This window comes from Cellulomonas humilata (genome assembly GCF_030814415.1).
Taxonomy (GTDB): domain Bacteria; phylum Actinomycetota; class Actinomycetes; order Actinomycetales; family Cellulomonadaceae; genus Cellulomonas; species Cellulomonas humilata_A.
In genome coordinates this window covers 1,024,155-1,131,948 of record NZ_JAUSVB010000001.1, presented here as the reverse complement: position 1 = coordinate 1,131,948, position 107,794 = coordinate 1,024,155, and the positions used below count along the sequence as shown (strand labels likewise).

At 72.9% G+C, this 107,794-nt stretch carries 126 protein-coding genes (2 of these 126 only partly in view); 58 read left to right on the top strand and 68 right to left on the bottom strand.

Translation table 11 applies throughout. From position 1 onward, the window contains the following. Both J2X26_RS05285 and J2X26_RS05280 read right to left on the bottom strand, forming a co-directional pair. Window positions 1-3,874 carry the 5' portion of an AAA domain-containing protein gene (locus J2X26_RS05285; RefSeq protein ID WP_307490393.1) on the bottom strand. 1,100 nt of this gene lie to the left of the window's left edge, so 3,874 of the gene's 4,974 nt are visible here — the first part of the coding sequence; it begins with the start codon at window positions 3,872-3,874; the stop codon falls past the left edge of the window. Continuing rightward, window positions 3,874-5,022: a M48 family metalloprotease gene (locus J2X26_RS05280; RefSeq protein WP_307490391.1), complete on the bottom strand. Its 1,149-nt coding sequence runs from the start codon at window positions 5,020-5,022 to the stop codon at window positions 3,874-3,876. Before J2X26_RS05280 ends, J2X26_RS05285 begins: the two co-directional genes overlap by 1 nt. Window positions 5,023-5,195: 173 nt before the next feature. Between J2X26_RS05280 and J2X26_RS05275 the strand changes: the two genes are divergently transcribed. Beyond that, window positions 5,196-6,971, top strand: a complete 1,776-nt coding sequence (locus J2X26_RS05275) for an alpha/beta fold hydrolase (RefSeq protein WP_307490390.1) — start codon at window positions 5,196-5,198, stop codon at window positions 6,969-6,971. On the opposite strand, the gene J2X26_RS05270 is transcribed toward J2X26_RS05275, so the two are convergent. Further along, a complete protein-coding gene (locus J2X26_RS05270) occupies window positions 6,862-7,623 on the bottom strand; it encodes a DUF2306 domain-containing protein (RefSeq protein WP_307490389.1) in 762 nt (253 codons plus the stop codon). The genes J2X26_RS05275 and J2X26_RS05270 overlap by 110 nt on opposite strands. 163 nt (window positions 7,624-7,786) lie before the next feature. Here J2X26_RS05270 and J2X26_RS05265 point away from each other — a divergent pair, with 163 nt between their 5' ends. Next, a complete protein-coding gene (locus J2X26_RS05265) occupies window positions 7,787-8,095 on the top strand; it encodes a zf-TFIIB domain-containing protein (protein WP_307490388.1) in 309 nt (102 codons plus the stop codon). A gap of 4 nt (window positions 8,096-8,099) precedes the next feature. On the opposite strand, the gene J2X26_RS05260 is transcribed toward J2X26_RS05265, so the two are convergent. Continuing rightward, complete coding sequence (locus tag J2X26_RS05260; RefSeq protein WP_307490386.1) at window positions 8,100-9,830, bottom strand: lipase family protein; 1,731 nt, start codon at window positions 9,828-9,830, stop codon at window positions 8,100-8,102. A gap of 92 nt (window positions 9,831-9,922) precedes the next feature. Here J2X26_RS05260 and J2X26_RS05255 point away from each other — a divergent pair, with 92 nt between their 5' ends. Beyond that, window positions 9,923-10,972 carry a serine hydrolase domain-containing protein gene (locus tag J2X26_RS05255; RefSeq protein WP_307490384.1) on the top strand — a complete coding sequence of 350 codons (1,050 nt, stop codon included), beginning with the start codon at window positions 9,923-9,925 and terminating at the stop codon, window positions 10,970-10,972. A 34-nt stretch (window positions 10,973-11,006) separates the two neighbouring features. Here the strand turns inward: J2X26_RS05255 and J2X26_RS05250 are convergent, their stop codons facing one another. The 8 genes from J2X26_RS05250 to J2X26_RS05215 form a co-directional block, all read right to left on the bottom strand. Beyond that, on the bottom strand, window positions 11,007-11,309 hold the full coding sequence (locus tag J2X26_RS05250) for a hypothetical protein (protein ID WP_307490382.1): 303 nt from the start codon (window positions 11,307-11,309) through the stop codon (window positions 11,007-11,009). Window positions 11,310-11,324: 15 nt separating this feature from the next. Further along, complete coding sequence (locus J2X26_RS05245) at window positions 11,325-11,813, bottom strand: hypothetical protein (RefSeq protein WP_307490381.1); 489 nt, start codon at window positions 11,811-11,813, stop codon at window positions 11,325-11,327. 77 nt (window positions 11,814-11,890) lie between these two features. Next, on the bottom strand, window positions 11,891-13,243 hold the full coding sequence (locus J2X26_RS05240; protein ID WP_307490378.1) for an LLM class flavin-dependent oxidoreductase: 1,353 nt from the start codon (window positions 13,241-13,243) through the stop codon (window positions 11,891-11,893). A gap of 14 nt (window positions 13,244-13,257) precedes the next feature. Next, the gene (locus J2X26_RS05235) at window positions 13,258-14,124 is read right to left on the bottom strand and encodes an ABC transporter permease (protein ID WP_307490377.1); all 867 of its coding nucleotides are present in this window, start codon (window positions 14,122-14,124) and stop codon (window positions 13,258-13,260) included. After that, complete coding sequence (locus J2X26_RS05230; protein ID WP_307490375.1) at window positions 14,117-14,914, bottom strand: ABC transporter ATP-binding protein; 798 nt, start codon at window positions 14,912-14,914, stop codon at window positions 14,117-14,119. The genes J2X26_RS05235 and J2X26_RS05230 overlap by 8 nt, the downstream gene beginning before the upstream one ends. Then, window positions 14,911-15,960: an ABC transporter substrate-binding protein gene (locus J2X26_RS05225; protein WP_307490374.1), complete on the bottom strand. Its 1,050-nt coding sequence runs from the start codon at window positions 15,958-15,960 to the stop codon at window positions 14,911-14,913. The genes J2X26_RS05230 and J2X26_RS05225 overlap by 4 nt, the downstream gene beginning before the upstream one ends. Then, window positions 15,957-16,457: a flavin reductase family protein gene (locus J2X26_RS05220; RefSeq protein WP_307490372.1), complete on the bottom strand. Its 501-nt coding sequence runs from the start codon at window positions 16,455-16,457 to the stop codon at window positions 15,957-15,959. The genes J2X26_RS05225 and J2X26_RS05220 overlap by 4 nt, the downstream gene beginning before the upstream one ends. 268 nt (window positions 16,458-16,725) lie before the next feature. Next, entirely contained in the window at window positions 16,726-18,639 is a 1,914-nt protein-coding gene (locus J2X26_RS05215; RefSeq protein WP_307490371.1) for a M3 family metallopeptidase, read from the bottom strand. Between the two features lie 91 nt (window positions 18,640-18,730). On the opposite strand from J2X26_RS05215, the gene J2X26_RS05210 reads away from it, so the two are divergent. Both J2X26_RS05210 and J2X26_RS05205 read left to right on the top strand, forming a co-directional pair. Next, the gene (locus tag J2X26_RS05210) at window positions 18,731-19,738 is read left to right on the top strand and encodes a LacI family DNA-binding transcriptional regulator (protein ID WP_307490370.1); all 1,008 of its coding nucleotides are present in this window, start codon (window positions 18,731-18,733) and stop codon (window positions 19,736-19,738) included. Window positions 19,739-19,773: 35 nt separating this feature from the next. Next, complete coding sequence (locus J2X26_RS05205; RefSeq protein ID WP_307490368.1) at window positions 19,774-20,907, top strand: epoxide hydrolase family protein; 1,134 nt, start codon at window positions 19,774-19,776, stop codon at window positions 20,905-20,907. Here the strand turns inward: J2X26_RS05205 and J2X26_RS05200 are convergent. The 4 genes from J2X26_RS05200 to J2X26_RS05185 all read right to left on the bottom strand — a co-directional run bounded on the left by J2X26_RS05200 (window position 20,873) and on the right by J2X26_RS05185 (window position 22,484). Then, window positions 20,873-21,166, bottom strand: a complete 294-nt coding sequence (locus J2X26_RS05200; protein WP_307490366.1) for a DUF1905 domain-containing protein — start codon at window positions 21,164-21,166, stop codon at window positions 20,873-20,875. The two genes, J2X26_RS05205 and J2X26_RS05200, sit on opposite strands and share 35 nt — an antisense overlap. 62 nt (window positions 21,167-21,228) lie before the next feature. After that, on the bottom strand, window positions 21,229-21,672 hold the full coding sequence (locus tag J2X26_RS05195) for an SRPBCC family protein (protein ID WP_307490364.1): 444 nt from the start codon (window positions 21,670-21,672) through the stop codon (window positions 21,229-21,231). 21 nt (window positions 21,673-21,693) lie between these two features. Beyond that, a complete protein-coding gene (locus J2X26_RS05190; protein ID WP_307490363.1) occupies window positions 21,694-22,032 on the bottom strand; it encodes an ArsR/SmtB family transcription factor in 339 nt (112 codons plus the stop codon). Next, window positions 22,029-22,484, bottom strand: a complete 456-nt coding sequence (locus J2X26_RS05185) for an SRPBCC domain-containing protein (protein ID WP_307490361.1) — start codon at window positions 22,482-22,484, stop codon at window positions 22,029-22,031. Before J2X26_RS05185 ends, J2X26_RS05190 begins: the two co-directional genes overlap by 4 nt. Window positions 22,485-22,639: 155 nt before the next feature. On the opposite strand from J2X26_RS05185, the gene J2X26_RS05180 reads away from it, so the two are divergent. Beyond that, complete coding sequence (locus tag J2X26_RS05180) at window positions 22,640-23,452, top strand: 2-phosphosulfolactate phosphatase (RefSeq protein ID WP_307490359.1); 813 nt, start codon at window positions 22,640-22,642, stop codon at window positions 23,450-23,452. A 107-nt stretch (window positions 23,453-23,559) separates the two neighbouring features. Here J2X26_RS05180 and J2X26_RS05175 read toward each other — a convergent pair whose 3' ends face one another. Together J2X26_RS05175 and J2X26_RS05170 are read right to left on the bottom strand one after the other, a co-directional pair. Next, complete coding sequence (locus J2X26_RS05175; RefSeq protein WP_307490357.1) at window positions 23,560-24,375, bottom strand: tryptophan-rich sensory protein; 816 nt, start codon at window positions 24,373-24,375, stop codon at window positions 23,560-23,562. Between the two features lie 50 nt (window positions 24,376-24,425). Next, a complete protein-coding gene (locus J2X26_RS05170; protein WP_307490356.1) occupies window positions 24,426-26,225 on the bottom strand; it encodes an ABC transporter ATP-binding protein in 1,800 nt (599 codons plus the stop codon). Window positions 26,226-26,299: 74 nt separating this feature from the next. Here J2X26_RS05170 and J2X26_RS05165 point away from each other — a divergent pair, with 74 nt between their 5' ends. The 4 genes from J2X26_RS05165 to J2X26_RS05150 all read left to right on the top strand — a co-directional run bounded on the left by J2X26_RS05165 (window position 26,300) and on the right by J2X26_RS05150 (window position 30,526). Continuing rightward, window positions 26,300-26,866: a TetR/AcrR family transcriptional regulator gene (locus J2X26_RS05165; RefSeq protein ID WP_307490354.1), complete on the top strand. Its 567-nt coding sequence runs from the start codon at window positions 26,300-26,302 to the stop codon at window positions 26,864-26,866. A 245-nt stretch (window positions 26,867-27,111) separates the two neighbouring features. After that, the gene (locus J2X26_RS05160) at window positions 27,112-27,606 is read left to right on the top strand and encodes an FBP domain-containing protein (protein WP_307490352.1); all 495 of its coding nucleotides are present in this window, start codon (window positions 27,112-27,114) and stop codon (window positions 27,604-27,606) included. Window positions 27,607-27,776: 170 nt separating this feature from the next. Continuing rightward, window positions 27,777-29,315: a M20/M25/M40 family metallo-hydrolase gene (locus J2X26_RS05155; protein ID WP_307490350.1), complete on the top strand. Its 1,539-nt coding sequence runs from the start codon at window positions 27,777-27,779 to the stop codon at window positions 29,313-29,315. 122 nt (window positions 29,316-29,437) lie between these two features. Next, entirely contained in the window at window positions 29,438-30,526 is a 1,089-nt protein-coding gene (locus J2X26_RS05150) for a pectinesterase family protein (protein ID WP_307490348.1), read from the top strand. On the opposite strand, the gene J2X26_RS05145 is transcribed toward J2X26_RS05150, so the two are convergent. From J2X26_RS05145 to J2X26_RS05125, 5 genes are read right to left on the bottom strand one after another with little or no spacing between them, the layout of a single operon-like run. Then, entirely contained in the window at window positions 30,503-31,072 is a 570-nt protein-coding gene (locus J2X26_RS05145; RefSeq protein ID WP_307490346.1) for a GNAT family N-acetyltransferase, read from the bottom strand. The two genes, J2X26_RS05150 and J2X26_RS05145, sit on opposite strands and share 24 nt — an antisense overlap. Further along, window positions 31,065-31,793 (bottom strand): class I SAM-dependent DNA methyltransferase, encoded by a 729-nt coding sequence (locus J2X26_RS05140; protein WP_307490344.1) that lies wholly within the window; start codon window positions 31,791-31,793, stop codon window positions 31,065-31,067. The genes J2X26_RS05145 and J2X26_RS05140 overlap by 8 nt, the downstream gene beginning before the upstream one ends. Window positions 31,794-31,836: 43 nt before the next feature. Further along, complete coding sequence (locus J2X26_RS05135) at window positions 31,837-32,718, bottom strand: aldo/keto reductase (RefSeq protein ID WP_307490341.1); 882 nt, start codon at window positions 32,716-32,718, stop codon at window positions 31,837-31,839. A 57-nt stretch (window positions 32,719-32,775) separates the two neighbouring features. Further along, window positions 32,776-34,050 carry an RNA polymerase sigma factor gene (locus J2X26_RS05130; RefSeq protein WP_307490339.1) on the bottom strand — a complete coding sequence of 425 codons (1,275 nt, stop codon included), beginning with the start codon at window positions 34,048-34,050 and terminating at the stop codon, window positions 32,776-32,778. 38 nt (window positions 34,051-34,088) lie between these two features. Next, a complete protein-coding gene (locus J2X26_RS05125; protein WP_307490712.1) occupies window positions 34,089-34,499 on the bottom strand; it encodes a YciI family protein in 411 nt (136 codons plus the stop codon). 123 nt (window positions 34,500-34,622) lie between these two features. On the opposite strand from J2X26_RS05125, the gene J2X26_RS05120 reads away from it, so the two are divergent. Both J2X26_RS05120 and J2X26_RS05115 read left to right on the top strand, forming a co-directional pair. After that, window positions 34,623-35,561 (top strand): GNAT family N-acetyltransferase, encoded by a 939-nt coding sequence (locus J2X26_RS05120; protein WP_307490338.1) that lies wholly within the window; start codon window positions 34,623-34,625, stop codon window positions 35,559-35,561. Window positions 35,562-35,794: 233 nt separating this feature from the next. Further along, window positions 35,795-36,253 (top strand): hypothetical protein, encoded by a 459-nt coding sequence (locus J2X26_RS05115; RefSeq protein ID WP_307490337.1) that lies wholly within the window; start codon window positions 35,795-35,797, stop codon window positions 36,251-36,253. A 9-nt stretch (window positions 36,254-36,262) separates the two neighbouring features. On the opposite strand, the gene pdxH is transcribed toward J2X26_RS05115, so the two are convergent. Next, window positions 36,263-36,934, bottom strand: coding sequence for a pyridoxamine 5'-phosphate oxidase (gene pdxH, locus J2X26_RS05110; RefSeq protein ID WP_307490336.1), 672 nt, complete (start codon window positions 36,932-36,934; stop codon window positions 36,263-36,265). A gap of 189 nt (window positions 36,935-37,123) precedes the next feature. On the opposite strand from pdxH, the gene J2X26_RS05105 reads away from it, so the two are divergent. The 6 genes from J2X26_RS05105 to J2X26_RS05080 all read left to right on the top strand — a co-directional run bounded on the left by J2X26_RS05105 (window position 37,124) and on the right by J2X26_RS05080 (window position 41,924). Next, the gene (locus J2X26_RS05105) at window positions 37,124-38,608 is read left to right on the top strand and encodes an ankyrin repeat domain-containing protein (RefSeq protein ID WP_307490335.1); all 1,485 of its coding nucleotides are present in this window, start codon (window positions 37,124-37,126) and stop codon (window positions 38,606-38,608) included. Window positions 38,609-38,649: 41 nt separating this feature from the next. After that, window positions 38,650-39,195 carry a PadR family transcriptional regulator gene (locus J2X26_RS05100; protein ID WP_307490334.1) on the top strand — a complete coding sequence of 182 codons (546 nt, stop codon included), beginning with the start codon at window positions 38,650-38,652 and terminating at the stop codon, window positions 39,193-39,195. 67 nt (window positions 39,196-39,262) lie between these two features. Further along, complete coding sequence (locus tag J2X26_RS05095) at window positions 39,263-40,111, top strand: CPBP family intramembrane glutamic endopeptidase (protein ID WP_307490332.1); 849 nt, start codon at window positions 39,263-39,265, stop codon at window positions 40,109-40,111. Next, the gene (locus tag J2X26_RS05090; RefSeq protein ID WP_307490331.1) at window positions 40,108-40,449 is read left to right on the top strand and encodes a hypothetical protein; all 342 of its coding nucleotides are present in this window, start codon (window positions 40,108-40,110) and stop codon (window positions 40,447-40,449) included. The genes J2X26_RS05095 and J2X26_RS05090 overlap by 4 nt, the downstream gene beginning before the upstream one ends. 10 nt (window positions 40,450-40,459) lie before the next feature. Beyond that, the gene (locus J2X26_RS05085; RefSeq protein WP_307490330.1) at window positions 40,460-41,047 is read left to right on the top strand and encodes a hypothetical protein; all 588 of its coding nucleotides are present in this window, start codon (window positions 40,460-40,462) and stop codon (window positions 41,045-41,047) included. Between the two features lie 64 nt (window positions 41,048-41,111). Beyond that, window positions 41,112-41,924, top strand: coding sequence for a class I SAM-dependent methyltransferase (locus J2X26_RS05080; protein WP_307490329.1), 813 nt, complete (start codon window positions 41,112-41,114; stop codon window positions 41,922-41,924). Between the two features lie 26 nt (window positions 41,925-41,950). Here J2X26_RS05080 and J2X26_RS05075 read toward each other — a convergent pair whose 3' ends face one another. Next, window positions 41,951-42,682, bottom strand: coding sequence for a hypothetical protein (locus J2X26_RS05075; RefSeq protein WP_307490328.1), 732 nt, complete (start codon window positions 42,680-42,682; stop codon window positions 41,951-41,953). Window position 42,683: 1 nt separating this feature from the next. Continuing rightward, complete coding sequence (locus J2X26_RS05070; protein WP_307490327.1) at window positions 42,684-43,670, bottom strand: hypothetical protein; 987 nt, start codon at window positions 43,668-43,670, stop codon at window positions 42,684-42,686. Between the two features lie 141 nt (window positions 43,671-43,811). Between J2X26_RS05070 and J2X26_RS05065 the strand changes: the two genes are divergently transcribed. Then, window positions 43,812-44,192 carry a VOC family protein gene (locus J2X26_RS05065; RefSeq protein ID WP_307490326.1) on the top strand — a complete coding sequence of 127 codons (381 nt, stop codon included), beginning with the start codon at window positions 43,812-43,814 and terminating at the stop codon, window positions 44,190-44,192. 2 nt (window positions 44,193-44,194) lie between these two features. Continuing rightward, entirely contained in the window at window positions 44,195-44,974 is a 780-nt protein-coding gene (locus J2X26_RS05060; RefSeq protein WP_307490325.1) for a MerR family transcriptional regulator, read from the top strand. On the opposite strand, the gene J2X26_RS05055 is transcribed toward J2X26_RS05060, so the two are convergent. Then, the gene (locus J2X26_RS05055; protein WP_307490324.1) at window positions 44,902-45,738 is read right to left on the bottom strand and encodes a DinB family protein; all 837 of its coding nucleotides are present in this window, start codon (window positions 45,736-45,738) and stop codon (window positions 44,902-44,904) included. The genes J2X26_RS05060 and J2X26_RS05055 overlap by 73 nt on opposite strands. Window positions 45,739-45,789: 51 nt before the next feature. Between J2X26_RS05055 and glsA the strand changes: the two genes are divergently transcribed. Together glsA and J2X26_RS05045 are read left to right on the top strand one after the other, a co-directional pair. Continuing rightward, window positions 45,790-46,791, top strand: a complete 1,002-nt coding sequence (gene glsA, locus J2X26_RS05050; protein WP_307490322.1) for a glutaminase A — start codon at window positions 45,790-45,792, stop codon at window positions 46,789-46,791. 43 nt (window positions 46,792-46,834) lie between these two features. Beyond that, a complete protein-coding gene (locus J2X26_RS05045; RefSeq protein ID WP_307490320.1) occupies window positions 46,835-47,305 on the top strand; it encodes an SRPBCC family protein in 471 nt (156 codons plus the stop codon). On the opposite strand, the gene J2X26_RS05040 is transcribed toward J2X26_RS05045, so the two are convergent. Beyond that, window positions 47,302-48,837, bottom strand: coding sequence for an OmpA family protein (locus J2X26_RS05040; protein ID WP_307490319.1), 1,536 nt, complete (start codon window positions 48,835-48,837; stop codon window positions 47,302-47,304). The genes J2X26_RS05045 and J2X26_RS05040 overlap by 4 nt on opposite strands. Before the next feature lie 132 nt (window positions 48,838-48,969). Between J2X26_RS05040 and J2X26_RS05035 the strand changes: the two genes are divergently transcribed. Continuing rightward, on the top strand, window positions 48,970-49,467 hold the full coding sequence (locus tag J2X26_RS05035; RefSeq protein WP_307490317.1) for a TM2 domain-containing protein: 498 nt from the start codon (window positions 48,970-48,972) through the stop codon (window positions 49,465-49,467). On the opposite strand, the gene J2X26_RS05030 is transcribed toward J2X26_RS05035, so the two are convergent. Beyond that, window positions 49,468-50,301, bottom strand: coding sequence for a hypothetical protein (locus J2X26_RS05030; RefSeq protein ID WP_307490316.1), 834 nt, complete (start codon window positions 50,299-50,301; stop codon window positions 49,468-49,470). Between the two features lie 116 nt (window positions 50,302-50,417). Between J2X26_RS05030 and J2X26_RS05025 the strand changes: the two genes are divergently transcribed. The 3 genes from J2X26_RS05025 to J2X26_RS05015 all read left to right on the top strand — a co-directional run bounded on the left by J2X26_RS05025 (window position 50,418) and on the right by J2X26_RS05015 (window position 52,754). Then, entirely contained in the window at window positions 50,418-51,221 is an 804-nt protein-coding gene (locus J2X26_RS05025) for a CPBP family intramembrane glutamic endopeptidase (RefSeq protein WP_307490315.1), read from the top strand. Window positions 51,222-51,288: 67 nt separating this feature from the next. Further along, on the top strand, window positions 51,289-51,879 hold the full coding sequence (locus tag J2X26_RS05020; RefSeq protein ID WP_307490314.1) for a carboxymuconolactone decarboxylase family protein: 591 nt from the start codon (window positions 51,289-51,291) through the stop codon (window positions 51,877-51,879). Continuing rightward, window positions 51,876-52,754, top strand: coding sequence for an RNA polymerase sigma-70 factor (locus J2X26_RS05015; RefSeq protein ID WP_307490313.1), 879 nt, complete (start codon window positions 51,876-51,878; stop codon window positions 52,752-52,754). Before J2X26_RS05020 ends, J2X26_RS05015 begins: the two co-directional genes overlap by 4 nt. Here J2X26_RS05015 and J2X26_RS05010 read toward each other — a convergent pair. Further along, window positions 52,744-53,595, bottom strand: coding sequence for a helix-turn-helix domain-containing protein (locus tag J2X26_RS05010; protein WP_307490312.1), 852 nt, complete (start codon window positions 53,593-53,595; stop codon window positions 52,744-52,746). The two genes, J2X26_RS05015 and J2X26_RS05010, sit on opposite strands and share 11 nt — an antisense overlap. A gap of 111 nt (window positions 53,596-53,706) precedes the next feature. On the opposite strand from J2X26_RS05010, the gene J2X26_RS05005 reads away from it, so the two are divergent. Together J2X26_RS05005 and J2X26_RS05000 are read left to right on the top strand one after the other, a co-directional pair. After that, entirely contained in the window at window positions 53,707-54,297 is a 591-nt protein-coding gene (locus J2X26_RS05005) for an NADPH-dependent FMN reductase (RefSeq protein WP_307490311.1), read from the top strand. A gap of 23 nt (window positions 54,298-54,320) precedes the next feature. Further along, a complete protein-coding gene (locus J2X26_RS05000; protein WP_307490310.1) occupies window positions 54,321-54,773 on the top strand; it encodes a VOC family protein in 453 nt (150 codons plus the stop codon). On the opposite strand, the gene J2X26_RS04995 is transcribed toward J2X26_RS05000, so the two are convergent. Beyond that, on the bottom strand, window positions 54,715-55,941 hold the full coding sequence (locus J2X26_RS04995) for a hypothetical protein (RefSeq protein WP_307490309.1): 1,227 nt from the start codon (window positions 55,939-55,941) through the stop codon (window positions 54,715-54,717). The genes J2X26_RS05000 and J2X26_RS04995 overlap by 59 nt on opposite strands. Window positions 55,942-56,045: 104 nt before the next feature. Continuing rightward, entirely contained in the window at window positions 56,046-56,492 is a 447-nt protein-coding gene (locus tag J2X26_RS04990; protein ID WP_307490307.1) for a hypothetical protein, read from the bottom strand. Between J2X26_RS04990 and J2X26_RS04985 the strand changes: the two genes are divergently transcribed. Next, on the top strand, window positions 56,491-57,066 hold the full coding sequence (locus J2X26_RS04985; protein ID WP_307490306.1) for a dihydrofolate reductase family protein: 576 nt from the start codon (window positions 56,491-56,493) through the stop codon (window positions 57,064-57,066). The genes J2X26_RS04990 and J2X26_RS04985 overlap by 2 nt on opposite strands. Window positions 57,067-57,103: 37 nt before the next feature. Then, entirely contained in the window at window positions 57,104-57,505 is a 402-nt protein-coding gene (locus J2X26_RS04980; protein ID WP_307490305.1) for a RidA family protein, read from the top strand. Between the two features lie 4 nt (window positions 57,506-57,509). Here the strand turns inward: J2X26_RS04980 and J2X26_RS04975 are convergent, their stop codons facing one another. The 3 genes from J2X26_RS04975 to J2X26_RS04965 are packed head-to-tail and all read right to left on the bottom strand — an operon-like array spanning window position 57,510 to window position 58,615. Then, window positions 57,510-57,905, bottom strand: coding sequence for an SRPBCC family protein (locus J2X26_RS04975; RefSeq protein WP_307490304.1), 396 nt, complete (start codon window positions 57,903-57,905; stop codon window positions 57,510-57,512). Between the two features lie 30 nt (window positions 57,906-57,935). Beyond that, a complete protein-coding gene (locus J2X26_RS04970) occupies window positions 57,936-58,313 on the bottom strand; it encodes a DUF2255 family protein (protein ID WP_307490303.1) in 378 nt (125 codons plus the stop codon). After that, a complete protein-coding gene (locus J2X26_RS04965) occupies window positions 58,310-58,615 on the bottom strand; it encodes a cupin domain-containing protein (RefSeq protein ID WP_307490302.1) in 306 nt (101 codons plus the stop codon). Before J2X26_RS04965 ends, J2X26_RS04970 begins: the two co-directional genes overlap by 4 nt. Before the next feature lie 30 nt (window positions 58,616-58,645). On the opposite strand from J2X26_RS04965, the gene J2X26_RS04960 reads away from it, so the two are divergent. Continuing rightward, on the top strand, window positions 58,646-59,518 hold the full coding sequence (locus tag J2X26_RS04960; protein WP_307490301.1) for a helix-turn-helix transcriptional regulator: 873 nt from the start codon (window positions 58,646-58,648) through the stop codon (window positions 59,516-59,518). 11 nt (window positions 59,519-59,529) lie between these two features. Beyond that, entirely contained in the window at window positions 59,530-60,516 is a 987-nt protein-coding gene (locus tag J2X26_RS04955; protein WP_307490300.1) for an aldo/keto reductase, read from the top strand. 58 nt (window positions 60,517-60,574) lie between these two features. Here the strand turns inward: J2X26_RS04955 and J2X26_RS04950 are convergent, their stop codons facing one another. Then, window positions 60,575-61,075: a hypothetical protein gene (locus J2X26_RS04950; protein WP_307490299.1), complete on the bottom strand. Its 501-nt coding sequence runs from the start codon at window positions 61,073-61,075 to the stop codon at window positions 60,575-60,577. Between the two features lie 239 nt (window positions 61,076-61,314). Continuing rightward, window positions 61,315-61,767 (bottom strand): Lrp/AsnC family transcriptional regulator, encoded by a 453-nt coding sequence (locus J2X26_RS04945; protein ID WP_307490297.1) that lies wholly within the window; start codon window positions 61,765-61,767, stop codon window positions 61,315-61,317. Window positions 61,768-61,849: 82 nt separating this feature from the next. Between J2X26_RS04945 and J2X26_RS04940 the strand changes: the two genes are divergently transcribed. The 3 genes from J2X26_RS04940 to J2X26_RS04930 are packed head-to-tail and all read left to right on the top strand — an operon-like array spanning window position 61,850 to window position 63,947. Then, entirely contained in the window at window positions 61,850-62,464 is a 615-nt protein-coding gene (locus J2X26_RS04940; protein ID WP_307490295.1) for a LysE family translocator, read from the top strand. A gap of 17 nt (window positions 62,465-62,481) precedes the next feature. After that, window positions 62,482-63,177 carry an RraA family protein gene (locus J2X26_RS04935; protein ID WP_307490294.1) on the top strand — a complete coding sequence of 232 codons (696 nt, stop codon included), beginning with the start codon at window positions 62,482-62,484 and terminating at the stop codon, window positions 63,175-63,177. A gap of 5 nt (window positions 63,178-63,182) precedes the next feature. Then, the gene (locus tag J2X26_RS04930; protein ID WP_307490293.1) at window positions 63,183-63,947 is read left to right on the top strand and encodes a thioesterase family protein; all 765 of its coding nucleotides are present in this window, start codon (window positions 63,183-63,185) and stop codon (window positions 63,945-63,947) included. On the opposite strand, the gene helR is transcribed toward J2X26_RS04930, so the two are convergent. Next, complete coding sequence (gene helR / locus J2X26_RS04925; RefSeq protein ID WP_307490292.1) at window positions 63,910-66,069, bottom strand: RNA polymerase recycling motor ATPase HelR; 2,160 nt, start codon at window positions 66,067-66,069, stop codon at window positions 63,910-63,912. The genes J2X26_RS04930 and helR overlap by 38 nt on opposite strands. Window positions 66,070-66,335: 266 nt before the next feature. Here helR and J2X26_RS04920 point away from each other — a divergent pair, with 266 nt between their 5' ends. The 3 genes from J2X26_RS04920 to J2X26_RS04910 all read left to right on the top strand — a co-directional run bounded on the left by J2X26_RS04920 (window position 66,336) and on the right by J2X26_RS04910 (window position 67,657). Further along, window positions 66,336-66,578, top strand: a complete 243-nt coding sequence (locus J2X26_RS04920) for a hypothetical protein (protein WP_307490291.1) — start codon at window positions 66,336-66,338, stop codon at window positions 66,576-66,578. Next, complete coding sequence (locus tag J2X26_RS04915) at window positions 66,575-66,967, top strand: type II toxin-antitoxin system death-on-curing family toxin (protein WP_307490290.1); 393 nt, start codon at window positions 66,575-66,577, stop codon at window positions 66,965-66,967. Before J2X26_RS04920 ends, J2X26_RS04915 begins: the two co-directional genes overlap by 4 nt. Window positions 66,968-67,207: 240 nt before the next feature. Then, the gene (locus J2X26_RS04910) at window positions 67,208-67,657 is read left to right on the top strand and encodes a CD225/dispanin family protein (RefSeq protein ID WP_307490289.1); all 450 of its coding nucleotides are present in this window, start codon (window positions 67,208-67,210) and stop codon (window positions 67,655-67,657) included. A gap of 30 nt (window positions 67,658-67,687) precedes the next feature. Here J2X26_RS04910 and J2X26_RS04905 read toward each other — a convergent pair whose 3' ends face one another. Continuing rightward, window positions 67,688-68,170, bottom strand: a complete 483-nt coding sequence (locus tag J2X26_RS04905) for a MarR family winged helix-turn-helix transcriptional regulator (RefSeq protein ID WP_307490287.1) — start codon at window positions 68,168-68,170, stop codon at window positions 67,688-67,690. An 87-nt stretch (window positions 68,171-68,257) separates the two neighbouring features. Between J2X26_RS04905 and J2X26_RS04900 the strand changes: the two genes are divergently transcribed. From J2X26_RS04900 to J2X26_RS04890, 3 genes are read left to right on the top strand one after another with little or no spacing between them, the layout of a single operon-like run. Next, a complete protein-coding gene (locus tag J2X26_RS04900; protein ID WP_307490286.1) occupies window positions 68,258-69,133 on the top strand; it encodes an alpha/beta fold hydrolase in 876 nt (291 codons plus the stop codon). Next, window positions 69,130-69,453, top strand: a complete 324-nt coding sequence (locus J2X26_RS04895; protein ID WP_307490285.1) for an alpha/beta hydrolase — start codon at window positions 69,130-69,132, stop codon at window positions 69,451-69,453. The genes J2X26_RS04900 and J2X26_RS04895 overlap by 4 nt, the downstream gene beginning before the upstream one ends. Before the next feature lie 35 nt (window positions 69,454-69,488). After that, the gene (locus J2X26_RS04890; protein WP_307490283.1) at window positions 69,489-70,277 is read left to right on the top strand and encodes an inositol monophosphatase family protein; all 789 of its coding nucleotides are present in this window, start codon (window positions 69,489-69,491) and stop codon (window positions 70,275-70,277) included. A gap of 3 nt (window positions 70,278-70,280) precedes the next feature. On the opposite strand, the gene J2X26_RS04885 is transcribed toward J2X26_RS04890, so the two are convergent. Then, entirely contained in the window at window positions 70,281-70,550 is a 270-nt protein-coding gene (locus J2X26_RS04885) for a helix-turn-helix domain-containing protein (RefSeq protein ID WP_307490282.1), read from the bottom strand. Window positions 70,551-70,615: 65 nt separating this feature from the next. On the opposite strand from J2X26_RS04885, the gene map reads away from it, so the two are divergent. Then, window positions 70,616-71,386, top strand: coding sequence for a type I methionyl aminopeptidase (gene map / locus J2X26_RS04880; RefSeq protein ID WP_307490280.1), 771 nt, complete (start codon window positions 70,616-70,618; stop codon window positions 71,384-71,386). Between the two features lie 30 nt (window positions 71,387-71,416). On the opposite strand, the gene J2X26_RS04875 is transcribed toward map, so the two are convergent. Both J2X26_RS04875 and J2X26_RS04870 read right to left on the bottom strand, forming a co-directional pair. Further along, complete coding sequence (locus J2X26_RS04875; protein ID WP_307490278.1) at window positions 71,417-71,935, bottom strand: AAA family ATPase; 519 nt, start codon at window positions 71,933-71,935, stop codon at window positions 71,417-71,419. 140 nt (window positions 71,936-72,075) lie between these two features. Further along, window positions 72,076-72,981: an SGNH/GDSL hydrolase family protein gene (locus J2X26_RS04870; RefSeq protein WP_307490276.1), complete on the bottom strand. Its 906-nt coding sequence runs from the start codon at window positions 72,979-72,981 to the stop codon at window positions 72,076-72,078. Between the two features lie 145 nt (window positions 72,982-73,126). On the opposite strand from J2X26_RS04870, the gene J2X26_RS04865 reads away from it, so the two are divergent. Next, window positions 73,127-73,645: a hypothetical protein gene (locus J2X26_RS04865; RefSeq protein ID WP_307490274.1), complete on the top strand. Its 519-nt coding sequence runs from the start codon at window positions 73,127-73,129 to the stop codon at window positions 73,643-73,645. A 10-nt stretch (window positions 73,646-73,655) separates the two neighbouring features. Here the strand turns inward: J2X26_RS04865 and J2X26_RS04860 are convergent, their stop codons facing one another. Next, complete coding sequence (locus tag J2X26_RS04860) at window positions 73,656-74,168, bottom strand: Lrp/AsnC family transcriptional regulator (protein ID WP_307490272.1); 513 nt, start codon at window positions 74,166-74,168, stop codon at window positions 73,656-73,658. A gap of 105 nt (window positions 74,169-74,273) precedes the next feature. Here J2X26_RS04860 and J2X26_RS04855 point away from each other — a divergent pair, with 105 nt between their 5' ends. Next, window positions 74,274-75,473 carry an MFS transporter gene (locus tag J2X26_RS04855; protein WP_307490270.1) on the top strand — a complete coding sequence of 400 codons (1,200 nt, stop codon included), beginning with the start codon at window positions 74,274-74,276 and terminating at the stop codon, window positions 75,471-75,473. On the opposite strand, the gene J2X26_RS04850 is transcribed toward J2X26_RS04855, so the two are convergent. Then, entirely contained in the window at window positions 75,433-76,149 is a 717-nt protein-coding gene (locus tag J2X26_RS04850) for a cation transporter (RefSeq protein ID WP_307490268.1), read from the bottom strand. The two genes, J2X26_RS04855 and J2X26_RS04850, sit on opposite strands and share 41 nt — an antisense overlap. Continuing rightward, window positions 76,146-76,475 (bottom strand): ArsR/SmtB family transcription factor, encoded by a 330-nt coding sequence (locus J2X26_RS04845; RefSeq protein ID WP_307490267.1) that lies wholly within the window; start codon window positions 76,473-76,475, stop codon window positions 76,146-76,148. Before J2X26_RS04845 ends, J2X26_RS04850 begins: the two co-directional genes overlap by 4 nt. 70 nt (window positions 76,476-76,545) lie before the next feature. On the opposite strand from J2X26_RS04845, the gene arr reads away from it, so the two are divergent. Further along, on the top strand, window positions 76,546-76,974 hold the full coding sequence (gene arr / locus J2X26_RS04840; RefSeq protein WP_307490265.1) for an NAD(+)--rifampin ADP-ribosyltransferase: 429 nt from the start codon (window positions 76,546-76,548) through the stop codon (window positions 76,972-76,974). On the opposite strand, the gene J2X26_RS04835 is transcribed toward arr, so the two are convergent. The 4 genes from J2X26_RS04835 to J2X26_RS04820 all read right to left on the bottom strand — a co-directional run bounded on the left by J2X26_RS04835 (window position 76,971) and on the right by J2X26_RS04820 (window position 80,439). Then, complete coding sequence (locus J2X26_RS04835) at window positions 76,971-77,390, bottom strand: DUF6314 family protein (RefSeq protein ID WP_307490264.1); 420 nt, start codon at window positions 77,388-77,390, stop codon at window positions 76,971-76,973. The genes arr and J2X26_RS04835 overlap by 4 nt on opposite strands. 43 nt (window positions 77,391-77,433) lie before the next feature. After that, on the bottom strand, window positions 77,434-78,540 hold the full coding sequence (locus J2X26_RS04830; RefSeq protein ID WP_307490262.1) for a glycoside hydrolase family 53 protein: 1,107 nt from the start codon (window positions 78,538-78,540) through the stop codon (window positions 77,434-77,436). 161 nt (window positions 78,541-78,701) lie between these two features. Beyond that, complete coding sequence (locus J2X26_RS04825) at window positions 78,702-79,298, bottom strand: histidine phosphatase family protein (RefSeq protein ID WP_307490261.1); 597 nt, start codon at window positions 79,296-79,298, stop codon at window positions 78,702-78,704. A gap of 10 nt (window positions 79,299-79,308) precedes the next feature. After that, entirely contained in the window at window positions 79,309-80,439 is a 1,131-nt protein-coding gene (locus J2X26_RS04820; protein WP_307490259.1) for a PEP/pyruvate-binding domain-containing protein, read from the bottom strand. A 50-nt stretch (window positions 80,440-80,489) separates the two neighbouring features. On the opposite strand from J2X26_RS04820, the gene J2X26_RS04815 reads away from it, so the two are divergent. Next, entirely contained in the window at window positions 80,490-80,885 is a 396-nt protein-coding gene (locus tag J2X26_RS04815; protein ID WP_307490258.1) for a DNA-binding protein, read from the top strand. Beyond that, window positions 80,882-81,517: a transcriptional regulator gene (locus tag J2X26_RS04810; protein ID WP_307490257.1), complete on the top strand. Its 636-nt coding sequence runs from the start codon at window positions 80,882-80,884 to the stop codon at window positions 81,515-81,517. Before J2X26_RS04815 ends, J2X26_RS04810 begins: the two co-directional genes overlap by 4 nt. Window positions 81,518-81,520: 3 nt before the next feature. Here J2X26_RS04810 and J2X26_RS04805 read toward each other — a convergent pair whose 3' ends face one another. From J2X26_RS04805 to J2X26_RS04780, 6 genes are read right to left on the bottom strand one after another with little or no spacing between them, the layout of a single operon-like run. Continuing rightward, window positions 81,521-82,120 carry a GrpB family protein gene (locus J2X26_RS04805; protein WP_307490255.1) on the bottom strand — a complete coding sequence of 200 codons (600 nt, stop codon included), beginning with the start codon at window positions 82,118-82,120 and terminating at the stop codon, window positions 81,521-81,523. A 29-nt stretch (window positions 82,121-82,149) separates the two neighbouring features. Next, window positions 82,150-82,515: a DUF952 domain-containing protein gene (locus tag J2X26_RS04800; protein WP_307490254.1), complete on the bottom strand. Its 366-nt coding sequence runs from the start codon at window positions 82,513-82,515 to the stop codon at window positions 82,150-82,152. A 32-nt stretch (window positions 82,516-82,547) separates the two neighbouring features. Beyond that, entirely contained in the window at window positions 82,548-83,012 is a 465-nt protein-coding gene (locus J2X26_RS04795) for a GNAT family N-acetyltransferase (protein WP_307490252.1), read from the bottom strand. 59 nt (window positions 83,013-83,071) lie between these two features. Beyond that, window positions 83,072-83,629: a dihydrofolate reductase family protein gene (locus J2X26_RS04790; RefSeq protein WP_307490251.1), complete on the bottom strand. Its 558-nt coding sequence runs from the start codon at window positions 83,627-83,629 to the stop codon at window positions 83,072-83,074. After that, window positions 83,629-84,432, bottom strand: a complete 804-nt coding sequence (locus J2X26_RS04785; RefSeq protein WP_307490249.1) for an MBL fold metallo-hydrolase — start codon at window positions 84,430-84,432, stop codon at window positions 83,629-83,631. The genes J2X26_RS04790 and J2X26_RS04785 overlap by 1 nt, the downstream gene beginning before the upstream one ends. Beyond that, the gene (locus J2X26_RS04780; protein WP_307490248.1) at window positions 84,432-84,992 is read right to left on the bottom strand and encodes a dihydrofolate reductase family protein; all 561 of its coding nucleotides are present in this window, start codon (window positions 84,990-84,992) and stop codon (window positions 84,432-84,434) included. The genes J2X26_RS04785 and J2X26_RS04780 overlap by 1 nt, the downstream gene beginning before the upstream one ends. Window positions 84,993-85,092: 100 nt before the next feature. On the opposite strand from J2X26_RS04780, the gene J2X26_RS04775 reads away from it, so the two are divergent. Together J2X26_RS04775 and J2X26_RS04770 are read left to right on the top strand one after the other, a co-directional pair. Then, window positions 85,093-85,581 carry a winged helix-turn-helix transcriptional regulator gene (locus tag J2X26_RS04775; RefSeq protein ID WP_307490247.1) on the top strand — a complete coding sequence of 163 codons (489 nt, stop codon included), beginning with the start codon at window positions 85,093-85,095 and terminating at the stop codon, window positions 85,579-85,581. 134 nt (window positions 85,582-85,715) lie between these two features. Continuing rightward, window positions 85,716-86,267, top strand: a complete 552-nt coding sequence (locus tag J2X26_RS04770) for a pyridoxamine 5'-phosphate oxidase family protein (protein WP_307490246.1) — start codon at window positions 85,716-85,718, stop codon at window positions 86,265-86,267. Between the two features lie 33 nt (window positions 86,268-86,300). Here J2X26_RS04770 and J2X26_RS04765 read toward each other — a convergent pair whose 3' ends face one another. Beyond that, window positions 86,301-86,666 (bottom strand): cupin domain-containing protein, encoded by a 366-nt coding sequence (locus J2X26_RS04765; RefSeq protein ID WP_307490244.1) that lies wholly within the window; start codon window positions 86,664-86,666, stop codon window positions 86,301-86,303. A 16-nt stretch (window positions 86,667-86,682) separates the two neighbouring features. Next, complete coding sequence (locus J2X26_RS04760; RefSeq protein ID WP_307490243.1) at window positions 86,683-87,468, bottom strand: ALF repeat-containing protein; 786 nt, start codon at window positions 87,466-87,468, stop codon at window positions 86,683-86,685. Window positions 87,469-87,633: 165 nt separating this feature from the next. On the opposite strand from J2X26_RS04760, the gene J2X26_RS04755 reads away from it, so the two are divergent. Next, window positions 87,634-88,071 (top strand): VOC family protein, encoded by a 438-nt coding sequence (locus tag J2X26_RS04755; protein WP_307490241.1) that lies wholly within the window; start codon window positions 87,634-87,636, stop codon window positions 88,069-88,071. A 29-nt stretch (window positions 88,072-88,100) separates the two neighbouring features. Here J2X26_RS04755 and J2X26_RS04750 read toward each other — a convergent pair whose 3' ends face one another. The 5 genes from J2X26_RS04750 to J2X26_RS04730 form a co-directional block, all read right to left on the bottom strand. Further along, window positions 88,101-90,839: an FtsX-like permease family protein gene (locus J2X26_RS04750; RefSeq protein ID WP_307490240.1), complete on the bottom strand. Its 2,739-nt coding sequence runs from the start codon at window positions 90,837-90,839 to the stop codon at window positions 88,101-88,103. Further along, window positions 90,836-94,012, bottom strand: coding sequence for an FtsX-like permease family protein (locus J2X26_RS04745; RefSeq protein ID WP_307490239.1), 3,177 nt, complete (start codon window positions 94,010-94,012; stop codon window positions 90,836-90,838). Before J2X26_RS04745 ends, J2X26_RS04750 begins: the two co-directional genes overlap by 4 nt. Continuing rightward, window positions 94,005-94,706: an ABC transporter ATP-binding protein gene (locus tag J2X26_RS04740; RefSeq protein ID WP_307490237.1), complete on the bottom strand. Its 702-nt coding sequence runs from the start codon at window positions 94,704-94,706 to the stop codon at window positions 94,005-94,007. Before J2X26_RS04740 ends, J2X26_RS04745 begins: the two co-directional genes overlap by 8 nt. After that, window positions 94,703-95,611 carry an ABC transporter ATP-binding protein gene (locus J2X26_RS04735; protein WP_307490235.1) on the bottom strand — a complete coding sequence of 303 codons (909 nt, stop codon included), beginning with the start codon at window positions 95,609-95,611 and terminating at the stop codon, window positions 94,703-94,705. The genes J2X26_RS04740 and J2X26_RS04735 overlap by 4 nt, the downstream gene beginning before the upstream one ends. 130 nt (window positions 95,612-95,741) lie before the next feature. After that, window positions 95,742-96,917: a VOC family protein gene (locus J2X26_RS04730; protein ID WP_307490233.1), complete on the bottom strand. Its 1,176-nt coding sequence runs from the start codon at window positions 96,915-96,917 to the stop codon at window positions 95,742-95,744. A 137-nt stretch (window positions 96,918-97,054) separates the two neighbouring features. On the opposite strand from J2X26_RS04730, the gene J2X26_RS04725 reads away from it, so the two are divergent. The 4 genes from J2X26_RS04725 to J2X26_RS04710 all read left to right on the top strand — a co-directional run bounded on the left by J2X26_RS04725 (window position 97,055) and on the right by J2X26_RS04710 (window position 100,585). Beyond that, window positions 97,055-97,717, top strand: a complete 663-nt coding sequence (locus J2X26_RS04725; RefSeq protein WP_307490231.1) for an ArsR/SmtB family transcription factor — start codon at window positions 97,055-97,057, stop codon at window positions 97,715-97,717. 1 nt (window position 97,718) lies between these two features. Beyond that, window positions 97,719-98,978, top strand: coding sequence for an MFS transporter (locus J2X26_RS04720; protein WP_307490230.1), 1,260 nt, complete (start codon window positions 97,719-97,721; stop codon window positions 98,976-98,978). A 227-nt stretch (window positions 98,979-99,205) separates the two neighbouring features. Continuing rightward, complete coding sequence (locus tag J2X26_RS04715) at window positions 99,206-99,865, top strand: class I SAM-dependent methyltransferase (protein WP_307490228.1); 660 nt, start codon at window positions 99,206-99,208, stop codon at window positions 99,863-99,865. A gap of 39 nt (window positions 99,866-99,904) precedes the next feature. After that, window positions 99,905-100,585, top strand: a complete 681-nt coding sequence (locus tag J2X26_RS04710; protein ID WP_307490226.1) for a hypothetical protein — start codon at window positions 99,905-99,907, stop codon at window positions 100,583-100,585. 27 nt (window positions 100,586-100,612) lie between these two features. Here J2X26_RS04710 and J2X26_RS04705 read toward each other — a convergent pair whose 3' ends face one another. After that, entirely contained in the window at window positions 100,613-101,200 is a 588-nt protein-coding gene (locus tag J2X26_RS04705) for a DinB family protein (RefSeq protein WP_307490223.1), read from the bottom strand. Between the two features lie 52 nt (window positions 101,201-101,252). Beyond that, window positions 101,253-101,915, bottom strand: a complete 663-nt coding sequence (locus J2X26_RS04700) for a Type 1 glutamine amidotransferase-like domain-containing protein (protein WP_307490222.1) — start codon at window positions 101,913-101,915, stop codon at window positions 101,253-101,255. 96 nt (window positions 101,916-102,011) lie between these two features. On the opposite strand from J2X26_RS04700, the gene J2X26_RS04695 reads away from it, so the two are divergent. Further along, window positions 102,012-102,647: a DUF4126 domain-containing protein gene (locus tag J2X26_RS04695; RefSeq protein ID WP_307490221.1), complete on the top strand. Its 636-nt coding sequence runs from the start codon at window positions 102,012-102,014 to the stop codon at window positions 102,645-102,647. Window positions 102,648-102,672: 25 nt separating this feature from the next. Then, the gene (locus J2X26_RS04690; RefSeq protein ID WP_307490219.1) at window positions 102,673-103,242 is read left to right on the top strand and encodes a hypothetical protein; all 570 of its coding nucleotides are present in this window, start codon (window positions 102,673-102,675) and stop codon (window positions 103,240-103,242) included. Between the two features lie 57 nt (window positions 103,243-103,299). Here J2X26_RS04690 and J2X26_RS04685 read toward each other — a convergent pair whose 3' ends face one another. Both J2X26_RS04685 and J2X26_RS04680 read right to left on the bottom strand, forming a co-directional pair. After that, entirely contained in the window at window positions 103,300-103,803 is a 504-nt protein-coding gene (locus J2X26_RS04685) for a GNAT family N-acetyltransferase (RefSeq protein WP_307490218.1), read from the bottom strand. 298 nt (window positions 103,804-104,101) lie between these two features. Further along, window positions 104,102-104,497 (bottom strand): Rid family detoxifying hydrolase, encoded by a 396-nt coding sequence (locus tag J2X26_RS04680; protein ID WP_307490216.1) that lies wholly within the window; start codon window positions 104,495-104,497, stop codon window positions 104,102-104,104. Between the two features lie 83 nt (window positions 104,498-104,580). On the opposite strand from J2X26_RS04680, the gene J2X26_RS04675 reads away from it, so the two are divergent. Next, the gene (locus J2X26_RS04675) at window positions 104,581-104,730 is read left to right on the top strand and encodes a hypothetical protein (protein WP_307490215.1); all 150 of its coding nucleotides are present in this window, start codon (window positions 104,581-104,583) and stop codon (window positions 104,728-104,730) included. 106 nt (window positions 104,731-104,836) lie between these two features. Here J2X26_RS04675 and J2X26_RS04670 read toward each other — a convergent pair whose 3' ends face one another. Both J2X26_RS04670 and J2X26_RS04665 read right to left on the bottom strand, forming a co-directional pair. After that, window positions 104,837-105,700, bottom strand: a complete 864-nt coding sequence (locus J2X26_RS04670) for a hypothetical protein (protein WP_307490213.1) — start codon at window positions 105,698-105,700, stop codon at window positions 104,837-104,839. A gap of 334 nt (window positions 105,701-106,034) precedes the next feature. Beyond that, window positions 106,035-106,535 carry a hypothetical protein gene (locus tag J2X26_RS04665; protein WP_307490212.1) on the bottom strand — a complete coding sequence of 167 codons (501 nt, stop codon included), beginning with the start codon at window positions 106,533-106,535 and terminating at the stop codon, window positions 106,035-106,037. 296 nt (window positions 106,536-106,831) lie between these two features. Here J2X26_RS04665 and J2X26_RS04660 point away from each other — a divergent pair, with 296 nt between their 5' ends. Continuing rightward, window positions 106,832-107,794: the 5' portion of a squalene cyclase gene (locus J2X26_RS04660; RefSeq protein ID WP_307490210.1), read on the top strand. Its footprint extends 36 nt past the window's final position; only the first 963 of its 999 coding nucleotides appear in the window; the start codon lies at window positions 106,832-106,834; its stop codon lies beyond the right edge, outside the window.

Sequence of the window (107,794 nt, the reverse complement as noted above, 5' to 3'; positions counted from 1 at the left end):
AGTGCCAGGTGAGCATGGTCGACGGCAGCCGCACGGACCCGACCGCGAGGAAGCTGTCGGAGTCGAGCACGACTCCGACCGGAGCGTCGTCGTCGGTGACCGGCTCGTCCGAGGCCGGGGTGCCGACCTGGAAGTAGCGCGTCGGCGGCAGCTGCATCCGGTCGCCGACCACGATCACCTGCGCGCCGCGGAACAGCGCCGGGACGGCCTCCTCGACGGGGATCTGGCTGGCCTCGTCGAAGATCACCACGTCGAACGACGTGTCCAGCGGCAGGGTGTCCGACAGCGACGACGGGCTCATCAGCCACACCGGACGCATGGCCGCGACGACGGCTCCGGGTTCGGCGGACGCGAGGTGCCGGATCGACTTGTAGGCGCGGACCTTGCCGAACTCGTGCTCCAGCTCGCGCCGGCCGGTCATCCAGACCGCCTTGAGCGCACGGTCGTCGGTGTTCATGCCGGTGACGCTGCGCTGCGAGTGCGCGACCGACTCCGTGAACCGGGCGCGCAGCCGGGCGGTGACCACGTCGGCGTTGGCGCGCTGGAGCGCCGGGGCGCGCTCGGCCACCCGGTCCAGCAAGTCGGCCAGGCGGTCACCGTCGAGCCGGTTCAGCGCCGGCTCCTGGGCGCGGGCCTCACGCATCGACGCCGCGACGACGGCGTGCTCCAGCTGGTCCGGGGACGCGTCGAGGTGCCGCAGGGCGCGCAGCACGGTCGGCGCCGCGGCGAGGTCGCGCAGGGTGCCCGCCGCCGCACGGACGAGCGCCTGTCCGTCCCCGCCGGTCAGGCCGCGCAGCTCGTCGCGCAGCGCGGTCATCGGGAGGTCGTCGGCACCCACGACGAGGCCGGACAGGCACGTCCGCACCACCTCGACCTGTTCCGGGAGCCGGTCGAGGACGTCGTCGGGCTCGGTGTCTGCGAGGCGCGTGCGCCACACCGCGAGCGTGCCCGTGTACCGCCGGATCGCGGTGATCCGGTCGCTGAGCACCGCGAGGTCGCCGTGCCCCCACTCCCGGGCGAGCTGCTGCGAGAGCGCGTCGGCGCGGGCCGCGGTGTCGTAGCGCGCGACGAGGAGCTCCAGCGCCTGCGTCACGGTCGGCCGCACCTGCCGGTCCCCCGCGTCGAACCCCGCCGCGACCAGCCGCTTCACGCGCCGCCAGCCCCCGTCGAGGAACTTCCACGCCGACGTCTCGCGTCGCCGGGCGATCTCGAGGGCGGCTGCCGCGTCGGGTGCGGACAGCGGCTCTCGCCAGCCCACCGCGGAACGGTCGGCCGCGTCCGCTGTCGCCTCGACCGCGCGCCACTCCTCCGTCGCGTCCTGCAGCCGGCGCGCGGCCGGGGTGCGGGGGGTGACCGCCGAGCCGAGGTCGCGCTGGACCAGCGGGGCGAGCACCGCGTGCATCTGCCCGATCGCGTCGGCGTCGTCCACCGTGAGCCCGTCACCGTCGGACGAAGCGACGAGCACGGCGAGCACGGCGTCGATCGCCGCCGCCGCTTCGGAAGCGCGCTGCGCGACGACCGCGTCGGCGCGCGACTCGTCGAGGATCACGGGGTCGACCAGCCGGACCGGCGTGCGCGCGAGCACGGGGGCGGCCCCGGCGCGGGCCAGGGCGGACACCAGCGCGTCGACCAGCGGCCGGGCCGGCACCCAGTCGGCGGGCTCCGGGAGCAGAGCCTGCTCGGCGGGGGTCAGGTCCTCGCCCCAGCGGAAGCCGCGCAGCGCGATCAGCCGGTCGAGCACGTCCTGCACGCCCTCGAGCGCCTGCTCGTAGGCGCCGACCTCGGTGAGCGCCGCGGTCGTCGCCTCGATCAACGCCGCCCGGCGCGCCTCGACCGCGTCCAGCGGCTCGTCGTCGGCCAGCCAGCGCTCGTACGTGTCCCGCAGGCCGTGCACGAACTCCTTCTTGTCCTCCTGGCTGTCGTGCACCAGCGTGCAGATCTCGCCCAGCCCCTGGGCGCGCAGCCGCGCGTGGACGACGTCGAGGGCGGCGCGCTTCTGGCACACGAACAGGACGCGCTTGCCGTGCGCGACGAAGTCGGCGACCAGGTTGGTGATCGTCTGCGACTTGCCGGTGCCGGGCGGCCCCTGGATGACGAAGTTGTCGCCGGAGCGGGCCAGCGCCACGGCGCCCACCTGCGACGCGTCCGCCGGGACCACCAGGTAGCGGTCGGCCACCGGGATGGTCGCACCGTGCTCGGCCACGTCGCGCGGGGCGGTGGAGAAGAGCTCGTCGAACGCGGCGTTCGGCATCGGCTCGGTCAGCAGGGAGTCGTAGTCGCGGACCAGGCTGAGCGTGCGGTAGTTGAAGTTGGCCAGCGTGACCATCGTGAGGTCGACGTCCCACGTGTACGGGTTGTCGTCGGCCTGGGCCTGCAACGAGAACGTCTGCACCGACGACTGCTCCATCACGTGCTGTGGAGCGGGTGCGTCGCCCAGCTCGACCGACAGCGGGATCGGCCGGCGCTGGATCCGGTCGGCGAAGATCTGCACGCCCAGCGGGGCCCACCCCGGCCGGCGGTAGGAGTACGCGTACTGGCGGCGGCCGTACGTCGGGCGGCTGGACGGCCGGCGCCGGCGGTAGGCCTGCAGCGCCACCTGCGCGCGGTGCCGGACCAGCTCGATGCGCGGCTTGTCGACGAGGCCGACCACCACGGCCGGCTGCGTCGCGCGCGCCTGCTTCTCGATGCTCGCGCGCAGCTCCTCGATCGCCCCGTCGGCGGCCAGGTCGATCGTCTCCGGCAGCCGCAGCCCGAACAGCTCGTCCAGCTGGTGCCGCAGCACGGGGTTGACCTCGGCGACGGTGCTGGTCAGCTCCATGCGGTACGCATCGCGCACGCCGCGCTGCTTGGTCAGCGTCACCGGAGCCAGCACCAGGGGCGACTCGATGGGCGCGGTCGGGTCGTTCTTCACGTCGTGCCAGCGCAGGAACGCGACGACGAGCCGCAGCTGGTCGCGCCCGTACTCGGCACGGTCGCGGCGGGCCGACGAGATCAGTGCGTCGAGAGCAGCGGCGGCATAGGGGGCGTCGTCCCAGCGGACCAGCGAGCCGACGTCCAGCACCTTCCCGTCGAGCAGCCGCGAGGACGCCGGGCCGCCCCAGGTGAACAGCTGCGACGCGCGGATGTGCCGTACGTCGAGCACCAGCGGCACGGACGCCTCGGTGAGGTTGATGGTCCGGCCGGTGGGCCGGAAGTGCAGCAGCGGGTTCCGACGCGACGCGTCGAACAGCCGGTCCCGCAGGTGCTCCAGGACGGCGGCGCGACCATCGCTGCGAGCGGTCAGCACCCGGTCGAGGTCGAAGTCCTCCGGCTGGTCGCGGTAGGACTCCAGCCGCGCGATCACGTCGGCGAGGTCCTGGGCGCGGCGCCGGCGGTCCGGCGCGATCATCGAGCTGGCGACCGTCGCGAGCACCGGGTGCAGCCCGGGGTCCAGGGCGAACAGGTTGTTCCGGTCTTCCTGGAGCAGGTCCGCGTCGGCCTCCTCGGCCAGGTCCAGGCCGCACACGAGCGCGACGAACAGCTCGCCCAGGCTCGCGATGTCGGTCAGCTCGTCGTGGTGGCCGACGAGGTGCTCCCAGCGCTGCCAGCCGGCGACGATGCGCACCGTGCTCTCGTCCGACTCCACCTCCACCGCGCCGGCCAGCTCCGCGGCGGCGATCGCGGCCCGGTTCCGGACCGGCGGCCCGGCCGAGGACACGTCGATCGTCACCGGGTCGTCGCCCTCGTCGTCCAGTGCCGCGAGGCCGCGCAGCGGAGCCACCCGCCCGGTCTCGTGCAGCGCCTGCACCGTGCGGAACATCGGCAGCAGCAGCCCGAGGACGTCGTCGGCCGGCAGACCACCGCGGTCCACCGCGCGCCCGATCAGCCGGCGCATCAGCGCACCACCCGCGGGGAGTCCGCCGACGCCATCACCCGGGACATCGCCCGGTCGCCCAGGTCCAGCTCGGCGCCGATCATCCGCAGCAGCTCGTCGCCCAGACCGACCCGACGGGCCAGCGCCAGCACCGCGCCGAGGTCGTCGGCACCGCCCTGGTCGTCCGCCGTCGCGAAGTCGAGCAGAACCGCGGCGAGGTAGGTCTGCGTCTCGGCAGCCAGGGTGCTGGGCATGTCCGTGATCGTCGGAGAGCCGCCGACGCCGACGCCGAACCGCCGCGCCAGGTCCAGGGCCTCCTCGCTGCGCACGGCGTCGTCGGCCACCAGCATCCAGACGAGCGACCGCGTGACCTCCGCGAGCCGGTCCTGCCCGAGCACGTCGAGCACCGCGAGGTCGAGCTGCGGGCCGAGCGAGGCCTCGACCATCGCGTCGGCACCCGGACCGCGCTCCGCCCATTCCTGGAGCGCCCACGCGCGGAGCACGGTCTCGGGGTGGGTGCTGCCGGCGCTCGGCACGCTGTAGTCCACCTCGGCCGCCTGCCGCAGGTACGCCGCGGAGTCGACCTTGGCCAGCCCGGTGACCACCTTGACCAGTCCGCTCACGGTCGTCGTCAACGAGCCGCAGGCCAGCATCGCGCCCCGGTCCGCGACCAGCTCGGTGGCCAGCCGGAACCGGCGGGCGGTCTCCAGGTACTCCGAGGGGGTGCGGGCGTCGGACTCGGCGGCGTCGAGCAGCCGCGCCGTGGCCAGGTACCGGCCGTCGTCCGCGGTCCACAGCACGTGGTGCGCCAGCTCGTGCCCCGCGACCGCGCACAGCTCGTCGGCGTCGAGCAGGTTGAGCGTGCCCGCGGTGAGGATCAGGACGGCCCGGTCCGGCACGAACACCAGCTCCGCGTCCGCGCCCTGCCCGCCCTCGTCGACGTAGATCTCGATGGGGAGCACGACTCCCAGCGCGTCCGCGGCCCGCTGCACGGCGGCGTGCACCTCGGCGTGCCCCACCGGGTCCACCCGGTACGTCTGCCGCAGCAGCAGCTGCTCGAGCTCCGCCGTGGGCGTGGTGGGCCGCAGGGAGCGGAACGCGACCGGGTTCTCGCGCTCCAGGATCGTCGCGACGTCGCGGTGGTACGCCAACGGTCCCCAGACGGTCACCCGCGCTCCCTTCGTCTCCCTCGTCCCAGCCCCGGCGACGATAACGCGGGCGGATGACATTCGTGGGTTCACGCCCTTGTCGGAGCCGACCTGGTTCGGCAGGGTGAGGCGGGTCCAGACCGGACCGGTCGCAGGGGGCGAACGGACGGCGGACGCACACGCAGGGGGAACGCATGACTGCTGCACGTCGCCATGCCCGCAGGTGGGGCGCACTTCTCGGAGTGCTGGCCCTGACCGTCTCGCTAGGCTCGACCACCGCGAGCGCCAGCCCGTCCGACCGCACCGACCGCACGAGCCGGGCGGAAGCCGCCCGGGTCGACCGCGTACCCGTGCCCGACCCGCAGTGGTTCGACTGCAGCAGCGCCTTCGGCGAGCGCACCCAGTGCGGCACCGTCCAGCTGCCGCTCGACTACGACCAGCCCCGCAAGGCCACCACGGACGTCGCGCTGCTGAAGCTGTCGGTCGCCGACCCGTCGCGCAAGATCGGCACCCTGTTCATCAACCCGGGTGGTCCGGGCGGGTCCGGGGTGCAGATCGCCGCGGCCGCGTCGTTCTTCCTGTCCCCGGCGCTGCTCGAACGGTTCGACGTCGTCGGCGTCGACCCCCGCGGCACCAACTTCAGCAGCAACGTGCGGTGCTTCCGCAACCTCGGCGAGCAGGCGACCGGCCTGGCGGGCCTGATGGTGCCGTTCCCCGTCGGAGACGCCGAGACCGGCGCGTACGTCGCGTCGTCGAAGGCGTTCGGCGCCGCCTGCTCCACCACCGGCACCCCGCTGTCGGGCTCGATGTCGACGGCGGAGGTCGCGCGGGACATGGACGTGCTGCGCCGCATGGTCGGCGACAAGAAGCTGACGTACCTGGGCTTCTCGTACGGCTCGTACCTGGGCAACGTGTACGCCAACCTGTTCCCGGACCGCGTGCGGGCGGTCGTCATCGACGGCGTGCTCGACCCGCTCGCCTGGGCGGGCACGCCGGAGAACGCGGGCATCCCGCAGACCCAGCGGCTGAAGTCCGGTGAGGGCGCGTCGAAGGCGCTGGACGAGGTCCTCGCCCGGTGCGCGGCTGCCGGTCCGGAGTTCTGCCTCCTCGCCGGCCTCGGCGACCCGGCCACCGTCTACGCCGAGATCGTCGCGTCGCTGAAGGAGAACCCGATCCTGGTCACGGACGACGAGGGGAACCCGCTGTTCGAGATCACGTACGCCGTGCTGATCTCGGTCCTCCTGTCCGACCTCTACGCGCCCGAGGGCTCGAGCTGGGTGGACCAGGACCTGACCTACGTCCACAGCCTCCAGCACCCGACCGACGCCGACCTCACCGCTCTGCGAGCAGCGTTCGTCGGGCGGTACCAGGCCTTGCACGGTCCGGACCGCGAGGGGACCGCCGCCCCGTCCGGGTGGCCGTACGACAACTCGCCCGAGGCGTTCCAGAGCGTGCTCTGCACCGACGGGCTCAACCCGGCCGCCGCCGAGGAGTGGATCCCTGCGTCCGCCTCCGCCGATGCGGTCGCCCCGGGCTTCGGGCCGCTCTGGACCTGGGCCTCGGCCCCGTGCGCGTCGTCCACCTGGACCGTGCGCGACGAGGACGCGTACACCGGTCCGTTCACCCGCAGGACCGCGGCTCCCGTGCTCGTCGTCGGCAACTACTGGGACCCGGCCACGAACTACGAGGGCGCCGTCGCCGCGGCCGGGCTGCTGCCGCGGAGCAGCCTCCTGTCCAGCGACTCGTGGGGCCACACGGCCTACGGCACGTCGGCGTGCGTGACCGACGCCGTGGACACCTACCTGCTCTCGGGTCAGACGCCCGCGGCAGGGACCGTGTGCACCGGTGACGTGCAGCCGTTCACGGACCCGCTGGGCTCGGAGCCTGGTCCGCAGTCGCGGGGTGCCGCCCCGGCGCGGCCGCTCCCGCCGGTGGTGCCGCCGCTGCCGGGCGCGGTTCCGCGCTCCTGACGGCCGGGTGTCCTGACGGGGCGGTTCGCCGCCCCGTCAGGCGCCGCCGCCGGATGACCCACTCCGCGAACGCCAGGTTGATCACCCACGCGGCGCCCATGAGCAGCGACCGCACGGTCTCGCTCGGTGCGCCGATGATCAGCGTCCACGGCGCGAAGATCAGCGCCTGGGTGCCGGCGCCCTGCCCGATCGCGTAGCCGCGGGTCACCCACGCGCTGTGCGTGACGACGTCCCGGCGACGGATGGCCGCGACGCCGAGCACCAGGAAAGCGACCATCGCGCTGCCGAACACGAGACGGATCCACATCAGCAGCGGGCCATCACCGGCCGGCAGGTCGGTGAACACCGCCATCCAGAGGCCGGCCAGCGCAGCGAGGATCCCCGCCGGAGCGACGACCCGACCGGCCATCCGGTGCCAGCGCGGCCTCCGTCGGCGCAGGCCGGGGTGGAACTGGAAGGCGCCGAGCAGCAGGAACACCGTCGCGCACACGATGTGGACGACCACCGGCACCGGCATCGTCACGAAGCGCTCGTTGGCCGCCGTCACCGCCGGGTCGCTGCTGAGCTCCGCGAGCCGGATCCCGCCGGCCAGCATCGGCACCAGGCTCAGCAGGATCAGTCCGGCGGGTATCCGCCACGCGTGCCTGGGCACCGGTTGTCTCCTCACGTCGTCCTGCACCGAGCCTGCTGGTCGGAGACCGTCGGGACATCGGCTCTTCGTCCGTCGCGTGATCGACCGTTCGGCCGATCCGGAAACCCTGCGCGCCGCCCGGTCGTTCACCCCCCGACGGCCACCCCCATCGGACGGAGACCCCATGAACCCGCTCGTCTGCCCCAAGTGCGGCTCGGACATGCGCGCGTACGAGCGCAACGGCGTGACCATCGACCAGTGCACCGGCTGCCGCGGGATCTTCCTCGACCGCGGCGAGCTGGAGAAGCTCACCGACGCCGAGGCCTCGTACTACGGGTCGCGGCAGGCACCGCCGGCACCGGCACCCGCACCGGCGCCCGCCCGCTACCCCGATGACGACCGATACCGCGACGACCGGTACCGGGGTGGCGACCGCGACGACTACTACAAGAAGAAGAAGAAGCGCAGCTTCCTGGACGACCTGTTCGACTGACGGGTCAGGGGCACGTGTCGGTGGCCGGCTCGTCCGCGAAGCGCTCCGTGGTCCACGCGACGAGCTCGGGGATCAGCGGGGAGTCGGCCTCGACCAGCGGGACGTGGCCCCGACCGGCGTAGGTGCGGTAGTCGACGGGGTAGCCGGCCGCGCACCGGTCGTCGACGTACGCCTGCTGCGCGGCAGGGGGCACCAGGGCGTCGTCGGCCCCCTGCGCCACCAGCAGCGGCGCCACGATCCGACCCGACGGCACGTTCTCGACCAGGCGGTCGAGGAACACGCCGCTGCTGGGGTCGCCGGACCAGATCGGCTTGTCCAGGGCCACCGAGGTGAGCGCGGACACGAGCACCCCGGGCTCGGCGAGGCACCGCTGGGCCATCTCGCGCGTGATGATGCGTGCGCCCGGCCGCACCAGCTCGTCGAAGTCCACGTCCGGGTACTCGGCGGTGTAGCCCTCCACCACGTAGGACGCGAACAGCGCCCCGCCGGTCACGCTCTCGACGACGTCCACCAGCGCCGGCAGGTTGCTCGCGGGCGCCAGGGCGGCGACCCCGTCGATCCGCAGCTCGGGCGCGTAGGTCGGCGCGAGCACCCCCGTCCACAGCGCCGCGTGCCCGCCCTGCGAGTGGCCCCACACGACGGTCTCGTCGGCCAGCTCGACGGCCGTGAGCTGGTGCGCCGCCCGCACGGCGTCCAGCACCGAACGGCCCTCGCCCTGCCCGATGAGGTACGGGTGCGGGCCTTCGGTGCCCAGGCCCGTGTAGTCGGTCGCGACCATGGCCCAGCCCTGCGCCAGGACGTCGTCCTGCACGAACATCGCGCCGGCGCCCAGCCCGTCGGTCAGCACCGTGGGCGCGCACCCGCTGGCCGCGCCGGTCGTGCCGTGCGCCCACGCGACCACGGGGCTGGGCGTCGAGGAGGCCGGCGCGACGACGAGCGCGCTCGCGACGGCGGGACGCCCCTCTCCGCGCGTGGTCGTGTAGAGGATGCGCCACGCGGCGGCGCCCTGGGGGATCTCAGCGCTGGTGAACGGTTCGCTCCGCAGCAGCTGCCCCGGGGCGGACGGGACGTCCTCCGGTGGGTCGAAGAACGCGTCCGGCCGGGGGGTGCCGCGCTGGACCACCACGCTGGCCAGCACCAGGACGATCGCCACCAGCGCGCCGAGCACCGCACCCGTCAGCCGCCACCAGCCCCCGCGCGGAGCCGCCCGGCGTGGCCAGAGCCGACCCAGGTCCGCGTCCTGCCCGCGCACGCCGGCCACGATCTCGCGCACCCCGACGATCACCAGCCGCACCGCGAACACGACGGCCACCACCAGCACGGTCACGTCGGGCCACGCGAGCGCCAGCAGGCCGAGCACGATCGCCGTGGCGCCCCCGACCACCGCGTTCGCGCGGGCTGTCCCGTGCACCCCGCGCGCCCGGGCGAGGTCGAGCACACCGTCGACCAGGAGCGCCGCGGCGACCACCACGGCCAGCACGCGGATCGTCACGCCCGGCCACACCACCACCGCGACCGCGGCGGCCAGCGAGACCGAGCCGCGCACCACCGACCACCGGTCGCCGTCGGCCAGCTCGTCGATGCCGACGACCACCAGCCCGACCACGACGAGCACCACGAGGACGGCCAGCGAGGAGAACGGCCGGACCGCGAGCACGGCGCCGAGCAGCACGGCCACGATGCCGAGGGTCAGTCGCAGCCGGCGGGAGACCGAGTGGTCGTGGCGGCGCGGCACGAGCCGAAACTAGTCCCCCTCCGCGGGTCGGTCCCGGGTGCCGGACGCAGGCACCGGTCTGGCGTGTCGGACCCTCGCGGCAGAGTGGACGCATGGACGTGAGGACAGCGGTCGAGGCGCGCGTCGGTTCCGGCGAGGTGCACGGTGCGGCATGGTTGGTCGACCGGGCGGGAGATGTGACGGTCGGGGCCGCGGGCACCGGCGCCCCGGACACGATCTTCCGGATCTCGTCGGTCACCAAGCCGGTGGTCGCGGTTCTCGCCATGCAGCTGGTGGACGAGGGGCTGCTGTCGCTGGACGACCCCGTGGACCGGCTGCTCCCGGAGCTGGCCGGCCGCCGCGTGCTGCGGAGTCCCGACGCACCGATCGACGACACCGTGCTCGCCGAGCGCCCTGTCACCGTGCGGGACGTGCTCGAGTTCCGGCTCGGTCTGGGCATGGACTTCACGGGCCCGTTCCCCGGCACCGTCCTCGGCGCGCTCGCGGAGCGGGGCCTGCCCGCAGGTCCACCCGCCCCGCAGGCCGCTCCGGGTCCGGACGAGTGGATGCGGATCGTCGGGAGCGTGCCGCTCTCCCACCAGCCGGGTGCGAGGTGGCTCTACAACACGGGCGCGCAGGTGCTCGGGGTGCTCGTCGCCCGCGCTGCTGGCCGACCCCTGCCGGAGCTGCTGGCCGAGCGGCTGCTGGACCCGCTGGGCATGACCGACACCGGCTTCCACGTGCCGCCCGACCAGCGGGGGCGGTTCGGTCGGCAGTGGCTCGGGCCTGAGGTCTACGACGAGCCCGACGGGCAGTGGTCGACGCCGCCCGCGTTCCCCGACGCCGCCTCCGGACTGGTGTCGACGGTCGCGGACCTGCACGCGTTCGCGGCGAGCCTGCGCACGGCCGACCCGGTCATCCGCACCGCGCGCCACGGGGAGCACGGCGACGGCGAGGGCTGGGGCCTGGGCATCGGCGTCAAGGTCACCGACCTCCCCGACGGTCGGCACGCCGGCAGCTACGGCTGGGACGGCGGCCTGGGCTCGACGTGGTGGACCGACCCGGTCACCGACACGATCGCGATCCTGCTCACCACCGACGCGTGGACGTCAGCGGAGCCGACGCCGGTGTTCACCGACTTCTGGCGTGCCGCGTTCCGGTGACGGCACGGGCGGCGTGCTGCTCGGAGCGTGACGGCTAGACGATCCGCTCGACCAGCGCGATGACGGTCGAGTCGTTCCAGCCGTCGACGCCATCGAACACGACCGTGCGCTCGGGTGAGTCCATCCAGGCCTGCTCGAGCCGGCGGAACTCCGCCGCGTCTCCCTCGGCACTGACCGCCCAGGTGAACTCGGCGGTCTGCCGGTTCAGGTACGCGGACTCGACGGTGAACCCGAAGGTGGCGCGCGCAGGGACGAGGAGCGAGGGCCACCAGACGAGGAACTCCTCGACCAGGTGCGGCTTGAGGTTGTAGCGGCGGAGCTGGACGGTACGAGGCATGGCGAGGTCCTCCTCTCAGTGGACGCGCAGCGGACCCACGGTCGCCTCGACGTGGAACACGGCGTCGCGCAGCTCGAGACCCGTGAGGGTCACGCCCTCCACCTTGGTGGAGATGGCCCGCTGCACGGCGATCACGACCCACGGCTCCGACTCGCCCCGCTGGACCTCGACGATGCCCGGCGGCAGGCCGCGGTCCCGCAGCGCGGCGTTGATCGGACCGACGAGGAACGGCACGAGCTTGTGCGCGGGGAGAGCTCGGGCGTGCGCGGTCACCACGAGCGTCGCCGTGCCGGCGGAGTAGTCGGCGAACCGGACGGTGACGGCGACCGTGCCGACCGCCGCCGCGGCCAGGCGCAGGCCGGTGGACGGGTCGGGGATCGCCCGCAGGTCGATGTCGGCGTGGATCGTCGAGCCCTCGCAGCGCAGGTCCCGCACCATCGGCGGCAGCGGTTCCTGCACCTCCGCGAACGCGATCGCCTCGGCGAACGGTAGGGCGAGCTGCATCGTGGCTCCTCGGTCTGCTGGACGGCGACGAGAGCACGGTACGACGTGTCCGACCAGTCCGCCGACGACGGAGGACGTCAGCCGGCCGTACGCACCGCAGCCTCCGTCGGCTCGGTGGCGTACCGGTTGACGTGCGGCGCCAGGCCGAGGTTCTCGCGCAGCGTCGTCCCCCCGTACTCGCGCCGGAACAGGCCGCGGTCCTGCAGGATCGGGACGACCGTGTCGACGAACACGTCCAACCCTCCGGGCAGGTACGGCGGCATGACGTTGAAGCCGTCCGCGGCACCCTGCTCGAACCAGGTCTGGATCTCGTCGGCGACCTCGTCGGGGGTGCCCGCGAAGGTCCGGTGCCCACGCCCCCCGCCCAGCCGCGCGATCAGCTCGCGGACGGTCAGGTTCTCGCCCTCCGCGAGGTCCCGGACCAGCTGGTAGCGGCTCTTGTTGCCCTCGATGGAGTCGACCGGGGGGATCGGGGGCAGGGGTGCGTCCAGCGGGTGGTCGGTGAGGTCGAGCCCGAGCATCCCCGACAGCTGCCGCAGCGCGTAGTCCGGTGAGATGAGGTCCGTGAACTCCTGCTCGAGCGCGCGGGCCTCCTGAGTGGTCGGGGCGATGAAGGGGACGATGCCCGGCAGCACGGCGAGGTCCTCCGGGCGTCGGCCGTAGGCGGCCAGGCGGCCCTTGAGGTCCGAGTAGAACGCCTGCCCCTCCGCCAGCGTGCGCTGCGCGGTGAACACGGCCTCCGCGTACCGCGCGGCGAAGACCTTGCCCGACTCCGACGATCCCGCCTGCACCAGCAGGGGCCGCCCCTGCGGTGAACCGGGCACGTTCAGCGGCCCCGCGACGCGGAAGTGCTCGCCCACGTGGTCCGCACGGTGGACCTTCGTGGCGTCGGCGAAGACGCCGCTCGCCGTGTCGAGCTGGATCGCGTCCGCCTCCCAGGAGTCCCACAGCGCGAGGGCGACGTCGAGGAACTCGGTCGCACGCCCGTAGCGGTCGGCGTGTGCGCGCACCTTGTCCAGACCGAAGTTCGCGGCCTCCGCGTCGGTCCCCGAGGTCACGATGTTCCAGCCCGCACGGCCGCCGCTGATGCGGTCGAGGGACGCGAAGGCGCGCGCCAGCGTGTAGGGCTCGTTGTAGCTGGTGGACGCCGTCGCGATGAGGCCCACGTGCGAGGTGGCCCCGGCGATGGCGGTGAGCAGGGTGATGGGCTCGAACACCGCCTGGGTGTTGCGCCGGACGTTCGGGCCCACCGCCAGGCCGTCGGCGAAGAACACGGAGTCGAGGCGGCCGCGCTCGGCGATCCGGCCCAGCTCGACGTAGTGCGCGACGTCGAGCGCGCGGGACGGGTCGACGCGGGGGTGGCGCCAAGCGGCCTCGTGGTGGCCGACGCCCATGAGGAACGCGTTGAGGTGCAGGGTGCGGGTGGTCATGAGGACTCCAGGGGTCACGAGGTGGGACGCCAGCGCGACAGGCGGCGCTCGGCGAGAAGGAGGACGGCGTTGATGGTCAGACCGACGAGCGCGATGGTGATGATCCCGGCGTACATGGCCGGGATCTGGAAGTTCTGCTGGGCGGCCGTCACCAGGTAGCCCAGGCCCGCGCGGGCGCCGACCATCTCCGCGGCGACCAGCACGAGGATCGATGCGGCGCCGGCCATCCGGACGCCGGTGAAGATGGTCGGCACCGCCGCCGGCAGCGTCACCTTGGTGAACAGCTGCAGGGGTCGCAGCCCCAGCGACCGCGCGGACTTCAGCAGCAGCGGGTCGACCGTGCGCACGCCCGTGATGGTGCTGAGCAGCACCGGGAAGAAGCACGCGTAGACGACCAGGGCGATCTTGGACGTCTCCCCGATGCCGAGGATGAGCACGAAGACCGGGAGCAGAGCGAGCGCGGCGGTGTTCCGGAACAGCTCGAGGACGGGGTTGAGGAACCGCGCGACCGAGGCGGAGCGCCCGATCAGTGCTCCGAGCGGGATCGCGGTGGCGATCGCGATGCTGAGGCCGACCAGCGCCCGGGTGAGGCTGGCCCGCAGGTGCTCGGTGAGCTGCCCGCTGCCCACCAGGTCCGCCAGGGCGCCGAGCGACGTGCTGAGCGGCGGGAGGAACACGGCGTCGACCAGGCCGGTCCGCGGTGCGGTCTCCCAGAGGGCGGCGAACACGAGGATGGCGGCGCTGCCCCGGAGCAGCCGCCCCAGCGCCGGACGGAGCCGGGCGGGGCGGCGCTCGTCGACGCTGAGGCCGGCCCGCCGGCGGTAGTCCTCCGGTGCGGGGTCGAGCGGGACGGCGGGCCGGGTGAGCGTGGAGCTAGACATGGGCGACCTCCCGGTCGGTGGCGGGCTGCTGGAGGGCGGACCACACTCGGTGCCGGAACCGGCCGAACGCCGGGTCGGAACGGACGTCCTCGCCCGGCACCGGGTCGAGGTCGATGTCGATCAGGTCGCTGATCCGACCGGGCCGTGGCGACATGACCGCGACGCGCTGACCGAGGTACACGGCCTCGTCGATGCCGTGCGTGATGAACACGACCGTCTTGCCGGTGGCCCGCCAGATCCGCAGGAGCTCGTCCTGGAGGGACTCGCGAGTCTGGGCGTCGAGCGCGGCGAACGGCTCGTCCATGAGCAGCACCCGGGGGTCGACCGCGAGCGCGCGGGCGATGGCGACGCGCTGCTTCATGCCGCCGGACAGCTCGTGCGGGTACCGGTCCTCGAACCCGGTCAGGCCGACCAGCTCCAGGTGCTCGTCCGCCAGCCGCGCCCGCAGCCGCCGGGGAACCCCGACCGACTCCAGGCCCAGCTCGACGTTCTTGCGGGCCGTGCGCCAGGGCAGCAGCGCGTACTGCTGGAACACGACGGCACGGTCGGTGGCCGGTCCGGTGACGGGTGCGCCGTGCAGCAGGATGCGCCCGGCGGTCGGCGCGGTGAGCCCCGCGACGAGGTCCAGCAGCGTCGACTTGCCGCACCCGCTGGGTCCGACGACCGCGAGGAACTGGCCGTCGGGCACCACGAGATCGAGGTCCTGCACTGCCGTGAACTGGGCGCTGCCGCCGTTGTCGCGGACGACGAAGTCCTTGCGCACGCCGTCGAGGACGAGTGCAGCGGTCATGACGTCGCCTCGCCGTCCGGCCCGCTGGCCGGGTCGTAGGTGCCGTTCGCGTACGGGTTGTCGGCGTTGGTGTAGAGGTCCTCCGGATCGATCTGGCCCTCCTCGAGCGTGCCCTCCCGGACCAGCCAGTCCACCCAGATGGAGATCTCCTTCGGGTCGATGACCCCACCCGGACCGGCCACACCGGCGCTCTTCCAGTACTGCACGAGGTCGGTGTTCTCCTCGCGCCCGCGTCCGTCGATGATCGTCTCGAAGCGGTCGATCACCACCTCGCGCGGGTTGGTCTGGGTCCATCGGATCGCCCGGGCAACCCCCTGCACGAAGTCCGCGACCGCCTGGGGGTTCTTCGCGATGACGTCGTCGCGGAAGACGTAGGAGCCGTAGGTGAACTCGCCGTACAACGACGTGTCGGTGAACAGCTCCCGCAGGCCGCCGCGCTCGAGCGCGCTGTCCCGGAACACGCTGCCGAGCGTCCCGACGTCGATCTGCCCCTCGCGCAGCGCCTGCTCGGTGGAGACGGGCGGCACGACGACCAGCTGTACGGACGCGATCTCGTCCGACGTGAGGCCCTCCGACGCGAGCCACTCGCGGACCACGAACTCGTGGTGCGCGCCGAGGGTGTTCATCCCGACCTTCTTGCCGACGAGGTCCCGGGCGGACCGGACCGGGCTGTCCTCGAGCACGTAGTAGCCGTTGAACGCGACGTCGTCGGAGCCGTAGTAGCCGATCACGGACGTGATCGGCGACCCGGCGGCGACGAGCTTGGCGATCGCGCCGTTGAACGCCCCGCCGAAGTCCGTCTGCCCCGTGGCGGCCGACTGGATGTCCTGCGGCCCGCTCGTGGTGTCGCCGACCCACTCCAGCGTCACGTCCTCGAAGTAGCCGAGGTCGTCGGCCAGCTCGGGGAGGGTCACCTGGCCGGCGTTGCCCTGGTAGCGCAGGGTCACCGACCCGTCCGGGTCCGTGGTCGCCGCCGCCGAGGAGCAGCCGGCCGCGAGCGCGGCAACGAGCAGGAGCGCCGCGACGGACGCGAGGCGGCGGCTCATGACGCGATCCGTCGGTAGTCGCCGGCCCAGTACAGGAGCGGCTCACGCGACCCGACGACTCGCACGTCGCTGACCTGGGCCAGGACGACGTGCTGCTCACCGGCGGGGATGCGGTGGGTGATCTCGACCCGCAGCGCGATGGGGGCGAGCGTGAGGACCGGCTCGCCGGTCGCGAGGCGGTGCCACGGGGTCGCGGCGCCGAACCGGTCGGCCCCGTGGGTGGCGAAGGTCCGGGCGATGTCGGTGTGCGACGCGTCCAGCAGGTTGATCACCGCCGTCGGGGCCTCCCGCAGGGCGGGCCAGCTGGACGAGGCCTCGTTGATGACGAAGGAGACGATGGGCGGCTGGGCGGACACGGAGGTGAGGGACGTGGCCGTGAAGCCGTGCGGGCCGTCGGACCCGTCGAGCGTCACGACGATGACGTCGCCGGCGTACTCGCGGAAGACGCGTCGGTAGGTCTCCCGGTCGACGGTGGGAGGAGGGGTCAGCAAGGACACGGAGGTCTCCTGGGGTAGGCGGAAGCGGCCCGCCCCTGCACGGGGGCGTGGCGAGGAACGGTCGGATCTGGGCGCCCGCTCAGCGCGCGGGCGAGGGTGCGTGCGGCTCGACTAGCGGCCGGAGCACATGACGCGACGACAACACGAGGTCGCCCGGGCGGCGTCGCGAGGCGACGCGGCGGGGCCGACGAGGTGTGTCGTGGAGGTCATGGTGCGACCGTAGTTATACCCGACCGATTTGATCAACTTTCGTCCACCCAGTGGGACGTCAGGCGGGTGTGCCCTCCGCCAACCAGGCCGCGAACGCGTCGAACGACGACGGGCGGCCGAGGAACCGCTCGACCAGCTCGGCGGCGTCGGCGGTGCCTCCGGGCGCGAGGATCGCGTCGCGGTAGCGGCGGCCGACGACGGGGTCCATGAGCCCGGAGGCGAACCCCGTGCGCAGGTCCTTCGCGATGATCAGGCTCCAGAGGTACGTGTAGTACGCGGACCCGTACCCGTCGAGGTGCCCGAACCCGGCGTACTGGTGGGTCTCCGCGATGGGGGTGTACGGCCCGAAGCGGGCGTCGACGTCCGCGGTGTAGGCGGCCAGGTCGGCCGGCGGGGAGGCGTGCAGGCCGTAGGACAGGGCCGTGTAGTTCAGCTGGCGACGGGTCCAGGCGCCGCGCCCGAACGCGTCGGCGCGGCGCATCCGCTCGACCAGCGCGGCCGGGATGGGCTCCCCGGCGGCGTTCGTCGCGAAGGACCCGAGCACCCCGGCGTCCCAGCCCCACTCCTCGAGCAGCTGGCTCGGGGCCTCGACGAAGTCCCACTCGGTGGCCACGCCGGTGAACATCGCCCACGGCTGGTTGCCGCCCAGCACCTCGTGCACCAGGTGACCGAGCTCGTGGAAGAACGTCAGGACGTCGTCGTGCTCCATCAGACCGGTCGGGAAGTTGCAGACCAGCGAGCCCTCGGGCAGGGAGCGGCCGGCGATCCCGGGCACGAGCGGGAACTGGGCGGCGTGGTTGAACTTCCCCGGGCGCGGGTGCATGTCGAGGTACACGCGGCCGATCGCGCGGCCGTCGTCGGTGACGTCGTAGACCTCGACGTCGTCGTGCCACGTCGGCGCGTCGACCGCCCGCAGCTCGATCCCGAACAACCGCGACACCACGTCCAGCACGCCGGGCTTCACGGTCTCGTACCGGAAGTACTCGCGGACCTCGCGGGAGTCGACGTCGTACTGCTCGTTCTTGATGACCTGGTCGTAGTAGAGGTTGTCCGCCGCGGTGACCGCGGTCGCGTCGGGCACGTCCTGGCGGTACCGCGCGAGCATGACGTCGACGTCCCGGGCCGCCGGCACCGCGGTGAGCGCGTCCAGCTGGTCGACCAGGTCGGCGATCGCCTGGCCGGAGCCGATCATCTTGACCTCGGCGTCGTACGTGGGCCAGTCCGGGTAGCCCAGGAGCGTGGCCCGCTCGGCACGCAGCCGGAGCAGCTCCGCGAGGATCGGCTCGTTGGCCGGCCACCCGATGCGCTGGTGCTCCGTGGTGAGCGCCAGCCGCACCGACGGGTCGGTCGCGTACGTGCGGACCGGCAGCAGGTCCGGGTACTCGGTGGTCAGCGTGACCAGCCCGTCGTCGCCCGCCGGGTGCTCCGCGCGGAAGTCCTCGGGCAGCCCGTCCAGCTGGTCGGGCCGCACCTGCACGCTGCGGACGCCGTCGCGGATGTTCCGGGAGAACTCCAGGCCCAGCTCGGTGCACCGCTGCGCGAGCGCCCGCAGGCGGTCGCGGTCCTCCTCCGAGCGGTCGACGCCGGCGCGGCGGAAGTCGCGCAGCACGTGCTCGCGCAGCCGGTGCGCACCGGGCTCGAGCCCGACGTCGTCCGTCGCGGCGAGCACCTGCCACAGCTCGTGGTCCAGGCCGCGCTCCGTGACCAGGTCCTCGGCGGCCTGCGCCCGCTCCTCGGCGGCGGCCCGCAGGTCGGCGTCGGGGTGCACCTCCGCCAGCAGGTGCGCGGCCGCGGAGCCGGTCGCGATCGCGATGTCCGCGTCGTTCCAGAGCCCGAGGACCTCGGTCGTCGAGCGTGGCGTGCCGTCCTTCAGCCGGGCCAGCAACGCGCGGGCGTCGTCGAGCGACGCGTCCACGGTGGTGGTGAGGAAGGCCGGCCAGGCGGCGGGATCGGTGGGGAAGGACGTCGGCATGAGCCGACGATAACGGGAGCCCCCTCGACTCGTGCGAGCCCTTTGTGGCGAGGCGCCGGGCTCCAGCACCGCGGACTCGTAGGCTCGACGGGTGCAGACCCGGCTGGCCGACATCGCGCAACAGGCACAGGTGAGCACGGCGACCGTCTCGCGCGTGCTCAACGGACGGCCCGGGGTCTCCGGTGCCACCCGCCAGTCCGTGCTCGCCGCGCTCGACATGCTCGGCTACGAGCGGCCCGCGTCCTTGACGACGAAGTCGGTGGGCCTGGTCGGCCTCGTGGTGCCCGAGCTGACCAACCCGGTGTTCCCCGCGTTCGTCGACGCCATCGAGCAGCGCCTCACCGAGGAACGCCTCACGCCGCTGCTCTGCACGCAGTCCCCCGGCGGGACGTCCGAGGACCGGTACGTCGAGGTGCTGCTGGACCACGCCGTGAACGGCATCGTGTTCGTCTCCGGCCTGCACGCCGACAAGCAGGCCAACCTCGGCCGCTACCAGCGGCTGCGCAACTCCGGCGTCCCGATCGTGCTGGTCAACGGCTACAACGACGAGATCGACGCGCCTTTCGTCTCCACCGACGACGAGGCCGCGATCGACGCGTCCGTCGACCACCTCGTCGCGCTCGGCCACCGCCGCATCGGGCTGGCCATCGGCCCCGACCGGTTCGTCCCCACCCGCCGCAAGGTCGCCGCGTTCGGCGCGGCCCTCGCGCGGCACGGGCTCGACGACGGCGGGGTGCACGTGAGCTCGTCGCTCTACACCGCCGAGGGCGGGCAGGCCGCCGCCACCGACCTCCTCGACTCCGGGCACACCGCGATCGTCTGCGGCTCCGACCTCATGGCACTCGGTGCCATCCGGGCCGCGCGCTCGAACGGGCTGCGCGTCCCGGAGGACGTGTCCGTGCTCGGCTACGACGACTCCCTTCTCGTCGCGTTCGCCGACCCGCCGCTGACCACCATCCGGCAGCCCGTCGACGCGGTCTGCCGTGCCGCCGTCGACGCGCTTCTGGCCGAGATGCGCGGCGAGAAGCCGTCGCGGGTGGAGCAGCTGTTCGCCCCGGAACTGGTCGTGCGTGGGTCGACGGCTCGCGCACCGGGCTGAGCAGTCTGTCTGAGGGCGTCCCTAGGGTGGGTCGCATGCCGGAGCCGTTCCGCTCGCCGACCACGCCCGAGGCCATCGAGGACCTGCGTGCGCGATTGCGGGCGACGCGCTGGCCGGAGTCGCCCGAGGACGCCGGCTGGTCGCTGGGCGCCGACCTCGACTACCTGCGGGAGCTGGTCGCGTACTGGGCCGACGGGTTCGACTGGCCCGCGCAGGAGGCGGCGCTCTCCCGGCACCCCCGGTTCCACGTGCCGCTGGGGGACCGTCGGATCCACGTCGTGCACGCCCGGGCGGCCGTCCCCGGAGCCCTGCCGCTCGTCCTGACCCACGGCTGGCCCGACTCGTTCTGGCGGTACAGCAAGGTCATCCCGCTGCTCACGGACCCGGAGAACCCCGCGGACGCGTTCGACGTCGTCGTCCCGGACATGCCGGGGTTCGGGTACTCGGACGGTCCGCCGCTGGACGTCGTCGGCGTCGCCGGGCTCTGGGCGCAGCTCATGACGGCGCTCGGGTACGAGCAGTTCGGCGCGGCGGGCGGGGACATCGGCAGCGGGGTCAGCCGGTTCCTCGCGCTCGACCACCCCGACCGCGTCGTGGCGGTCCACCGGACGGACGGCGGGCTCCCGATCTACACCGGCGACCCGGCCGACCTGGCACCCGAGGAGCGCGAGTTCATCGCGGGCGCCCAGGCGTGGGGTGCGGGCGAGGGAGCGTACGCCGCGATGCACCGGACGAAGCCCCTGACCGCGGCCGTCGGGCTCACCGACTCACCGGCCGGGCTGGCGGCGTGGATCGTCGAGAAGCTGCACGCGTGGAGCGACGTGGACCTCTCGGCCGACGACATCCTCACCAACATCACGATCTACTGGCTCACCGGGACCATCGGCTCGTCGATGCGGATGTACCACGCCAACTCCCGCGTGCCGCTCGAGCAGCACGCGCGACGGGTCGAGGTGCCGTCCGGGTTCTCGATCTTCCCGCACGACCTGGTGCGGCCCCCGCGCGCGTGGCTCGACCGCACCGCGAACACCGTGCGCGTGACCGAGCTGGACCGCGGCGGGCACTTCGCGCCGTTCGAGGAGCCCGAGCTGTACGCACAGGAGCTGCGCGACTTCTTCCGGCCGTACCGGGCGGTCAGCGCGGACCGGCCAGGACCAGCCGCACCGTGACGGTGTCGCCCAGGTCCAGGAGCTCCGCCTTGCGGACCATGTCCTTGACGGGGACCAGGTAGCGACCGTCCTTCGGGAAGAGCGACGTCTCCCACTCCGTGTCGCCGATCTGTACCAGCACCGGGATGACGCCCCACCCGTAGGTGAGCTCCGAGGAGACCACCTTGATCGCGGCGCTCTCCTGCTCGGGGACGGGGACGTAGTGGAACGGGGAAGGGCCGCGCCAGTAGATGATCTCGCCGGTGAACTCGAACTCCATCGCGCCATGATGCCGTCACGGCGAGACACGGGCACCCCGTCTCCGGGGTGCCCGTGTCGTGGTCAGTGCCAGTCGGAGATCTGGACGTCGGCCGGCGCGGGCGCCCCGGTGCCGGTCTCGACCAGCTGCTTGAGGCTCATCAGGAACGTCGCCCACTTGGTGCTGCAGTGCGACATGAACTCGACGCGCTCCTTCCACCCCTCGTGGGCGAACAGGATGATCACGTAGTCGCCCTCCTGCTTGAGCTCCCACCGGACGGTCGTGCCGATCCACTCGGCCGGCCCGTCGACGACCTCCCACAGCACGCTCTTCCCGGGTTCCTGCTCGAGCACGACCATCTCGATGTCGCCCGGCTCGAACCGGAACTCCAACAGGCCGCCGACCCCGGCGTCGCCCGTTGTGTCGGACGTCCACCAGCCGGCCAGCCCGTCGACCGTCGCCAGCGCGGCGTAAACGTCGTCCAGTGCGGCCGACTTCACGCCGACCCGGTGAATGATGTCCACCATCTCGATCTCCTCTTCTTCTCGTCACTTCTTCTGACTGCGCTCGATCGCTTCCGCGATCCGCTTGATCCGCTGCAGGCGGGCGTCCCACGCCGACCCGACGTCGGCCAGCTGAGCCACCGCGCGGGCGAGCTGGACCTCGTCGACGCGGTACCGCCGCTCGCGCCCGGCCGGCGTGACGTGCACCAGGCCGACGCGGTCCAGCACCACCAGGTGCTTGGCCACCGCCTGACGAGTCACCGGCAGGCTGTCGCTGAGCGTCGTCGCGGTGCCGGCCCCGTCGGCGAGCAGGAGGTCGACCATCCGGCGCCGCGTCGGGTCCCCGATCGCGGACCAGAGGTCGTCGTCGACCGCGACGCTCATGGCGTCGACACCAGCCCGGCGCTGTACTCCGCGATGGCCGGGACGAACCGGTCCCAGCCCTCGACGTGGTCGGCGTAGGCCGCCTCGAGGGTCGCGATCTCCCAGCCCTTCTCCCGGAACCCGGTCTCCGTCATCCGGAGCATGGTCCCGTCACCGGACGGGACGAGCTGGAACGTGACGAGCAGGGACGGTGCGTCGGTTCCCTCGTCGAACACCCAGCGGAACGAGAACAGGCGCGGCGGGTCGGCCTCGACGACGGTGAGCGGCTCGACGTGCTCGTCGGCAGTCCCGAGCCCCCAGCCCACGGAGGACACGACGCCCGGCGTCGGTGACAGGTCCGTCTCCGCGCCGCCCCACCACTCCCGGATGTGCTCGGGGCTGCTGACCACCTCGAAGACGATCTCCGGCGACGCGTCGACGTGGATCTCGCGCTCGATGCTTCCGAACTCCATGAGCTTCCCGCTTTCTGCAACGATTGGTTGCACATCACGATAGCCCGGTCGTGAGTCCGACGCAACCATCGGTTGCATCTGCTCCGCGAACCCGACATCCGGCACGGACCACGCCGGGACGCCGCAGTCGGTCGGGCCGGTGGCAGACTCGGCCGGTGATCACGCCGTTCCCCGACCAGCGGCCGGCCCGGGTCCGGCTCGAGTGGGGGCTTTCCGGAGCGTTGCAGCTGCTCGGACCGCACGGGTCGGCGAGCCTCGTCGTGGTGGTCGACGTCCTGTCGTTCTCCACCGCGGTGACGGTCGCCTGCGAGCAGGGCGTCGTCGTCCACCCCTACCCGCACCGCGATCCCGCAGGCGCCGAAGCGCTGGCCGCAGACCTCGGCGCCGTGCTGGCGCAGCCGCGTGGCGACGGGCGGCTCAGCCTCTCGCCGGCGTCGCTCCTGCACCTGCGCGGAGGTCGGCTCGTCCTGCCGTCGCCGAACGGCGCGACCATCGCGCACGGTCTGGCGAGCACCGGCGCCACGGTCGTCGCCGGCTGCCTCCGCAACGCGTCGGCCGTCGCACGCATCGCGACCGAGCACCTCGCCGCCGACCCCCTGAACGACGTCGTCGTCGTTCCCGCCGGCGAGCGGTGGCCCGACGGAAGCCTGGGCCCGTGCCTCGAGGACCTGCTCGGCGCGGGCGCGATCGCCGCGGCCCTCCGCGACGACCTGTCGAGCGAGTCTCGCGCGGGCGCGGTGGCAGCGGCCCGCCGCGACGACGATCTGTCGAGCGAGGCCCGCGCGGCCGTCCGCCTCTGGCGAGCGACGCCTGATCCGACAGCGTCCGCCCGGGACTCGACGAGCGGTCGCGAGCTCACGACGGCCGGCTGGGCGGACGACGTGACGATCGCCGTCGACCTCGACGCCACGGACACGGTCGCACGGCTGGTCGACGACGGCGCCGGCCCGGCGTTCACCGCCGCCTGACGCGAACCGGCCGTGGCTGCCGCGTCGGGCTCGTCGCCGATTCGTCGGCGATGAGCACGCCATGAGTGCCGCGCACGGGCTCGGCCGCGGCAGTCATGGCGTGCTCGTCAGCGACGGCGGGCCGCCACGCTGGTGATCAGCGGGGCGAGCACCGCGATCGCGGCCGCCACGAACGCGGCCGTCGCCACCGTCTCGTCCACCAGCGGGCCGTTCGTGCGGCCGAGGCCGATCCACGCGAGGCCCCACGCCATCGCCAGGCCGACCGGCACGATCACCGACGGACGGCCCCGGCCGAACACCGCGTAGGCGACCGACAGGGCGGCACCCGCCGCGAGCACGATCACCGACCACGCCGTCGCGCCCAGGCCGAGCTCGCCGACGTCGGCGACCGTGAGGAACGCGGCGATGTTGGCGAGCGTCGCCACGCTGACCCAGCCCAGGTACAGCCCCATCGTCACGTCGGTGACCAGCGACGTCGCGGTTCCGGTGTGCGCCAGGCGGACGAGCCGGACGAAGACCACGGCGAGCACGGCGAGCAGCGCGAGGATCACGACCACGCTCACGCCGACCGACCCCGCCTGCACGACCCCGATCCACAGCGCGTTGAGCAGCATCGACGCCAGCACCCACCACGACACCGCCCGGAGCCGGGGGTCGGCGCCCTGGCGCGGCAGGGCCTGGACGACCGCGAAGACGCCCAGGCCGAGGTAGATCAGGGACCAGATCGAGAAGGCGGGGGTGTCGGGGGCGAGCGGGGTGGCCGTCGCGGACAGGGCACCGTCGGCCGCGTCGGCGATGGGCTGGCCACCGAACGCGCCGGAGCCGACGGCAGCGCCGCCGATCGCGACGACCGCGCCGACGAGGACGGTCACCTGGCGGACGCGGTCCCGGGTCGTGGTGCTCGTGGAGAGTGTTGTCGTCATACCCTCCAGAGTGCCAACACTCAGCATGCTGAGCATCTTGAACGGCGGGGTCAGCCGACCGTGACGCGCCCCGGCAGCTCCACGCCGATGCGCAGCGCCTCGACCAGGTCCCGGTACAGCTCGTCCGACCCGAGCAGCTCCTCGTGCGTCCCGCGTGCCCGCACCCGCCCGTCCTCCATGACCAGGATCGTGTCGGCGTCGAGCACCGTGGACAGCCGGTGCGCGACCGTCACGACGGCCCCCCGCACGGCCAGGTCCCGGATGCAGTCGTGGATCGCGGACTCCGTGAGGCCGTCCACCTGCGCGGTCGCCTCGTCGAGCAGCAGCACCTCGGGCGCCTTGAGGATCGCGCGGGCCAGTGCGATGCGCTGGCGCTGGCCGCCGGAGACGGACGTCGAGGTCAGCGACGTGTCGAGCCCGTCGGGGAGGGCGTCGAAGGCCCCGTCCAGCCGGACCGCCGACAGCACGCGGTCGAGCTCCACGTCGGTCGCGTCGGGCGCGCTGAACAGCAGGTTGTCGCGGATCGAGCCGGGCACGATCGGCGTCTCCTGCTCGACGTACGCGAAGCGCTCGCGGAGGCGGTCGTGCCCGATCTCCGCGAAGGGGACCCCGTCCAGGAGCAGCTGCCCGGACTGCGGCTCGAGGAAGCGCAGCAGCAGCGAGAAGATCGTGGTCTTGCCGGCGCCCGACGGGCCGACGAGCGCGGTGTGACCCCGTCGTGGCACGGCGAACGAGACGTCCCGCACGGCCGGCTCAGCGTCAGGGCCGTACGCGGCGGTCACGTTCCGCAGCTCGACGACGGGGGTCGCGTCGTCCGGGACGATCTCGGCGGGCCGTCCGGAGGTCACCGGCTGCTCGCTCTCCATCTCCGTGACCTCACGGATGCGCGCGGCAGCCGCGATGCCGGACTGGAGCTGCGTGAACGCCTGCGTCAGCTCGGTGATCGGGCCGACGATGTTGAACGCGTAGAGCAGGAACGCCACCAGGCTGGAGACCGCGAGCAGGTCCTGCGACACGCGCCACGCACCCAGCCCGAGGATCACGACGATCGCGAGCTGGATGCCGCCCCAGGAGATGGTCCACGCGACGGCGGTCGTCCGCACCGCCCGCACGGAGTGGTCCTTCGCATCGCGCGCGTCGGCGAGGATCCGCTCGCCCTGCCGCTCCTCGGCCCGGCTCGACTTCACGGTGCGGACCGCGCGCAGCGTCCCCTCGAGCGTGCCGCCGAGCTTCCCGACGGACTCCTGAGCAGCCTCCTGCGACTTCGCGATGCCGGGCAGCAGCAGGGCCATGAGCACGCCGACGACGATGATCGCGCCGATGGTCGTCGCCAGCAGCACCACGTCGAGGACGGCCATGAGGATCAGGGTCCCGACGAGGGCGACGACGCCGTTGACCAGGCTGACCAGGCTCGACGACGCGGCCTCGCGCAGGAGCAGTGTGTCCGACGTGGTGCGCGTGACCAGCTCGCCGACGGGACGGCGCGTCACCGCGGGCACGGTCGCGCGCAGGAACTTCCGCACCAGCGACTCGCGCGCGTCCAGCACGATGCGCTCGGCCACGGTGCCCATGAGGATCCACTGGGCGAGCCCGACCGCGGACCCGACGACGAGCAGGCCGAGCAGCAGCGCGATCGGCTGCGCCAGGCTCAGGCCCTCCGACAGGGAGTCGAGCACCCACTTGGTCACCATCGGGGTCGCCAGGCCCATCGCGGTCGCGACGAGGCTCAGGGCAAGGCCGAGCAGGAGCGTGTTGCGGTGCGGCCGTGCGAAGCCGATGAGGATGCGCAGGCGTTCACCGCGCGGGGGTTGGTCGGTGTCCGTCGGGGTGTCCGTCGCCGTCGCCGTCATCCACCCAGTGGAACACTTGTGTTCCAGATAGGTCAACCGCGCCCCTCGGTGGAACACGGTGCTACTTTCGGTGGATGACAGTCGACAGCGAGACCGGTACGCGAGGCCGGACCCGCAAGGCGATCCTCGACGCCGCCATCCGGGTCCTCGCCGCCGACCCGAGCGCGAGCCTCGGCCAGATCGCCGACGCCGCGGACGTCGGCCGGACCACGCTCCACCGCTACTACCCCGACCGCGCCGAGCTCCTCACGGCCGTGATGCAGGAGGCGGGGCGCCGGCTCGGGGACGCCGCCGTACGCGCACGCCTGGACGAGGGCACCGGGCTCGACGCGATCCTGCGCGCCTGCCAGACGCTCCTCCAGCTGGGCGACCTGCTGACGCTCATGTTCACCGAGGTCGTCTCGATCGACACCTGTGGTCTCGAGCACGGATTCTCGCAGTCGCTCGACGACGCGTGCGCGCGGGGCCTCGCCGACGGCACGCTCGACACCCGACTCTCCCCCGGCTGGCTGCAGGGCGTGCTGTGGTCCTCGCTCTACCTCGGCTGGAGCGAGCTCCGCGAGGGCACGTCACCGCCGCACGACGTGGTCGGCCAGCTCCTGCTCACGGTCCGCAAGGCGCTCGCCGCGCCGGCCGCCTGAGATATCCGACTGGACGATGCGCCGGGCCCTGGCGCACCATCGAGCCCATGACGATGCAGCAGGGAAGCGAGGCGGCCGTCCTGGCCTGCTCAGCCGGAGCCCGGACGCCCGCTCAGCACGCCTGACGCCATCCCCGGCGACACCACCGACGGACGCATGATCCGCCGGTGGTCGGGCGTACCTCGGCGGGCGCTCGCGCCGTCACGAACCCGTGCCGGCTCCCGCCGCCCCGAAAGCCCACGCCAGTGAACCCCCTGACCGAGAAGCTGATCCGCGCATCCTTCGTGAACTGCTCACGTCGCGAGGCCTCGCAGCTCACCCTCCCCACCGACCTGTCCGACCTTCGCTGGGAGCGGCTCGACTACCTGGGCTGGATCGACCGCAAGGCACCCCAGCGCGCGTACGTCGTCCTGACCGTCGACGACACCCTCGTCGGCATCACGCTGCGCTCGCCGGAGGGGGCCGCATCCCGCCGACGTGCCGTCTGCGCCTGGTGCGAGGACGTCTACGCCACCGACGACGTCTCGATGTACGTCGCCCGCCGCGCCGGCGGACCCGGGCGCAACGGCGACACCATCGGCACGCTCATCTGCACCACCTTCGAGTGCTCGCACAACGTGCGTCGCAAGCCCACGATCATCGAGGCCGGGCAGGATCCGGCCGGGCTCGTCCTGCGCCGGATCGAGGGACTGCGCGAGCGGTCGGTGCGGTTCGCACGCGAGGTGCTGCGGGAGCTCTGAGCGCTCCGTCCGGTGGTGCGGCGATGCTCCGCCGCACCACCGGACCGGCTCGGTTGCCAGCGCGAACCATCTCCCACCTGTGACCGTTCTGTGCTGATCTAGTGGGCGGCCGACAGGGGGTTGGCCCGGCGCGGCCTACAGGCCGCGCCGACGTGTGAGGAGGACACCGCATGGCGGCACGTCGAACTCTGGTCGCACTAGCCTCATCGATCGCCATCGTCGCAGCGGGGGCGCTCACGTCCCCGGCGGCGGCGCACGATCGCGGGAGATCCCCGGAGAAGTTCGCCCAGAAGGTCACCACACGGGCGGTCCAGGGTCACCTGGCAGCCCTGCAGCGCATCGCTGACAAGAACGGCGGCAACCGCGCCGCCCTGACGTCCGGCTACGAGGAGAGTGCGCGCTACGTCGAGCGCACGCTCCGCAAGGCCGGGTACACCACGGAACGAGACCCGTTCACGTTCGACCGCGAGATCATCGACACGGCCACCCTGACGGAGAACTCCCCGGGCTCCGCCGCGTACGAGGTGGACCAGATGGAGTTCTCCCCGAACTCTCCCGTCGGCGGGGTGACGGGCGACCTGGTCGCCCCCACCGACCCCCTCGGCTGCCTCGCCACCGACTGGTCGACCGTCGCCGCCACCGGAAAGATCGCCCTCATCAGCCGTGGTGCGTGCGCGTTCGCGATCAAGGCCGCGAACGCCGAAGCAGCCGGCGCGGTCGGCGTCGCCATCTACAACAACGTCCCTGACGTGCAGCTCTTCGGCACGCTCGGCGCGGAAGGCGTGACCATCCCCGTGGCCGGCTTCCGTCAGGCCGACGGGCAGGCGCTCGCTACCGCGCTCGCGGCCGGCACGGTGAACGTGACGCTCGACCTGACGAGCCACACCGAGACGGCCGAGTCGTTCAACGTGATCGCCGAGACCAAGCAGGGCCGGGACGACAACGTCGTCATGCTCGGCGCGCACCTCGACGGTGTCGAGGAGGGCCCCGGGATCAACGACAACGGCACGGGATCAGCGGCGATCCTCGAGGTCGCTGTCCAGCTGGCGAAGTCGCACACCCCGCACCACAACACGGTGCGGTTCGCGTGGTGGGGTGCCGAGGAGCTCGGCCTCATCGGCTCGACGGCCTACGTCGAGGAGCTGGCCACGCAGGAGGGTGAGCTCGACCGCATCGCGACGTACCTGAACTACGACATGGTCGGCTCGCCCAACTACATCATCGGCGTCTACGACGCGGACGAGTCCACCTACCCGGCACCGGTCGACGTCCCCGAAGGTTCGGTGGCCACCGAGGCGGTGCTGACCAGCTGGTTCGACTCGATCGGTCAGCCGTGGGTCGACACCGAGTTCTCCGGACGCTCCGACTACCAGGCGTTCATCCTCAACGGCGTCCCGGCGTCCGGTCTGTTCACCGGAGCCGACGACGTCAAGACGGACGAGGAGGTCGCCCTCTTCGGCGGCACCGCGGGGATCACGCACGACCCGAACTACCACTCCGTCGGTGACGACCTGTCGAACGTGAACGCGACCGCCCTGGGCATCATGACCAAGGCGATCGCAGCGTCCACGTACAGCCTCGCGTGGGACACGTCCGCCATCAACGGCGTGTCCGGCCCCGGCAAGGGGAAGCCGCACCCGGGCCACGGGCACGGGCCCGGCAAGCACCTCGCCCCTGAGGACCGCGTCATGCTGGAGCGCGCCTCCTGACGACCGGGGGTGGCGCGCGCGGGCTCCGTGCGCGCCACCCCGCGGTCACCTCTTGACGCCCCTCGAGCTCCTGCCCTAGCGTCGTCACGCCGCCGGGCAAGCGCTTTCTCGCAGGGGTTGAGATGCACGTACGACGACGTACTGGCCTGTTCCTCGTCACCTTCACCGTGCTCGGCGTCGCGCTCAGCGGCATCGCCGGCGCGGGCGTCGCACACGCGGGGCCACGGCACGACCGACCCGATGCCACCGTCTCCACGGACGGCCGAGCGGACTTCGCCAGCGTGCAGGCGGCCATCGACGCCGCCCCCGCCGGCGCGGTCGAGCCCTGGGTCATCGCCGTGCGACCCGGCGAGTACCGGGAGCTGGTCAAGGTCCCCGCGACCAAGCCGTTCCTCACGCTCGTCGGCACCGGTCGGCGCGCCCAGGACGTCGTCATCGCCTACGACAACGCCAACGGCACCCCCAAGCCCGACGGCTCCGGCCCCTACGGCACGTCCGGCAGCGCGAGCGTCACGCTCGACGGCGCCGACTTCACCGCCCGGAACCTGACCTTCGCCAACCTCTTCGACGAGGCCGCACACCCGGAGATCACCAACCGGCAGGCCGTCGCCGTCCTCACGCGCGCCGACCGGCTCGTGTTCGACGGCGTCCGGTTCCTCGGCAACCAGGACACCCTCTACGTGAACAGCTCGTCGGCCGCGGTCGTCGCGCGCGCGTACTTCCGCGACTGCTACGTCGAGGGCGACGTGGACTTCATCTTCGGCCGGGCGACCGCGGTGTTCGAGGGCGGCGAGGTCCGCTCGCTGACCCGGGGCTCGACGACGAACAACGGGTACGTCACGGCGCCGAGCACCATGATCGACAACCCGTACGGCTTCCTGTTCACGCGGGTCCGCTTCACCAGCGACGCCCCTGCCGGAACCGTCTTCCTCGGCCGGCCCTGGCACCCGAGCAACGACCCGAACGCGATCGGTCAGGTGCTCGTGCGGGACTCGTGGATCGGGGACCACGTCGGGGCGGTCGCGTGGAGCGACTTCTCCGGCGGCTGGTCCTGGCGGGACGCCCGCTTCGCCGAGCACCACAACCGCGGACCCGGCGCCCTCCTGACCGCCGACCGTCCGCAGCTCACCCCGGCGGAGGCTGCGCCGTTCACGGTCCAGGCCTACCTGACGGGTACTGACGGCTGGTCACCGGAGACGCGTCGGCGCTGATCGACCGCGTGTTCCGGCCGGAGCTCCGTCGACCAGCGCGATCCAGTACCGACGCTTGAGGCCGGCGGTCGGGTGCGCGACGACGTCCTGCAGCACCCCGCCTGCCTGCTCGATGGTCCGCACGGACCCGATGTTGTCAGGCGAGCACGTGACCAGCACGCGGTCGAGCCGGACCTCGCGCGCGATGCGCAGCCCCTCGCGCATCAGGTCTCCCGCGTAGCCGCGCCGGCGGTGCTCGGGCAGCACCGCGTACCCGAGGTGTCCACCGACGAGCGCGAGCCGCTCGGTCAGCTCGTGCCGCACCGACAGCCGACCGACGAGGGTCGACCCGACGAAGCCGCCGACGAACGTCTCGGGAACCCGCGGCGGGACGTGCTCACCGGCCCGGAGCCGCTCGCCCTGCTCGAGCCACGCCGCCCACGACCCGACGTCGTCCAGCCCGAGGCAGAACTCGACGCCGTCGTCGGCGAGGGTCTCGTGCGCCGCCCGGGCCTGCGCCTCGTCGGCCGCCGTGAGAACCCGGACCCGGAGGGAGGGCTCAGTCACGCCGGTAGACCGACACGTGCGAGCGCGAGTCGGCGGTGAACTCCTCGCCGGACCAGTCGGCGTCGCGGCTCTCCAGCACGAAGCCGGCCAGCTGCGCCATGAGGTCCAGCTCGGACGGCCAGATGTACCGGTGCGGCGTGCGGCCGAGCTCGGCCTTCCGGCTGTCGTCGAAACGGAAGTGGTGCGAGACCACCCGCTGGTGCAGGACGTCGTAGGTGTCGAGGCCGATGTACCCGGGCTCGTTCAGCCAGACGGTCGCCCCCACGCCGGGCGGCAGCTTGCGCAGCTCGGGGACCCAGAGCTCGATCACGAACCGGCCGCCCGGGACCAGGTGGCGGGCGGCGTTGCGGAAGCATGCGACCTGCTCCTCCTGCGTGAGCAGGTTGGCGATGGTGTTGAACACCAGGTAGACGAGGCTGAACTCGCCCGGGGCGGTAGCCGTCGCCATGTCTCCCAGCACGACCGGGATGGTGTCCTCGTCGACCTTGGTCCGCAGCTGCTCGACCATGTGCGGCGACAGCTCGATGCCGGTGACCGGCACCCCGCGCTCGCGGAGCGGCACCGCGACCCGACCGGTCCCGATCGCGAGCTCGAGCGCGCGGCCCCCGTCCGCGAGCGCGACGAGCCGGTCCACCGTCGGTCCGAGGACCTCGGGCGCGAACATGCCGGTGCCGGGGGTGTCGTAGCGCCGTGCGGTCTCGGCGTCCCAGAGCTGCTCCATCGGGTCGACGATGGCAGCGGACGGCCGGCGCCGTCCACGGGATTCACGCCTCGGGGATCTCCCGCCCGAACGTCTCCAGGGTGATGGCGGCCGGGTCGGGTCCGCCGCGCACGCCCCGGTCGAGGGCGGTGATCGCGGCGAGCTCGAGCTCGCTGAGCTCGAAGCCGAACACGTCGAGGTTCTCGGCGATCCGCGTCGGGTGGGTGGACTTCGGGATGGCCGAGCGCCCCTGCTGCAGGTGCCAGCGGAGCATCACCTGGGCGGGTGACCGGCCGTGCGCGTCGGCGATGCCCGTGATCGTCGGGTCGTCCAGCGTGCTGCCGCCGTACCCCTCCCGGTAGAACGTGATGCCGCCGATCGGGGACCACGCCTGCGTGAGGATCCCGTGCTCGGCGTTCGTGGCCAGCACGTCGGGCTGCGAGAAGTACGGGTGCACCTCCACCTGGTTCACGGCGGGCACGACGGAGGCGGTCTCGAGGAGCTGCCCCAGGTGCTCGGGCATGAAGTTGCTGACGCCGATCGCGCGGACGCGCCCGTCGGCCAGGAGCGTCTCCAGCGCGCGGTACGCCTCGACGGTCAGGTCGAACCGGCTGGGCAGGGGCTGGTGCAGGATCAGCAGGTCGAGCTGGTCCACGCCGAGCTTCCCGACGCTCTTGTCGAAGGCGTGCAGGGTGGCGTCGTAGCCGTAGTCGGAGATCCAGACCTTCGTCTCGAGGAAGACCTCCGACCTCGCGACACCGGACCGGCGCAGGCCGTCGCCGACGCCGCGCTCGTTGAGGTAGGCCGCGGCGGTGTCGATGTGCCGGTACCCGGCGGCCAGCGCGGTGGCGACGGCGTCGGCCGTCTCGTCAGGCGGGGTCTGGAAGACACCGAAGCCGAGTGCGGGCATCTCGGTGCCGTTGTTGAGGGTCAGGGTGATCGCCATGCCGTCGACGCTACGGGCGGTTCGCCGACCGAGGGGGGGCCTGTCGGGACCCCCCAGTCAGCCGAGCGCCGCGAGCTTGCGCGCCAGCACCTCGCGCTCGCGCTCGTTCCCGCACAGGTCGATGGCGCGCTCGAGCTCGCGCCGGGCGTCGTCGTCACGACCCAGCCGGCGCAGCAGCTCGCCGCGGACGCTCGGCAGCAGGTGGGACTCGCGCAGGCTGCCCGCCGCGACCAGCTCGTCGACCACCGGGAGCGCCGCCGCGGGACCCTGCGCCATGGACAGTGCGACCGCTCGGTTGAGCTCGACGACGGGCGACGGCGCCAGCCGCCCGAGCGCCTCGTAGAGCACGACGATCCGGTCCCAGTCGGTCTCCCGCACGGACGGTGCGACCGCGTGACACTCCGCGATCGCGGCCTGGACGCCGTACGCACCCAGCCCGCGGCCCACCCGGCCGGCGGTGGCCAGGGCCGCGCGTCCGCGCCGGATCGCCGAGCGGTCCCACCGTCGACGGTCCTGCTCCTCGAGGAGCACGGGCTCCCCGTCGTCGCGCACCCGCGCCGGGAACCGGGCGGCGGTCAGCTCCAGGAGCGCGAGCAGGCCGTGGACCTCGGGCTCGTCGGGGACCAGCTGCGCGAGCACCCGGGCCTGGCGGACCGCCTCGTGGGCGAGGTCCTGCCGGATCCAGTCGCTGCCCGACGTCGCCGACGAGCCCTCCGTGAACACCAGGTAGAGGACGTTCAGCACCGACGCCAGCCGTTCGCGGCGTTCGTCGGGCGGCGGCACCTCGAACGGGACCTGCGCCGCGCCGAGCGTCTTCTTCGCGCGGGTGACCCGGGCCTGGACCGTGGCGGTCGGCACCAGGAGCGCGCGGGCGATCTCGTCGCTGGTCAGACCGCCGACCACCCGGAGCGTCATCGTGACCTGCGCCTCGCGCGACAGCACCGGGTGGCACGCGACGAACATCAGCGCCAGGACGTCGTCGTCGATGCGGTCCGGGTCCCACAGCAGGTCGTCGCCCACACTCTCGCTGAGGTCACGGGCGAGCGTGGCGTTCCGCTCGTCGAGCGCGACACGGCGCCGGTACGTGTCGACCGCGCGCCGACGACCCACCGTGAGCAGCCACGCCGCCGGGCTGGCCGGGATCCCGTCGCGTGGCCACGCCACCAGCGCCGCCGCCAGCGCCTCCTGCGCGAGGTCCTCCGCCAGCGAGAAGTCGCCGGTGGAGCGGGCGAGGGTCGAGACGATGCGCGCGGACTCGATCCGCCACACCGCCTCGACCGCCTCGCGCCCGCTGCCGGAGCGGGTCAGAGCTGGCCCGTCCGCTCGCGCCACGCACGCACTCGCCTTCCCGCGGCTCTCGCTCGACGACGTCAGAGCTGGCCCGTCCGCTCGCGCCACGCACGCTCCTTCTGGATCCATTCGTTGTCCTGCGGGAACTCGTCGATGCTCGTGACCCGGCGGATCTCGGTCTTCTGGCCGGGGCCCGTCATCGGCGCCCGCTTGGCCCACTCGACGGCCTCCTCCTTCGAGGCGACGTCGAGGATCCAGTAGCCGCCGAACAGCTCCTTGGTCTCGCCGTAGGGGCCGTCGCTGACGACGGGCGGCTGCGAGGAGAAGTCGATGACGACACCGTCGGCGGCGTCGTCCAGACCCTCTGCCGCGACGAGCACGCCGGCGGAGATCATCTCGTCGTTGAACCTGCCCATCGCCTCCATGATCTCGGCGAAGTCGATGTTCGCGAACGCCTCGTAGGCCTCGTCGGTGGCACGCATGATCAGCATGTACTTCACGGTTCTTCTCCTGCCGTGTCGGGATCCCCTTCGGACCCTCTCACTGACGAGTCGAACGGCGGAACCAGGGAATCGACATCGTCGACGAGCGACTTCCCTCCTACGATGCGGCGGATGGACCGAGAAGAGCTCGTCGCGTACGTCCGGTCGCACGGAGACGGTGTGCTGAGCACGCTCGGCGCGGACGGGTCGCCGCAGGCCGCCTACCTGCCGATCACCGCGACGGACGCCGGAGAGCTCGTGCTGGACGCGCGGACGTCCTCGCGCAAGGTCGCGAACCTCCGTCGAGACCCGCGGGTGGCGGTCGTGATCGGGGGTCGCGACGGGACCACGCTGCAGTGCGAAGGGTTGGCCGACCTGCCGGACGGCGCCGACCGTGACGCCTGCGCGCGGGCCTACCTCGACGCGTTCCCGCAGTTCGCCACGTCGCTGGCCGAGCCGGAGATCGTGCTGCTCCGGATCCGGCTGACCTGGGCGCGCTACGGCGACTACCGGCCCGGGATCTCGTCGTCGCGGGAGGTCGACCTGGGGGTCGCCATCCGCCGCGTCCGTCCCGACGACTGGCGGTCGGCGCGCGCCCTGCGCCTCGAGGCGCTCCAGGACGAGGCCGCCGGCATCGCGTTCCTCGAGACGTACGAGCGAGCCTCGGCCGAGCCGGACGCGTTCTACCGGGGACGCACCGAGCGCGCGGCCGCTGGGGATGACGTCGCGCAGTTCGTCGCCATCGACGGCGCCGCCTGGGTGGGCTCGGTCACCGTGATCGCGCAGCGGGCCGGGTTCCTCGACTATCACGGCCGGCCGGTCGGGCGGAGCCGCGCGGCCGTGGTCGGGGTCTACGTGCGCGGTGAGCAGCGCGGTTCCGGGCTCATCGACCGGCTGCTCGAGGAGACCGCGCGGTGGGCCCGTGACCTGGGCTTCGACGAGCTGACCCTCGGGGTGCACGCCGAGAACGCCCGGGCGCAGGGTGCCTACCGGCGCGCAGGCTTCGTGCCGTCGGGCGTCACGTTCGCCAGCTCGATCGGCCCGGAGCTGGAGATGGTGCGCCACCTCTGACGGGTGTGGAATACGACACTTCCGACATTTCGGCGCCCTCGGTCGGCTACCCTCTCCCGACGACACCAGTCCCGCGGCTCCCCGGCTGCCGGCCGTCGCGCACCGCCCCGAGCTTGTTCGCCGCAGGCCTGCGCTCGATGTACGCCACCACCACGCTCCTCGCAGGGAGCCGCTGCACGGACGGGACGCCGCCACCATCTCGGACCGGCCGTGCCGGACGACGAGGAGATCCGATGAACACGACCCCCGAAGAGGACCGCGCCGACGTGGACGCGGACCGCCGCGCCGCCGCGGACCAGGACTTCGCGACCGCGCGTGAGCTGGCGACCGCAGGCGGGGACACTGCGGCCGACGAGGCTGTGGAGCTCGCCGACCGCGCCATCGCGACCTACCTCGAGGAGCTCGACGACGTGCCGTCGGCCGCGCAGGTGCTGTGGTTCCTCGGCAGGCTCGAGGACAGCCGCGGGCGCACGGACCTCGCGGCCGCTCAGCTCAGGTCGGCCGTCGAGGGGTTCGTCGTCACGCACGACGACCGCGGTACCGAGGTGGCCGACGAGCTCGTCGCGCTGCTGCGCCGCACCGGGCAGGACGACGTCGTCGAGGAGTTCCTGGGCTGGCAGTCCCGGCTGGTCGCGACCGTGACCGGCGAGCAGGACCGGACGACCGCGGCCGGCCGGCGACGCGCACCCTGACGGGTGCGCTCAGGGCTGGCGGCGGTGGACCGTCCACGCCTCGGCGCTGTCCAGGCCACCGTCGGCCACGCGCGTGAACACCAGCCGGTCGTGCAGCCGGTCGCGTCGGCCCGCCCACAGCTCGACCTCGTCGCACTCGATCCGCCAGCCGCCCCACCCGTCCGGGACGGGGACGTCGTCGGGTGAGCCGGTGTCCGGGTAGAGGGCCGCGCACCGCTCGTAGGCGGCGACCAGGGTGGCCCGGTCGGCGATCGGCTGCGACTGGTCCGACGCCCACGCGCTGATCCGTGATCCCCACGGCCGTGTGGCGAAGTACGCCGCGATCTCGTCGCGCCCGAGGGGGACGGCGCGCCCCCGGAACCGGACCGCCCGGAACATCGCCGGCCAGGTCAGCGACGCGGCGACGGATCCGGTGGCGACGATCTCCCGGCTCTTCGTCGAACCGAGGTCGGTGACGAACCCCGGCCCGCGCTCGTCGAGGAAGCGCATGAGGACCGTGCGGACGTTCGCGCGGCCGTCGGCGTCGACCGTGGCGACGGACAATGCCGTGGGCTCGACGACGTCGCCGCGCTCGGCCTGGCGGGCCTGCGCCTCGGCCACCCACCGACGGACCTGGTGGAGCGGCGTCGACGACGCCAGGTCGTCCTCGTTCAGCCCTTCGCCGGAGTACTCGCTGCGCACGCTTCCACCCCTCGTTCGCCCGCTACCCGGGCCTCCGGAAGCGTACGTCGACCGATACGCTGGCGACGGCTTCCAGGCAGCCGACCGGTCCGCGGGCAGGGCACAGCCCACCTGGGTACGAGACGGCTGCATCCTTCCGCCTCCTTTCGGCCCGACCCCGCGGACGCCGGGCGACGAGAGGAGGTCGCCATGGCGACCCTGCCCACCCACCCGGACCTCGGGCACCTGCGCCGCCAGGCCCGCGCCCTGCAGCGCGCCGCCGTGGCCGGTGACCCGCAGGCGGCCGACCGGATCGCGCGGAACCACCCGAACCCGCCGACCGACCTGAGCACCTTCCGACTGAGCGCCGCACAGCTCACCGTCGCCCGCGAGTACGGCTTCCCCAGCTGGCCGCGGCTGCGCCACCACCTCGACGCCCGGGCGGCGCACAGCTGGAACCCCACCGACGAGGACCAGTCGGTGTCCGCGCAGTTCTGCCGGCTCGCGTGCCTGACGTACTCGGGCAGCGACGCCCCGGACCGTCGCACCGCGGCGCGAGTGCTCCTCCGCACGCACCCGGACCTCGTCGACGACGACATCTGGGCGGCAGCCGCCGCGGCCCGACCGGACGTCGTCGCCCGCCTGCTCGGCCGTGACCCGACGCTGGCCCGCCGCCGCGGCGGCCCGCACGGCTGGCGTCCGCTCGCCTACCTGACCTACTCGCGGGTCGGAGGCGGGGACCCCGTCGGCACCGCCCGGCTGCTGCTCGACGCGGGCGCCGACCCGGACGAGGGCTATCTGTGGCACGGCGAACCGACCCTGTTCACCCTGCTCACCGGCGTGTTCGGCGAGGGTGAGGGCGGTCCCGTCAGCCAGCCGCGCCACCCGGAGTCGATCGCGCTGGCCAGGCTGCTGCTCGATCGCGGCGCCGAGCCGAACGACGGCCAGACCCTGTACAACCGGATGTTCGGCACCGACGACGACCACCTGGTCCTGCTGTTCGCGTACGGGCTCGGTCGCGGCGATGGCGGGGTGTGGCGCCGCCGGCTGGGACCGGAAGCGGTCGACGAGCCGCGCACGCTGGTGCGGGACCTGCTGCGCTGGGCGGTGCAGCACGGCCAGCTCGCCCGGGTCCAGCTGCTCGCCGACCACGGCGTGGACCTGGACGCGCCCTTCGGCGACGGGGCGTGGCCGACCGGCGGCCGCTCGGAGGCGCCCTCGTCGACCCCGCTGAGCCTGGCGGCCACCAGCGGCGACCGCGCCGTCGTCGACCTCCTGGTGTCGCGCGGTGCCGAGCCGGGCGACGTGCCCCCCGTCGACGCGTTCGTCGAGGCAGCGATGCTGGGCGACCAGGACAGGCTGGCGGCCCTGGGGGACGCCGTGGCGGCGCAGGCGCGCGACGAGCGTCCGGGTCTGATCGTCTGGGCGGCGGCGCGCGGTCGGCACGACACCGTCGCGCTGCTGGTGGACCTCGGGTTCGACGTGAACGCGTACGGGCGGGCCGACGTCCCCGTCGAGGAGCGGTGGGAGACGGCGCTGCACGCCGCGGCCAGTCTCGGGGACCCCGACCTCGTCGCCCTCCTGCTGAGCCTGGGTGCCGACCCGACGCTGCGGGACGCCCGGTTCGGCGCGACGCCGCTGGACTGGGCGCAGCACCTCGACCGGCCGTCGGTCATCGCACAGCTCGAATCATAAGGGACTTGTCTCATAGGAGACGAGTCCTCTAGCCTCAAGTCATGTCCCTCAAGCACGCCGTCCTCGGGTTCCTCTCGATCGCCCCGATGACCGGCTACGACCTGCGCAAGCACATGGAGGAGTCGGTCGCGCACTTCTGGCCGGCCGACCAGGCGCAGATCTACCGCACCCTGGGCCAGCTCGCAGCCGACGACCTGGTGTCCGTGCGGACCATCCCGCAGGAGGGCAAGCCGGACCGGCGCGAGCACTCCATCACCGATGCCGGGCTGGCCGAGCTCGACTCCTGGCTCGCGGCACCGGTCGAGTACGTGCCGTCGCGCGAGGTGTTCCTGGTGCGGCTGTTCTTCGTCGGCCGCCTCGGCACCGAGCGCGTCCGCGCCGTCCTGGAGGAGCGCGCTGGGGAGGCCCGCGAGCTCGCGGCGGTCCTGGAGCAGACCCGAGAGGCGTCCGAGCAGGCGCTCGCGGCCGCCGGCATCACGCCGACGCTCGAGATGCGGCTCCGCCTCGCCACCCTCGCCAACGGGCTCGTGCACGCGCGCGGCGAGCTCGAGTGGGCCCAGGACCTGCTTGCCGAGCTGACCGACTGAGTCACCCCTGAACGGACCGACCGCCACCCGGCGGCCGGGCGATGCCCCACGCCCGAAGGAGCTCGACATGTCCACCACCGAAGCCGTCCCCCGCACCCGCACGCATCGGCCCGCCAGCCGCCGGGGCGTGCTGGTCTACGCCGTGGGCGTCCTCGTCCTGTCCACCGTCGGCGGCCTGGTCATGGCGTCGTCACCCGACCCGGAGACCAGCGCCGGCGCGCTCCTGTTCGTGCTGAGCCCCCTCCTCCTGGCCGTCGGTCTGCGCACCCTCGGACGCGAGGGCTGGGCCGACGCCGGCCTGCGCCTCGGCCGCGAGCGCGGCTGGTACGCGGTGGCGCTGCTGCTGTTCCCCGTGCTGTTCCTCGTCCCGGTCGCGCTCGGCGCGCTCACCGGTGACGTGCACGTGGTGCCGGGCGCCGGCGAGCGGTTCGCGGTGCTGTTCACGACCGGGCTGATCGCGCGCCTGACGTTCGCGGCGTTCGAGGAGTTCGGGTGGCGGGGGTACCTGGAGCCCCGGCTCGCGGCGCTGGGCGTCCCGGCGCTGCGGCGGCACCTCGCGGTCGGCGTGCTGTGGGCCGTGTGGCACGTGCCGTACATCATCGCGTTCGGCGACGCCTACACCACGCTCCCCCTGGCCGTGCAGATCCCGATGTTCTCCGTCGCGGTGCTCGCGATGGCCGTCATCTGGGGCGTCGCCCGCGACCGCACCGGCAGCGTGTGGCCCGCGGTGCTCGGGCACGGGATGGCCAACGCCGTCGCGTGGCCGCTGCTGGCCGCCGACGTCGTCGTCGTCGACAGCCCGCTGCTCTTCGGCGCCCGGCCCGAGAGCCTCGTCGTGCTCCCGCTCCTGGTCCTGACGGCGGTCGTGGTCTACCGCCGCTGGGGGCGCGACGCCGTCGGTACTGTCCCTGCATGACCGACCAGGCAGTCGCGCGACGAGTCCCGTGGGCAACCGTGATCGGCTGGGTCGGGCTGCTGCTGGCGGTCGTCGGGACGGCCGGTGTCGTCGTCGCCGGGGTCTACGCGGTCGAGGGTGCGCGGAACCCGCAGTCCTTCGGCACCCTCGGTGCCGTGGTGGTGCTCATGTCCTCGCTCATACCGTCGCTGGTGGCTCTGCCCGTGGGGATCGTGCAGGCCCGACGCGGCTGGGCACCACGCTGGCGCAGCCGCACCACCATCGTCCTGGCGGCCCTCGCGCCCGTCGTGACTGCGGTCCTGATCCTGGTCGTGGCCGCCCGCGATCTCACCAGCTGAGGACAAGACCATGCGCGTCGTGAAAGGCACCGTCGTCGTCGAGGAGAACTTCTCGCAGGCAGATCTTGTCCGCAGACATGCGTCGAGACGAGAGTTCGAGCTCTGGAGGATGCGGCTCGCGTCCCTGGAGTTCCTGAAGGACCTGCCCGCCATCGAGCGCCTGGGCCTGATCAATGTGAAGGTCGCCGATCCTCATGCCCTCGCGGAGATCGGCACGCTGCGGAATCTCTTTCTCAACGGCTTCACGTCGGCCCCGGGCTGGGGCTTCCTCGCGGAGCTCACGCAGATCGAGGAGCTGCACATCCTCAACACCCGGGGAAAGCTCGTCCTTCCTGATCTCACGCGGCTCGATCACCTCAAGACATTTCGCATCTGGGGGTGCAAGGGCCTGTCCGACATCTCGATCCTCACGGAGGTGCCCCACCTCGAGGAGGTGCAGCTCGTCGACACGGCCCTGACTCCCGACGACCTCGTGCCCCTCCTCGAGAAGCCGTCGGTGAGGTACCTGAGCTCGAGCTTCGGCACGCAACGGGAGAGCAAGCTCTTCGAGGAGTATCTGGACACGTACGGCAAGAAGCAGTGGCGAGAGTCGCCGTAGTCCACTCACCCGGCCGTGGGAAATCCTGTCCCCTCTCGGAGACCTGGACCCGTAGGTTGCAGCGATGGAGCAGCCCCCCATCCACGACCACTACGACACCCTCTACGACGAGGACCAGCGCCTCCGTCAGGGCCTCGGCCGGCTGGAGCTCGCGCGGGTGCAGGAGATCGTCCGTCGCCACCTGCCCCCCGCCGTGCGGGTGCTCGACGTGGGCGGCGCGACGGGGGTGCACTCCGAGTGGCTGCTCGACGACGGCCACACCGTGCACCTCGTCGACCTGCTGCCCGGTCACGTGGCGCGGGCCGACGCGCGGCTGGGCGGCCAGGCGCGGTTCACCGCGTCCGTCGGCGACGCCCGCGCGCTCCCCGTGTCCGACGCCTCGGTCGACGCGGTCCTCCTGCTCGGTCCGCTGTACCACCTGACCGAACGCGCCGACCGTCTGGCCACCTGGCGGGAGGCGTTCCGGGTCGTCGTGCCCGGCGGGGTCGTGATCGCGATGGCGATCAACCGGTTCGCGTCCCTGTTCGACGGGCTCGCGCAGTCCTACCTGTTCGACCCTGCGTTCCGGGCGATCGTCGCGCAGGACCTGGCGACCGGGGTGCACGAGAACCCGACCGGCGACCCGCGCTGGTTCACGACCGCCTACTTCCACCGGCCGGAAGAGCTCGCGGCGGAGGCGACCGAGGCCGGGCTCGTCGCGCGGGAGACCGTCGGCGTCGAGGGACTGGCCCACTGGATCAAGCCCTTGGCCTCGGCGTTCGACGACGACGAGCGCCGCGCGGTGGTGCTCGACGCGGCCCGCGCGATCGAGGCGGAACCCAGCCTGCTCGGTCTCAGCTCGCACCTGCTCACGGTGGCGACCCGCCCCGTCGGCTGAGCCGCGCGAGCGTCGCCGCGGCCCGGTCAGGCGTACGGTCGCAGGTCCGGGTCGGGGGCGACGAGGGTGGCGGGGTCGTCGTCGGACTCCTGGACGCCCCACAGGTCGAGGAACCGGTCGCGGCCCAGCCGGTCGACGGTGCCCGCCAGGGCCGCGGCGGCACGCGCCTTCTCGTCGAGGAGCCACAGCGCGACGGCCGCGAGCGTGGCGGGGACGGCGGCGACGTCCGACGCGATCGCGACCCCCATGAGGTCGGTCGTCGCGGAGGTGTGTCCCTCGTCGCCGAGTGCGCGCAGGGCGCTGGACGCGGTCGCCGGGTTGTCGTCGGCGGCGGCGTCGACGAGCGCCGGGACGCGGGTCTCGACGTCCTGCGGGAGGCCGACGAACCAGGTCGCCGCTTCGATCTGGCCGTCGAGGTCGTCGGTCGTCAGCTCGCCGACGGTCGCGCCTGGCCGGTCCAGCAGGTCCCGGCGGTCGACCGCGAACACGAGTGCTCGCTCCCCGTCGTGCACCGACGGGCTCATGGCCTCGCTGCCGTCGAAGTCGCGCGGGACGGGCGGCAGGTCGACGGTCCCGACGGGCTCGCCCTTGAGCACGGTGCCGACCTCGAGCACGTCCCCCGCGCGACGTCCGACGACGACCAGGTCGGCGGCGGCGCACCGGGCACCCACGGTGTGCCGGGTGCGGCGTACGAGGTAGTCGAGCCAGGCGGTCGGCTCGTCGGCGAAGACGGTCACCGGCAGGAGGACGGATCCCATGTCAGTAGACGATCAGGTCGGCCGACGACGTGGCGCCGAGGCTCGTCGACCCGGCGGCGACGGTGTGCACGATCTCGGTCGCGGTGACCGCAGGTGGACCCGTCACGCCGAAGGTGTGCCAGCCTCTGGCGTCGCGCAGCCCGGTCTTCATGAACAGGCGGTCGTACGTCGCCGCCCACGTGGTCTGGTCGTTGCCCAGTCCCGCGTGGACCAGGTTGGCCGTGATGGCGTCGAGGACGTGCTTCTGGGCGTCCGTCGCGGTCGCGGCGGACGGGAACGTCTTGCCGACGACGTGGTCCTTGAGGACGGTCTCTGCCTCCTTGAGGGAGATGGCGCAGGCCTGCCTGATGTCGTCCGCGTGCTCGCGCTCGGCCTGCTCGTCGAGCGAGGACATGGCGGCGCTCAGCTTGATGAAGACGTCCTTGCCGCCCGACGGCGTGATCGACTTGTGCTTGCCGGCGGCGAGGTACCAGCACACGTTGGTGCCCTCGTCCATGTGCTCCTTCCACGTCGGTGTGCACGTGAACGTCGGCGGGTCGGCCGCGGTCGCACCCATCGCGGCCACCGTGCCGAACTCGAACTGCGGCGCCTTGTACCCGCTGGGGGCGGTCGTGAGGCCCAGCCGCATCCCGTTCGGCGCGGAGCCGCCGCTCTGGATCGCGGCGGCCGCGCTCACCGCGGGGCGGGCGAGAGCCGCGAAGCCGTCGAGCCCGCCGAACCCACCGCCGGACACCGAGGTCGGGGAGGCGAGGCCGTGGCCCGCGGTCGACTCGAAGTCGCCGTCGGCGCCGCCGCTCTCCGGCTCCTCGTCCACCTGGAGGACCGAGTCGGCCGCCCGCTTCGTGGAGTGCTGGAGGTAGCCGCCGACGGCCCGGTTCCCGGCCGTGCGCTGCAGGACGTGCAGGACCGGCTCCGGGGTCCGGCGGGAGTGGTTCGCGCGACCGGGCGCGGCCGCGACAGACGTGCGCGCCTGCTCGTAGGTCCTCACCGAGTGCCCCCCGACGTCCTTCTCGACGCTAGTCCTGGACCACAGGACGAACAAGCAACCCCTTGCACCTCACGTGACGTGAGGGCCTAGCGTCGGGCGCAGCGGCTCCGACGGTGGACCGCACGAGTCGAGGAGCGAGCCATGACGAGCCTGGTCCCGTACCTGACGGTGCACGACGCCTCTGCGGCGATCGCGTTCTACGCAGCCGCTTTCGGCGCGCAGGAGACCGGCGAGAGGGACGAGGGCGACGGGCGGATCGGCTTCGTCGCCCTCACCATCGGCGGCGACGCGTTCTACCTGTCCGACGAGTTCCACGAGTACGGCGCCTACGCCCCCGCGACGCTCGGGCACAGCTCGTGCGCCCTCGTGCTCGGGGTCGACGACGCCGACGCGGTGTACGCGGCCGCGGTCGCCGCCGGTGCGACCGCCGACCGGGAGCCGTCCGACCAGGGCGACGAGAAGCGCGGCTGGCTGGTGGACCCGTTCGGCCACCGCTGGGCCATCCACTCGCCGCTGCGCTGAGCATGGCCGACGAGTGGCGGGTCGGTGAGCTGGCCGACGTCTCGGGCCTGACCGTCCGCACCCTGCACCACTACCACGACATCGGGCTCCTGACCCCCGACCGCACACCCGCGGGCCATCGGGTGTACCGGCGCGAGCAGGTGGAGCGGCTCTACCGGATCAGCGTGCTCCGGCGGTTCGGGACGTCGCTCGACGACATCGCGACGGCGCTCGACGACCCGACCTGGACTCTCGACGGTGCCTTGCGCACCCACCTCGCGGCGCTGGAGGACCAGGTGCTGCGGATGGAGCGGGTGCTGCACCGGCTGACCGAGGTCCCGGCTGTCGGGCCCGCCGACGAGGACGTCTGCCGTCGTCTCCTCGCCGTCCTGGAGGACACCGCGGTCACCGCCACCGAGCCGCTGCGCCGCATCGCCGTCCTGGTCTACGCCGACCTGGAGGCCGCCCACCGGCACCTGGTGGACGTGTTCGGGCTGGAGCCGGGACCGCTGCGCCGCGACGACGCCGGCACCGTCGTGCACGCCGAGGTCCGCACCGCCGACGGCGTCGTCATGCTCCACCGCGTGGCGCCGGAGTGGGGGCTCGCGTCACCGGCCACCCTGGGCGCGGCAACCGGCATGCTCGTGGTCACCGTCCAGGACGTCGACGCCCACCACGCGGCCGTCGTCGCGCGCGGAGGCACTGTCACGTTCCCGCCGGCCGACCAGTCCTACGGCGTGCGGGAGTACGGAGCGCTCGGGCCCGAGGGCGAGCCCTGGTCGTTCTGGGCGCCGCTGCCCTGAGCCTCGAGCACGGCCAGGTCACGCTCGGCGTACCGGCGGTGCTCCCACTCCTCGTTGAGGACCACCTGCAGGCACTGCCGCACGGTGAACGAGTCGCCCTCGTCGGGCCAGCCCGGGCCGACCAGCGGCGCGCTCCGGACGTCGAGCTGCTCGTCGGTCAGGCCGTCGACCACCCCGCGCACAAGGGCCATCGCCGCCAGCCGGAGCGTGAGCGCCTCGTCGAGCGACGGCCGCGCGTCGCGGTCCCGCGGGACACCCGCACGGGGGCGCATCTCGTCCCACGGCAGCGACAGCGGGTGCCACGGGGTCGGGTCGCCCAGGACGGCACGGCCCACCCAGGACTCCGACGCGAACGCCAGGTGGCGCAGGGTCTCGATGAACGACCACTCCTCGGCGACCGAGGCGTGCAGCTGCTCTTGCGGCAGCCGTCGGGCGCGCTCCACCGTCGCGGCCCACAGCCGCTCGTTCAGGCCCCACGCGTGCCGGAACCCGTCGGCGGTGGTCGGCCGGAACAGGGGCCTGTCCGGGTACAGGCGGTCGAGCTCGGCCTCGATCAGCGGGCCGACGTTGACACCGTTGATGACGACGTCCTCGATCTCGCCGTCGATGGTGGTGTGCGAGATCTCCACGCCCCGCATCACGACCCGGTGCAGCCCGACGGCCCGGAACGTGGCGCCGGTGAGGTCCACCATCGTGAACCGAGCGTCGTGCAGGTCTGCGTTCTCGAACCGCGTGCCGCGCAGGTCGGCCAGGTCGTCGCCCATCCGCCCACCGTAGGACCGACGTCCGACACCCGGGTGTGCTCGGATGGGCCTGTGAGCGACGACTTCCAGAACCCCGACCTGATCTCCACCGGACGGCTGCCCCGGGAGGAGCTGGTGGTGCAGCTCATGCAGGACGCGTACGACCGGTACGTGGGGGTCGACCGCGGTGCCGTCGCCGACTACATCCCGGCGCTGGCCGACGCCGACCCGGCACTCTTCGGCCTGAGCATCGTCTCGGTCACGGGCGCCTCCCACAGCGTCGGCGACGCACTGCACGAGTTCTCGATCCAGTCCGTCTCCAAAGCGTTCGTGTTCGCGCTGGTCTGCGACGCGCTCGGTCCGGAGGCGGTGCTCGAGAAGGTCGGGGTCAACAACACCGGCCTCGCGTTCAACTCCGTGATGGCGCTCGAGCTCAACGGCGGCAGCCCGATGAACCCGCTGGTCAACGCCGGCGCCCTGGCCACCACGAGCCTCGTGCCGGGCGCGACCGCCGCGGACAAGTGGGCGTTCGTGCAGGCCGGCCTGTCCGCGTTCGCGGGCCGCCCGCTGGTGCTCGACGACGACGTGTACGCCTCCGAGGCGGCCCACAACCGACGCAACCAGGCCATCGCCCGGCTGCTGGAGAGCTACGGCCGCATCGCGCACGACCCGCTGGAGGCCACCGACGTCTACACGCGGCAGTGCTCCCTGCTCGTCTCCGCGACCGACCTCGCCGTCATGGGCGCCACCCTCGCCGACGGCGGCGTCAACCCGGTCACCGGCGAGCGCGTGGTCGACCCGTCCGTGTGCCGGTACGTGCTCGCCGCCCTGGCCACCAGCGGCCTCTACGAGCGCTCCGGCGAGTGGTTGTTCAGCATCGGCCTGCCCGGCAAGAGCGGGGTGTCCGGGGGCATCGTGACCATCGCCCCCGGCAAGGGGAGCCTGAGCACGTTCTCGCCCCGCCTCGACGCGGCTGGCAACAGCGTCCGCGGCGGGCTGGCCACCCGCTACCTGTCGGGTGCGCTGGGCCTGAACCTGTTCGCGTCCCGCCCGGAGGTCGAGCGGGAGGGCTGAGACCGACCGCTCACACGGACAACCGGGAAGGAGCCCGTGACCCGTGATCGTCGAGTCGTCGGTCGTCGTCCCGATCCCGCCCGCGCTCGCGTTCGCGGTGTCCCAGACCACCGGCGAGACCCGGCTGCGGTGGGACCCGTTCATCCGTCGGCAAGCGTTCCTCGACGAGGCCACCGCGCCCGCCAAGGGCGTCCGCACGCTCACCCGGCACCGGTCCGGGCTCCGCATGGTCAGCGAGTACGTCTCGTACCAGCCCCCGACGAACGTCGGGATGAAGATGGTCGACGGCCCGTGGTTCTTCGCCGTCATGGCCGGTGGCTGGCGGTTCACCGCGCTGCCCGACGGCGGCACCCGGGCCGTCTGGCGGTACAGCTTCACGTGCCGGCCGCACTGGCTGGCGCCCGCCACGGAACGGGTGGGGCGCGTCGTGCTGCAGCGCGACATCGACCGCCGGATCGCCGGCTTCGCGCGCGGCTGCGTCGACCCCGCGGTGCTGGCGGCCGTCAGCGGTTAGGGCTCCTCGACGACCGGGATGTCGGTGAGCCGGAACGCCTGCGACCCCGCCCCGGCCTTGACCTGGACCGTCACGGTGTCTGTCTCCGCCAGCCGGGGGTAGATCCCGCTCATCACGCGCGTCTGGCCGCCGTCGATGCGGGACAGCGAGGCGACGTCTGCCGCGGGCAGCCAGGTCCCGCCCGGAAAGGTGTCCGTGACGTCGATCTGGTAGTCCAGCGGGTAGACGGCGGTGCTCCCGACGAGCACGACGAGGCCTGCGGAGGTGTGGTCAGGGGTGAGCGTGTCCTCGCCGCGGTAGGACCAGACGCCCGACAGGAAGCTCGGCCCGAAGCTGGAGTCGACCTCCTCGTCGAGCGCCGTGACCTGCACGTCGACCACCAGGTGACCGTCGACCACGCGCGCCTCCGGGATGGTCACGCGATACGGGCGCGCGCCGTCGACCGTGACCCCGTCGGCCCCGGTGCCCACCGGCCCGTCGTCGAACGGTGCCAGCTCGCCGGTCGTCCCGACGGTCGACGGCGTGGTGATCTCGGACGTGAGCGTGAGGGTGACCCGGCGGTTCAGGGCGCGGTTCTCGGCGCTCGTGCTGGGCACCAGCGGCTCGCCCTCGCCGCGACCCGACGGCTCCAGCGGGTAGGTGCCGGTGTCGATGCGCGCGCCCAGCGCCGCGACGACGGCCGCTGCGCGCCGCTCGGACAGGTCCTGGTTGTAGGCGTCGTCGCCCACGTCGTCGGTGTGCCCGACCACGGTGACCGTGCCGGGCGCGCGGTCGGACAGCTGCTGGGCGGCCACGTCGATCGCGGCCTGCGCCTCCGGGGTCAGGTCGGCCGAGTCGATCGCGAACAGCACGTCCGACCCGAGCGAGATCTCCACCTTCTCGGTGCTCGCCGCCGTGGTCACGGCACCCGCGAGCTCGCGCGAGAACGACTCCAGCGGCAGGGCCCGGGCCAGCTCGACGGTCGAGAGGTCCAGGTCGTCCCCTGCCGGGACCTCGCCGTCGATCACGGGCACCGGCTCCACATAGGCGGCGCCGGGCAGGTAGAGACCGAGCTCGTCGACGTCGGCGGGGGGTGCCGCGTACGCCACCTGGAGCCGCACGCCGTCCGCGGGGATGCTGTGCACGTCGCTGGGCGCAGCCACGGGGTAGTTCTCCGAGTCCAGCGCGACCTCGTACACCTCGTCGCGCTCCAGGTCGATCAGCCGGAGTGCCGACGGGTTGAGACGCGACACGAAGCTGTCGACCGCGAACGTGGACCCGATGTACAGGTCCTCGGCCTCCGTCGCGCCGTCCGAGCTCAGGTCCACGGTGAGGACCGCATGGTCACCGACGCGCACCACCGGGTGGACCGCCACCTCGACGTCGGCTCCTCCCGCCGGGATGGTCCGCGTGAGAACCACGTCCTCCGCCGCGGGGCCCGCGTCGGCGGTCGAGCTCGGCGTCGGGATCGGCGCCGGCTCGGGGCCCGTGCACGCCGCGAGCAGAGCGGTGGCAGCGACGAGGACGAGTGCACGACGGGCAGCGCGAGACATGCGGGCCTTCCGGAGCCTGGACGGGGGGAGCGCACCATCCTGCCCCAGCCTTCGGCTGTCGCGGGTCGGCTTCCCAGGCTTACGCTCGGAGCATCCGCCGCAGCCCGCGACGCTCGACCCACGGGAGCACCCGTGACCGACACCATCGACCGGCCCGTCGTCGACCTCGACGACGACGTCTTCGAGCGCCCTGTGGTGACCCGCCGCCCGATGCACGCGCCTGCTCCCGCGTACCAGCCGCTGTCGGCGACGGTCCGCTACCCCCCCGGTCCCGTGCCCGACCTCGAGGACGCCGTCCCGGAGCCGGTGCCCGTGCGCACTCCGTGGCGCTGGCCGTGGCAGGGCGTCCGCGTCAGCGTGCAGCTCCGGCCGTCGGCCTGGCCCCGGTCCCGCGTCGCGGCCGGGCTGCTCGGGATCTTCCTGGGCGCGTTCGGCCTGCACCGCATGTACCTCGGCTACTGGCGTCGCGGCCTGACGATGCTGGCGATCACGGTGGTCGGCGGGTTCTTCACGCTCGGCCTGGCTGCGCTCGCCATGGGCCTCTGGGGCTTCGCGGAGGGGCTGCTGGTCCTGTCGGTCCGCCGGGGCCGGTACTCACGCGACGCCTACGGGAAGCTGCTGCGCGGCTGATCACGACGCCTGGAGCCCCTCGACGACGGAGTCGTCGTACGCCCGGGCCACGAGCCGGGTCTCTGCGCGTGGGCTGATCGTCAGGCCGAGGCCCAGGCCACGGAGCACCGCGACGACGCCGGTGACGTGCAGGGACCCGTGCCGCTCGAGCACCAGGTGCACGCGTCCGTGCGACCGCTCGGCGCGGTGCAGCCCGAGGATCGTCGTCGACACGGTGGTGTGCAGCGGGAACCGGTGCCGGGCGACCGCGTCGTCGTCGTGCTCCAGGATCACGAGGTCCTCCCCGCCGAGCTCGGCCCGCAGCCCGTCGACCCTCCAGTGCGCGGGGGCGTCGAGACCACCGGTCACGTGCCGCGACCGGTTCGCCGACGAGATCGCCAGCGGCTCGCCACCGACGGCGTCGGACGCGGCGGCCAGGAACGTCTGCGACGGGCACGCGTCCCCCGGCACGATCACCTGCGTCGTCGTCGTGTCCCCGTCCAGCGCCCTCAGGTCCGCCGGCACGTGACCGGCAGCCGGGCCGCGGAACCCGAACGGGCCCAGCGCGCCGAACGCGTCGACGACGTCCCGCACGAGCGAGACCGACACGACGGCCGGGAGCGCCGCCAGGTCGAACGCGTCGAGGACGTGCCCCGTCGGCGCGGTCACGCTGCCGGTCTGGTCCAGCGGCCGGCCCTTGAGTGCGTTGACCCGCCGGACGCCGTCACCGCGGGACGTCAGGGCGTAGATGGCGCCGAAGCCGTGCGCGACGGGCGTCCCGTCGGCGAGCAGGGCGGCCGCGACGTGCGCGTCCGCGGGGCGGTCGAGGACGAGGCGCGCTGAGGCGTCGGACATGGTGGTTCCTCCCGGGGTCACCACTGAGGACCACCGGACCGCCTCGTGGATACCGCCGACATGCCGGTCGGTGCACCGCCGGTTACGTTCGAGTCCCGGCGACCGAGGAGCAGCCCGTGACCCTTTCACCGACCGCCACCCGCGCACGCGTCACCCCGTCCGTGCCCGTCGCGGCGGTCGTCTTCGCCGGCTACGTCGTGATCGTGGTCGGCCTCATGCTGGCGTCCGGCGTCGGCTACGAGGACTTCTTCGAGTCCGCCGACAGCACCCTGCGGTCCGCGGTGCTGCCCCTGGCCGCCGGTGCGGTCTGGCTGATCGCGTTCCTGGTGTGGGCACGGTGGGACTTCGTGTTCCGCGACGCCCGACGGCTCCCGATGGGCGCGTTCCTCTGGGCGCTCCCCGTGGTCATGGTCGTGACCCTGGTGCTGCAGCTGCTGGGCGTCGACTGGTCCGCGTTCGAGCCGGGGCACCTCCTGGCGGTGTTCGCGGCGGCCGTCCTGGTCGGCTTCACGGAGGAGACCCTGTTCCGCGGCGTCATCCTGCGCTCGTTGCGGCAGGGCGATCGCTCGGAGGCCGCGGTCATCGGGTGGCTGGCGTTGTGGTTCGGGGGGTTCCACCTGACCAACCTGCTTCTCGACGAGCCGGGTGCCGTCATCCAGGTCGTGTTCGCGGGCCTGTCCGGCCTGGCGTTCTACCTCGCGCGACGCGGCACGTCCGTGCTGGTCGCGGCGATGGTGCTGCACGGGTCGTGGGACTTCTCGACGTTCCTGGCGGGAGAGCACCCCGGCGACGGCGGGCTCAGCAGCGCGGCGAACTTCCTGGTGGCGGTGGTCTACCCGCTCGCCGCCGTGACGCTGGTCGTCCTGCTGGTCCGCGAGCGCAGGACCCCCGCCCGTGACGCCCTGGAACCCGCAGCCTGACCGACTGACTGTCACAGATCCTTCTCGGCCGGTGTCTTGTGCCCGACACCGCTCATCAGGAGGAGACATGACCAGCACCCCCCGCGTCCCGGCGCTCGAGATCACCGGCCTGTACGGGACCGTCGTGAAGACGTTCAGCAAGAGGATGTTCGGCAAGGTGCCGGAGTCGCTGGGGGTGCTCTGGCACAGCCCGGCCGTGCTCAAGTTCTCCGTGGGCCTGGGCCAGAAGTCGTCGAGGTGGCACGCGTGCGACGAGGACCTGAAGTCCTACGCCCACATGGCCGCGGCCTCGCTCATCGGCTGCTCGTGGTGCCTGGACCTCGGCTACTTCCAGGCGCACAACGAGGGGCTCGACCTGACCAAGGCGCGCGAGGTGCCGCGCTGGCGCGAGTCGACCGTGTTCACGCCGCTGGAGCGGGACGTCCTGGAGTACGCCGAGGCGATGTCGCAGACGCCGCCGACGGTCACCGACGCGCTGTCCGCCCGGCTGCTCGACCAGCTCGGTGCGCCGGCGCTGGTGGAGCTGACGTCCTGGGTGGCGCTGGCGAACCTGTACGCGCGGACCAACTTCGCCCTCGGCATCGAGTCCGAGGGGTTCGCGGCGTCGTGCGGCCTGCCGCCGCTGTCGGAGCCGAGCCGCGTAGCGTCGCAGGCATGACCGACGACCCCTTCGTCGCGCACCGCAGCCTGCTGTTCACGGTGGCGTACGAGATGCTCGGCTCCGCGGCCGACGCCGAGGACGTCGTGCAGGAGACGTGGTTGCGGTGGGCGGACCTGGGCGACGACGGCCGGGCCGAGGTGCGCGACGGACGGGCGTACCTGGTGCGGATCGTCACCCGGCAGTCGCTCAACCGGATGCGCACCCTGGCGCGGCGGCGCGAGGACTACGTCGGCGAGTGGCTGCCCGAACCGCTGCTGACCAGCCCCGACGTGGCCGACGACGTCGAGCTGGCGGAGAGCGTGTCGTTCGCGATGCTGACCGTGCTGGAGACGCTCGACCCGACCGGCCGCGCGGTGTTCGTGCTGCGCGAGGTGTTCGACGTGCCGTACGACGAGATCGCGGAGGCGGTCGGCAAGTCGTCGGCCGCCGTGCGGCAGATCGCCCACCGCTCACGGGAGCAGGTGGCCGCACGGCGACCGCGTCACCAGGTCAGCCGCGAGGAGCAGTCCGCGGTCGTCGAACGGTTCCTGGCCGCGGTGCGCGGCGGTGACCTGCAGGGGCTGCTCGACGTGCTCGCGCCCGACGTGGTCGTCGTGGCTGACGGCGGCGGTGTGGTGGCGGCCGCCCTGCACCCGATCGTCGGCTCCGACAAGGTCGCGGCGTTCCTGAGCGGGCTCGCCCGGCTGACCGTCGAGTTCACGACGAGGCCCATGTGGCTCAACGGCGCTCCGGCGGCACGCGTCGACCTGGGCGGGGAGCTGAACACGGCGATGAGCCTGGTGGTCGAGGACGGCCGCATCACGCGCATCTACGCCGTGCGCAACCCGCACAAGATGGCCCGGCTCGACGAGGAGACGGCCCTCAGCCGGTGACCGCGCGCAGGGGTCGGCCGCGTGCGTCGTCGCGGAGCAGCTCCAGGGCCAGCGCGGTGTCGGCGTCGGCCGGGAGGAGCACCACGATCTGCTGGGCGTCGGCTCTCGGCAGCTCCAGCGTCTCCCGGTCCCACCGCAGCTCGTGAGCCGTCGGGTGCCGCACCCCGAGCACGGCGGTCGGCGGGGTCAGGTGGCGGTGGAGGCGGTGCGTCAGCTCGTCGCCCGCGAGGGGTGTCAGCTGGTCGATGAACCACTCCGTGCTCTCCAGGGACGGTCCGAGCCACAGGTCGAAGGCCCGTTCGTCGGCCACCTGGTCCCAGTCGAGGAAGAACGTCCGCGCCCGCGGGTCGGTGAACACGTACCGCGTGAGGTTCGGCTCGGCCGCCTCCAGCAGCCCCACCCCGCGCATCACCAGCTCGAACCCGCGCGTGCACGCCAGGACGTCGCCGCACCGGTTGGTCACGAACGCGACGGCCGGTTCCAGCAGGTCGAGCATCTGCCGGACCCCGGGCCGGACGTCGCGGCTGGGCGGGGCGGCGGCCCGCGACGAGCCGGCGCACACCCCGCCGTCGGTGATCTTCGTCAGGTACCGCAGGTGGTCGCGCTCGGCGGCGTCGAGGCTCAGAGCATCGGCGACGGCGTTGACGACGCTCGGGGACGGGCGGCGGTCCCGGCCCTGCTCGATCCGGGTCAGGTACTCGACGCTGATGCCGGCCCGCGTCGCCAGCTCCGACCGCCGCAGCCCCGGCACACGCCGCCGCTCCCCGACCGCCAGCCCCAGCGTCTCCGGCTGGATGCGGTCGCGGGCGGCACGGATGAAGTCCCCCAACGGAGTGCCCACGCGACGAGCCTACGAGCCGGGCCCGGCCGGGTCACGGGCTCAGCGTGGCCCTCGTGGGGCCAGCCTGGACCCGGCCTGGTTGCGACCGTCACGACGGCGCACGGTGTGGGCATGAGCGAGAACACGAGCACCCTGGTCATCATCACCGCCAGCGTCCGCGAGGGCCGGTTCGGTCCCGTCGTCACCGACTGGGTCGCCGCCCGGGCCCGTGAGCACGGCGGGTTCGACGTCCGCGTGGTCGACCTGGCCGACGTCGACCTCCCGCTGGCCCTCCCCGACGCGTCACCGAAGGTGCCGGGCTACCCCCGACCCGACGGCATGCGTGCCGTCACCGCGCAGCTCGAGGAGGCCGACGCGTTCGTCGTGGTCACCCCCGAGTACAACCACAGCTACCCCGCGTCGCTGAAGTCCCTCATCGACTGGCACTTCACGCAGTGGGCCGCCAAGCCCGTCGCGTTCGTCAGCTACGGCGGTGCCGCCGGGGGCCGGCACGCGGTCCTGCACCTGGAGAACGTGTTCACCGAGGTCCATGCCGTGACGATCCGCGACGGGCTCGCGTTCCCGAACTACTACCTCGGGTGGGAGGACGGTTCCCCGCTCGACGAGGCTGCGCCCGTCTACGCCAAGACCCTCCTGGAGCAGCTGTCCTGGTGGGCGGACGCGCTCCGGACCGCACGAGCGGCGGTGCCCTACCCGAGCTGAGCGGCGTGCGGGATCGTGGACCGATGAGCGAGCACGAAGGTCGCCCCGACGGCCTCATCCTGGGCGTCGACAGTGTGCAGATCCCGGTCCTCGACCTCGATGCGGCGCTGGCCTTCTACCGCGACCGGCTCGGGCACGAGCTCCTGTGGCGGACCCCTACGGCGGCCGCTGTCCGGCTCTCACGCGACCGCGCGGAGCTGGTGCTCCAGCTCGAGCGGCCGGAGACGGAGGTCGACTTCCTCGTCGCGTCCGTGGACCAGGCGGTCACCGACGTGGTCGCCGCGGGCGGGACCGTCGTCGATCCGCCGTTCGACATCCCCGTCGGTCGGGTCGCTCGCGTGGCCGACCCGTTCGGCACCGTGCTGACCCTCCTCGACCTGAGGAAGGGCCGCTACCAGACCGGTGCCGACGGTCGGGTCACGGGAGTGCGGAGGGTGTCGACGGGGTCGGATCCAGGTCCTGCTGCAGGGCGTTGAGGTCCGCGACCATCGCCTCGACGCGGACGCGTTCCGCCGCGGCCGCCGCCTCAGCAGCCGCGACGGCGGCGGAACGAGCGGGCAGGTCCACCTCGTCGCGGGCCAGCAGCGCGGCAGCGCCGGCGAGCGTCTCGTCCGCGGGCGCCATCGGCAGGACGGTGCCGTCCCACCACTCCCAGGAGAGCCGCAGCCGCTGGCGCTGGGCCGCCGACATCGAGGCGACCTCCGCGCTCTTCGCCGCGAACGTCTCGCGGTAGAAGTCCAAGGACGCCGTGTCACCGTTGACGCTCGCGCGTGCGTCGGCGTTCGCGTACTCCTGGGCGACGAGGGCGTCCGACGCGACCTGGATCGCCGCACCCATCTCGTCGAGCACCGCCACCCAGCCGGTGTGCACCGCGACCAGCGCGGCCCGGTCGGAGACGAAGCGGGCGTAGACCGCCTCGAGCTGCGGGTCCAGGCCACCGTCGGCCCACACCTGCGTCCCGACGTACGCGAAGAGCTCCGTCGGCCGGTTCTCGCCGTGGCCGCCGACGGACCCGGCGATCTGCTCGTGGATCTTGTCGTCCGCGGGGAGGGTGGCCACCACGGCCTCGAGCAGCCCGGCCAGCCGGGTCTGCTCGGCTTGGTCGAGGACGTTCCAGGCCGCGTGCAGGGTCTCGTGCGCCACGGTCTCGACGACGAACCCGCGCAGCCGCGCGTCCGCCGGTGCATAGACGACGATCGCGTTCGACTCGGCGAGGAAGCAGCCGACCGCGCCGTCGGCACGCACGCTCGGGGTGGACCCGACGCCGCGGCACCGCCCGGCGAACGCGTCCGCACCGAGGATCTCCGTCTGCGTCCCGTAGAGCAGCTCCCGGCCCTCGTCGGACAGGTGGGCGGCGTCCGCGAGCGCGACGACCTCGGCCGACGGGGGCTCCGGTGCCGGCTGCACCAAACCGGTCAGCGACGAGACGACCTCGTCGGGCAGGGCCGGCGCACCGCTCGTCCACCACCACGCTCCCGCGGCCAGGAGGGCGACGACACCGACGGCCAGCACGGGCCTGCGCCGACGACGCGGGACGACATAGGGGTCCGGCAGCTCCTGGCTGACGCCCGCGCGCTCGTCGACGACCCACTGCGGCGTGCGGCCGGTGGGCGATCGCGGCAGGTCGTCGGGCGCGGGATGCACCCTGTGACCATCGGGAGCCGGAGGCCCGAACTGGAGCGAGCCCGTCACGCGGCGCACACCTCGGGCAGGTGGGTCGCCGCGCGCGTCATCGGGCGAGTATGCCCTCAGTGCTCCGCCCCGACCGACATCACCTCCCACGCGAACCCGTCCGGGTCCGCGAACGCGCCGGCGTCGCCGACGATCGTGAGCCGGTGCGACCCGGTGCCCTCGGGCGGGACCCCCGCGTCCTTGGCCAGCGCCCGACGCTTCAGCAGACCGAGCGTGACCGGGCTGGTGCCGGCGTCGAACTCGACGTACTCGCCGAAGCTCTTCGCGACCGTCAGCCCGTGGTCGACGTAGAACCGCTTGCTGGCCCCGACGTCGTCGGCCCCGAGCAGCAGCACGATCTGGTCGACGTGCGTCGTCGCCGGACCGGTGTCCTTCTTCGACGGGGTCACCACCTGCCAGATCGTCCCGTCCGGTGCCTGCACGACGCCGCCGACGCCCCACAGGGTTGCCCGGGGCTTCTCGATCGGTGCACCGGGCACGTGCGTGGCATCGTGGATCGACATGGCCGTGATCCTCGACATCACCATCTCCCTCGACGGCTTCGTGACGGGAACCGACGACGGGGTGCAGGCCCTGCACGAGTGGGCTGTCGGCGACGGACGCACCGCGCAGGACGTCGAGCAGCTCGCCACCCTCACCGCCGCCACGGGGGCGGTCGTCATGGGCCGCCACACGTTCGACGATGTCGACGGGCCGGACGGCTGGAACGAGGACATGCACTACGGAGCCGACCAGGGCGACGTCCCGCCGCCGTGCTTCGTCGTCACCCACCAGGCGCCCGAGCACGTGCGGCTCACCGACCGGATGACGATCGTCACGACGGGGCTGCGCGACGCCCTCGACCAGGCGGCGGCCGCCGCGGGCGACAAGGACGTGTTCATCATGGGAGGCGGCGAGCTCGGCGGATCGGCGCTGCGCGACGGTGTCGTCGACAAGCTGCACCTGCACGTCGCGCCCCTGCTGCTCGGTGCCGGCACCCCGCTGTTCGAGGGTTCGCGCGTCAATCTGCGGCTCGACGAGGCCGCGACGGTCGTCACGCGCAACGCGGCGCACCTGTACTACGACGTCATTCGGTGACACGCGGGTGTCAGCGGCCTGTGGAACCGTGGACTGCATGGAGATCACACGTCTGCAACCGGCCGGGCTCGTGCGGAGCCCGGCGTTCAGCCATGTCGCCGTCGTGCCCGCGGGCGCGACGACCATCTACGTCGGCGGACAGAACGGCGTCGACGAGTCCGGCAAGGTCGTGTCCGACGACGTCGCGGAGCAGTCGGTCCGGACGATCGACAACGTGAGCACCGCGCTCGAGGCGGCGGGTGCCACGCTGGCCGACGTCGTGCAGTGGACGGTGTTCATCGCGGAGGGGGCGGACCTCGGTGCGGCCTACGGCGCGATCGGACCCCGGCTCGCCGGCCCCGGAGCACCGCCGCTGGTCACGGCCGCGGTGGTGAGCGCGCTGGGTGTGCCGGGTGCGCTCCTCGAGGTGAGCGCGATCGCGGCGGTCCTGCGCGACTGAGGGGTCAGCGCCCCTCGACCACCTGCTTGAGCTGCGCGAGGTCGGCGGTCACCAGAGCGGTGTCCCGTTCGAGCTCGGCGTCCGTCATCCCCGGCCCGCGGCGCAGCGTGAAGACCACCTCGCAGCCGTCGCCGTCGGCGATCGCGCGCAGCGGCACGTACACCGTCTCTCCGGAGGGCGTCCGCACCACGTGATCAAGGACGCCGAACTCGTTCTGCGGGGCGAACGTCAGACCGACCCGGCCCTGCGAGGTCTCGACGAACCAGCCGTCCCCGTCGCGCTCGACCGCGCTGCCCAGACCGGGCGCCCACCGCGGCAGGTTCTGCGGGTCCGAGGCGAACGCGTACACCTCGGACAGCGGGCGGTCGATGCACACGCTCAGGTGCCGGGACTCCGTCATCCGGCGATCGTGCCACGGCCCCACTGACCTTCAGTCCTGAGGCACGAGCCGGAGCGTCACGGCGACGACGTCGGGCCCGACGACGGTGTTCACGATCCCGGGCCCGTACCGGTCGTACTTGGCGTGGTACGCCGCGTCGATCGCGGCGTGCGCGTCCGGCGCCGGGGCGACGAAGGTGACGTCCTGCTCCAGCCCGGGGACCTTCACCCTGCCGGTGCCCGAGGCCTGGGCGCGGCGGAACCAGCCGTTGCCCGGGCCGTACGCGGAGCGGATGTAGACGTCGTCACCGACGCGCACCACCCAGATGATCACGTAGGGGCGCAGCGTGCCGTCGGGCCGGAACGACGAGAGCCGCAGCTCGTCGGCCGAGCCGATCCTGCTCAGGGCGTCACTGGTCCACGCGCTCATCGGTCGGCCTCCTCGTCCGAGACCGCCTCGGCCCACGTCGTCTCCGACCCGTCGCGGGCGTCGGTGGTCTCCCACATCGCCAGGTGCTCCACGAAACCATCGGGGCCCGCTCCGTGCCAGTGCTCCTCGCCGGGCGGGCACCACAGGGTCTGGCCTGGCCGGACCTCCACGACGACGCCGTCCCGGGTGCATACCCGGGCCACACCCTGCGTGACCCGCAGCGACTGACCGACGGCGTGCGAGTGCCAGAACGTGCGGGCGCCGGGCGCGAACCGGTCACAGGTACTGGCAGGACCTCCCACGTCGGCGGGAGCGGTCGTACGGTCGATGGCATGGACAACCGCGACGAGGTCAGGGACTTCCTCGCCTCACGCCGGGCGAAGCTCACGCCGGCGCAGGCGGGCCTGACCGCGTACGGCGCGAACCGGCGGGTGCCGGGGCTGCGTCGTGAGGAGGTCGCGATGCTCGCGGGCGTCTCCGCCGACTACTACGTGCGGCTCGAGCGCGGGAACCTCGCGGGCGCGTCCGACTCGATCCTCGAGGCGATCGCCGGCGCGCTGCAGCTCGACGAGGCCGAGCGCCAGCACCTGCTCGACCTGGCCCGCGCCGCTGGGTCCCGCCCGGCGCGTGCTCGTCGGCGGCCGACGCCCTCGGTGCCGGTCAGCGTGCAGGTGATGCTCGACGCCATGACGGGTGCGCCGGCCGCGGTCCGCAACGACCGGCTCGACATCCTGGCGACGAACGCCCTCGGGCGCGCCCTCTACGCGCCGCTGTTCACCGGGCCGTCCGCGCGCGAGGGGCGGCCCGCCAACCACGCGCGGTTCGCGTTCCTCGACCCCGCCGCGCACGACTTCTGGGTCGACTGGAACAAGGCCGCCAACGACACGGTCGGCATCCTGCGCACCGAGGCAGGCCGGGCGCCGAACGACTCGGACCTGCACGACCTCGTCGGCGAGCTGTCCACGCGCAGCGAGGAGTTCCGCACCCGGTGGGCCCGGCACGACGTCCACCAGCACCGCGGCGGGGCCAAGCAGATCAACCACCCCGTCGTCGGTCGCGTCGACCTCATGTACGACCTGCTCCCCATCGCCCAGGCACCCGGCCTGTCGATGCTCGTCTACACCGCCGCACCGGGGACACCGTCCGCGGACGCCCTGCAGGTGCTGGCCAGCTGGGCGGCGACCACGCCCGTCCCGACATCCTGAGAGGCACTCCCATGCACACACGCACGCTCGGACAAGGACTCGAGGTCTCCGCAGTCGGCCTCGGCGCCATGGGGATGTCGATGAGCTACGGCCCCAACCCGGGCTCGCGCGACGACATGATCGCCGTGCTGCGCGGCGCGGTCGACCTCGGTGTCACCCTCGTCGACACCGCCGAGGTGTACGGCCCGTATGTGAACGAGGAGCTCGTCGGCGAGGCCCTGGCGCCCGTGCGCGACCAGGTGGTCATCGCGACGAAGTTCGGCTGGAACATCGTCGACGGGAAGATGCAGGGCACGGACAGCCGCCCCGAGCAGATCCGCCGGGTCGCGGACGCGTCCCTGCAACGGCTGGGCACCGACGTGATCGACCTCTTCTACCAGCACCGCGTCGACCCGGCGGTACCCATCGAGGACGTCGCCGGGACCGTCGGTGAGCTCGTCGCCGCCGGGAAGGTGCGCCACTTCGGCCTCTCCGAGGCGGGGGCCGCGACCATCCGTCGCGCCCACGCCGTGCACCCGGTGACGGCCGTGCAGTCCGAGTACTCGCTGTGGACCCGCGACCCCGAGGCCGAGGTGCTGCCGACGCTCGCCGAGCTGGGCATCGGGTTCGTGCCGTTCAGCCCGCTGGGCAAGGGGTTCCTCACCGGGACCGTCGACTCGTCGACCACCTTCGCCGACGGCGACATCCGCAACCGCGTCCCGCGGTTCAGCGCGGAGAACCGCGACGCCAACACCGTCCTGGTCGAGCGCGTGCGTGCCCTCGCGGACGGCCGCGGCGCGACACCCGGCCAGATCGCGCTCGCCTGGTTGCTCGCGCAGCAGCCGTGGATCGTGCCGATCCCCGGCACCCGCCGGATCGAGCGCGTCCGGGAGAACGCCGGCGCGACGACGGTCGGGCTGTCCGCCGACGAGCGCGCCGAGCTCGACGGCCTCGCGTCGACCGTGGGCGTGGCGGGCAACCGCTACGACGACAACGGGATGGCGATGGTGGGCCTCTGAGCCCACGTGGGGCTCAGACGACGAGGTCCTCGTCCGGCTCCCCGGTGCGTTCGAACTCCTACACGGTCTGCGTCCCTCGCGGGAGTGCCGGCGCGAGAACCGCACGCAGCGCTCGGACGTCCTCCCCGCGCACGGTGGCCGGATCCTCTCCGAGAGTCAGCCACGTGCGGCCACCGCCTGCGTCGCGAAGCCGCAGGGCGGGCAGGACGTCCCGGAGCGTCTCGAGGACGGCGCGTCCGCCGACGGCCCCGACGTGCACCGGTGACAGCAGCGTGCCCCAGCCGTAACCCCAGAGCGTCCGGGTCACGTCCCGCAGCGCTGGCAGGCAATGGGTCGCCCGCTCCCACGGACTCTGGCTGTCCTCGGCAGTGAGGCGACCCAGCGTCGCGTACCCGGTGTCGGCGCCGAGCCGGTCCGCCGCACCCAGCAGCCACGGCGTCATCGCGTCCGCGACCCGGACCAGGTCCTCGCCTCCGCCGTACATGGCCCAGCGGTGCATCGAGAGCCCGACCACCAGACCGCCCCCGTCCCCTCTGCCGTGCGGGACGGCGACCGGCATCCTCGCGCGTCGCGCAGCACGGCGACCACCGCCTCGTCCGACGGCCGGCCGGACTGGACCACCACACCACCGAACAGCGCCGGTTCGCGGAGGTACGGTCCACCACCCTCGCCCTGCGTGTTCACCTGCACCCTTTCGGTCGTCACCGCATCAGGAGGGACCGACCGTAGCGATCGGCGCCCACCGAGCGATGCACGGTGCCCACGTCTCACCTGATCGGCGGCGGCGTGGTGGCGCGCCTACAGCGGCAGCGGGCGGTCCTCGACGACGGAGCGCATGACGAGCGTGGAGCTGACCCGCTGGACCCCGGGCAGGCCGGAGAGCTGCTCGTCGTAGACACGCTGGTAGTCGCTCAGGTCCCGCGTGACGACGCGGAGCAGGTAGTCAGGGTCCCCGAAGAGGCGCTGGGCCAGCAGGACGTTCGGGATCTCGGCGACGGCCGTCTCGAACGTCTCGATGGACGTGCGGGTGGCTTCACGCATGGTGACGAAGACGAGCGCCTCGAACGTCAGGCCGAGCGCCGCCGGGGCGATCCGCGCGTGATAGCCGGTGATGACGCCGGACTGCTCCAGGGCACGCAGCCGGCGGTGGCACGGGGACACGCTCAGCTGGACGCGTTCCGCGAGGTCGGTGAGCGTCTGGCGGCCGTCCCGTTGGAGTTCGGCAAGGATCTGTCGGTCGATCGCGTCCATGGGGTAGATCCTTCCACGTTCGCCGTCGTGCCGCGAAGAAGTCGGAACCACCTTCCGCCCGTTCCGCCATAGCCTTCCCCGCATGAACTTGTCCGACGTCCTCGGGTTCTGGGCGGTCTCCGTCGTGTTCGTGATCGCCCCGGGCTCCGACTGGGCCTACGCCATCACCGCCGGTCTGCGAGGACGTGTCGCCCTCCCCGCCGTGGGCGGGATGCTCGCGGGCCACCTGGCCGCGACCCTCCTGGTGGCCGCCGGCGTCGGCGCTCTGATCGCCGGAGCGCCCGGACTCCTGGGTGGGCTCACCCTCGTCGGCGGCGCCTACCTGCTGTGGCTCGGGTTCATGACGTTCACGCGGCCGGCGTCGCCCCACGTCGAGGACGTGGCGGAGGCGTCGGGCGCGCGATGGCTGTGGAAGGGGTTCGGGGTCAGCGGCCTGAACCCGAAGGTGCTCCTGCTGATCCTGGCGCTGCTGCCGCAGTTCACGTCGACGTCCGCCCCGTGGCCGGTCTGGGTCCAGATCCTGCTGCTCGGCCTGGTCCACCTGACCACCTGCGCGGTCGTCTACCTCACCGTCGCCATGGCCGCGCAGCGCGTCCTGTCCGCGCGCCCGGCGGCCGCCCGCATCGTGTCGCGCACGTCGGCGGCGGTGATGACCGGGCTCGGCGTCGCACTCATCGTCGAGCAGGCCCTCGTCTGACCCGCGAAGATGCGCACATGGACGCACCGGCACTGTTCCAGGACCTGACCACCGCGCACGTCGCCGACGCGTGCCTGCGGCTCGGCATCACCGTCCGGTGCGCCCCGCCGACGCTGCGCCCGGTCTGGGCGGGCATCCACGTCGTCGGGCGGGCCCGGCCGGTGCGGCACGTCGGCAGCGTCGACGTGTTCCTCGAGGCCCTCGGGCATGCCGCGCCCGGCGACGTGCTCGTCGTGGACAACGAGGGCCGCACCGACGAGGCCTGCGTCGGCGACCTCGTCGCGCTCGAGGTCGCGCGCGCCGGCCTGGTCGGGATCGTCATCTGGGGGCTGCACCGCGACACCGCACAGCTGCGCACCATCGGCCTGCCGGTCCTCAGCCTGGGCGCCTACCCCGACGGACCTGAGCGCCTGGACCCGCAGGCGGCCGACGCGCTGGCCTGGGCCTGGTGCGGCCCGCACATCGTCACCGGAGACGACGTCGTGCTCGCCGACGACGACGGCGTCGTGTTCCTGCCGGTCGAGCGGGCGGCGGAGGTGGCGGTCGTCGCCTCCCGGATCCGGGACACCGAGGAGCGCCAGGCGGAGCGCATGCAGGCCGGGACGACGCTGCGTGAGCAGACCCGGTTCGACGAGTACCTGGTCGCCCGCGAGCGCGACGGAGTGACCTTCCGCCAGCACCTGCGCTCGCTCGACGCGGCGATCGAGGAGTGAGCGCGGTGGCCTACTTCGACCGGCTCGACGAGACGACGTTCAGCCCGACCGGGCTGGTCAGCGGCGGGTGGGACCCCGGCGAGCAGCACATCGCCCCCGCTCTCGGCCTCCTCGCGCACGCCGTCGAGACGGAGAGGGGCAACGGGCTGCAGCTCGCGCGCCTGTCCTACGACATCCTCGGCACGCTGCCCATCGAGCCGGTCCGGGTGCACGTCGAGGTCCTCCGCCCCGGTCGCACCATCGAGCTGGTCCAGGCCACGCTCAGCCACTCCGGCCGCCCCGCGGTCCTCCTGCGCGCCTGGCTCCTGCGCGCCTACGACACCGTCGACCTCGCCGGGAGCTCGTTCCCGACGGTCCCAGGCCCGGACGACATGCCCGTCTGGGACCCCGACGGCACCTGGTCCGGCGAGTTCGTGCGGAGCGTCGAGGCCCGTCGCTGCCAGGAGGAACCCGGCCGGGCCATGTCCTGGGTCCGCACGTCCGTGCCGCTCGTCGGGGACGAGCCCGTCAGCGCGACCGCGCGGGCGCTCGGCCTGATCGACATCGCCAACGGCCTGACGCCCCGCCGCCCCACCGACCAGGTCGCATTCCCGAACGTCGACCTCACCGTCCACCTGGTCGGTCCGCCGCGCAGCGACTGGCTCGGCTTCGACACGACGGTCACGTTCGGACCCACCGGCCTCGGTCTGACCCACACGGTCCTGCACGACACCCACGGCCCGCTCGGCGTCGTCAGCCAGTCGCTGACGGTCCGTCCGCGCCCGTCGTGAGGATCACCAGCTGCTGGGTCGCCCTCGTCATCGCGACGTAGCGGTCGACGGCGCCCTCGATGCCGGTGCCGAACGACTCGGGGTCGACGAGCACGACCAGGTCGAACTCGAGCCCCTTCGCCAGCTCCGGGGTCAGCGACCGGACCCGAGCGGTTCCCGGGAACGTCGGGTCGCCGATCACGCAGGCGATGCCGGTGGTGTGCTCGGCCAGGATCGCGTCCAGGTCCGACGCCCGTCCGTGCGCCACGGGGACGCCGGTGCTCCGGACGGAGGTCGGCACGTTGGCGTCCGGCAGGGCCGCACGGATCACCGGCTCCGCCTCGGCCATGACCTCCTGCGGCGTCCGGTAGTTGATGCTCAGCGACGCCAGCTCCACCTGGTGCAGGCCGACCCGCTCCAGACGCTCCAGCCACGACTCGGCGAACCCGTGCCGGGCCTGGGCGCGGTCGCCGACGACGGTCAGGCTCCGCGAGGGGCAGCGGCGCAGCAGCATCTGCCACTCCGCGTCGGTCAGCTCCTGGGCCTCGTCCACGACGACGTGCGCGAACGGGCCCGCGAGCGCGTCCGGGTCCGCGGTCGGCAACGTGCTCTCGTCGACGAGCTTGTCGCGCATGTCGTCCCCCCGGAGCATCGACATGAGCTTCAGCTCGGAGTCGTCGGTCGCGATGAGGTCGTCGACGATCGTGTCCATGTACGCGCGCTCGGCGGCGAGGGTGGCTTCCTGCCGCCGGCGTCGTCGGGACGCCTCGGGGTCGCCGAGGCGCTGCCGGGCGGCGTCGAGGAGCGGCAGGTCGGAGACGGTCCACGCCTGGGCGTCGGCGCGCTGCAGCGTCCGGATCTCGTCGAGCGTCAGCCCGGGGGCGCACAGCCGCAGGTACGCGGGGACGGACCACAGGTCGCCGACGAGGTCGGTCGGCTCCAGGAGCGGCCACGCGCGGTTGAGGGCAGCGTTCAGGTCCGTGCTAGCCCGCAGCGCCCGCCGGAGCTGGTCCCGCTCGACCTCGTCGTCGTCGACCTTGTCCATGAGGATCTCCAGCAACGCGTCCCGGACCTGGTCGCGCGCCTCGTTGTGCGGCGTCCCGGGCTCGGGCGACTCGAACGCCTCCGCCCAGTCGCCGGCGCTGACCCACACGTCGAACCAGGACGTCTCGACCTCCATGCCCTCCTTGGGCGGCCTCTCGTAGAACCGGACGGCCGGCTCGATCGCCCGGACCAGCTCGACCGACGACTTGAGCCGGGCAACCTCCGGATCGGGCTCGACAGCGGCCGCGTCACCCTCCGCGACGAGGTCGCTCAGCGTGCATGTCTGCACGCCCTCCTCCCCGAGGCTGGGCAGGACGTCGCCGACGTAGTCGAGGTACGGCTGGTGCGGTCCGACGAACAGCACGCCGCCGCGCCGGTGACCGAGGCGGGGGTCGGAGTAGAGGAGGTAGGCGGTGCGGTGCAGGGCGACGACGGTCTTGCCGGTACCCGGACCTCCGTCGACGACGAGCGCGCCTGCCGATCCCGCGCGGATGATCGCGTCCTGGTCGGCCTGGATGGTGCCCAGCACGTCCCGCATCCGCTCGGACCGCTCCGAGCCGAGACTCGCGATGAACGCGGACTGGTCGTCGAGCGCCGCGCTGCTCCGCAGCCCCTCCGCGGTGAACACCTCGTCCCAGTAGTCGCTGACCCGGCCAGCGGTCCACCGGTACCGGCGCCGGCTCACCAGGCCCATCGGGTTCGCGTGCGTCGCGCCGAAGAACGGCTCCGCTGCGGGCGACCGCCAGTCGAGCAGCAGCCGACGCCCCGCGCTGTCCGTCAGGCCGAGCCGTCCGACGTAGACCGTCTCGCCGTCGGTCCCGACGATCCGCCCCAGGCACAGGTCAAGGCCGAAGCGCCGCAACGTCCGCAGCCGCGCGGTGAGCCGGTGGATCTCCTGGTCCCGCTCCAGCGCCAGCGTGCCGCTGCGTCCGGGCGCCTTGCGTGCGGCGTCCAGCCGCTCGACCAGCTCGGCGATCGACTGCTCCAGGGTCTCCGCGATGGCCGCGAAGTGCCTCTCGTCCGGCGCGATCGACGCCGGGTCCGCCTTGGCGGCGAGGTTGTCGGGAAGGTTGAACGCACGGGTGGTCACAGGGGTCACGTCGTCATCAGCTCCGAACTGGGTTGCCCCGCCCGGGGCGCGATCCCGGGCGCGGTCGGAGATTCTGCGCCGTCGTGGGGGCCTTGCCGCAAGACCCCCCGTCGGCTATACCTTGGAAGAGGCGGGCACGGTCATCCGGTGCTCGCCTTTCGCATGCCCGCGCAGCAGGGGGTGTCGAAAGCTCGTCGGCAGCCACGCCGTTCGGCACGAGCCAGGCGTACGCTGGTATCCAGCAGATACCCAACCCAACGGAGAGGGTCACCGCTATGGCCATGACGCTGCGTCTCGACGCCGAGGACGAGGCTCTGCTCCGTGAGGTCGCGGAACGCACCAACCACACGATGACCGACACCATCGCGCTGGCCGTCCGGCACTACCGGGACATGCTCGTCACGCAGGACGAGCAGGCCGATCTGGCCCTGCGGGCAGAGCGCCGCGCCGCGCACCGCGAGGCGATCGACCGGTCGATCGAGCGCAACGCCGAGCTGTTGGAGCGCCTCTCCCGGTGAGCGGCTTCGAGTACCCCGCGATGGAGGACGCCCTGTACTTCTGCGAGAGGGCCGGGCTCTACATCCGGGATCCCGGTGCGCTGGACTCCGCTCTGGCACGCCCGGCGTCGGTCGTGTGGGGCACCGAGGCGTACGAGGGCATCCACCTGAAGGGTGCGGCGCTGCTGGATGCGCTCAGCCGTTCGCACCCGCTCCTCGACGGCAACAAGCGGCTGTCCTGGACGATGGTCGACGTCTTCTACGACCTGAACGGCTACCGGCTGACCGTCGACCCGGTCGAGGGTGACGCGTTCGTCCGCACTGTCGGTGGCGACCATCTCGAGCTCGAGGACATCGCGACCTGGCTGGAGGCGCACAGCGCGTCCGTCCGTGGTGCGGCGGCTCCCTGAGCCGCCCCACCACCCGGAGCGTCAGACCGCCCGCAACGTGAACCGCCGGCAGATGTCGTCCAGCCACGGCCACGGCACGAGCACGTTCCCGTTGGCCAGCCCACAGCTCGCCAGGTCGAGCACCTTCCCGCTGTGCCGCGCGACCAGACACAACGTTTCGTCGCACGGCCGATTCTCCAAGGGCATTCCCAGGGATGCGGCCTACCGTGAGCCGGAACAGCCGAGTCGTCCGGAGGAATCATGGCAACCGAGCCCATCCCCAGCGCCGCTCCCGCCCCGCCGCCCCCGCCGCCGCCCCCACCACCGACTCCGGCACCGGCTCCCGCCGCTCCCGCGACCACGGCGCCCGTCGGGTGGGTCATCGCGGCGATGATCCTGTTCTGGCCGACCGGGATCCCCGCGCTCCTCGCCTCGCACAGGGCGGCGCGCGCGATCGGCGCCGGCGACGCCGTGACGGCCGAGCGGGAGGCCGCGAACGGCCGCCGGTGGGGGATCATCAGCGTCATCGTCGGCGCCGGCCTGATCCTGGTCTCGATCCTCGCGTCGATCGCTTGGGCGTTCCTCATCGCCGTCGCGTTCCACGAGCACGGCGACGGCTGGTGGGAGGACGGGCCGCGCTCGAGCTACGAGATGCCCTTCGACAGCGACGTCGCACCGGGCATGCCGGACCGCCCCGGCTCCGACGGCTAGGCACCGCACGACAGCACGTCGGTCCGGCCATCAGGGCGTCTGCTCGCTCGGGTCGTGGGCGACCCATCCGGGCGCGTCGACGCGGACCGCGTCGTCGCCGACCAGCATCGCGAGGTCCGCCTCGAGGCGTGCGAGCTCGGCGGCACCGAGCGTGCGCTCCCACCGGCCACGCAGCTCCTCGAAGATGGCTTCGCCCTCGCGCAGGACCTCGAGCCCGAGCGGGGTCACCTGGAGCCGGTTGCGGCGGGCGTCGGAGGGGTCCGGCTCGGTGGACACGTAGCCGCGCTGCACGAGGACCGCGATCGTCTTGGCCGCCGCCTGCTTCGAGACGGCGGTGCGACGGCCCAGGTCGGAGGCGCTGTCGGCCCCGCCCATGATCGCGCGCATCGCGAACTCGTGGGTGGGGCGGAAGTCCTCGTGGCCGCGGGCGGCGAGCTCGGCCGTCGCCGCGTCGACGAGGCTGCGGAACCCGCCCAGCAGGAGGAGAGCGAGGTCGGCGCCGGAACGTGACATGTCCGCAGCGTAAGCGGCTCCGGTCGACAACGACAACTAGGTTGTCTAGTGTGGTAGACAACCTAGTTGTCTACTTGAGGAGCCGTCATGAGGCACCACACCGCTCAGCTCGACGGAGCCGACCTGCACTACGTGTCCGCCGGCACCGCGGGATCGCCGATCCTGCTCGTCCACGGGTTCCCGGAGACCTGGTGGGCGTTCCACAAGGTCATCCCCCTGCTCGCGTCGACGCACCGGGTGTTCGCCGTCGACCTGCGAGGGTTCGGCGACTCCAGCACCGCCGCCGACGACCACGACAGCGCGACCGCCGCCGAGGACCTGCACCGGCTCATCGAGCACCTCGGCGTCGGACCCGTGCACGTCACCGGGCAGGACATCAGCGGGGGGACCGTCTTCCGGCTCGCCGCCACCCACCCGGAGGACGTCCGCAGCGTCACGGCGATCGAGATGGGCCTGGCGGGGTTCGGCCTCGAGGGTCTGGCGGACATCACGCACGGCGGCTCGTGGCACATCGGCGCCCTGGCAGCCCCCGGCATCCCCGAGCTGCTGTTCGCCGGCCGCGAGCGCGAGCTCCTCGGCCGCTGGGCGTTCCCGAGCATGACCGCCGTCGCCGGATCGATCACCGACGCCGACGTCGACGAGTTCGCCCGCACCTACGCCCGCCCCGACGGCTGGCGCGGCGCGGTCGGCCTCTACCGGTCGATGCTCGCCGAGGGCGACGAGCTCAGGGCGCTCGCCGAGGCCGGCCCGTTGACGATGCCCGTCCTGGCCGTCGGTGCCGGGGGCGGACCGTTCACCGCCGCGACGGTCGGTCAGGTCACGACCGGCGAGATCACGGTCGTGCAGCTCGACGGCGTCGGGCACTACGTCGCGATGGAGGCGCCGGACGAGCTGTCGGCCGCGATCCTCGACTTCGTGCGCGTGGTCGACGAGGCGGTCCGCGTCGCACAATCGGGCACGTGACCATCGACGTCGAGAGCCTCCGGCGACCGGGCGGACCCGACCGCGAGCTGTCCGCCTGGTCCTTCCGGGCGTGGGCCCGGGTCGGCGACCTTGCCGACGCGCCGCGCCTGGAGCTCGTCGCCGGACGGCTCCCCCGGACCGTCGTCGCCGTCGGCACGCTGGACTCGCTCGTGCCCAAGGCGCGCAACCTGGCCGACGCCTGCAAGCGGGCGGGAGTCGACTGCCGGCTCATCGAGCTGGACGGCGCCGAGCACGGGTTCGCCGGGACCGACCGGATGACCGAGGCGCTCGCGGCGTTCGGGGAGCTGACCCGGAGCTGAGTCCACAGCCATCCGTCCGTGAACAAGGGAGTGCCATGAACTCGCTCGGCGACGCCGAGGTCGCGTGGGCCGCCGCCGAGGCCGGTGCGAAGGTGGTCCGGGCGGCCTACGGGCGGCCCGTGACCCGCCATGCGAAGTCGGGCCTCGACTTCGCGACGGACGCCGACCTCGATGCCGAGCGGGCGATCCTGGCGGTGATCGCGGCGGCCCGTCCCGGCGACGCGGTCCTCGGCGAGGAGACCGGCGAGACCGGCGGGCCGGGAACGCGCCGCTGGCTCGTGGACCCGCTGTGCGGGACGGTGAACTTCGCCGCGCAGACGCCGCTTCTCGCCGTCAACGTCGCGCTCGTCGACGAGACGGGCGCGCTCGCGTGTGCGGTCGCGGACCCGATCGCGCGGGAGCTCTTCTGGAGCGACGGCACCGGTGCGTCGCTCCGGCACGACGGAGTCGATGCGCCGCTGTGTCCGTCCGCCGGGTCACGGCTCGTCGACGTCAACTGCGACGGCCCTCTCGACCGCCCGTTCGTCGGGCCACAGCTGCTCGGGGACCCCGCGTTCCGCGCGGACTTCGGGCCGCGCGTCCTGTCCACGACGCTCGCGCTCGCCTGGGTCGCTGCCGGTCGGCGTGCGGCCTACGTGAGCGACGGTGCGTTCGTCGACAACGTGCACTTCGCTGCCGGCATCGGGCTGTGCCAGGCGGCCGGCTGCGTGGTGACGAACCTGACCGGCGGCGCCGTCGGCACGGGTCGAGGCCTGATCGCCGCGGCGGACGAGCCGACGCATCGCCGGCTGCTCGACCTCGTGAGGCCGCACCTGAGCAGCTGAGGCCTACGAGGCCAACCGCTCGCTCGGTTCGGCCTCGCTGATCTCCGCCCACACCGCATCGAGCGAGAGGCCGAGGACGGCGGCGATCGCCGCGACGGTCGGGAAGGCAGGGGTCGCGACGCGGCCCGTCTCGATCTTCCGGAGGGTCTCCGGCGAGACGCCGGCATCGAGCGCGACGTCGAGCATCGAACGCTGTCCCCGGGCGCGACGCAGCAGGGCACCCAGGCGCTGTCCGCGCTCGAGCTCGTCGGGGGTGAGCGGCAACCTGACCATGGCACGATCGTAGCCGGGATAATATGGCCGGGATAGTTATTGGAAGCCCGCACGAAGGACGCCGCATGATCGAGATCCTGAGCCCCGCCGAGCTGGCCCGAGCGCGGGAGACCGGTGCCCTCGTGGCGCACATCCTCCAGACGCTCAAGGACCGCGCCACGGTCGGCACCAACCTCCTGGACATCGACCGGTGGGCGCAGGCGATGATCGTCGAGGCCGGGGCGGTGTCCTGCTACGTCGACTACGCGCCGTCGTTCGGCCGCGGACCGTTCGGCCACTACATCTGCACGTCCGTCAACGACGCCGTCCTCCACGGGCTGCCCCACGACTACACGCTCGCCGACGGCGACCTGCTGTCGCTCGACCTCGCCGTCTCCACGGGCGGGATCGCGGCCGACTCCGCTGTCAGCTTCCTCGTCGGCGGAGCACGCCCCGCGGAGAGCGTCGCGATGATCGACGCCACCGAGCGCGCCCTGAGCGCGGCGATCGCCGTCGCAAGCCCCGGGGCTCGCATCGGCGACCTCTCCCACGCCATCGGCTCCGTGCTCGGTGCAGCGGGGTACCCGATCAACACCGAGTTCGGCGGTCACGGCATCGGGTCGACGATGCACCAGGACCCCCACGTGACCAACACCGGACGGCCCGGCCGCGGGTACACGCTGCGTCCCGGGCTCCTGCTCGCCCTGGAGCCGTGGGTCATGGCCGACACCGCCGAGCTGGTCACCGACGCCGACGGCTGGACGCTGCGCAGCGCGACCGGCTGCCGGACCGCGCACAGCGAGCACACCATCGCGATCACCGACGACGGAGCCGAGATCCTCACCCTGCGGACGTAGGCGACGCGACCGGCAGCGTGGGGGCCGCCGTCAGCCGAGGGACTCGACGATCCGCCGGGCCGCCTGCTCCGGTGTGAGGTGGGTGGTGTCGACGACCTCGGCCTCGGCGTGCAGCCACGTGCGGGCCGCCTCGGCGTAGGGCTCGACGTACTGGTGCCGGAACGCCGACGGGCCCATGACCGCGTCGCCCTCGATCCGTGCGCGGAGGGTGTCCTGGTCGGCGTGGAGCACGAAGTGCCGCACGGGGATGCCGTGCTCGGCGAGGCCCGCGCTGATCTCCCGCCAGTACTGCTCGACGAGCACGGTCATCGGCATCACCAGGGTGCCGCCGGTGTAGTCGAGGACGCGGCGGGCGGTCTCGACGACGAGCGGCCGCCACGGCGGCCAGTGCTGGAAGTTGTCCGTCTCCGGCAGGCCGGGCGTGATGTCCATGAGCGTCTCGCCGACCTTCTCGGCGTCGAGCACGCGGGCGTCCGGGAGCAGCGCCTGCACCAGAGCGCTGACGGTCGTCTTGCCTGCGCCGTGCGTTCCGTTGATCCAGACGATCATGGGCCGACGCTAGCGGCGTCACCACGTAGTACCTCGCGTGACGTGCGGAGGTCGTGTGCGCATGGGGTGCGGTCCGAGGGATTGTCGGGACGCTCGCGAGGGCGACCACACCGTCGAGCTGGAGCCGACCGCCTGAGGCGTCAGCCCGGGTAGGTCGTCGCGAACACGTCCGCGAGCGCACGGTGGCCGTCACCGTCCGGGTGGACGCAGTCCGAGCCCCCGACGAAGTCGCCCGCACCGAGCGTCCCGAAGGTGTCCACCACGATCGCGTCGTACCTGTCCGCCACCTGACGCAGCCGGTCGTTGAAGCCCAGCGGCATGGCACCGAGGCCGATGTTTCCGCCCTCGAGGATGAAGTCGCCGAGGACGCGGGCGATGTCCGGGTTCGCCGCGCCGAGGGCGCAGAACGGCAGCGGGTTGTAGTACGTCATCGCGAGGATCGCTGTGTCGGGACCGGCCGACTCCCGCAGGGTCGCGAGGATCTCGTCGTACCGGACCTCGAAGCCGGCGAACGTCGCCTGGAGCGCGGGGACGCAGGAGCCGGTCGGTGGGACGCACGCCTGCACGGCCGGCCCGTACAGGTCGTTGCCGCCCACCGAGACGGTGATGACCACGACGTCGTCGCGCGGCGACCGGTTGTCGTTGCGCTCCTCGATGAGCGCCACCGCCTGGTCGAGCTGGTCACCGGGCTGCAGGACCGTCGCGGTCGTCACTCCCGCCGCGACCCCCGGGATGCCGGTGCGGGAGAGGTTCACCAGCTCGAGAGCGCGGCAGCTGCGCCCCGGGGGGTGGTGGTGCGGGCGTCCCGGCGCGCAGACCAGCTCGTCGCGGAGCACCTCGTGGAACTGCGCGACGAAGCCGCTGGCCTTCCACAGCGCGGCCGTCGTCGGGAAGTCGACCGCGGGCGGGACGGACTGCTGGCCCGCCGGCAGGGAGTCGCCGATCACGACGTGCACCGGATGCCCCCGGTGCAGAGACCCTCCTGGCGGCGACGCCACCGCGGACGACCCGCCCAGGACCAGCAGCGCAACCACGAGACCGGTCATCCACGATCGCTTCACGGTGAGCCCCCTCAACCCGACGCAACCACTCCACGCTACGCCGGTGGTCGGACACGGCCGGGTCTCGGTCCGGTGACGATCGGGACGACCGGGCTGACAGGCGGCGGCGACCGCTGCGAGCCTGACCGGCATGCTCCACCGCACCCGCGCCGCACTCGTCCCGATCGTCGCCGTCGCACTCCTCGCCGCAGGCTGTGCCGACCGCCCCGGTGTGACGCCGGCCGGGGACGCGTCCGTGACGCCGACCGCGGCCTGCCCGATCGTCGAGGGTCAGGAGATGCCCGCCGACTGCGTCCCGTACGACGGCGAGGCGGCGATGGCGCAGAACGACGCGTACCGGCAGAGGTTCGAGCCGAGCGACGACGGCCGGGCCGAGGTCGAACCGCAGCGGGCTGCCGCGCAGGAGGCTCTGGCCTCCCTCGTCGGCGCTCCGCTGTCGGTCGACGCCGTGAACGTCGCGCTCGAGGACGCCGGTTTCGAGCCTGACGTGCCGTGGGTGGAGCCGGCCGGCGACCCCGCGGCGCCGTCGTCGATCGGGGTGATCATCTCCGTCGGCGGGCTGTGCCTCGTCGGGATGCTCGACGCCGAGCACGCCGAGGTGGAGACCGACGGGATGATCGCCGACGGCGGGTGCGTGCCCGCGCAGTGACGCCCAGGACTCAGGCGTCGTCCGGTCGAGCCTCGCGGCTCCATCCCGGAGACGGTTGGGCGGAGGGGTTGTTCACGGGCGGTTCCGCGACCGGGCGGCCCTCGTACTGGGTGGAGAGCACGATCTGGGTGTCGATCTCGCCGTGCCTCCCGATGCGCTCGAAGATCTCCTCCAGATGCGGCATCGACGAGGCGCGCACCCGCAGGAGGGTGCACGAGCTGCCGCTGAGCTTGTGGATCTCGACGACCTCGGGGAACTCGTCGGACGCCGTGGTCTTGAGCAGGCAGCGTCCGGGTGAGCAGCGCAGCTTGATGAACGCGGTCAGCGGGAGGCCTGCGCGAGCAGGGTCGATCCGGGCCTGGTAGCCGGCGATCACGCCGGCCTCCTCCAGCCGCCGCACCCGGTCGGCGACCGCGGGCGCGGACAGGTTGACCTTGCGGGCGAGCTGGTTGAACGACAGGCGGCCGTCGTCCTGGAGCTCGGAGAGGATGCGCCAGTCGGTGCCGTCGAGCGGTCTGCTCATCTGCAAACCGTAACCCCGGAACACGTCACGATCACCAGGCAAAGTGCGACGAACGCCTGCGATCGGCCATTCACCGCGGCGCCGGCCCTTCGTAGCGTCGAACGCATGGCACTGAGCACGGCACCCATCCCCACCGCGGTCGCCCCGGCGACGGCGGCGCTGTTCGTCGGCGCCGCCCTGAACAGTGCGGTCATCGCGACGACCAGCACGGTGGCCGCGCTGGTCGCGGTCGACGTCCTGGGGCAGGCCTGGGGCGGGGTGCCCGGCACCGCGGCCGTCGTCGGCACCGGGCTCGGTGCCCTCCTGGTCACCTCGCTGACCCACCGCGCCGGCACCCCGACGGCCCTGCGGCTCGGCTACCTGGCGAGCACGCTCGGCGCCGCGGCCGGTGCGGTCGCCGTGCCGCTCGGCAACGTCGCGCTGCTGGTCGTCGGCATGCTCCTGATCGGGCTGGGGAACGCCGCGGCGCAGCTGTCCCGGTACGCGGCCGCCGAGCTCGTGCCCTCCCGACGACGCGGGTTCGCCATCGGGCTGATCGTCTGGGCGGGCACCGTCGGCGCCGTCGGCGGCCCGCTGCTCCTGCTGCCCACCGCGCGGCTCGCCGAGACCCTCGGACAGCCCGCCCTCTCCGGTGCGTTCCTGCTCAGCGTGCCGGCGGGCCTGCTCGCCGCGCTGGCGGTGAGCAGGCTGCGCACGGCCCGACGGCCCACCGGCGGACGGGCGGTGCCGGTGCGGTCGATCCTGGGCTCCCCGGCGGGCCGCGACGGCCTCGCCGTGATGGTCACCGGGCAGGTCGTGATGGCCGCCGTGATGACGTCGGTGCCGGTCCAGCTGCACCTGCACCATCACGGGCTGGACGTCGTCGGCCTCGTCCTCGCGGCCCACACGCTCGGCATGTTCGTGCTGTCACCGGTCACGGGGCGCCTCGTCGACGGCCTGGGCGCGGGGCCGGTGATGGCGCTCGGTCTCGGCACGCTGCTGGTCTCGACGCTGGTGGCCGCCTCCGGCGCCCTCGTCCCTCAGGCGGTGGGTCTGTTCGTGCTCGGCTACGGATGGAACCTGTGCTTCGTCGGCGGCAGCGCCTCGCTCGCCGTCGGGCTGCCCGCGGAGCAGCGCGCCGACGTGGAGGGCTCCGTCGAGGCCGTCGTGTGGATCTCCGCCGCGGCCGGCACCCTGACCTCGACCGTGGTCCTCGCGCTCGCCGGGTGGTCCGCGCTGACGCTCGCGGCCGGCGCCCTCGTCCTCGTGCCGGCCCTCCTCCTGCTCAGCGATCGGTGGCGGGCCGGTGAGCGTCCACCCCGCTGAGCCGGTCGTCGTCGCAGCAGCCGTCGTCGCAACGCGCCTCGTCGCTGGCGACGAGCTGGGAGACCGGGGTGCAGCACGCGTCACCGCGCCAGGCCTCGACGCCTTCCCGGACGGCGAACGCGGCGATCACCACAGCGGCGACCGGGTCGGCCCACCACCAGCCCAGGGTGCTGTTCAGGACGAGCCCCACCAGCAGGACCGCGGACAGGTAGGTGCAGATCAGGGTCTGCTTCGAGTCCGCGACGGCGGAGGCCGACCCGAGCTCGCGGCCGGTGCGACGCTCGAACCACGACAGGAACGGCATGACCGCCAGGCTCACGGCGGCCAGGAGGATCCCGGCGGTGGAGTGCTCCGGTTCGGTCGCGCTCAGCAAGGTCCGGGCAGCGTCGACCGTGACGAATGCAGCCAGGCCGAAGAAGGACAACGCGATCGTCCGCATCGCGGCGCGCTCTCGCGTGTGCGGGTTCGGAGCGGAGAACTGCCACGCGACCGCAGCCGCGGACAGCACCTCGACGATCGAGTCCAGCCCGAAGCCGATGAGCGCCGAGGACGAGGCGAGCCGACCGGCAACCAGCGCCACGCCCGCCTCGACGACGTTGTAGGAGATCGTCGCCGCGACGATCCACCGGATCCGCCGTTCGAGCAGGGGCCGACGGTCGACCGCAGTGCTGCTCATGTGCAGGTGCAGTCCGGTCCGCAGCACGCCGGGTCCACGGCGAGGACGAGCTGCAGCAGGTCGCCGAGCGCCGACGACAGGTGCGGGTCCGCCAGCCGGTACCAGGTGCGACGCCCGTCGGGGACGGACTCGACGAGCCCGCACCCCCGCAGGCACGCGAGCTGGTTCGACATCACCTGGCGCGAGACCCCCAGCGCGTCGGCCAGGTCCGACGGGTAGGCCGGGGCCTCCCGCAGCGCCAGCAGGATCCGCGTGCGCGTCTCGTCGGACAGGGCGTGCCCCAGCCGGGCGAGCGCGGAGGTGTGCGTGAGCGTGGCTGTCCCCATGGCGCGACGGTACACGGAGTGCTGTATTCAGAAAAGGATGTACCGCCCTCGACGGCGGCAGGATGGGGGTATGACGACCGCTCCGAAGCCCTTCGAGGTCCACGAGTCCGGGGCCCTCTTCCACGGCACGAAGGCGGACCTCCAGGTCGGGGACGTGCTCGAGCCCGGCCGGCGCTCCAACTTCGGCGGCGGCAGGACTGCGGGCCACGTCTACCTGACCGCGACGCTCGACGCAGCGACCTGGGGTGCCGAGCTCGCTCGGGGCGACGGCCGCGGCCGGATCTACGTCGTGGAACCCACGGGCGCCCTCGAGGACGATCCCAACGTCACCGACAAGCGGTTCCCCGGGAACCCCACCAGGTCCTATCGCACCCGTGAACCGGTGCGGGTCGTCGGGGAGGTGGAGGACTGGGTCGGGCACCCGCCCGAGCAGCTCCAGACGATGCGCGACCACCTGGACGAGCTCGAGCGGCAGGGCCTCGCGGAGATCGACGACTAGGGCGCGGACCGCCGGTACGCCGTCGTGAGGCGGTAGTCCTTCCGCGGGCCAACGGCGTGCCAGACCTCCTCGAAACGGTCCGCGCCGAGGAAGTGCCCGGCCACCGAGTAGGTGTCCTCGCCGCAGGCGTGCTCGCCTGCCCAGCGGTCGTCGACCAGGTCGAACCGGTAGAACGGACGGCCGTCGGCGAACAGCACGTCGACCGCGCGTCCGCCCGCGTCCCGCAGCAGCAGTCGCCGACCCGCCGGCCGGACGTCCCCGCCGAAGGTGAGCACGCCCGTCTCGACGTAGGCCAGAGCGCCGTCGTCGGTGGGCTCGAACTGCGCGGTGCCAACGAGGTGACCCTCCAGCCGGGCACGCGCGTCCAGGATGGCGCGATCGACCGACCACACCCCGGCGAACCTGTCGACGAGCACGGTCGCGACCGTCTCACGACAGCCGCACCCTCGGGAAGAGGCGTCAGGGGGTCCAGCGGATGCCGGGGTTGACGCGGCCGCTCCAGCTGAAGACGGCCATGTTGTCCCAGCCGTCGCCGGTGCCGTTCATGTTGTACGGGTCCCAGCCGTTGCCCTGCACGGCGGTCCAGGTGGGCTCCCAGTAGAAGACGCCGATGCCGCCCGCGTTCCGGACGGTGTTCTGGATGTACTGGAACATCGTCGCCTGGCTGGTCCAGCTCGCGTCGAACCCCGCGCACGTGCCGTTGGCGCTGTTCGCCTGGAAGTCCGCGTTCGCGGTGGTGAACGGGTAGGCGGTCTCGACGAGGACGACCGGCTTGCCGTACCGGGTGCGCGCGGTGGACACGGCCGAGTACAGCGCGTCGAGCCCGCCGTGCCAGAAGCAGTAGTAGGACAGGCCGGTGATGTCCCAGGTCACGCCCTGGTTCCTGATGCCGTCGTAGAACCACGTCAGGTGGGCGGTGCTATCGGAGTTGGCGGTGTGGATGATCACCTGGGTGGACGCGCTGCAGGCCTTGACGGCGTTGTAGCCGGACTTCAGGAGCAGCCCCAGGTTGGCGAAGCTGTTGTTGGCGACCTTGCCCTCGTTCCAGAGCATGCCGACGTTGATCTCGTTGCCGATCTGGATGCTGTCCGGCGTCGTCCCCTGCGCCTTCAGCGTCGTGCAGACCCCGTAGGTGTAGTCGTAGACGTCCTTCTGCAGCTGCTGGATGCCGTGGTTCGCCCACGCCGCCGGCTTCCACTGGTTGCCCGGGTCGGCCCAGGTGTCGGAGTAGTGCAGGTCGACCATGAGCTTCAGGCCCCTCGCCTTGACCTCCTTGGCGTAGGCGGTGACCTTGGCGGCGTTGTTGTAGCCGGACGCGGGGTTGTTCCAGACGCGGAGCCGCGCGTAGTTCATGCCGGCGCCCTTGAGGATGTCGAGGGGGTGCTTCTGGCTCCCGTTGGCGTCGTAGTACTTCACGCCGAGGTCGAGGCTGCGTTGCAGGCTCGACAGGTCCCCGCCCAGCATCGACAGGCTGTTCGCTGCCTGGACCGGCGAGGGGACGGCCAGTGCCACGGCCGTCAGCACGGTTGCGATGCCCATCGCGGTGATGCGTCGCCGAGTGTTCACGCAATCTCCTGTGATTGTCGCGCGGGGTCAGCCCGAGGCCGGCCTGTGATCGCTCCCAGTCTTCAGGAGCGCGCGTCTCGCGTGCACCCACCTAAGCCTTTCGTTCGGATCGCTCTTCGACGAGGGCCGCGGCTGTGATCGCGCACGGCCTCGCCAGTGGTCTACGGCCGGACGGTCGCGGGGAACCCCGTCCAGCGCAGGTCGGCCGGCAGGTGGCTCATGTCGTTGAAGACGACGAGCGCGGGCGGCAGCTCCGGGCGGTACTCGATGACCGTGAGCGCGGCGTTCCCGCTGTTCAGGCCGAGCCACCGCGACGGGGGCGCGTCCAGCGCGTGCCGCACGAGCCAGCCGATCTGGAACGCGTGCGTGATCAGGACGAGGTGCGAGTCGCCGGTCGGCGTGATCGTCGCGAACCGTGCGACCAGCGCGTCGGCGATGACGCGGCCCGACGCGGCCTCGGCCTCGTCGTACCCGTCGAAGAAGCCGAGCCACGGCCGTGGGGTGTCGCTCGCGGCCGGGACGTGCGGCACGTGGTCGACGAGCTCAGGGGCCTCGGCGACGGGCACGCCGGGGAGGTGCCGGGCGACCTGCTGCGCGCTGGCGACGGCGCGCGGCAGCGGCGAGTGCCACACGGCGTCGACCGGGACGCGCGCGAGGCGCTCCCCGAGCAGGTCCGACTGCCGGCGGCCCGTGTCGGTGAGCTCCCCGAAGGCATCGGCCTCGCCGTGGCGAGCGAGGTACAGGTGGCGAGTCCCCACGTGGCGCTCCTCAGTGGGTCGTGACCGTGCCGGCGGTGCCGTCGATCGTGATGGTGGTGGCGTCGAGCAGGGTCGTCGTCGCGTCGGCGATGCCGAGGACGGCGGGGATGCGGCGTTCGCGGGCGACGATCGCGGCGTGCGACAGCATCCCGCCGGTCTCGGTGATGACGCCGGCAGCGAGGTGCAGCAGCGGTGTCCAGCTCGGGTCGGTCCAGGGGCAGACGAGGATGTCGCCCGGGCGCACGCCGGCGAAGTCGGCGGGACCTCGGACGATCCGTGCGGCGCCGGTCGCGGTGCCGCGGCTGCCCGGCGTGCCGACGAGCGTTCCCGGTGAGTGGTCGGGGACAGCGATCGACGATCGCTCGGGGAGGTCCGCGGTCGTCGGCCGGGCCTGCAGCACCCAGATCTCGCCGCCGACGACCGCCCACTCCACGTCCTGCGCCCCGCCGAGCACGGCAGCGATGCTCCGCCCGAGACCGGCGAGCCGTCCGACGGTGGCGTCGTCGAGCGTCGGCCGCCGACGGTCCCGCTCGGGGACGTCGCTCGTCACCAGGTGCGTGCCGTGCCGGTCGATGCGGCTGACCTTGTCCGCGACCGTCCGACCGACCGTCCCGTCCGCATCCACGCGATAGGCGTCCGGCGTGACCGTGCCGCCGACGACGCTCGGACCGAGTCCCCAGGACGCCTCGATCGTCGTCACCCCGGACGGCTCGCTGCGTGTGAACATCACCCCGGCCACCTCGGCGTCCAGGTGCCGCTGCACGAGGACGGCCATCCGTGGCGCCTGGTCGGTGGGTTCCCGGTAGACCACCGCGCGCGGCGAGTGCAGGGATGCCCAGCAGGCACGGACCGCGTCGGCGACCTGGTCAACGCCCTGCACCCCGAGCACGCTCTCGTACTGGCCCGCCGCCGATGCACGTCCGGTGTCCTCGTCGTCGGCCGACGACCGCACGGCCACCGGCGGGTCGCCGAGGGCGGCGAGCGCGTCGCGCAGGGCGGTGGGGAGCGAAGCCGCCGAGGTGGTGAACGGGACGACGAACCCGTCGGGCACCGGAACGCCCGCCCGCAGGAGGGTGCCGAGCGTGCCCGCCTTGCCGCCACACGTCTGGCTCGCGGCGTCGCGGAGCGGAACGAGCACCACGGACGCACCTCTCGTTGACAACGTTTCGTTGACTATGCACGATGGCGCGCATGGAGAGCAATGACGACGCCCGCCGCGCGGCCGACGCAGACCAGGCGCAGGCCCAGCACGAGCACGAGGCGCGACAGAGCCTCCTCCGCCTGGGAGCCGACCAGCTCGGCGATCGTCCGTGGCGCCCCGCGCCCGTCCCGGCCTCGGCGGTCGACCTCGTGCAGTTCGCGCTCTGGCGATCCGGCGACCTGGCCCCCGAGGACCTCCTGAGCGCCCTCACCCTCATGCCCGCGGCGCGCGCCGAGGTCGACGGGCTCGAGGACGGCCTGCTGTTCGTCGCCCGCAGCGCGGGTCTGACCTGGGCGCAGATCGCCGAGGCCATGGGCTTCAAGTCTCGGCAGGCCTGTCAGCAGCACTACGCCCGGCTGGCGGCCCGACGAGAGGCGGGGTCGTGACGCAGGAGTCCGCCCTCGACCTGCTGGTGCTGCATGCCGTGCGCATCGTCGGGTTCGCCGACACCCCGACCGTCGCCCGCCGCTTCGGCGTCGACCCGGCCGAGTCCGACGAGCTGCTGCGCGACGCCGAGGCCTACGGCTGGGTGCAGCACGCGGCGTTCGCCGACCTCAGCGGCTGGTCCCTGACCGAGCGTGGCCGGACGCAGGACGAGCGCCTGCTCGCGGCCGAGCTCGCTCACGTCGGCGGCGAGGCCGAGGTCCGCGACGTCTACCGCAACTTCCTCCCGCTGAACACGCGCCTGCAGCGGGCCTGCACGGACTGGCAGCTCCGACCGACCGCCGACGACCGGCTCGCCACCAACGACCACTCCGACGCCGAGTGGGACACCCGCGTCCTGGAGGAACTCGCCGCGATCGCGGGACACCTCAGCCCGCTCGCGGATCGGCTCGAACAGCTCCTGGCGCGGTTCCGGGGGTACGACGGGCGGTTCGCCGCGGCGGTTGGTCACGCCCGCGCCGGCGACGAGGGCTGGGTCGACCGCACCGACATCGACTCGTGCCACCGCGTCTGGTTCGAGCTCCACGAGGACCTCGTCGCCACGCTCGGGATCGACCGCAACGCGCACCCCTGACGCTCAGCGCAGGCCGTGTGCCCGGAAGACGCGGTCCAGGATCTCGCCGATCGTCGGCGCCTTGAGCTCGTTGTAGTCCATCCCCGAGCCACCGCCGCCCGTCCGTAGCCCGTCCGCTGCCGCGCGCTTGGCCGCGGCGTAGGCGTCGCGGTCCTCCGGGTGCGCGCGCAGCCAGTCGCGCAGGAGCACGTGCCGGACCGGCTCGGGGCCGTCCGGGCTCCAGACGTGCAGGTTCGCCTGGGGCACGTCGTGGGTGAGCATCCGGTGCTCGTGCCAGGCGCGCTCGCGCAGGATCAGGGTGAAGCCCGCCGCCTCGAGCTGCGGGCGGTAACGCGACTCGTCGGTCGAGTCGGCGACGGTCAGGTCGAGGTCGATGATCGGCTTGGCCGCGAGGCCCGCGACCGAGGTCGACCCGACGTGCTCCAGCGAGAGCACCTCGTCGCCGAGGGCCCCTCGGACCAGGTCCGCGAGCGCCGCGACCGCGCCCGGCCAGGCGCGGTCGTACTCGGCGATGGTGATGTCGACGTGCTCCGGCGGCACGAGCCACTCGACGCCGTCCGGGTCGTAGGGGTACTGGCGGACGATCTCCTCGGCGCTGACCACCGTCCGAGGCTAGCCACCCGACCGGGTGCTCACGGGGTCGGCGCGGGACCCCAGGCGAAGACGCCGTCAGGTCCGAGGTGCGCCGGCACCACGTCGACCACCCACGCCGGGTCGATCGGTCCGTACACGTGCGGGTAGAGCTCCCCGCTACCGCCGTCCTCGTACCGGACCTCGACGCCGGCGGCAGTGATCGTGTCGGTGTCCAGGAACAGGACGCACAGCTCGTCGCCGTCGCCCGCGAAGACGGACGCAGCGACGGCGGGCAGCTGGGCGCGCGACGACGCGTGGATGAAGCCCACGTCCTCGTAGGTCCGGCCCTTCGTCGACCAGCGGTAGCTGCCGGCCGCCCGGGCCGCGTCCCAGTCCGACCGGTGCGTGACATGCAGGATCTCCACGCTCCGGACGGTACCCGGAGCGCCCGACCCGCTCACGGCCGGCGGGCGGGCGGCATGTCGTAGGTGACCCACGGCGTCGCCGTGGCGTGCTGGTCGTAGAGCGAACGGGCCGTCGCGTTGTCGCCGGCGGTGATCCACCGGACGACGCTCGCGCCCCGCTGCGCGGCAAGGTCCGCCGCTGCGTCGAGCAGAGCCGCACCGACGCCCCGCCGGCGGGCGGCCGGGTCGGCGAACAGGTCGTCGAGGTACAGGCCGATCGTCCCGGTGGACGGCCGGGCGAACATCCGCAGGTTGGCCAGGCCGAGGAGCGTGCCGTCGGTGGACACCGCGACCAGTCCGGTCAGCCCGTGCTGCTCCCCGACGACCCACTCCCACGTCCGGGCGACCGCCGTGCTGTCCGTGCCCAGGCGGTAGAAGTCGCGGTAGCCCGCGAACAGCTCGGCCCATCGGTGCTCGTCGGACCGGGTCACGCGGCGGACCTCGAGGTCAGTGCTCATCCACCGGACGATGCCGTGATCGCCGCCCGTCGGCGCGTCACGACCACGATGTGGCGGGCTCAGCGGGTGCGGTAGCGCGCGTAGATCAGCCCGCTGTCGAAGGCACGCTCCTCGACGAGGTCGAGATCGAGGCGCACGCCGTCGGGGAAGAACCGCTTCCCGCCGCCGACCACGCTCGTCGTCATGAACAGCGCGTACTCGTCCACCAGACCGGCCCGGATCGCCTGAGCGGCGAGGTTCGGGCCGTCGACGGACAGGTCGTGCTCGGACTCGGCCTTCAGCGCGCGCACCGCGTCGGGGTCGAAGGACCGTTCGATCCTGGTCCTCGCGCTGGACACCGACTCCAGCGTCGTGGAGTACACGACCTTCTCGGCGGCCTGCCAGCCGCGGGCGTACTCCACGATGTGCGGCGGCACGTCGGGCAGGGTGTGCGCGGTCTCCCAGAAGACCATCGTCTCGTACATCCGCCGGCCGTAGAGGAAGGTGCGGACGTCACGGAAGACCTCGCCGATGAAGGTGTGCACCTCCGGCACCTCCGCCCCCGTACCGAGGTCGCCCTCCGCCGCCTCGGCGTATCCGTCGAGCGAGGTGATCATCGAGTAGATGAGCTTTCCCATCAGTTCCCCTTCCCGAGTCGCTGCCGCTGCCCGTCGTGAAGCCCGGCGACCCACTCCCAGCCGGGCTCGGCCGAGGGCCCGATGCGGGGGTCGTCCGGAGTGCGACCGTCGCGCAAGGCCTCCAGATAGGCCCGGTCCTGGCCGATCCGTGCACGCACCTCACCGGCTCCGCCGACAGAGCCGTGGCCGGGGATGACGACGTCGGCGTCGCCCGCCACGGCCTCGATCAGCCGGAGCGCGGCGAGGTAGTCCTCGATCGGGTCCTCGGCGAACGGGCTGAGCAGGGGGATGAGGACGTCGGAGAGCATGTCGCCGGCGACGAGCACGCCGCGCTCCTCGATCAGCAGCGCCGCGTGACCGGGGGCGTGCGCCTGGTGCTCGATGATCCGGACACTTGGGCCGTCCCACGGGATCCGCGCCGTCTCGGCGGGCAGGCCGGTGATGCGGCCGAACACGTCGTCCAGCGGCACCTGCTCGACGATGTCCTCCGGGATCATCCCGGCGACGAAGGCTCTCCAGTCGGGGTCCGACAGCCGTGCGTGGATGGCGGCCGCGCACCGGGCGGTGCCGTAGCGGGGGACCTCGCCGAACCCGGCGTGCCAGAGCAGGTGGTCCCAGTGCGGATGCGTCGAAAAGCCTGCCCCGACGGGGACACGGAGGTCCGTGGCGATGCCGGCCAGCTCGTCGGCGAGCACCCCGGGGTCGACGAGCAGGACGCCCGCCCCGCCGTGCACGACCACGGCGTTGCTCTGCAGGAAGGCGCTCTCGTGGACGAGCACACCCTCCACGACCTGCCGCAGCATCAGGCAGCCTCGCTGATCGCGTAGTGGCGCACCGTGACGCCCGAGCCGAACGACCGGTGGTCGAGCAGGTCGAGCTCGATCGGCCGGTCGTAGTCGTCGAAGAGGGGCCGACCGAAGCCCAGGATCGCGGGATGGGTGGTGAGCAGGAGCTCGTCGAGGAGGCCCGCCCGGAGCAGCTGGGTGGCGAGCGACGCACCGCCCACGCCGATGGTGCCGTCGGTCTCGGCCCGGAGGGCGGCGAGCTGCTCGATCGCGTCGTCCCCGCCGATGACCCGGGTGTTGTGGTCGGCAGCGTGCCGGGTGCGGGAGACGAGCACCTTGGGCTTGGCGGTCCAGATCTCGCCGTACTCGCGCAGGACGTCCGGCAGCGACGCGTCCTCGCGCGCCCGCGGCATGTACTCCTCCATGACCTCGTAGAAGACCCGGCCGTGGACGATCATCGCGACCGCCCGCGCCCGTGCGTTGAGCTCGCGGTGCAGCTCCGTGTCGATGCGCAGCCACTCGCCCGCGCCGTTGTCGCCTGGGACCTGCTCGATCCGCAGATCCAGGGACACGTTCATCGCGTACACGAACCGGCCCACAGTCTCCCACTCCCGAAGCGATAGTGATTGCGATCTGCAACCACTATATTGAGGGCGAAACAGGTGTCAAGGAGGAGTTGTGGAGCCACGGTCCGGGTGCCCGATCAACGCCGCGGTCGAGGTGCTGGGCGACCGTTGGGCGCTGCTCGTGCTGCGCGACGTCATCTTCGGCGACCGCCGTTACTTCCGGGCGCTGCTCACCGGGTCGATCGAGGGCATCGCGTCGAACATCCTGGCCGACCGCCTCGTGCGGCTCGTCGAGGCGGGGATCCTCACCCGCGGCACCGCCGCCCGGGGACAGCGCGCCCGCTACAGCCTCACCGAGGCCGGCATCCAGACCCTGCCGATCATCTACGCCCTCGGGAACTGGGGCCTCGACTGGCGCCCGGGCACCGCCGAGCTCCGCAGCCGGCAGCAGCTGATGCGCGACGGGGGCCCGGCGTTCCTCGACGAGCTCATGGACGAGCTCCGCGTCCGCCACCTCGACGCGCCATCGGTACCCCGTGACGGCCTGAGCCCCCTCGAACGGCTCGCTGCCGCCTACGCCGCGGCCGCCGACGAGCCCTGAGGTCTCGGGCAACGCCTCCTGACGTCGACCCCCGGCTGTCGATCTGGGCCGCCGTCGATCGTCGTAGTGATGGAGCACGACGAGGGTCTCGTCGTCGAGGACTCCGCCGACCGCGACGACGGAGAGAGCCGACCGTGACCGACCAGACCAGCCAGACCGCCCAGCCCGTGCTCGCCCAGGGTGATCCCCGCCTGCTGCTCGAGCCGGGTGCACAGCGCCTGCTCGGGTCGTCGACCCTGGCTCGGATGTCCTACGTGGGTCGGGACGGAGGCCCACGGATCGTGCCTACCTGGTTCCTGTGGACCGGAGGGCGCCTCGTGATGGTCACCTTCGTCGCGGGCCCGCAGGCCGGGATCGCGCACCCGGCGCGACGGATCGCGGACCTGCGCGCCGACCCCCGCGTCGCGGTCAGCATCGACACCGACGGCGCCCCACCGACCGCTCTGCAGCTGCGGGGCCGGGTCGAGATCGACGAGGTGGACGGCATCGCACCGGAGTACGCCACCTCGGCCCGGCGCTACCTCGGCGCCGCGGGGGCGGCAGACCTGCTGGCCGCCGTCGACCGACCGGGCACGCGTCAGGCACGCATCACGCTGCGACCCGACTGGGTCGGCCTGATCGACTTTGCGACCCGGCTGCCGAGTGCGCAGGGCGGCCCCCGGAGCGCGCGCGGATCGCGCGGGTAGCCGGCTCCCCGCCCGTCAGGGGAGACGCTGCGGCTAGTCGGTGAGCTCGCGCAGCTCCGCCGTGCGCTCGCCGCTCGCGTCGCCCGTGTTCACCGTCCCGGCCGGCTCGACGAGCAGCGCGCACACCAGTCCGTCGGCCCTCGGGCAGTGCTCGACACCCTTCGGCACGACGTACACGTCCTGCGGGCCGAGCTCGACGTCGCCGTCACGCAGCTGGATCGTCAACCGTCCCGAGACGACCAGGAACAGCTCGTCCGTGTCGGGGTGGCTGTGCCAGACGAACTCGCCGTCGAGCTTGACCACCTTGACGTCGTAGTCGTTCACGGTGGCGAGCCGGTGGGGCTGCCAGGGCTCGGTGATCGTGTCGAGCGCGGCCTGGATGTTGCGCACGGTCGTCATCGCTCGAGCCTAGGCGTCAGGCCTGACGGCGGCGGCGGGCGAGGAGGACGAGACCGGCACCCGTGAGGATCGCGGTCGCGGCGAGCGCGGCCGCGGGCGCCTTGTCGGACGCACCCGTCACGGCGAGCGTGGCGGCGGGTGTCGTGGCGGCTGCGGCCGCCGGCTGCGGAGCCGCTGCCGGCGGGACGGCCGGCGCCACGGGCGCGGCCGCCTGGACGTCGAGCGCGCGCGCCGTGAACTGGCCGTTGAGCACGAACTCGCGTAGGTCGGCGGGCGTGCCGGCCAGCGCCGCCTGCGCCGCCGCGTCGAGCGCCGGCCCGCTGTTGTTCGCGCCGCCGGTCAGCATCGTCGCGGCCATCAGCCGGTCGTCGGCGTACTGCGCCACGGCCAGGCCCGTCGAGAGGAACGCCGACCACACGCTGGGGTCGCTGCTGGCCAGGGCCGCCTGCACGCCGGCGGTGACTGCGGGCCCGGTGGCTGCGGCGAGGACGCGGGCCAGCCGCAGACGCTCATCGGCGTTCCACGCGGCCTGGAAACCCCCGTCGACGAAGGCGTGCAGCTCCACGTCCGTCCCGGCCAACGCGTCCGTCGCTGCCTGACGCGTCGTCGGGCCGTCGGTGGACGTCGCCAGGACTTCCGCCCATGCCCGGTACTCGGCGTCCGTCGTCCCGTGGAAACCCGCCTCCACGAACGCCCGGAGGTCCGCAACGGGGTCGGCTGCCGCGGCGGACACCGCTCCTGCCCCGAGACCCACCATCGACAGCACCACGGCAAGACCGAGCGAGCTCAACAGCTTCCGCACCAGCACACACTCCTTGTCATCCACCCGGTCGGGGTCGGCGGTACGGCATCCGCGCGCGACGGGTGAAGCCCCGCCAGACCGTATCGTCTCTGCGGGCTCCGCGAGGCTCGGTTGCGCAGGCCCGAGAAAGCGCTCGCGATCGGCCTGCTCGGTACCATGCGCCGCATGCCCATCAAGCTCGAGAACGTCGCCATCGCTGTGCGCGACCTCGAAGCAGCGATCGCGTTCTTCACCGACCTCGGTCTGACTGTCGTCGGCCGTGACACGGTCAGCGGGGAGTGGACCGACACCGCCGTCGGCCTGGACGGCAACCACGCCAAGATCGCGATGCTCCAGACGCCCGACGGTCACGGCCGCCTGGAGCTCTTCGAGTACATCCACCCCGCGGCGATCGAGACCGAGCCCACCCGTCCACACGAGATCGGCATGCACCGCGTCGCCTTCTCGGTCGACGACATCGACGAGGCGCTCGAGATCGCCGCACGGCACGGATGCCATCCGCTCCGCGGCGTGGCGACGTACGAGGACGTCTACAAGCTCACCTACGTCCGCGGCCCCAGCGGCATCCTCGTGATGCTCGCGGAGGAGCTGAAGAAGAGCTAGACGACGGATGGCGGCCGGCGAGCTCGAGCTCAGCGCACGCGGAGCACCTGGCCGAGCCGTTCGCGTCGGCGGGCGGAGGACTCGACGGTGACGACGACCAGGACGGCTGCGCCGACGAGCGCGACCGACACCACCGACCACCACGGCAGCACCACGCCGGGATCGGCCGACTGCCCGGTGACGAGCCGCAGCGCGAGCGGCGCCACGAGTGCGCCGACCAGGACCATGCCGAGCAGGACGCCGCCCAGCGCGGCCACCAGGATCGACGGCAGCAGCTCACCTGCGGCGACCCGCGTCGTGGCCCGATGGCGCAGCCCGAGCACCCGCGCCGTGGCGAGCGACGTGGCACGCCCCGGAGCGGAGGCCGCCGCGGCCAGGACCACGATGATCGTCGCGTACCCGGCGCACAGGGCTGCGACGAGAGCGAGAAGTGCCAGCAGCCCCCCGGCCAGGGGGTCGGACCGACGCTCCGTCAGCCACTGCGTGCGGGCCAGGACGTGGCCCCGGACCTCCTGTGCAGCCGCGTCGGCCTTCGCGGAAGCCTCCGGGCCGACCGCCCACACCGTGTCCGGACCCACCCCCTGCGGCTCTGTGCCCGCGCGCTCGGAGCCGGTCCGCTCGGCTCGCGCGGCGACGTGCGCCGTGACGACGGCGGCCAGCGCCGCGCGGTCCACGACGACGGTCGGGCCGGCCGGCGTCCCGTCGGCCTGTTGCGCCGGGAGCGCGGGGACCTGGCCCACGGGCTGCAGCTCGATCGTCACGTTGCCCCAGCGCAGCGACGGCCGGGTGCCCAGCAGCGGCTCGGGGACCAGTGCGGGCAGGGGACCGGGAGCGGCGCGGGTGGTCGCGGTGCCGGATGCGTCGGCCAGCACCGCGAGCGCCGGCGCGGCCCCGAATGGCGTGCGCGCGAGCAGCTCCCCGTACGACTCCGGGTCCACCGCGAGCACCCGCACGGCATCGACGCCCCGCACGTCGAAGAGCTCGCTGCGGTCCTGCACCCGGCCGACGGCCACGGCGTCGACGCCGTCGGTGGCCGCCAGTCCGTCCGCGACGTCCTGCAGCGACGCGTCGGGCAACGTCGTGCGCACCACCACATCGGCCCCCACCGTGTCCCACGAGCCCTCCGTCTGACCGGCGCGTGCGGTGCTGGCAAGGGCACCGCACAGCGCGACGAGCGTCGTGACCACGACGAGAGCGACGAACGGGAGCACGGCCCCGGTGGCACCGGCCCGCGCGACGGCGAGGAGCGGAGCCGCCTTGCGCGACCTGCGGGCGCCCCGCAGAGCACCGCGCAGCAGCACGGGCACCGCGCGCCACAGCAGCAGCGCGCCCGCCGCCGCGACGAGCACGGGCGCAGCCGCGAGGGCCAGGTCGGCGGGGCCGGAGATCGACACGACGCCACGGCGACGCAACGCGACCAGGGCAGCGGCGGCGAGCACGAGCAGCGCGGCCTCGATCGACACGCGCCGCACCGAGCGCACGCGCTGCGCGAGGCGCCGGCCGTGCCGGTCGGTCGGGACTCGTCGGGCGTCGCTGCGCGCGGCCGTCGCCGTCGCGAACGCGGGGGGCGCGAGGACGCCCACCACCACGACGGCGACCCAGGGCCACGACACCGCGCCCGGCGCCGCGACCTGGCCGAGCGCCAGGCCGACGGCGGCCCCCACGCCGACGACCACCGCCGCCTCGGCGCCGGCCTCCGCGGCGATGCCCGGGAGGGAGGCGCCGCGGGCGCGCACCGTGCGCAGGGCCGCTGACCGGCGGCGCGCGAGGAGGTCGGCCCCGACCAGCAGCACCAGCCCGGTGCCCCACCCCAGCCCGGCGAGCACCACCGTGGCCTGCGACCACGTCGCCGCCACGCGTGCGCGCACCTGCGTGAGGACGAGGTCGAGCCGAGACGTGACCCTCGCCCCGGGTCCGGGCGCCATCATGAGCTCCGGCGACGCCTCCAGCGCGGCGACCTGCGTGGCCAGGGCGCCGGATCCCGCGTAGTCCAACGCCTCCGGTTCCACCGGGAACCGGAACGTGCGCGTCACTCCGTCCGGCTCGAGCGCGGCGCGGGCTGCGGGGAGCGACGCCGCGGACAGCAGCCCGCCCACGACGGTCGTCGGCGCGTTGCTCTGGCCCACCACCCGCGGCCGCAGGATCTCCGGCCGCGACGTCCACACGGGGTCGTCCGGATCCTTCGCGTCGAACACGCCGGTGACGAGCACAGGGACGAACGTGCGGTCGGCCTTCATGGCCTGGAACGTGTCACCGGCACCGATGCCGAGGACCCCAGCCACCTCGTCCGAGAGCGCGAGCTGGACGGCGCCGTCCGGCCCGGGCTCGTCGGGCGCGCTCCCCGCGAGCCAGCGCACCGCGGGATCGTGCCCCGCCCACAGGTAGCTCATCCAGAGGACGCCTCCGGTCGGCAGCGCGGGGGTGCTGAGCGTCAGGTCGGTGCTGGTGGCGTCGGCGAGGGGCGACCCCAGGACAGGTTGCAGCGAGGGCGGCAGGACGCTCTCGATCCCGCGTGCCGCGTCGTCCACGCTCGCTCTGGTCTCCCGGGCACCCGCCGTCGCGTCCGACAGGCCGGGGCCGTACATGCTGGTGACGACGACGTCGACGGCCGGGTCGGCGTGCGCGACGGCGGCCCGGACGGCGGCGTCGGCGCGGTCGGTCAGCAACCGGGGCACCGCGTCGGTGACACCGACCGTGAGCGCCACGACGAGCACGGTGACGGCCAGCGGCCACAGGTCGGCGCGGGTCCGACGCCAGGCGGCTCTCATGCGCCCGGCTCCATCCGCAGCCGAGCGATCGTCGAACGACGCACCGCGCGGGCGGCAAGAGGGACGACCACCGCGGCGCACCCGAGCAGCAGCAGGAGGACCGTCGCCACCTGCGCCTGCCACGGCCAGCTCACGGTCACGGCCGGCACGGGCCGCAGTCCCTGGGCGGAGACCGTCAGGAGCGGGCCGACGGCCCAGCACGCGAGCACGCCCAGCAGGCCGCCGGCGATCACCGGCACCCCGATGAGCACGGCCTGCTCGGCGAGCACGGACCTGAGCACCGAGCGGCGCAACGCGCCCAGGCCGCGCAGGCGGGCCACGTCGACCTGACGCGCCTCGAGAGCGGTCGTGGTGTGCAGCGCGGTCCCGACGAACGTGAGCACGACGGCGGCGACGACCAGCAGGGCGGCCGCGGCCCGCTGCGCCGCACGGAGGGGACCGTTCGCGCTCTCCTGCGCCACCGCGGTGCGGTCGGTCACCGGACCGAGCCCCTCGGCGTCGAGCGTCGCGGCGGCATGGGCGGGCAGGGTGCCGCCGACCCACCACGCGTCGGTCAGGGTGTCGAGGTTCCCCTGGCTGAGGGTGGCGCGGGACAACGTGTCCACGTCGGCCAGCAGCGCCGCCGCACGCGGCTGCGAGGGGATGTAGGCGGCGACGGCGTCGACCTTCGCGTGCACCGGGGTCAGACCGAGGGCGAGGTCCACGCCGTCCCCGACCGTCAGCCCGAGCGCGTCCGCCAGCCGCTCCGAGACCACCACGGGCACGTCGTCGACGGGCTCGAACGCGAGCGCCGTCAGGGTGCCCTCGGACCAGAGCAGTCCCGGCAGGTAGGCGGTGCCCTCGAGGGTGAGCCGCGCGCCCTCGGGTGCGTCGGTGGCCGAGATGCTGCCGAGTGCGGCGACGACGTACTCGCTGCTCGGCGGCCGCGCCGGGGACCACGTGCCGCCCGGCGAGAGGGTCGCGCCGGGCAGCGCCACGTCGAGGTCGAACGCGACCATGCTCGGCAGGTCGGGGTCGTCGGCGTCACCTGCTGCCGAGACCCGCGTGTCCACGGCCACGACCTGGACGTCGGGCGGCACGGCCACGGCGAGGTCGTGCGGAGCGCCGTCCAGCACGACGGCTCCCGCGGGCAGCGCGGCGCGCGCGCCGTCGCTGTCCTGCACGACGAGGCTGAGCGTGGCTGTCATCGGGACGTCGTCGGCGACGTGGCCCGTCACCACGAGTGCGGCACTCGTACCGGACAGCCGGATGCCCCCGACGGGGCCTGCCGGTGCCAGGCCCGACGTGGCGCGTGCCCAGTCGCCGGACGGCAGTCGGCCCCGCAGCAGCCCGTCGGCGTCGCGCGTGTCGACCGCGACCAGCTGCACGGCCTCGTCGCCACCCTGTGCTCGCGAGCCAAGGGTGATGGGCCGGCTCGTGACGGGGCTGACCCGGCCACCCGTGGCCTCGCGCAGCGTGGCGCCGGCACCGAGGGCGTCCAGCTGCGCGGGTACCGACAGATCGGTGCCGACCGTGGCGGCGGCCTGGTCGCGCTGGGACTGCGCCCACGTCGCAGCGAAACCGATGCCGAACGTCGCGCACGCCGTCGCCAGCACCACCAGGAACGCCGCCGCCGCGCCCTGCGGGCGACGTGCGACCCCCCAGGCCGCGAGCGGCAAGGTCAGCGAGCGGGACGACGCGGCGCGCGCCTCGGCGCTCCGCGCGAGCAGCGGGAGCGGGCGCAGGACGAGTGCCGCGCCTGCCGCCAGGCACAGCACCGGGGCGACGACGAGCACCGGGTCCACCGTCGTGCCGCCCGTCACGCGGTGCGCGCGCAGCTGCAGGTAGGCGAGCGCTGCCAGAGCGAGGAGCAGCAGGTCGGCGCCGGAGCGGGCCACCACGCCGACCCGGTCCTCGCGGGTGCCCCGGGTCGTCCCGGTGCGCAGCCAGGGCAGGACGAGCAGACCGCCGAGCGTGACCGTGACGGCGGCGACGCTCGCGACGAGCGGGAGCAGACCGCCCTCGGGGACCGCCTCGGGATCGAGGCCGACGGCGCCCGCCAGCACCCGGTACAGCGCGAGGGCGAGCGCTGCCGCCGGGACGATCGCCAGGAGCGCGAGGGCGCCCGCCTCGGCCGCGGCTTGCCCGACCAGACGCGCCCGGCTCGTCCCGCGCGCGGTGAGCAGCGCCGCCTCGGCCGCGCGCCGAGCGGCGACCAGGCGGGCCGCCAGCACCACGGTGGTGGCTGCCAGCGCGGCGCCCAGCAGCGCCACGGCGAGCACACCGGAGTCGGTCACGCCGCGCTGGTCCCGTGCGGCGTGCAGCGTGCGCGCGTACGGCAGGTCCACGACGAGGTTCTGGGTGCGGTCACCGAGCGTGCTGGCCAGCTCCTTGGTCAGTGCGTCGACCCCCGCTCCGGCCCGGGTCAGGTCGGCGGCGGTCGCGTGCGTCAGGTCGGGCTGCACCCGCAAGGTGACCCGGCGCAGCGGGATGGCGCTCGCGGCGACCTCGCCGGGTGCGACGACGAACGGCCCGTAGCCGGAGATGTACCCGCGGTAGTTCGGGCTCACGCCGGTCCCCTGCAGCGGATCCTCCTCCCACGCCGCCCCGGGTCGCGGCACGAACGTCCCGACGACCGTCAGCCCGGTGCCGTCGCCACCTGCGGCTTCGGCGAGGACCGTCGCGCTGCCGACGTCGAGACCGAGGGCGCGCGCCACCGACGTGGGCAGCGCGGCCTCACCCGGCGCGTCGGGCCAGCGCCCCGCGACGAGCGTCCCGCGGGCGTCCGGGTCGTCCAGCTCGGCGAGGTACGCCAGGCGCAGCGGGCGCCCGTCGGGTGGCAGGTACCGCATGACGGTGGAGGTCCACGTGGACGTGGTCGTCGGCAGATCCCCGAACGGGGCCGTGAGCGTCGCCGACGCCTCGGCCACGGCTCCGGAGGCGTCCCGCGCGGTCTCCGCGACGCGCTCACCCACGTCCGGGTCGTCGAAGTCCTCGGGGAAGCCCAGCGCGACCCCGACCTCGACGTCGGCCGGGGCGGTCCTGACCATCGCGAGCTGCAGCGCCCGCTGCGGCGAGGCCGTCATGAGCAGCACGCACGCCCCGACCAGCGACGCGCCGGCGACCATGACCGTCAGCACCGCCACCAGCACGGCAACCTGGGCGCGCGCCCGTCGCCAGACGAGCTCAGCCACGCTCGGCAGCCCCGACCAGCCGACCGTCCACCACGCGCACCGCGCGGTCCGCGAGCGCGATCATCACCGGGTCGTGCGTGGCGACCAGCGCCGTCATCCCCTCGGCCTCGACGACGCCGCGGATCAGCGCCATCACGGAGAGTCCGGTCTCGCTGTCGAGCTGCCCGGTGGGCTCGTCGGCGACCAGCAGCCGGGGGGACCCGGCCAGCGCCCGCGCGATGGCGACCCGTTGCTGCTGGCCACCGGACAGCTCGTCGGGCCGCTGCAGCGCGTGCGCGGTCAGCCCGACGAGCTCGAGGAGCATCTCGACGCGGCGTTCGCGCTCAGGCACCGGCGCCTCGCGCAGCCGCAGGGGGACACCCACGTTCTCGGCCGCCGTCAGCACGGGCATCAGCCCGAACGTCTGGAAGACGAACGCGACCCGGTCGCGCCGCAGCAGGGCCTGCTCGTCGTCGCTGAGCGCGGCCACGTCGATGCCGTCGACCAGCACGGTGCCCTCGTCAGGACGGTCCAGCCCGCCGACGACGTTCAGCAACGTCGTCTTGCCGGACCCGGAACGCCCGACGAGCGCCACGAGCTCGCCCGGGGCGACGTCGAGGTCGATGCCACGCAGGGCGTGCACGGCGGACGGGCCGCTGCCGAACGTGCGGTGCACCTCGCGGACGTGCACCGCCGCGCCGGGGCCGGCGCTCACCGTGCGCTGCCGTCGGGCCAGACGCCCAGATGGTCGGCCTCGAGCGCGAGGCGCACCCGGCGGGTCAGCGCGAGCGCTTCGCGGTACTCCCGCGGAACCTGCAGTCGGCCCGACCGGTCCATCACCGCGTACTCCTCGTGCGTGACGTCGCCGCCGGCGTCCCGACGCAGCACCTCGCTGCTGGTGCGCCCGTCCCTGATCGCGACGGTGCGCTCCACCAGGCCGCTGACGGCCGAGTCGTGCGTGACCACGACGACCGTGGTGCCGGACTCCCGGTTCGCGGTGCGCAGCGCGTCGAACACCTCCCGCGCCGTGGCGGTGTCGAGCTCGCCCGTCGGCTCGTCGGCCAGCAGCAGCTGCGGCTCGTTGGCGAGTGCCGTCGCGATCGCGACGCGCTGCTGCTCACCGCCGGACATCTCCTGCGGCGGCCGGTCGGCGACGTGCCCGACGCCGACGAGGTCGAGCAGCTCGGCCGCACGCGCGGCCCGGTGCCGACGGGCCCCGGTCATGGGCAGCGCGACGTTCTGCCGGGCGGTCAGGTACGGGAGGAGGTTGCGCGACGTCTGCTGCCACACGAAGCCGACCATCTGGCGCCGGTACGCGACGCGCTCCCGTGCGTGCATGGCCATGAGGTCCCAGGGGCCGACGCGCACCCGGCCTGCGGTCGGTGCGTCCATCCCGGAGAGCACCGCGAGGAGTGTCGACTTGCCCGAGCCGCTGGCTCCGACGACCGCGACCATCTCCCCCTTGTCGACCAGCAGGTCCAGTCCCTGGAGTGCCTGCACCTCGACGCTGCCCGACTGGAAGATGCGCACCACGTTGTCGCAGGCGACCAGGGCGTCATGGCCGAACTGCGCGGCCGGCTTGGCGCCGCCACCCAGGGCCTGGAGCGTGCTGTCCGACACCTGCGGGCTCCCTCCGGCGGACGACCAACCTCCGCAGGCTAGGCCGATCCCCGCCGCCCCGGGCAACAAACGGCTCCGCGGCGCCCGGTTTCGCCTCTCCGGCGTCGGTCACGGCCGGACGGTCGCGACCTCACGCCCCACTGACGATCACCATCTCGTTGCCCTCGGGGTCGGCGACCCTCCAACGATCGTCCGACCCGTCCAGGAGCCGGCCACCGGCTGCGACGACCGCCGCGAGGCGCGACTGCGCGAGGTCCGACGCCACAGCGAGCTCGACGTGGATCCGGTTGCGCTGCCGACGACGCTCCGTCTCCGACAGGTCGATCTCCTGGAACACCAGCTCCGGGTTCAGCCGCCGAGGATCGTAGATGTCGGTGTTCCAGGCTCGCTGGTCGGGGATGTATCCGAGTGCGGCGAGCCAGAACGCGCGGACCGCGGCGACGTCGGCGGCATCGAAGAAGAGCTGCGCGAAGCGCGGCAGCCCCGGATCCGCCGTGGCCCCGAGCTCGCGCGCCGCGGTCTGGATGGCTCCGGCGAGGTCGGTGAAGTCGAGCTCGAGGCCGTGGGCGTCGTCCACCCACTGGTCCTTGCCACTGTCGATGATCACGAGCCCCGGGCGCAGGTCGACCAGCAGCGGGAAGCCCACGTCGTCGGCCAGCGCCGCGGCGGAGGCGACCAGGTCTCGCTGCTGCGTCGGCGAGGTGGTGCGGTAGCACGCCATCGCGCTGAACACCGCCTGCCAGTCGGCTGTCCCGGCCTTCTCGCTGAGCGCGTCGCCCGGCACCAGGTCGACCTCGTTGCCGTCGGGGTCGGCGTGACAGACGCCGTACGCTCCGTAGGCCTCACCCAGACCGGCCTGTTCGACCGCCGCGGCCGGCCGCACCACGTCGAGGTGGATGCGGTTGCGCAACGGCCGTGGCTCGGTCGACTGCCGGATCCGTACGTCGGGGTCGCGCCGCAACGGATCCGCCAGACCGCCGTCGTCCCCGAGCGCGTAGTCGAGCGCGCGCTGCCAGAACGGCCTCACCGCAGACGGGTCCGCGGACTCGAGCACGATGCTCAGCTGCTGCAGCGCAGCAGGATTCGCGGCCAGCCCGAGATCCCGCGCAGCCGCCGACACCGCCTCGGCGTGCTCGTCGGAGTCGAGCCTCACCCGAAGCCCGGTCGCGCGCAGGTCGACCAGGATCTGGGCCGACAGCTCCGCGATGCGCCCGGCCAGCACAGCCCCCTCGGTCAGCGACGGTGCGTCGAACCATGCCGTCGTCACGCCGTCGAGCACCCGCCAGTCCGTTCCGATCTCTGACATACCCGGCACTGTAGGACCCACCTCTGACACTCTCCCTCCGGACGGCGCCCCTGTCCCGAGATGCAGGACAGATGGGACCACGCGGTCGGAGGCAGCCGCGCTCCACCGCCTCTTGACGACCGCCGTATCTTTATTCCATGGATTTCGGGAGTACGACGAAGGTCGACGTCTTCGACGCCCTGGCCCGGCTGGTCAAGGCTCTCGCAAACGGGCGGCGGCTCGAGCTGGTCGAGCTGATCGGGCAGGGCGAGCACTCGGTCGAGGAGCTCGCCCGCATGTCGGGGATGGCGTTGACGACGACCTCCGCGCACCTGCAGACGCTCAAGCAGGCCGGCCTCGTGCGCACGAGGCGTGAGCGCACGACCATCCACTACCGCCTCGCGGGGGACGACGTCGCCGAGCTGTACGTCGCCGCCAAGCGCGTGGGCCTCCTGCGCTCACCCGACCTCCGGCACGTCGTCCAGGACTACCTCGTCGACGCACCCGGCCTCCGGGAGATCCCCACCGTCGACCCCGCCGCGGTGACCGCGGCCATGACGGTCGTCGATGTGCGACCCGCCACCGAGTTCGCCGACGGTCACTTCCCGGGCGCGGTGTCGATCCCGCTCGCCGAGCTCGCCGACCGTGCGCACGAGCTGCCCACCGACCGGCCGGTCGTCGTCTACTGCCGGGGCGAGTTCTGCCGGCTCGCCCGCGAGGCCGCCGGCCTGCTGCGTGGGCGCGGCTGGGACGCTGCCGCGATGGACGAGGGCATCATCGAGTGGCGTGCCAGCAAGGCGGTCGACCTTGACGTCGCGTGACGTGGTCACGCCCCCCGCTGAGAACGGGGGAGTCGACGCGGCCGCCGTCGCTGCGATCCAGCGGCGGACCCTCACCGTCGTGGTCGTCAGCCAGGTGCTCGGCGGGGCCGGCCTGGCGGCCGGCATCACCGTCGGTGCTCTGCTCGCCCAGCAGATGCTCGGCCACGCCTCCCTCGCCGGCCTTCCGGCGGCCCTCTTCACGCTCGGCGCGGCACTGGCGGCGTTCCTCATCGGGCGGATCACCCAACGCCTCGGCCGCCGTGCCGGCCTGGCCTTCGGGTTCGGCGCGGGTGGTCTCGGAGCGCTCGGCGTCGTCGTCGCGGCCGCATCCGGGAGCGTGCCGCTCCTGCTGGCGTCGCTGTTCGTCTACGGCGCCGGCAGCGCAACGAACCTGCAGGCCCGCTACGCCGGCACCGACCTGGCCACGCCCACCCAGCGCGGCACGGCGATCTCGGTGGCGATGGTGTCCACCACGCTCGGTGCGGTCGCCGGCCCCAACCTGGTCGGACCTCTCGGCAGGTTCGCGGTCGAGCTCGGCCTACCTGCCCTCGCGGGCCCGTTCCTGCTCGCGGGCGCCGCCTTCCTGACAGCGGGCGCGGTGCTGTTCGCGCTGCTGCGGCCGGACCCGTTCCTCGTCGCCCGGCAGCTCGAGCTCAAGCCCGGCGAGCAGATCGACGCGTCTCGCCCGGCACCCCGACCCGGGCCCGGCGCCAGGATCGGCGCGACGGTGATGGTCCTGACCCAGATCGCGATGGTCGCCATCATGACGATGACGCCCGTGCACATGGGTGCGCACCACCACGACCTGTCCGCGATCGGTGTGGTCATCGGCATCCACGTCGGAGCGATGTACCTGCCCTCGTTGATCACCGGCCGCCTCGTCGACCGGGTCGGCCGCATCCCGATGGCCGTGGCCGCTGCCGCGACGCTCCTGCTCGCCGGCCTCACCGCCGCGTTCGCCCCGCCCGACTCGATGCCCTGGCTCATCGTGGCGCTGGCGCTGCTCGGGCTCGGCTGGAACTTCGGCGTGATCGCCGGCACGGCACTCGTCGTCGACGCGACCGTCCCCGCCAACCGCGCCAAGACCCAGGGCTCGATCGACGTCCTCATCGCCCTCGGCGGGGCCGGCGGCGGTGCGGTCTCCGGCATCGTCATGGCAGGCACGAGCTACGCCACCCTCTCCCTGGCCGGCGGTGTGCTCTCCCTGCTGCTCATTCCCGTTCTTCTCGGGACGCGGCGGTCTCGGGCTCTGAGCGTGTGAACGCTCGCAGTGCGACACCTCGACCTGCCCGCGACCCTCATCACCTCACCAGCCCAGCCGGCTCACCGGACGAAGACGCCCTCCGGATGCTGGGCAGCGACCACGAGCGAGACCGCCCCGAGCGCGGGCCGTCCTTAGGCCGGGTCACACGCTCAACGGCTCCGGAGCATGGGGCACAGGGCCGTCCCCGCCGCGCGGACAGCCGCACGGGCAGAGAGACTCACCTGATGAGTCCGACGCCACCCGCCGACGAGCTCGATGGAATCGCGAGGTTCTGGGACGACGCGGCGGACACGTTCGACGACGAGCCTGACCACGGCCTGCGCGATGCGGGGGTCCGTGCTGCGTGGGCCTCACGACTGAGGACGTGGCTCCCCGGCTCCCCGAGCGACGTGCTCGACCTCGGCTGCGGCACGGGATCGATCGCCGTCCTTCTCGCCGAGGCAGGGCACCGGGTCACCGGCGTCGATCTCGCGCCGCGGATGATCCAGCTGGCTCGCGCCAAGCTGGCCGACGCCGGCCTGACGGCCACGTTCCTCGTCGGTGATGCCGCCGAACCACCAGCTCGTGCCGTGGACGTCGTCCTGGCCCGCCACCTGGTGTGGACCCTCCCCGACCCGCAGGCTGCTGTCGCTCGGTGGGTGTCGATGGTGCGCCCCGGCGGCTCCCTCGTCATGGTGGAGGGCCGGTGGTCGTCTCCCGACGGCGCGTCGTACACCGACGAGGCGCCCACACTTCCCTGGGGCGGCGGCGTCGCAGCAGCAGACCTCGCCGACGTGGTGCGTCCGCTCGTGACCGCTCTCCGGGTGGAACGGCTCAGCGACGACGACCTCTTGTGGGGCCGCCCGGTCACCGACGAGCGCTACGCCCTCGTCGCACGAGTCTGAGCGGCTGGGCGAAGGTCGAGTGGACGAAGGGGTGGTCGCGTGGAAGGTGCCGTCGGTGGTGTGCTGGCGATCGCGGCCCTGGTGCTCGTGTGCGCCGTGCCGGTCCTTCTCTCGGTGCGACGGCGAGCCGTCGACGAGGTGGTGACCGTCGGGTCGGCCGACGGAACCCGCGGACTGGCGATCCACCCCGAGCGTGGGCACCGGCTGCTTCCCGTGCTGGCGTGGGCCTTCGCCTTCGGCATGCTGGCTGTCGGTGTCGCGTACCTTCGATCGGCACCGTACGCGGCGGCCCTCTTCCTCGTCGTCGGTGCTCTCTTCGTCTACCTGGGCTGGGCACGCGCCACCGGACGGGCCGGCGACGGCACGCTGACGCTCACCGCGGAGGGCATCCACCAGCTGTGGGCCGGGTCGGACGTCTTCGTGCCGTGGGACGACGTGCGCGGTCTGGTCACGACTCCCCAGGAGCTCATCGTCGAGACCCGCCGCCCCGCGCGACAACGTCGCACGCTGCCGCTGCTCGGCGGACGCCGCAAGGTCCTCCAGGCTGACGCTGTCTCGATCCCTCACGCCTCCCTCCCAGCGCTGCCGTACCAGGAGATGGTGGAGCTGTACGCCACGAACCCCGAGTCGAGGCACGAGCTGGCCACCGACGAGCCGGTGGAGCGCGCGCGGCGTCTCCTGCGAGAGGACCGGGCCGGCCGTGCGTCGGAGGCGTCATAGCGGCCGGCCGGACGAGCTGTCGACAGGTCAGGAGTCGAGACCGGCCGCTGCCCGAGCCGCGGCCTCGATCCTCGCGCGGTGGGCGGCCCAGCCGGTGTCGTCGACGTCGACCGTCCTGGCCAGGTCCGCGCCGACGGCGCCGTCCAGCTGCTCGCGCAGGATGTCGGCGTGGCCGGCATGGCGGTTGGTCTCCGCCAGGAGGTGAACCAGGACGTTGAACAGCTTCACGTCCGGCCGTGGCCACCAGGGGACGTGGCCGGGTGCGTCGATCGACAGCGCTTCGATCGTGGCGTCCGCGTGCCGGCACGCGCGCTCGTACCCGTCGACGATGGCGGCACGCGACTCGTGCGCCTCCACCCACAGGCTGTCGCGGTTCGCGTAGCCGGGATCGTCGTACCGCGGCAGCGGGTCGGGGAACGGCCGACCGAAGACCGCCCCGAAGTACCACGCCTCCGACATGGTCAGATGCTTGATCAGGCCGAGCAGGTTGGTCCCGGTCCTCGTCAGCGGACGTCGCGCGTCGTACTCGGAGACGCCGTCCAGCTTGCCCAGCAGCGACTGACGAACCTCTCGCATGTCGTCGTGAAGGTACGCCTTGGCGAAGTCGTCGATCATGCGGGCCAGCGTCACACTCCTGGCGGCGCTCCACCACCGTCCTCGACGCCGGTCACTCCTCGAACCGTGTCCACTGCCCCTCGGAGACCACCTCGGTGGTGCCGTCGACGACCACGATGGCCGTCTGCTCGTCGATGGCGTAGGCCGGGACGCCGATGTCGGCGGCCCACCGTTGCGCGTGCGCCAGGGTGTTGGTCGGGAAGGCGTCCAGGTGCGGGAAGATCGCGAAGTCGACGACGCCCAGGGTGCGGTCGTCCGGCGCGGACGGCCACTCGACGAAGGACGTCCCGATCCGGGGCGTCATCACCATGCTCCCGGCGCTCACCCCGACCCAGACCGTGTCCGGCAGGGACGGCAGCAGATCGGCCAGCCCGGACTCCCGCATCCAGTGACACAGGTACGTCGCGTCGCCGCCGTCGACCAGGAGAACGTCCGCCTCCTGCACCCACGGAACCCACCGCTCCGCACCGATGGTGGGCAGAGCGGTGAGCTCGAGGACGCCGAGCGACGCCCACCCCAGACCGGAGAAGTGCCGGAAGTCGGGGTCGGCGGCCACCAGGCCGCGCACCGATGTCGGTCCGCACATCGGGTGGCCCCACTGCGCGGTCGGGACGATGAGCGCGTCGCACTCGCCGATCGGCTTACCGAGAAGCTTCTCGAGCGCCGACCGGATGCTGGGGTTCGTGACGCCTCCAGACGTCAGCAAGAGCTTCACGGTGCCTCCGAGATCGTGCGGAGATGGATGTGCGTCGGCTCCTGCTAGTCAACACGGAGCCGGTGTCGAGATGCAGGGCGGTGCGATGCTTGCCGCATGCTCGAGGTGCTCACCGGCACCGGCCTGGCAACCGCGGCCGGACTCAACGCGTACATCCCCCTGCTCGTCATCGGCGCGCTCGCGCGGTGGACGGACCTCATGGACACACCCGCCGGGTGGGAGTGGCTCACCAACGGCTGGGTCCTGGCCGTGCTGGCCGTGCTCCTGGCGCTCGAGATCGTCGCCGACAAGGTCCCCGGCGTCGACAGCGTCAACGACATCGTGCAGACCGTCGTGCGGCCCGTCGCGGGTGGTATCGCGTTCGGTGCGGGCTCGAGCTCGCAGACCGCCGTCGTGACGGATCCCGAAGCGTTCGTCGAGTCCGGCCAGTGGGTGCCGATCGTCATCGGCATCGTGCTGGCCCTCGTCGTGCACGGCGCGAAGGCCACCATGCGGCCCGTCGTCAACGTCGCGACGCTCGGCGCCGGGGCGCCGGTCGCGAGCACCGTCGAGGACGCGACGAGCGTCGGGCTGTCGTTCGCTGCGATCCTGGCGCCGGTGCTGGTCCTGGTCGCACTGGTCGGGCTCGTGATCGTGTGGCTCCGGATACGACGCCGACGCAGGCGTGGTCGGTCGCCGGGCGAGACGTCGCACGAGGTCTCGCCACCGCCACCCGCGGTCGACGTCCCGTAACGCCCACGAGCTCCCCGGAGGACCGATGAAGCCGCACACGAGCACCACCGGCTCCCCTCGCCGCAGGGCTGCCGTGGGAGTCATCGCCGTGACCCTCACGGTCGGGGCGGTCGCGAGCGCATGCGCGGGCGCAACCGACGACCGACAGCCCGCTGAGGTCACCGCGGGTGACGCCGCGCCTCAGGCGCCGGCGGACGACCCGACGGCGGCGGACGTCCTCGCGGGGGCGGACGAGTACACGCAGGAGCGGGCCGACGCGTTCTGGGGTGCGGGCTACTACATGGAGGACGCGGACGCGCTCGCCGATCTGTGGCACGTCGATCTCCTCGAGGCGAAGGGGCGGGCGGGGCAGCTGCTGCTCGACGGGCAGCCCGTGCCGGTCGCGCCGGGCTCGTCGCTCGACCTGACGGATCCCGACACCATCGCGGGGCTGCAGCTGGAGGCGTTCTGGGACGCCGGTTACACGGGGGACGACGGCACCGCGCTCGCGGCGCTGTGGCATGTGGACGTCTTCGAGGCCAAGGCCACCGCCGGCCAGATGCTCCTCGCGGGGCAGCCGCTCCCGATCGGCCCGAGCGGCACCCCGGTCTCCTGACCCGCAGGCGCTGCCGACCGACGGAGGCGCGACCGGCGTGGACCGGTCGAGCGGCGCTCAGCGACCCGCGGCGTCGAACGCGGGCGCGAACCGCAGCTCGCCGCTCGGCGAGGGGCCGGAGAAGGTGAAGTGCTGGACGACGACCCGGTCCAGTCCTCGGTGCGACAGCAGGCCGTTGGCCGTGAAGCCCATCCGGCCGTAGATGTTCGGATCACCGATCAGCGCACAGCCGCGCGCCTCGCGGTCCCGCAGCCGGCGCAGCCCCTCGGCCACGAGTGCCCGACCGACACCCCGCCGTTGCCGGTCGAGCCGGACGGAGATCGGCCCGAGCCCGAACCAGCCGTCGTGCGACCCATCGATCGTCACGGGCGAGAACGCGACGTGCCCGATGACGTCGCCCTCGTCCTCCGCCACGAGCGAGAGCGTCAAGTCGCCGGACGCCCGCAGCGACCGGACGATCGGCGCCTCGGAACCGTCGCTGAACCACTGCGGCTCGAAGGCGGCGATGGTCAGCCGATCGATGGCGTCGACATCGTCGGGGCGTTCGGGTCGGATCAGCACCGTCGTCTCCGGCTCGCGAGGCGCGCCCAGCTCGGGCGCCCATCGCAGCGTAGGACCGGGTGGCGCGGAGCCGAAGCGGATATGCGTCGGCGGGGCGCTGTCGCCACGCGGTGGTGGCCTACTCGATCACGTCGCCGTGCGCAGGGCGTCGTCGGAGGTCAGCAGGACGACGTGCCCGTCCGGGTCGTCGACCATCGCGGCGTACGGCCCGAACGTCTGCTCGGGTGACATCCGAAGCGCAGCGCGGTGGGCATGTCCCGCACGATCATCCCGACCATGCTCAGCTGGACCTCCACGGTCAGGCCTCGGGGACGACGGGAACGAGAGCGACCGCCTCGATCGAGACGAGCAGACCGCGGGGCAGGACCACGTTCGCGGGCGCCGACCGGGCCGGCGGCGGCGTCGGCATGTGGCGCGCGTAGACGGCGTTGAGCGCGGCGAAGTCGGCGACGTCCGCGTAGAAGATCGTCGTCTTGACCAGGTGCTCCATCGACGACCCGGCCGCCTCCAAGGTCGCCGCGATGTTGCGCAGCGCACGCTCCGTCTGCGCCTCGATCCCGTCGGCGACGGCCCCGGTCACCGGGTCGATCCCGGCGGTGCCGGAGACGAAGACGAACCCGCCCGCGACGATCGCCTGGCTGTAGGGTCCCAGCGCTGCCGGGGCATGGTCGGTGTGCACGGCCTGTCGGTTCATAGGGTCTGCCTACCACTGCCGGCCCCACCCGCCCCGGCCGGGATCTCCAGTTCAACCGCTCATCGGCCGATACGAACTGCACGATGACGCCCCCCTCCCGCACACCTCTCGCACGCGGCAACGTCGACGGCAGCCCGCGCGGTGACGGCACCGGGCTCGTCGTGGACCCCGCCGCGCCCATCCCGCAGATGGTGTTCGACGCCCTGTTCGCCACGTCGGTCGTCGGGGGCTGAGCGGAAGCCTGCTCGCGTTCGTCCCATGGCCAGACGCCGGACCCGGCTCATCGTGGGCGGCGCGGTTGCCCTGGCCTGGTTTACACGGCCCGGTTGGCGCTCTCCCTCACCTGAAGGGCGGGTCTTCCTGCCACGTGTCGTCGTCGAGGCGCTGCCATCGCTGGTGTGCCTCAGTTGCGGCTGGGGGTTCGGTGAGCCAGTACGTCTCGTCCGGGTTCCAGCCTGCCAGGACGGAGCTGGTGTCTTCTTCGACTGCAACTGGTCGACCGGCAGTCGTGAGGTAGCCGGTTGTGGTCACGTGGACGGCGTCGAACTCATCAGCCACGCGGACCCAGTCAGGGATCACCCAACGGTGGGCAGCACCGGTGGTGCGGAACCAGTCGTGACGCCGTGACGCGGTGACCTCGAGCGGGAAGCGGTGGCACAGCTCGGACCACGCGTCGGGCCCGTCCACCTCGTAGACGCTCGCCTCCGCCGGCGGGTCGATCGCTCGCACCGACGCCCGGTCCCAGTTGTAGCCGTCCTCCACCAACCACAGGCCGACCGGCCCGTGCGCGCCGAGGCGACGCGAGGTCCGCGTCAGCTCGCGTGGAGGCGTGGACCACCACGTCCCGCTCCAGGCAGCACCGGGGTCAACGGGTCGCTCCCGCTGCGCCCTGGCCTCCTCCTCGATGGTGCGGTCCCGCCAGCGAGACAGGATCACGGAGGCAGCCTGGACCGAGGGCTGCACCGGCGAGGCAGGGTCGTCGAAGACCACGCTCGCCTGCGTCGTGCGCTCGATCGGGGTCATCCACCACGCGGCCGAAACAGACGAAGCAACCGAGCCGGCGACCCGGGAGAGCGAGGCGCGCACCTGTGGGGTGGCGGCGAGCACGTCCTCGCCGTCAGGCTCCTGCCAGTACCGCGCACTGTCGACCGCTGCCCGCAACCCGACGAGCAGGACGTCGGCGTCGAGCCCGTCCAGAGGCATGGCATTCAGGAGCCGTGCGACGTCCGCGGGGGTGGGGCACGGATCCGCCTCGTCCGGTTCGTCGGCTGACGCTCGCAGGATCACCCGAGCGCTGCCGGCACCCGGATCGAGGTGGTACGCCGAGAACAGGGCAGCGCCGAGATACTCGTCCCCCTCTGGGGTCCTTGTTGCGCGAGCGAGGGCCGCCGCCATCTCCAGGCACAGACGTCGGCCACGTGGTCCGACCATCAGGTCGGCGCGCTCGATCACGAACCCACCGTAGAGCCCGCCAACTGCCCCGGACTGCCCTCCCCGTGAGCGGGGACGGCAACCGGGCTCCTGCCGGCTTGGCCGGCTACGAGCTCAGCGCGGCGCACACATCCGTCTCGGACCCGGCTGACGACAAGATCGTGAACTCGCCGTTGTCGTCGATGTAGACCACCCGGCCGTGATGCAGCGTGGTGGACGGCCCGCCAGGGTCGGTCGAGAACAGGATGATGACGAAGTTGCCCGTCGACACGACCAGGTCGGTGCCGTCCGGCAACGGGGTCACCCGTTGGTTGCTGCCCGTGGACGGCGTCGCGAAGACCGCGCCGGTGGCGGGGTTCGTGAACGTCAACGCCGATCCGCGACCCGTCGTGGTGATCACCTCACCGTTCGTGTGCGTGTTCACCAGCCCACCTGTGCCGGACACAGCGAACGGGAACTCACACCCCTCGCCCGCGGCGAACGGGATGGGGCCGAAGTCGTCGCCCCGTTCGGGAGCCGCGTTGGCGGGGACCGCCAGGCCGGCGAGCACAAAGGTCGCACCGGCGACCAGGGTCGAATGCAGGACACGAGAACGCAACGCACTCATCAGGGTTCCTCTCGCGGGATGGTCGCCGGCTTCATCGCCGACGGTCACCGCCCAAGGCGGTGGTGGCGGCACAGTGCACGCTCTGCGTGACTCGCCGCGTTGACGCCGCGAGACACCGGACATCCGCAGACCACGCGACCAACCCTCTGGTTGTTGCCGCTGTCGTCCTCCGAGCGTATCGCCACCGCGCTCCGAGGTCGGGGGAGAAGTCCGTGAGCTCGCCGGCCAGGGTGGTCGTGGATGGGCCGTCACCGGGAGCGCCGACCTCCTCGTGAGGTCGCAGCTAGCGTGGAGCGATGGCTACGGACCAGCGCCTGCTCACCTGGCTGCTCGACTCCGATCCCGCCCTCCGCTGGCAGGTGGAGCGGGATCTGGCGGGCGCCCCGCCCGAGACCTGGGAGGCGACTCGGGCCCGGGTCGCCACGGAGGGCTTCGGTGCCGAGCTGCTCTCGAAGCAGGACGTGGACGGTCAGTGGGCAGGTGGCGCGTACTTCCCCGCCGGGTTCTTCGGGAGTGCCGAAGCCGATCGTCCGGGCCAGCCGTGGACCGCGACGACCTGGGCGCTCAAGGACCTGCGTGAGTGGGGCCTCGACGCCTCCGTGCTGACCGGGACGGCCGAGAAGCTCGCGGCGAACAGTCGCTGGGAGTACGACGACCTGCCGTACTGGGGTGGCGAGGTCGACGTCTGCATCAACTCCTACACGCTGGCGACCGGGGCGTGGCTCGGCGCCGACGTCTCCGCCCTTGCCGCGTGGTTCCCCGCCCATCGCCTCGCCGACGGCGGCTGGAACTGCGAGGCCGAGGAGGGCCGTTCGACACGCTCCTCGTTCCACTCGACCCTCAATGCACTCCGCGGCACGCTCGCGTACGAGCGAATCACGGGCGACACCAGCGTCCGCTCAGCCCGGCACGCCGGCGAGGAGTACCTGCTCAGTCGGCACCTGCTGTACCGGGCGACCACGGGTTCGCCCGTCGGTGACTTCGTTGCGCAGTGCGTGTTCCCGAACCGGCACCGGTACAGCGCGCTCATGGCGCTCGATCACTTCCGCGACACCGCGCTGCTCGACGGGACACCTCCCGATCCGCGTCTCGCCGATGCCGTCAGTGTCGTGCGCGCCGCGCGCCAGCCGGACGGCACCTGGCTGCAGGGCGCTCCCTTGCCCGGCCGTACGTGGTTCGACGTCGACGTCCCCGAGGGTGAGTCGTCGCGGTGGCTCACTCTGATCGGAGCGCGCGCGCTCGACTGGTGGGACCAGGAT

Coding starts and splice junctions, on each gene's coding strand:
- J2X26_RS05275 (WP_307490390.1), top strand. CDS start 5,196: ATGACTGCTGCACGTCGCCATGCCCGCAGGTGGGGCGCACTTCTCGGA.
- J2X26_RS05265 (WP_307490388.1), top strand. CDS start 7,787: ATGAACCCGCTCGTCTGCCCCAAGTGCGGCTCGGACATGCGCGCGTAC.
- J2X26_RS05255 (WP_307490384.1), top strand. CDS start 9,923: ATGGACGTGAGGACAGCGGTCGAGGCGCGCGTCGGTTCCGGCGAGGTG.
- J2X26_RS05250 (WP_307490382.1), bottom strand. CDS start 11,309: ATGCCTCGTACCGTCCAGCTCCGCCGCTACAACCTCAAGCCGCACCTG.
- J2X26_RS05245 (WP_307490381.1), bottom strand. CDS start 11,813: ATGCAGCTCGCCCTACCGTTCGCCGAGGCGATCGCGTTCGCGGAGGTG.
- J2X26_RS05240 (WP_307490378.1), bottom strand. CDS start 13,243: ATGACCACCCGCACCCTGCACCTCAACGCGTTCCTCATGGGCGTCGGC.
- J2X26_RS05235 (WP_307490377.1), bottom strand. CDS start 14,124: ATGTCTAGCTCCACGCTCACCCGGCCCGCCGTCCCGCTCGACCCCGCA.
- J2X26_RS05230 (WP_307490375.1), bottom strand. CDS start 14,914: ATGACCGCTGCACTCGTCCTCGACGGCGTGCGCAAGGACTTCGTCGTC.
- J2X26_RS05225 (WP_307490374.1), bottom strand. CDS start 15,960: ATGAGCCGCCGCCTCGCGTCCGTCGCGGCGCTCCTGCTCGTTGCCGCG.
- J2X26_RS05215 (WP_307490371.1), bottom strand. CDS start 18,639: ATGCCGACGTCCTTCCCCACCGATCCCGCCGCCTGGCCGGCCTTCCTC.
- J2X26_RS05205 (WP_307490368.1), top strand. CDS start 19,774: ATGCCGGAGCCGTTCCGCTCGCCGACCACGCCCGAGGCCATCGAGGAC.
- J2X26_RS05200 (WP_307490366.1), bottom strand. CDS start 21,166: ATGGAGTTCGAGTTCACCGGCGAGATCATCTACTGGCGCGGCCCTTCC.
- J2X26_RS05195 (WP_307490364.1), bottom strand. CDS start 21,672: ATGGTGGACATCATTCACCGGGTCGGCGTGAAGTCGGCCGCACTGGAC.
- J2X26_RS05190 (WP_307490363.1), bottom strand. CDS start 22,032: ATGAGCGTCGCGGTCGACGACGACCTCTGGTCCGCGATCGGGGACCCG.
- J2X26_RS05185 (WP_307490361.1), bottom strand. CDS start 22,484: ATGGAGTTCGGAAGCATCGAGCGCGAGATCCACGTCGACGCGTCGCCG.
- J2X26_RS05175 (WP_307490357.1), bottom strand. CDS start 24,375: ATGACGACAACACTCTCCACGAGCACCACGACCCGGGACCGCGTCCGC.
- J2X26_RS05170 (WP_307490356.1), bottom strand. CDS start 26,225: ATGACGGCGACGGCGACGGACACCCCGACGGACACCGACCAACCCCCG.
- J2X26_RS05165 (WP_307490354.1), top strand. CDS start 26,300: ATGACAGTCGACAGCGAGACCGGTACGCGAGGCCGGACCCGCAAGGCG.
- J2X26_RS05155 (WP_307490350.1), top strand. CDS start 27,777: ATGGCGGCACGTCGAACTCTGGTCGCACTAGCCTCATCGATCGCCATC.
- J2X26_RS05150 (WP_307490348.1), top strand. CDS start 29,438: ATGCACGTACGACGACGTACTGGCCTGTTCCTCGTCACCTTCACCGTG.
- J2X26_RS05140 (WP_307490344.1), bottom strand. CDS start 31,793: ATGGAGCAGCTCTGGGACGCCGAGACCGCACGGCGCTACGACACCCCC.
- J2X26_RS05135 (WP_307490341.1), bottom strand. CDS start 32,718: ATGGCGATCACCCTGACCCTCAACAACGGCACCGAGATGCCCGCACTC.
- J2X26_RS05125 (WP_307490712.1), bottom strand. CDS start 34,499: ATGCTGATCATGCGTGCCACCGACGAGGCCTACGAGGCGTTCGCGAAC.
- J2X26_RS05120 (WP_307490338.1), top strand. CDS start 34,623: ATGGACCGAGAAGAGCTCGTCGCGTACGTCCGGTCGCACGGAGACGGT.
- J2X26_RS05115 (WP_307490337.1), top strand. CDS start 35,795: ATGAACACGACCCCCGAAGAGGACCGCGCCGACGTGGACGCGGACCGC.
- J2X26_RS05105 (WP_307490335.1), top strand. CDS start 37,124: ATGGCGACCCTGCCCACCCACCCGGACCTCGGGCACCTGCGCCGCCAG.
- J2X26_RS05100 (WP_307490334.1), top strand. CDS start 38,650: ATGTCCCTCAAGCACGCCGTCCTCGGGTTCCTCTCGATCGCCCCGATG.
- J2X26_RS05095 (WP_307490332.1), top strand. CDS start 39,263: ATGTCCACCACCGAAGCCGTCCCCCGCACCCGCACGCATCGGCCCGCC.
- J2X26_RS05090 (WP_307490331.1), top strand. CDS start 40,108: ATGACCGACCAGGCAGTCGCGCGACGAGTCCCGTGGGCAACCGTGATC.
- J2X26_RS05085 (WP_307490330.1), top strand. CDS start 40,460: ATGCGCGTCGTGAAAGGCACCGTCGTCGTCGAGGAGAACTTCTCGCAG.
- J2X26_RS05080 (WP_307490329.1), top strand. CDS start 41,112: ATGGAGCAGCCCCCCATCCACGACCACTACGACACCCTCTACGACGAG.
- J2X26_RS05075 (WP_307490328.1), bottom strand. CDS start 42,682: ATGGGATCCGTCCTCCTGCCGGTGACCGTCTTCGCCGACGAGCCGACC.
- J2X26_RS05065 (WP_307490326.1), top strand. CDS start 43,812: ATGACGAGCCTGGTCCCGTACCTGACGGTGCACGACGCCTCTGCGGCG.
- J2X26_RS05060 (WP_307490325.1), top strand. CDS start 44,195: ATGGCCGACGAGTGGCGGGTCGGTGAGCTGGCCGACGTCTCGGGCCTG.
- J2X26_RS05055 (WP_307490324.1), bottom strand. CDS start 45,738: ATGGGCGACGACCTGGCCGACCTGCGCGGCACGCGGTTCGAGAACGCA.
- J2X26_RS05040 (WP_307490319.1), bottom strand. CDS start 48,837: ATGTCTCGCGCTGCCCGTCGTGCACTCGTCCTCGTCGCTGCCACCGCT.
- J2X26_RS05030 (WP_307490316.1), bottom strand. CDS start 50,301: ATGTCCGACGCCTCAGCGCGCCTCGTCCTCGACCGCCCCGCGGACGCG.
- J2X26_RS05020 (WP_307490314.1), top strand. CDS start 51,289: ATGACCAGCACCCCCCGCGTCCCGGCGCTCGAGATCACCGGCCTGTAC.
- J2X26_RS05015 (WP_307490313.1), top strand. CDS start 51,876: ATGACCGACGACCCCTTCGTCGCGCACCGCAGCCTGCTGTTCACGGTG.
- J2X26_RS05005 (WP_307490311.1), top strand. CDS start 53,707: ATGAGCGAGAACACGAGCACCCTGGTCATCATCACCGCCAGCGTCCGC.
- J2X26_RS05000 (WP_307490310.1), top strand. CDS start 54,321: ATGAGCGAGCACGAAGGTCGCCCCGACGGCCTCATCCTGGGCGTCGAC.
- J2X26_RS04985 (WP_307490306.1), top strand. CDS start 56,491: ATGGCCGTGATCCTCGACATCACCATCTCCCTCGACGGCTTCGTGACG.
- J2X26_RS04990 (WP_307490307.1), bottom strand. CDS start 56,492: ATGTCGATCCACGATGCCACGCACGTGCCCGGTGCACCGATCGAGAAG.
- J2X26_RS04980 (WP_307490305.1), top strand. CDS start 57,104: ATGGAGATCACACGTCTGCAACCGGCCGGGCTCGTGCGGAGCCCGGCG.
- J2X26_RS04975 (WP_307490304.1), bottom strand. CDS start 57,905: ATGACGGAGTCCCGGCACCTGAGCGTGTGCATCGACCGCCCGCTGTCC.
- J2X26_RS04970 (WP_307490303.1), bottom strand. CDS start 58,313: ATGAGCGCGTGGACCAGTGACGCCCTGAGCAGGATCGGCTCGGCCGAC.
- J2X26_RS04960 (WP_307490301.1), top strand. CDS start 58,646: ATGGACAACCGCGACGAGGTCAGGGACTTCCTCGCCTCACGCCGGGCG.
- J2X26_RS04955 (WP_307490300.1), top strand. CDS start 59,530: ATGCACACACGCACGCTCGGACAAGGACTCGAGGTCTCCGCAGTCGGC.
- J2X26_RS04950 (WP_307490299.1), bottom strand. CDS start 61,075: ATGCCGGTCGCCGTCCCGCACGGCAGAGGGGACGGGGGCGGTCTGGTG.
- J2X26_RS04945 (WP_307490297.1), bottom strand. CDS start 61,767: ATGGACGCGATCGACCGACAGATCCTTGCCGAACTCCAACGGGACGGC.
- J2X26_RS04940 (WP_307490295.1), top strand. CDS start 61,850: ATGAACTTGTCCGACGTCCTCGGGTTCTGGGCGGTCTCCGTCGTGTTC.
- J2X26_RS04935 (WP_307490294.1), top strand. CDS start 62,482: ATGGACGCACCGGCACTGTTCCAGGACCTGACCACCGCGCACGTCGCC.
- J2X26_RS04920 (WP_307490291.1), top strand. CDS start 66,336: ATGGCCATGACGCTGCGTCTCGACGCCGAGGACGAGGCTCTGCTCCGT.
- J2X26_RS04910 (WP_307490289.1), top strand. CDS start 67,208: ATGGCAACCGAGCCCATCCCCAGCGCCGCTCCCGCCCCGCCGCCCCCG.
- J2X26_RS04905 (WP_307490287.1), bottom strand. CDS start 68,170: ATGTCACGTTCCGGCGCCGACCTCGCTCTCCTCCTGCTGGGCGGGTTC.
- J2X26_RS04900 (WP_307490286.1), top strand. CDS start 68,258: ATGAGGCACCACACCGCTCAGCTCGACGGAGCCGACCTGCACTACGTG.
- J2X26_RS04890 (WP_307490283.1), top strand. CDS start 69,489: ATGAACTCGCTCGGCGACGCCGAGGTCGCGTGGGCCGCCGCCGAGGCC.
- J2X26_RS04885 (WP_307490282.1), bottom strand. CDS start 70,550: ATGGTCAGGTTGCCGCTCACCCCCGACGAGCTCGAGCGCGGACAGCGC.
- map (WP_307490280.1), top strand. CDS start 70,616: ATGATCGAGATCCTGAGCCCCGCCGAGCTGGCCCGAGCGCGGGAGACC.
- J2X26_RS04875 (WP_307490278.1), bottom strand. CDS start 71,935: ATGATCGTCTGGATCAACGGAACGCACGGCGCAGGCAAGACGACCGTC.
- J2X26_RS04870 (WP_307490276.1), bottom strand. CDS start 72,981: ATGACCGGTCTCGTGGTTGCGCTGCTGGTCCTGGGCGGGTCGTCCGCG.
- J2X26_RS04865 (WP_307490274.1), top strand. CDS start 73,127: ATGCTCCACCGCACCCGCGCCGCACTCGTCCCGATCGTCGCCGTCGCA.
- J2X26_RS04860 (WP_307490272.1), bottom strand. CDS start 74,168: ATGAGCAGACCGCTCGACGGCACCGACTGGCGCATCCTCTCCGAGCTC.
- J2X26_RS04855 (WP_307490270.1), top strand. CDS start 74,274: ATGGCACTGAGCACGGCACCCATCCCCACCGCGGTCGCCCCGGCGACG.
- J2X26_RS04850 (WP_307490268.1), bottom strand. CDS start 76,149: ATGAGCAGCACTGCGGTCGACCGTCGGCCCCTGCTCGAACGGCGGATC.
- J2X26_RS04845 (WP_307490267.1), bottom strand. CDS start 76,475: ATGGGGACAGCCACGCTCACGCACACCTCCGCGCTCGCCCGGCTGGGG.
- arr (WP_307490265.1), top strand. CDS start 76,546: ATGACGACCGCTCCGAAGCCCTTCGAGGTCCACGAGTCCGGGGCCCTC.
- J2X26_RS04815 (WP_307490258.1), top strand. CDS start 80,490: ATGGAGAGCAATGACGACGCCCGCCGCGCGGCCGACGCAGACCAGGCG.
- J2X26_RS04795 (WP_307490252.1), bottom strand. CDS start 83,012: ATGAGCACTGACCTCGAGGTCCGCCGCGTGACCCGGTCCGACGAGCAC.
- J2X26_RS04790 (WP_307490251.1), bottom strand. CDS start 83,629: ATGGGAAAGCTCATCTACTCGATGATCACCTCGCTCGACGGATACGCC.
- J2X26_RS04785 (WP_307490249.1), bottom strand. CDS start 84,432: ATGCTGCGGCAGGTCGTGGAGGGTGTGCTCGTCCACGAGAGCGCCTTC.
- J2X26_RS04780 (WP_307490248.1), bottom strand. CDS start 84,992: ATGAACGTGTCCCTGGATCTGCGGATCGAGCAGGTCCCAGGCGACAAC.
- J2X26_RS04765 (WP_307490244.1), bottom strand. CDS start 86,666: ATGACGACCGTGCGCAACATCCAGGCCGCGCTCGACACGATCACCGAG.
- J2X26_RS04755 (WP_307490241.1), top strand. CDS start 87,634: ATGCCCATCAAGCTCGAGAACGTCGCCATCGCTGTGCGCGACCTCGAA.
- J2X26_RS04750 (WP_307490240.1), bottom strand. CDS start 90,839: ATGAGAGCCGCCTGGCGTCGGACCCGCGCCGACCTGTGGCCGCTGGCC.
- J2X26_RS04730 (WP_307490233.1), bottom strand. CDS start 96,917: ATGTCAGAGATCGGAACGGACTGGCGGGTGCTCGACGGCGTGACGACG.
- J2X26_RS04725 (WP_307490231.1), top strand. CDS start 97,055: ATGGATTTCGGGAGTACGACGAAGGTCGACGTCTTCGACGCCCTGGCC.
- J2X26_RS04715 (WP_307490228.1), top strand. CDS start 99,206: ATGAGTCCGACGCCACCCGCCGACGAGCTCGATGGAATCGCGAGGTTC.
- J2X26_RS04705 (WP_307490223.1), bottom strand. CDS start 101,200: ATGATCGACGACTTCGCCAAGGCGTACCTTCACGACGACATGCGAGAG.
- J2X26_RS04695 (WP_307490221.1), top strand. CDS start 102,012: ATGCTCGAGGTGCTCACCGGCACCGGCCTGGCAACCGCGGCCGGACTC.
- J2X26_RS04690 (WP_307490219.1), top strand. CDS start 102,673: ATGAAGCCGCACACGAGCACCACCGGCTCCCCTCGCCGCAGGGCTGCC.
- J2X26_RS04680 (WP_307490216.1), bottom strand. CDS start 104,497: ATGAACCGACAGGCCGTGCACACCGACCATGCCCCGGCAGCGCTGGGA.
- J2X26_RS04675 (WP_307490215.1), top strand. CDS start 104,581: ATGACGCCCCCCTCCCGCACACCTCTCGCACGCGGCAACGTCGACGGC.
- J2X26_RS04670 (WP_307490213.1), bottom strand. CDS start 105,700: ATGCCTCTGGACGGGCTCGACGCCGACGTCCTGCTCGTCGGGTTGCGG.
- J2X26_RS04665 (WP_307490212.1), bottom strand. CDS start 106,535: ATGAGTGCGTTGCGTTCTCGTGTCCTGCATTCGACCCTGGTCGCCGGT.